81 protein-coding genes, 17 tRNA genes, 1 other RNA gene, 1 pseudogene and 1 riboswitch (2 of these 101 cut by a window edge) are annotated in these 115,343 nt (G+C 30.0%); of the genes and pseudogenes, 5 read left to right on the top strand and 95 right to left on the bottom strand.

The features are described 5' to 3' along the window. Positions 1-898, top strand: partial view of a mannitol dehydrogenase family protein gene (locus AAHM92_RS00785; protein WP_500222586.1) — the 3' portion only. Its footprint begins 227 nt before the window's first position; only the last 898 of its 1,125 coding nucleotides appear in the window; its start codon lies off the left edge, out of view; it ends in the stop codon at positions 896-898. 55 nt (positions 899-953) lie between these two features. Here the strand turns inward: AAHM92_RS00785 and AAHM92_RS00780 are convergent, their stop codons facing one another. From AAHM92_RS00780 to AAHM92_RS00770, 3 genes are read right to left on the bottom strand one after another with little or no spacing between them, the layout of a single operon-like run. Further along, positions 954-2,519 carry a formate--tetrahydrofolate ligase gene (locus AAHM92_RS00780; protein WP_500222584.1) on the bottom strand — a complete coding sequence of 522 codons (1,566 nt, stop codon included), beginning with the start codon at positions 2,517-2,519 and terminating at the stop codon, positions 954-956. Next, on the bottom strand, positions 2,512-2,862 hold the full coding sequence (locus tag AAHM92_RS00775; protein ID WP_500222582.1) for a hypothetical protein: 351 nt from the start codon (positions 2,860-2,862) through the stop codon (positions 2,512-2,514). Before AAHM92_RS00775 ends, AAHM92_RS00780 begins: the two co-directional genes overlap by 8 nt. Next, a complete protein-coding gene (locus AAHM92_RS00770; protein WP_500222581.1) occupies positions 2,856-3,602 on the bottom strand; it encodes a polysaccharide deacetylase family protein in 747 nt (248 codons plus the stop codon). Before AAHM92_RS00770 ends, AAHM92_RS00775 begins: the two co-directional genes overlap by 7 nt. Before the next feature lie 112 nt (positions 3,603-3,714). Here AAHM92_RS00770 and AAHM92_RS00765 point away from each other — a divergent pair, with 112 nt between their 5' ends. Beyond that, positions 3,715-4,560, top strand: coding sequence for a bifunctional 5,10-methylenetetrahydrofolate dehydrogenase/5,10-methenyltetrahydrofolate cyclohydrolase (locus tag AAHM92_RS00765; protein WP_500222579.1), 846 nt, complete (start codon positions 3,715-3,717; stop codon positions 4,558-4,560). Between the two features lie 62 nt (positions 4,561-4,622). Here AAHM92_RS00765 and AAHM92_RS00760 read toward each other — a convergent pair whose 3' ends face one another. From AAHM92_RS00760 to AAHM92_RS00580, 37 genes are all read right to left on the bottom strand, one after another. Beyond that, positions 4,623-6,494, bottom strand: coding sequence for a hypothetical protein (locus tag AAHM92_RS00760; RefSeq protein WP_500222578.1), 1,872 nt, complete (start codon positions 6,492-6,494; stop codon positions 4,623-4,625). Positions 6,495-6,666: 172 nt separating this feature from the next. Beyond that, positions 6,667-7,314 carry a nitroreductase family protein gene (locus AAHM92_RS00755; protein ID WP_500222576.1) on the bottom strand — a complete coding sequence of 216 codons (648 nt, stop codon included), beginning with the start codon at positions 7,312-7,314 and terminating at the stop codon, positions 6,667-6,669. Positions 7,315-7,402: 88 nt separating this feature from the next. Then, positions 7,403-7,999 (bottom strand): 4Fe-4S single cluster domain-containing protein, encoded by a 597-nt coding sequence (locus AAHM92_RS00750; RefSeq protein WP_023788912.1) that lies wholly within the window; start codon positions 7,997-7,999, stop codon positions 7,403-7,405. After that, positions 7,986-9,797, bottom strand: coding sequence for an AAA family ATPase (locus AAHM92_RS00745; RefSeq protein WP_500222575.1), 1,812 nt, complete (start codon positions 9,795-9,797; stop codon positions 7,986-7,988). The genes AAHM92_RS00750 and AAHM92_RS00745 overlap by 14 nt, the downstream gene beginning before the upstream one ends. An 8-nt stretch (positions 9,798-9,805) precedes the next feature. After that, on the bottom strand, positions 9,806-10,894 hold the full coding sequence (locus tag AAHM92_RS00740) for a hypothetical protein (RefSeq protein WP_500222573.1): 1,089 nt from the start codon (positions 10,892-10,894) through the stop codon (positions 9,806-9,808). A gap of 1 nt (position 10,895) precedes the next feature. Further along, positions 10,896-13,163 carry a hypothetical protein gene (locus AAHM92_RS00735; RefSeq protein ID WP_500222572.1) on the bottom strand — a complete coding sequence of 756 codons (2,268 nt, stop codon included), beginning with the start codon at positions 13,161-13,163 and terminating at the stop codon, positions 10,896-10,898. Between the two features lies 1 nt (position 13,164). Continuing rightward, positions 13,165-17,016: an AAA domain-containing protein gene (locus tag AAHM92_RS00730; RefSeq protein WP_500222570.1), complete on the bottom strand. Its 3,852-nt coding sequence runs from the start codon at positions 17,014-17,016 to the stop codon at positions 13,165-13,167. Between the two features lie 276 nt (positions 17,017-17,292). Beyond that, positions 17,293-19,713, bottom strand: coding sequence for a leucine--tRNA ligase (gene leuS, locus AAHM92_RS00725; RefSeq protein WP_500222569.1), 2,421 nt, complete (start codon positions 19,711-19,713; stop codon positions 17,293-17,295). 72 nt (positions 19,714-19,785) lie between these two features. Continuing rightward, positions 19,786-22,491 (bottom strand): magnesium-translocating P-type ATPase, encoded by a 2,706-nt coding sequence (gene mgtA / locus AAHM92_RS00720; protein ID WP_500222568.1) that lies wholly within the window; start codon positions 22,489-22,491, stop codon positions 19,786-19,788. A 179-nt stretch (positions 22,492-22,670) separates the two neighbouring features. Further along, positions 22,671-24,458, bottom strand: coding sequence for an MATE family efflux transporter (locus tag AAHM92_RS00715; RefSeq protein WP_023788905.1), 1,788 nt, complete (start codon positions 24,456-24,458; stop codon positions 22,671-22,673). Positions 24,459-24,537: 79 nt separating this feature from the next. After that, a tRNA-Ile gene (locus tag AAHM92_RS00710) sits at positions 24,538-24,614 on the bottom strand. Positions 24,615-24,745: 131 nt separating this feature from the next. Continuing rightward, a tRNA-Phe gene (locus AAHM92_RS00705) sits at positions 24,746-24,821 on the bottom strand. An 8-nt stretch (positions 24,822-24,829) separates the two neighbouring features. Then, positions 24,830-24,906 (bottom strand) — tRNA-Asp (locus AAHM92_RS00700). Positions 24,907-24,910: 4 nt separating this feature from the next. Beyond that, positions 24,911-24,986 (bottom strand) — tRNA-Met (locus tag AAHM92_RS00695). Positions 24,987-24,994: 8 nt separating this feature from the next. Continuing rightward, positions 24,995-25,087: transfer RNA gene (locus AAHM92_RS00690), tRNA-Ser, on the bottom strand. 49 nt (positions 25,088-25,136) lie between these two features. Next, positions 25,137-25,213 (bottom strand) — tRNA-Ile (locus AAHM92_RS00685). A 23-nt stretch (positions 25,214-25,236) separates the two neighbouring features. Next, positions 25,237-25,313, bottom strand: a tRNA-Met gene (locus tag AAHM92_RS00680). A gap of 7 nt (positions 25,314-25,320) precedes the next feature. Further along, positions 25,321-25,396: transfer RNA gene (locus tag AAHM92_RS00675), tRNA-Ala, on the bottom strand. Positions 25,397-25,421: 25 nt separating this feature from the next. Beyond that, positions 25,422-25,498: transfer RNA gene (locus AAHM92_RS00670), tRNA-Pro, on the bottom strand. A gap of 45 nt (positions 25,499-25,543) precedes the next feature. Then, a tRNA-Arg gene (locus tag AAHM92_RS00665) sits at positions 25,544-25,620 on the bottom strand. A 202-nt stretch (positions 25,621-25,822) separates the two neighbouring features. Next, a tRNA-Cys gene (locus AAHM92_RS00660) sits at positions 25,823-25,897 on the bottom strand. A gap of 62 nt (positions 25,898-25,959) precedes the next feature. Next, positions 25,960-29,097 (bottom strand): spermidine/putrescine ABC transporter permease/substrate-binding protein, encoded by a 3,138-nt coding sequence (gene potCD / locus AAHM92_RS00655; protein ID WP_500222566.1) that lies wholly within the window; start codon positions 29,095-29,097, stop codon positions 25,960-25,962. Beyond that, positions 29,061-30,074 (bottom strand): spermidine/putrescine ABC transporter permease, encoded by a 1,014-nt coding sequence (gene potB, locus AAHM92_RS00650; protein WP_500222565.1) that lies wholly within the window; start codon positions 30,072-30,074, stop codon positions 29,061-29,063. The genes potCD and potB overlap by 37 nt, the downstream gene beginning before the upstream one ends. Next, a complete protein-coding gene (gene potA / locus AAHM92_RS00645; RefSeq protein WP_500222563.1) occupies positions 30,074-31,132 on the bottom strand; it encodes a spermidine/putrescine ABC transporter ATP-binding protein in 1,059 nt (352 codons plus the stop codon). Before potA ends, potB begins: the two co-directional genes overlap by 1 nt. A gap of 54 nt (positions 31,133-31,186) precedes the next feature. After that, positions 31,187-31,312 (bottom strand): hypothetical protein, encoded by a 126-nt coding sequence (locus AAHM92_RS00640; RefSeq protein WP_023788901.1) that lies wholly within the window; start codon positions 31,310-31,312, stop codon positions 31,187-31,189. Between the two features lie 101 nt (positions 31,313-31,413). Then, positions 31,414-34,281: a glycoside hydrolase family 18 protein gene (locus AAHM92_RS00635; protein ID WP_500222562.1), complete on the bottom strand. Its 2,868-nt coding sequence runs from the start codon at positions 34,279-34,281 to the stop codon at positions 31,414-31,416. A 59-nt stretch (positions 34,282-34,340) separates the two neighbouring features. Beyond that, on the bottom strand, positions 34,341-35,150 hold the full coding sequence (locus AAHM92_RS00630; RefSeq protein WP_500222561.1) for a Cof-type HAD-IIB family hydrolase: 810 nt from the start codon (positions 35,148-35,150) through the stop codon (positions 34,341-34,343). 19 nt (positions 35,151-35,169) lie between these two features. Then, the gene (gene trxA, locus AAHM92_RS00625; RefSeq protein WP_500222559.1) at positions 35,170-35,472 is read right to left on the bottom strand and encodes a thioredoxin; all 303 of its coding nucleotides are present in this window, start codon (positions 35,470-35,472) and stop codon (positions 35,170-35,172) included. 13 nt (positions 35,473-35,485) lie between these two features. Continuing rightward, positions 35,486-36,325, bottom strand: coding sequence for an HAD-IIB family hydrolase (locus tag AAHM92_RS00620; protein WP_500222557.1), 840 nt, complete (start codon positions 36,323-36,325; stop codon positions 35,486-35,488). Between the two features lie 86 nt (positions 36,326-36,411). Beyond that, a tRNA-Leu gene (locus AAHM92_RS00615) sits at positions 36,412-36,496 on the bottom strand. A gap of 5 nt (positions 36,497-36,501) precedes the next feature. Continuing rightward, positions 36,502-36,577 (bottom strand) — tRNA-Lys (locus AAHM92_RS00610). A 162-nt stretch (positions 36,578-36,739) separates the two neighbouring features. Next, on the bottom strand, positions 36,740-37,114 hold the full coding sequence (locus tag AAHM92_RS00605; RefSeq protein ID WP_041612566.1) for a hypothetical protein: 375 nt from the start codon (positions 37,112-37,114) through the stop codon (positions 36,740-36,742). 85 nt (positions 37,115-37,199) lie between these two features. Next, positions 37,200-37,275, bottom strand: a tRNA-Thr gene (locus AAHM92_RS00600). 9 nt (positions 37,276-37,284) lie between these two features. Then, positions 37,285-37,360 (bottom strand) — tRNA-Val (locus AAHM92_RS00595). A gap of 13 nt (positions 37,361-37,373) precedes the next feature. Next, positions 37,374-37,449, bottom strand: a tRNA-Glu gene (locus AAHM92_RS00590). Positions 37,450-37,457: 8 nt separating this feature from the next. Continuing rightward, positions 37,458-37,533, bottom strand: a tRNA-Asn gene (locus tag AAHM92_RS00585). Positions 37,534-38,048: 515 nt separating this feature from the next. Continuing rightward, positions 38,049-39,674 carry a TrkH family potassium uptake protein gene (locus tag AAHM92_RS00580; RefSeq protein ID WP_500222556.1) on the bottom strand — a complete coding sequence of 542 codons (1,626 nt, stop codon included), beginning with the start codon at positions 39,672-39,674 and terminating at the stop codon, positions 38,049-38,051. A 95-nt stretch (positions 39,675-39,769) separates the two neighbouring features. On the opposite strand from AAHM92_RS00580, the gene AAHM92_RS00575 reads away from it, so the two are divergent. Further along, on the top strand, positions 39,770-40,462 hold the full coding sequence (locus AAHM92_RS00575; RefSeq protein ID WP_500222554.1) for a potassium channel family protein: 693 nt from the start codon (positions 39,770-39,772) through the stop codon (positions 40,460-40,462). 53 nt (positions 40,463-40,515) lie between these two features. Here the strand turns inward: AAHM92_RS00575 and gatB are convergent, their stop codons facing one another. The 30 genes and pseudogenes from gatB to AAHM92_RS00425 form a co-directional block, all read right to left on the bottom strand. Next, the gene (gatB, locus tag AAHM92_RS00570; RefSeq protein WP_500222553.1) at positions 40,516-41,964 is read right to left on the bottom strand and encodes an Asp-tRNA(Asn)/Glu-tRNA(Gln) amidotransferase subunit GatB; all 1,449 of its coding nucleotides are present in this window, start codon (positions 41,962-41,964) and stop codon (positions 40,516-40,518) included. Continuing rightward, a complete protein-coding gene (locus AAHM92_RS00565) occupies positions 41,957-43,423 on the bottom strand; it encodes an amidase family protein (protein ID WP_500222551.1) in 1,467 nt (488 codons plus the stop codon). Before AAHM92_RS00565 ends, gatB begins: the two co-directional genes overlap by 8 nt. Beyond that, on the bottom strand, positions 43,423-43,713 hold the full coding sequence (gatC, locus tag AAHM92_RS00560) for an Asp-tRNA(Asn)/Glu-tRNA(Gln) amidotransferase subunit GatC (RefSeq protein WP_023788891.1): 291 nt from the start codon (positions 43,711-43,713) through the stop codon (positions 43,423-43,425). The genes AAHM92_RS00565 and gatC overlap by 1 nt, the downstream gene beginning before the upstream one ends. Beyond that, positions 43,713-45,713 (bottom strand): NAD-dependent DNA ligase LigA, encoded by a 2,001-nt coding sequence (gene ligA, locus AAHM92_RS00555; RefSeq protein ID WP_500222550.1) that lies wholly within the window; start codon positions 45,711-45,713, stop codon positions 43,713-43,715. The genes gatC and ligA overlap by 1 nt, the downstream gene beginning before the upstream one ends. Before the next feature lie 11 nt (positions 45,714-45,724). Beyond that, positions 45,725-47,344, bottom strand: coding sequence for a hypothetical protein (locus AAHM92_RS00550; protein ID WP_500222548.1), 1,620 nt, complete (start codon positions 47,342-47,344; stop codon positions 45,725-45,727). A gap of 74 nt (positions 47,345-47,418) precedes the next feature. Beyond that, positions 47,419-49,326 carry a hypothetical protein gene (locus tag AAHM92_RS00545; RefSeq protein WP_500222547.1) on the bottom strand — a complete coding sequence of 636 codons (1,908 nt, stop codon included), beginning with the start codon at positions 49,324-49,326 and terminating at the stop codon, positions 47,419-47,421. Between the two features lie 36 nt (positions 49,327-49,362). Next, entirely contained in the window at positions 49,363-50,256 is an 894-nt protein-coding gene (locus AAHM92_RS00540; RefSeq protein ID WP_500222545.1) for a pseudouridine synthase, read from the bottom strand. Positions 50,257-50,264: 8 nt separating this feature from the next. Then, positions 50,265-51,269 (bottom strand): CPBP family intramembrane glutamic endopeptidase, encoded by a 1,005-nt coding sequence (locus tag AAHM92_RS00535; protein WP_500222544.1) that lies wholly within the window; start codon positions 51,267-51,269, stop codon positions 50,265-50,267. 126 nt (positions 51,270-51,395) lie between these two features. Next, positions 51,396-51,872: a PTS sugar transporter subunit IIA gene (locus tag AAHM92_RS00530; protein WP_023788885.1), complete on the bottom strand. Its 477-nt coding sequence runs from the start codon at positions 51,870-51,872 to the stop codon at positions 51,396-51,398. Between the two features lie 61 nt (positions 51,873-51,933). Further along, a complete protein-coding gene (gene ptsP, locus AAHM92_RS00525) occupies positions 51,934-53,652 on the bottom strand; it encodes a phosphoenolpyruvate--protein phosphotransferase (protein ID WP_500222542.1) in 1,719 nt (572 codons plus the stop codon). Between the two features lie 109 nt (positions 53,653-53,761). Continuing rightward, the gene (locus tag AAHM92_RS00520; RefSeq protein WP_500222541.1) at positions 53,762-55,582 is read right to left on the bottom strand and encodes a hypothetical protein; all 1,821 of its coding nucleotides are present in this window, start codon (positions 55,580-55,582) and stop codon (positions 53,762-53,764) included. Continuing rightward, on the bottom strand, positions 55,566-56,324 hold the full coding sequence (locus tag AAHM92_RS00515) for an ABC transporter ATP-binding protein (protein ID WP_500222540.1): 759 nt from the start codon (positions 56,322-56,324) through the stop codon (positions 55,566-55,568). Before AAHM92_RS00515 ends, AAHM92_RS00520 begins: the two co-directional genes overlap by 17 nt. 118 nt (positions 56,325-56,442) lie before the next feature. Next, positions 56,443-56,706, bottom strand: coding sequence for an HPr family phosphocarrier protein (locus AAHM92_RS00510; protein ID WP_023788881.1), 264 nt, complete (start codon positions 56,704-56,706; stop codon positions 56,443-56,445). 61 nt (positions 56,707-56,767) lie between these two features. Continuing rightward, a complete protein-coding gene (locus tag AAHM92_RS00505) occupies positions 56,768-58,933 on the bottom strand; it encodes an ATP-dependent helicase (protein WP_500222539.1) in 2,166 nt (721 codons plus the stop codon). A gap of 81 nt (positions 58,934-59,014) precedes the next feature. After that, positions 59,015-59,764 carry a pyruvate formate-lyase-activating protein gene (gene pflA / locus AAHM92_RS00500; protein ID WP_500222537.1) on the bottom strand — a complete coding sequence of 250 codons (750 nt, stop codon included), beginning with the start codon at positions 59,762-59,764 and terminating at the stop codon, positions 59,015-59,017. Between the two features lie 54 nt (positions 59,765-59,818). Continuing rightward, a pseudogene (gene pflB, locus AAHM92_RS00495) lies at positions 59,819-62,158 on the bottom strand (formate C-acetyltransferase). Between the two features lie 80 nt (positions 62,159-62,238). Next, the gene (locus AAHM92_RS00490; protein WP_500222536.1) at positions 62,239-64,095 is read right to left on the bottom strand and encodes a serine hydrolase; all 1,857 of its coding nucleotides are present in this window, start codon (positions 64,093-64,095) and stop codon (positions 62,239-62,241) included. A gap of 16 nt (positions 64,096-64,111) precedes the next feature. Then, complete coding sequence (locus AAHM92_RS00485) at positions 64,112-65,077, bottom strand: glycosyltransferase (protein ID WP_023788875.1); 966 nt, start codon at positions 65,075-65,077, stop codon at positions 64,112-64,114. Between the two features lie 410 nt (positions 65,078-65,487). Next, positions 65,488-66,852, bottom strand: coding sequence for an asparagine--tRNA ligase (gene asnS, locus AAHM92_RS00480; RefSeq protein ID WP_500222535.1), 1,365 nt, complete (start codon positions 66,850-66,852; stop codon positions 65,488-65,490). A 50-nt stretch (positions 66,853-66,902) separates the two neighbouring features. Further along, positions 66,903-67,838 carry an alpha/beta fold hydrolase gene (locus AAHM92_RS00475; RefSeq protein ID WP_500222533.1) on the bottom strand — a complete coding sequence of 312 codons (936 nt, stop codon included), beginning with the start codon at positions 67,836-67,838 and terminating at the stop codon, positions 66,903-66,905. Positions 67,839-67,916: 78 nt separating this feature from the next. Continuing rightward, the gene (locus AAHM92_RS00470) at positions 67,917-70,373 is read right to left on the bottom strand and encodes a PTS fructose transporter subunit IIABC (RefSeq protein ID WP_500222532.1); all 2,457 of its coding nucleotides are present in this window, start codon (positions 70,371-70,373) and stop codon (positions 67,917-67,919) included. 81 nt (positions 70,374-70,454) lie between these two features. Beyond that, positions 70,455-71,531, bottom strand: coding sequence for an alpha/beta hydrolase (locus AAHM92_RS00465; protein WP_500222530.1), 1,077 nt, complete (start codon positions 71,529-71,531; stop codon positions 70,455-70,457). Positions 71,532-71,535: 4 nt separating this feature from the next. Next, complete coding sequence (locus AAHM92_RS00460; RefSeq protein ID WP_500222529.1) at positions 71,536-72,450, bottom strand: type I phosphomannose isomerase catalytic subunit; 915 nt, start codon at positions 72,448-72,450, stop codon at positions 71,536-71,538. 12 nt (positions 72,451-72,462) lie between these two features. Beyond that, entirely contained in the window at positions 72,463-73,248 is a 786-nt protein-coding gene (locus tag AAHM92_RS00455; protein WP_023788869.1) for a MurR/RpiR family transcriptional regulator, read from the bottom strand. Positions 73,249-73,250: 2 nt separating this feature from the next. Next, positions 73,251-74,219, bottom strand: coding sequence for a tRNA (adenosine(37)-N6)-threonylcarbamoyltransferase complex transferase subunit TsaD (tsaD, locus tag AAHM92_RS00450; protein ID WP_500222527.1), 969 nt, complete (start codon positions 74,217-74,219; stop codon positions 73,251-73,253). A 13-nt stretch (positions 74,220-74,232) separates the two neighbouring features. Next, positions 74,233-74,943, bottom strand: a complete 711-nt coding sequence (gene deoD / locus AAHM92_RS00445) for a purine-nucleoside phosphorylase (protein ID WP_500223099.1) — start codon at positions 74,941-74,943, stop codon at positions 74,233-74,235. 110 nt (positions 74,944-75,053) lie between these two features. Continuing rightward, the gene (locus AAHM92_RS00440) at positions 75,054-75,950 is read right to left on the bottom strand and encodes an ABC transporter permease (protein WP_500222526.1); all 897 of its coding nucleotides are present in this window, start codon (positions 75,948-75,950) and stop codon (positions 75,054-75,056) included. After that, a complete protein-coding gene (locus AAHM92_RS00435) occupies positions 75,940-78,072 on the bottom strand; it encodes an ABC transporter permease (protein WP_500222525.1) in 2,133 nt (710 codons plus the stop codon). The genes AAHM92_RS00440 and AAHM92_RS00435 overlap by 11 nt, the downstream gene beginning before the upstream one ends. 1 nt (position 78,073) lies before the next feature. Continuing rightward, the gene (locus AAHM92_RS00430) at positions 78,074-79,567 is read right to left on the bottom strand and encodes an ABC transporter ATP-binding protein (RefSeq protein WP_500223097.1); all 1,494 of its coding nucleotides are present in this window, start codon (positions 79,565-79,567) and stop codon (positions 78,074-78,076) included. A gap of 96 nt (positions 79,568-79,663) precedes the next feature. After that, positions 79,664-81,046 carry a BMP family ABC transporter substrate-binding protein gene (locus AAHM92_RS00425; RefSeq protein WP_500222524.1) on the bottom strand — a complete coding sequence of 461 codons (1,383 nt, stop codon included), beginning with the start codon at positions 81,044-81,046 and terminating at the stop codon, positions 79,664-79,666. 106 nt (positions 81,047-81,152) lie between these two features. Continuing rightward, positions 81,153-81,216: riboswitch (nucleoside riboswitch) on the bottom strand. 190 nt (positions 81,217-81,406) lie between these two features. Between AAHM92_RS00425 and AAHM92_RS00420 the strand changes: the two genes are divergently transcribed. Beyond that, positions 81,407-81,937, top strand: coding sequence for a hypothetical protein (locus AAHM92_RS00420; protein WP_500222522.1), 531 nt, complete (start codon positions 81,407-81,409; stop codon positions 81,935-81,937). Between the two features lie 18 nt (positions 81,938-81,955). Here AAHM92_RS00420 and trmB read toward each other — a convergent pair whose 3' ends face one another. The 14 genes from trmB to secG form a co-directional block, all read right to left on the bottom strand. Then, a complete protein-coding gene (gene trmB / locus AAHM92_RS00415) occupies positions 81,956-82,606 on the bottom strand; it encodes a tRNA (guanosine(46)-N7)-methyltransferase TrmB (protein ID WP_500222521.1) in 651 nt (216 codons plus the stop codon). Between the two features lie 8 nt (positions 82,607-82,614). Then, positions 82,615-84,066 (bottom strand): magnesium transporter, encoded by a 1,452-nt coding sequence (gene mgtE, locus AAHM92_RS00410; RefSeq protein WP_500222519.1) that lies wholly within the window; start codon positions 84,064-84,066, stop codon positions 82,615-82,617. A gap of 19 nt (positions 84,067-84,085) precedes the next feature. Next, positions 84,086-86,032 (bottom strand): EAL domain-containing protein, encoded by a 1,947-nt coding sequence (locus AAHM92_RS00405; protein ID WP_500222518.1) that lies wholly within the window; start codon positions 86,030-86,032, stop codon positions 84,086-84,088. A 43-nt stretch (positions 86,033-86,075) separates the two neighbouring features. Further along, positions 86,076-86,484: a transfer-messenger RNA gene (gene ssrA / locus AAHM92_RS00400) on the bottom strand. A 311-nt stretch (positions 86,485-86,795) separates the two neighbouring features. After that, positions 86,796-88,667 carry an ABC transporter ATP-binding protein gene (locus AAHM92_RS00395; RefSeq protein ID WP_023788858.1) on the bottom strand — a complete coding sequence of 624 codons (1,872 nt, stop codon included), beginning with the start codon at positions 88,665-88,667 and terminating at the stop codon, positions 86,796-86,798. A gap of 12 nt (positions 88,668-88,679) precedes the next feature. Beyond that, positions 88,680-90,485 carry an ABC transporter ATP-binding protein gene (locus tag AAHM92_RS00390; RefSeq protein ID WP_500222516.1) on the bottom strand — a complete coding sequence of 602 codons (1,806 nt, stop codon included), beginning with the start codon at positions 90,483-90,485 and terminating at the stop codon, positions 88,680-88,682. A 527-nt stretch (positions 90,486-91,012) separates the two neighbouring features. Further along, positions 91,013-91,969, bottom strand: a complete 957-nt coding sequence (locus AAHM92_RS00385; RefSeq protein WP_407636227.1) for an L-lactate dehydrogenase — start codon at positions 91,967-91,969, stop codon at positions 91,013-91,015. 87 nt (positions 91,970-92,056) lie between these two features. Further along, a complete protein-coding gene (locus AAHM92_RS00380) occupies positions 92,057-94,255 on the bottom strand; it encodes a glycosyl hydrolase 53 family protein (protein WP_500222515.1) in 2,199 nt (732 codons plus the stop codon). After that, positions 94,239-94,628: a hypothetical protein gene (locus AAHM92_RS00375; protein ID WP_500222513.1), complete on the bottom strand. Its 390-nt coding sequence runs from the start codon at positions 94,626-94,628 to the stop codon at positions 94,239-94,241. The genes AAHM92_RS00380 and AAHM92_RS00375 overlap by 17 nt, the downstream gene beginning before the upstream one ends. 424 nt (positions 94,629-95,052) lie before the next feature. Further along, a complete protein-coding gene (locus AAHM92_RS00370; RefSeq protein ID WP_500222512.1) occupies positions 95,053-96,855 on the bottom strand; it encodes a PTS transporter subunit EIIC in 1,803 nt (600 codons plus the stop codon). 443 nt (positions 96,856-97,298) lie between these two features. Continuing rightward, positions 97,299-97,547 carry a hypothetical protein gene (locus tag AAHM92_RS00365; RefSeq protein WP_023788854.1) on the bottom strand — a complete coding sequence of 83 codons (249 nt, stop codon included), beginning with the start codon at positions 97,545-97,547 and terminating at the stop codon, positions 97,299-97,301. A gap of 13 nt (positions 97,548-97,560) precedes the next feature. After that, positions 97,561-98,007 carry an SsrA-binding protein SmpB gene (smpB, locus tag AAHM92_RS00360; RefSeq protein ID WP_023788853.1) on the bottom strand — a complete coding sequence of 149 codons (447 nt, stop codon included), beginning with the start codon at positions 98,005-98,007 and terminating at the stop codon, positions 97,561-97,563. A gap of 11 nt (positions 98,008-98,018) precedes the next feature. Next, the gene (gene rnr, locus AAHM92_RS00355; RefSeq protein WP_500222510.1) at positions 98,019-100,115 is read right to left on the bottom strand and encodes a ribonuclease R; all 2,097 of its coding nucleotides are present in this window, start codon (positions 100,113-100,115) and stop codon (positions 98,019-98,021) included. 33 nt (positions 100,116-100,148) lie between these two features. Beyond that, complete coding sequence (gene secG / locus AAHM92_RS00350) at positions 100,149-100,442, bottom strand: preprotein translocase subunit SecG (protein ID WP_023788851.1); 294 nt, start codon at positions 100,440-100,442, stop codon at positions 100,149-100,151. Between the two features lie 211 nt (positions 100,443-100,653). Here secG and AAHM92_RS00345 point away from each other — a divergent pair, with 211 nt between their 5' ends. Then, a complete protein-coding gene (locus tag AAHM92_RS00345; RefSeq protein WP_023788850.1) occupies positions 100,654-101,049 on the top strand; it encodes a rhodanese-like domain-containing protein in 396 nt (131 codons plus the stop codon). 83 nt (positions 101,050-101,132) lie between these two features. Here AAHM92_RS00345 and AAHM92_RS00340 read toward each other — a convergent pair whose 3' ends face one another. The 11 genes from AAHM92_RS00340 to secA form a co-directional block, all read right to left on the bottom strand. Next, positions 101,133-101,351 (bottom strand): helix-turn-helix domain-containing protein, encoded by a 219-nt coding sequence (locus AAHM92_RS00340; protein ID WP_023788849.1) that lies wholly within the window; start codon positions 101,349-101,351, stop codon positions 101,133-101,135. Between the two features lie 2 nt (positions 101,352-101,353). Further along, the gene (gene whiA, locus AAHM92_RS00335; RefSeq protein ID WP_500222508.1) at positions 101,354-102,289 is read right to left on the bottom strand and encodes a DNA-binding protein WhiA; all 936 of its coding nucleotides are present in this window, start codon (positions 102,287-102,289) and stop codon (positions 101,354-101,356) included. 22 nt (positions 102,290-102,311) lie between these two features. After that, the gene (locus AAHM92_RS00330) at positions 102,312-103,634 is read right to left on the bottom strand and encodes a prolipoprotein diacylglyceryl transferase (RefSeq protein ID WP_500222506.1); all 1,323 of its coding nucleotides are present in this window, start codon (positions 103,632-103,634) and stop codon (positions 102,312-102,314) included. A 136-nt stretch (positions 103,635-103,770) separates the two neighbouring features. Further along, positions 103,771-104,703, bottom strand: coding sequence for a thioredoxin-disulfide reductase (gene trxB, locus AAHM92_RS00325; protein ID WP_500222505.1), 933 nt, complete (start codon positions 104,701-104,703; stop codon positions 103,771-103,773). Continuing rightward, a complete protein-coding gene (locus AAHM92_RS00320; RefSeq protein WP_500222503.1) occupies positions 104,687-106,057 on the bottom strand; it encodes a prolipoprotein diacylglyceryl transferase family protein in 1,371 nt (456 codons plus the stop codon). The genes trxB and AAHM92_RS00320 overlap by 17 nt, the downstream gene beginning before the upstream one ends. After that, the gene (hprK, locus tag AAHM92_RS00315; protein WP_500222502.1) at positions 106,050-106,979 is read right to left on the bottom strand and encodes an HPr(Ser) kinase/phosphatase; all 930 of its coding nucleotides are present in this window, start codon (positions 106,977-106,979) and stop codon (positions 106,050-106,052) included. Before hprK ends, AAHM92_RS00320 begins: the two co-directional genes overlap by 8 nt. A 64-nt stretch (positions 106,980-107,043) precedes the next feature. After that, the gene (locus tag AAHM92_RS00310) at positions 107,044-107,721 is read right to left on the bottom strand and encodes a folate family ECF transporter S component (RefSeq protein ID WP_500222500.1); all 678 of its coding nucleotides are present in this window, start codon (positions 107,719-107,721) and stop codon (positions 107,044-107,046) included. Beyond that, positions 107,721-108,815 carry a Mur ligase family protein gene (locus AAHM92_RS00305; RefSeq protein WP_500222499.1) on the bottom strand — a complete coding sequence of 365 codons (1,095 nt, stop codon included), beginning with the start codon at positions 108,813-108,815 and terminating at the stop codon, positions 107,721-107,723. The genes AAHM92_RS00310 and AAHM92_RS00305 overlap by 1 nt, the downstream gene beginning before the upstream one ends. Next, positions 108,808-111,651, bottom strand: coding sequence for an excinuclease ABC subunit UvrA (gene uvrA / locus AAHM92_RS00300; protein WP_500222498.1), 2,844 nt, complete (start codon positions 111,649-111,651; stop codon positions 108,808-108,810). The genes AAHM92_RS00305 and uvrA overlap by 8 nt, the downstream gene beginning before the upstream one ends. Before the next feature lie 10 nt (positions 111,652-111,661). Beyond that, positions 111,662-113,638, bottom strand: coding sequence for an excinuclease ABC subunit UvrB (gene uvrB, locus AAHM92_RS00295; protein ID WP_500222496.1), 1,977 nt, complete (start codon positions 113,636-113,638; stop codon positions 111,662-111,664). Positions 113,639-113,723: 85 nt separating this feature from the next. Next, on the bottom strand, positions 113,724-115,343 hold the 3' portion of the coding sequence (gene secA, locus AAHM92_RS00290) for a preprotein translocase subunit SecA (protein ID WP_500222494.1). The gene runs 1,302 nt beyond the window's last position; only the last 1,620 of its 2,922 coding nucleotides appear in the window; its start codon lies beyond the right edge, outside the window — the gene reads right to left on this strand; its stop codon occupies positions 113,724-113,726.

The raw sequence follows: 115,343 nt of genomic DNA, 5'->3' as shown, positions 1-115,343 counted from the left end.
TTTGAGCTTAGAAACCATTGATGTGATAACAACCTCAATTGGCTCAGGAAATTTAAAGCATATCATAAGTCAAGTTATAAGTATAATAGAGGCTAAACAAAAATCAAACACACCATTAATTATAATGTGTTGTGAGAATGGTGAAAAAGTATCTTCATTCTTCAAAAATCAAATCGAGGAGCATCACGTTATAAATAATGATTTAATAAAATTTGTAGATGTTATGGTGGACAGGATCGTTCCAAATGAAGTATCTGATGACTTGAGTATCAAAGTTGAACCTTATTATTCTTGAGTAGCGAATGAAGATGCTTGACCAGAACAAACTAATAAATTTGAAACAATAACATATACAAATAACATTGATGCAGAGATTTGTAAAAAAGTATGAATGCTAAATGGAGCTCATGCAGCTTTAGCTTGAAAGGAATGAACACTTACAAAGTTCGAGAAGAAATACATAAACATAACATTAAACCACGGTAAGGACCACACTCTTCTTTCTTTTTTACAAGATTATTTAAAGGAAATATCTGAAATAGTTTCAGTTGAATTTAATTATGACAAAGAAAAACTAGAGGATTTTAGAGAAACCATTATCAAGAGATTCACCAATAATTATATTAAAGATGATTTTGAGAGAGTTGCTAGAAACACTATTAAAAAGTTGCAATTAGATGAAAGAATAATGAAACCTTTTTTAATAGCTAAAAAAAATGATATAAGCTTTGTGAAGTTGAAAGAAACAATTAAGAATGCTTTTTCATATAACAATACTAATGATGAGGATGGAACTATTATTCAAAGTTTGTTACAAGAGAACAAATCTTTAGATTACATAATAAAAAAATTAGTAGAAAATATAGATGACTCAATAATCCAATTGATAACAAACTAATTATGTTTCGCCTAATCTGAAATAAAAAAATGTAGAGTAATCTACATTTTTTTAATTATTTTAAACCAGTTATACGATCGTTTTCAACATCAATACTTTTTGAATTTGGTTCTTTATTTAAACCAGGCATGCTCATTATTGCATTTGTAAAAACTAAAATAAATTTGGCTCCACTATTTATTCTAACGTTTTTGATTTTCAATAAATAATTTTTGTCTTTGGTTTCATTACCGTCAATTGCACTGTGAGACTTAACCATACAAAGCGGCAAGTTTCTATATTTTGAGTTCTCTATTTTTTCAATTTCTTTTTTTGCCTCATCTGTAAATGAAAAATCTTTCAAGAAATAAAAGTTTTCAGTTATTTTACTAATTTTGTTTTCTATTTTATCCATTGGGTTTATTAACTTTCTAAAAGTAAAGTTTGTGTTGGAAATCTCTACAACTTTTTTAGCAAGTTTTTCGGCACCTTTGGGACCCTTAACATATGCTTCATTTATTTCTCAAGCATAATTTTTCTCATCCAACCATTTTTTTAAATATGTTAATTGATTTTCATCATCGCCCTCTATAAAGTTTATAGCCACTAAAAAATTTAAATCATAGTTCTTTATGTGTGAGATGTGTTTTTCTAAATGATCAAAATTGTTTTCAAAATCATTATGCAAATTCAATGCTCTTAAAGTAACTACCATAACTACACAATCAGGAATAAAACTATTTTGTTCGTTTACAACATTCATAAACTTTTCAAAACCTAAGTCGCTCCCAAATCCTGATTCCACTATAGCAAACTCCCCTAACTTTAAGGCAAGATCTGTTGAAATAACTGAGTTTGTCCCAGTGGCGATATTTGCAAAAGGTCCACAGTGTACAAAAGTTGGTGAGTTATGTTTTGTTAAAACAAAGTTTGGTTTTATCGCATCCTTCAAAAGAGCCATCAATGAACCTGTAATTCCCAATCTTTCTAATAAAACTTCTTCTCCGTTTAAATCATAGGCCACTATACTTTCGTTAAGTCTGCATCTCAAATCTTCCTCGTTTTTAGATAAAGACAAAATAGTCATCATATTACTTGCTGCAGTAATCGTAAACTCTTCTTTTCTTGATAAGGTTTTTGATATTTGTAAGTCAACTTTTCTCAAAGCTCTATCATTTAAGTCTAAACATCTTTTTCAAATTATATTTTCTGGGTCGATATTCAATTTATTTCCTCAATATAATTCGGAATCAATAGAAGCAGATATTAAATTATTTGCAGCTGTTATTGCATGAATATCTCCTGTAAAATGAATATTAATTTTATCCATGGGTATAACTTCACTTTCACCGCCTCCAGTTGCAGTACCTTTTCTACCAAAGACAGGACCTAAGCTTGGTTCTCTTAAAGCTAAAATTGCTTTCTTTCCGATGTAGTTAAGTCCATCAGTTAAACCAATTGCAGTTGTTGTTTTACCTTCTCCCGCTGGGGTTGGATTTATCGAAGTCATTAATACTAATTTTGCTTTTCTTTCCAAGGAAATAAAATTTTTAAAATTAACTTTTGCAATTTCATTTCCGTAGAGTTCGTACTCGTCTTCTTTCAAGTTAAGTGTTTTTAAAACTTCAGTTATTTTATTCATTTAAACCTCTTTTTATTTTTTTTAAAAAATAAATTTCTACTATTAAAAAATATCCAAATATCAATGTAAGGGTAACCAAACACATAATTCTATTAATTATTATATACTTGTAACTGTTTGTAAGAAAATAAAAATTCATAATACTCAAAACAAAAAAATACCCACAAATAAATAATGCTAAACAATCAAACGTCACAAGTAACTTAAACGCTTTTTTGTTTTTCTTCACTTCAAATCTTTTAATTATAAAGTATACTGTTGCAACTATAAAAACGGCTGAGACCAATGTTGTAGCTATTCCTGTCACATCTATGAAATCTGATAACATACTTAAATTTACCATACTAGTTCTCCAAACTTTTTGTAATACCTTTTACTGCTAGGATTAAAATTCGCAAACTCGTATCCTCTGTTTTTGATTTCCTTTATCAAATCGTTCAAAAATAGTTTTGCATAATGTGTTGAATGCATAATAAATATTTCACCAGGTTTTAGGTTGTCTAGATATCTTTTAATAATTTTATCATGACCGTGCTTTTCATAATCTCAGTCTCCACTTAGGTAGCCACCTGTAAAATAAGTTCTCTTTGTTGTTTCTAAAACTTTTTTCAAACCATTATAAAATTGAAGATAAGGCATTCTCATTGGAATTTCATAGTTTTGGTCTAACTCAAAGTTTTCTCAAATTAAATTGTCAGTTTCTAATATTTCATCTATTAGTTTTTGTTTATTGTTTTGATATTTAGAATGCGAATATGAATGATTACCTACGGACATATCTGACTCTTTTATTTTCTTAAATAATTCTTTTTCACTATTTTCATCAGCATATTTTTTTATATTACTTCCGGTAAAAAAGAAAGTACCTGTTGCGCCATTAGATTCCAATATATCAATGATCTCTTTATCATTAACTTTGTTTGGTCCGTCATCGAAAGTTAACATAACCACTTTCTCTTTAGTTGCTATCCTATTTATTACGTATGAGTTTTTGTCATTAATCGAATTGTAAACTAATGTTCCAAATAAGAATAAAAGCGTTAATATCATAAAACTATAAACGAAATATTTCAAAATTTTCATTTTATTCTCCTTAATTACTTCTTAATTAAAACATAGATAAGAAACTATTAAAACATTATTGTATTTTTTTTATTATAATATGTATTGGAAAGCAAAGAGTCAGGAATTAAATATGGATAACAAAATAATTGATGGTAAACAACTATCATTGGAACTTTTAAGTAATTTGAAGAGAAAAATTAAAAAATGTTGTTTACAAAGACCCCCAGTTTTAGTGATTGTTCAAGTCGGAAATAATTTAGCAAGTAACAAATACATAAAAAATAAATTAAAGGCTTGCGAAACTGTGGGAATTATAGGGCGACACCTTAGATTAGAAGAAAATATAAACCAAGAATATTTGAGTAAAAAAATAAGCATTTTGAACGATGATGATGAAGTTGATGGGATTATTGTGCAACTACCACTACCCAATCATATTGATGGAAGCAAAATAAACAATTTAATTTTACCAACTAAGGATGCTGATGGTTTTACTCCAAATAGCATGGGAAGTCTAATTTTAAATAATACCAATATATTTCCTGCAACACCATCAGGAATATTGAAGTTACTAAAATGGAAAAAAGTTAACTTGGTAGGTTCTAATGTTGTAATAATTGGAAGAAGCAACATTGTGGGTAAACCTTTAGCAAATATACTTATAAACGAATCTGCAACTGTAACGATTTGTAATACAAAGACTAAAAATCTTAGCGAAATATGCTCAAAAGCAGATATATTAGTAAGTGCCGCAGGTTCCCCTGGTTTGGTAACAAAAGATTTTGTAAAAAAAGATAGCATTGTTATAGATGTAGGTGCAAATTTTGTTCAAGGTAAATATTGTGGAGATGTAAATTTCGATGATGTTATAAGCAAGGTTGGTTTAATCACACCTGTTCCTGGTGGAGTTGGTCCGATGACAATAGTTTGTTTACTTGAAAATGTAGTGAACTTATACTTGAATAAACTAAAATAATTAATATATATAACAAAACCCCTTATAAAGCAATAAGGGGTTTTGTTTTTGTGTTATTTTTTTTAGATTTTATTTATAATTTTGTGTTCCTCATTCATAACTTTTGTTTTGTTTTTGTGCCTGATGGCAACATTAACAATCATAGAAATCAATGTCATTGAGAATACAACTCCTAATATTAAGATAAACTTAAATATTGTTGGACTCAAGAATACCATTGTTATTAAAAATAAAATATTTACTAACAGGGAAAAAAACGCATTACCAAGAACATGATCTATAATCATAGCCATTTTAAATTCATCTTTACTCACTAATGTTTTATAATAACTTGCTTTTGTTCTTTCTATAAGAATATAACCTGCACCAAAAAGAAACTGTACAGCAATTAAAAGAGAATAATAAAGAGTATTTGGATTATTAAAACCTAGAAACTTATAGGCTAATATATAAGCAAAAAGAGACATAAACCCAAAAACTATTAATAACATTCCAATCATGTTGAGTTGACTCTGATGTTTTTCTTTTAAGCTGACTTGTCGAAGTATTGCTTGAGCAATAAACTTAGAAAGAAAACCTAATACAAGATAGATATATATATCACTCTCATTGAAAGAGTAATATAATTCTTTGTTTTCTAATCGTACAAAAAAGAATAAACATAATGCAATTTCAAGAAACTTAATAATACCTACAAATAAGTTTTGAGAGAATATAGATATAAAGAATATCTTATTAGATTTTAAAGATTTAAATTGGCTTTTATCTACATCCAGAACATTACCTTTATCCATTATGTTTTTATTTGTAAATAATAAAATTATTATAATTACTGCCAACATACCTAGAAACATAACATTAAAAGTATTTTTCGCATATTCGTTTATTATGAATGGTATAGGAATAGTCCAAAAAATTGTAAGGCTTGTAATTTTATTTGTAATATGGACGTTACCGTTTCTTAAATCATGGCTTTTAATCATTTCTATATTAATTGGCACAAATCCTGCGATGAATATTCCAAAAAGAATTAATCCTAAAAAAAGCAAAATATGGGCCACGATATTATTGCTAAAAGAGAAAGCTAGAGTAGTAACAACTGTTGCAATTAATAATCCAAAACTATTAAATTGTAACAAATTCTTGTTACCGACTTTTTTCTTAAGTTTCATTCAATTCGGTGTGATTATTAACATCAACACCGGCACAATTAAGATCGCTGCTAAATAATGTATATTAAATGAAACTACAATTTTATAAGGTATGAACGCTAAAAAGTTCACCATTAACATTAATGAAACTATTAAAGATAGCATTTGAATTATATAGTATTTTTTATCATCATAATATTTCATGTTTATTATATTCCCCTTATCTTCTGTGTACTGCTTAAAATTCTTATTAAATAAGAAATCATTTTTACCAAGTAATTTGTTGAATAGCTTTTCTACTTTCTTGAGAAAAATAATCGGTAAAAAACAATAAAGTGCAAACATTACATGTATGTGAACAACACGTGCCAAGTAAATTGCCATACCAATTTTTCAATCTGTTATTGCCGCCCAAAAAAACAAAATATAGAAATCATTAAATGTTGAAAAAACCAAAAAAGCAATATAAATTATTATCCTATATTTAAAACTTTGTTTTCTTATTACTAACATTACAAGTCAAACGGTAATATTAGTTGCTAAATATGCTAGACCTTCAATGATGGTTGGTTTTATAAAAAACATCAAAAAGCTTATTGCCAAACTTATTGTTAGAGATGATTCTCAAGTAAAAACCAAACAACAAAGTACAACTACAAATAAACCGAAATCTAAGCCAGGAACTCAAACAAAAAAAATATTTAAACAAACACTTAAGGCACTAATTAGTGAAATTACACAAATTTTAATAATAGCTTGTGTTTTTTTAGTTTGTGAATTCATAAGTTCTCCTTTCTTTAATAAATTAAAAAAAGGCTCTTGGAGTTAAAATCATTCATACTTTTGTAAATAAAATGCATAATCATTATCCCCTAACTCTAATTAATTATATAGATATATAGCGCATTTAGGTACTCCAATTAAAAAACAAGAGCTATTACCCTTGTGAATCTTATTATTTAATTATTTTAGACATTTCATTCAAGGGTCTTCTTATCTTTTCAAACGCGTGATGGTTTTCTTTTGATTTATCAACTTTACCAAGAAACGCACCCAAGACCAATCTTTCTTTAGAGAGATCAATTAAACCATTTTTTTCCAGTACAGCCTCAGCTTTTTTTGGATCAAACCCTTCTGAAGGACAAATGTCAAGATTTAGTTCTTGCACTGTATTTAATAATACACCAAGACTTAAATACACTTGTCTTGCCGCTCACTCACCAACATCTAAACTGTGTGTTTTTAAAACTAAATCCAAACCACTTTTACGATAGGTTTTTATGTGTTCAAAACCATCTGGTATATTTCTGTTGTTTTGTTCATCAATTCATTTATTGATTATAACTTCGTTAGTAGGAATGTATCATAACAACAGAGCTGAAGATTTATTTACTCCTATTTGATTTCATCATGTCTCAAATAATTCATCTCTAATCTCTTTATTTTCTAGGTAAATTACCCTAAAAGGTTCCATTCCAAAAGAAGTTGGGGCCATTCTAATTGATTCTAATATTTCATTAATTTCTGTGTCTGATAAATTATAATTTTCTATGAACTTTTTAGCTGATCTTCTTTTTGATACAAATTCTAAACTTTTTGTCATAACAATCTCCTATAATTTAAACTTAAATAATATTAATAAATTTATACCTGGTTAGGTACTTATAAAGTATAACTTTTTTAGTTATGTATTACTCGATTTTAAAATTAAACTTGCCATTTTCATCATCAAATACAACTCCATCGCCATTTATAGCTAACCTGTTATTATAAAGTTGAATTTCAACCTCAGAATGTGGTTGCTCAAAATAATCACAATTTTTGTATTTCTCCGATAATTTATGAACTCTTTGATTTTTACTTCCTATAAGTCTTCTTTTTCTATCTAAAAGTTTCATAATGAATGGCCCATCAATCAAAATATCTATTTTCGAGAGAATATCTTGGTGTTCCTCTAAAAGTTTCTCGTATATATAACCAGTGAAACATATTACAGTTAAATCTTTGTTGTAACAAAAGTCTACTATTTCTTTTAGACCGTCGGGTTGTAAGAAGGGTTCACCTCCGATTAAGGTTACTCCTTCTATATTAAATTTTTCTTTGGCTTCAACAATTTTTTCAAAAATATAACTTGTAGGCATGAAAAACTTTGGTTCTAATGGTAAAAGTTCTTGATTGGAACAACCATTACACCCAATGTTACATCCTTGAAATCATAATACAAATCTTGTTCCTGGTCCCTCAATATCACTGTTCATTAAAAATTTGCCTACATTAATATTCGCCATAAAATTGGAAACCTAATTTATTGGTAGTATCAATTGTTCTTATTTTACTTCCCGGTTTCATTGAAGGTAAATTCTCAAAAATAAACTCTGAGAGAGGGTCGACAAGGTTTGATTCTAAAGAGTTAACCACATCACGCCCACCTCTTCTTTCATCTGCATCTTTTAACAAAATTGATAATATTGTTGGATTTGAAAGATCTATGTGAAGCTCCACTTTGTATTTTTCATATATAGCCATCTGAAGTGGTCTAATTTTTTGTTTTATAATTGTCGCTTTCATTGAAACATCTTTAATAAAGTTGAATGGAACGATGTTATTTCCAAATCTCCCTAATAACTCGGGTCTATTTAATTCGTTTGTGAAATGATTGTGTACTTTTTTGATGAAGTCTTTAAATATTTCCTCTTTGTTTTGATTCGGTGATACGTCTGCTGCACCTATATTTGATGTAAATATTATAAAAGTTTCACTAAAACTTATAGTTTGTCCAGTGTTATCTGTAAGTCTACCATCCTCAAGGATTTGTAAAAACTTATCAAAAATTTTAGGACTAGCTTTTTCAATCTCATCAAATAAAACTACACTAAAAGGTTTTTCTTTAACAGCATTTGTTAGCTGTCCACCACCTTCAAACCCAACATATCCAGGGGGCGCTCCTATCAACTTTTGATCAGCGTTATCTTGTCCATACTCAGACATATCAAATCTAATTAAGTTAGCTTCATCATTAAATAAAAACTTTGTTATTGCTTTCGCTAACTCAGTCTTACCCGTACCTGTTGGACCCACAAAAAATAGTGTCCCTTTAGGTTTTGAACGACTAGCAGAGTAAGTTATTCCAGTTAAACCCGTGAAAGCTTTGTAAATAACTCTGGTAACTTTTTCAATTGCGTCATCTTGTCCTATAACTCGTTTGCTCAACTCACTTTTGATAGATAACATTTTCTCATAATTCAATTCTTCCCAAGGAGATACCTTGTCACCATATTTATATATGTTCATCATATTAGCAAATGTTAGAGTTTTTCTGAAATTGCAAGTAAACTTTACAAAGTGAGACAACTCTTTGATTGTTCATCCTTCTGTAGCATCTACTATATTTTCAAACTCTTCATTGACATCAATTAATGATATTCTAACTTTTACAGTACTTAAAAACTGTTTGCGTTCTTCTCTACTAGGCTTTGGTAAAGTACTTATTAAAATTTCTGGATTGTCTAAATAAAAACTTGGCGGAAGTTGATTAATTTTTTTTGTGATAAATATAACACAACTTGTTAACTCATCTATTCTTGATATAACAAACTTAAACTCTTTTAAAGTTTTAGAGAACTCCGTTAGGACAAATCGGTCTTCGATATCCATTGATTGTTCATTAAAAACAAAGTTAGTGTAGTCGGCAATGAAACCGATTGTTTTATCATCTTCCCTATTTAAGTTTTTATTCAACACTTTAAAAAAATCGATTGGCTTTCTCACTTCTGAAGAACTATTATCTGTTTGTTTATTGTTTTCAAAAAGTTCTTCAAACTCATTATAACTTGTATTGGAAGCCGCTTTCTTATCTTCATTTGTCAATATCAATGAGCTCATTTTGCTTCCTCTTAGACCAGAGTTTGTGTCATAAATGAATATGTCAGAGAAATTTTTCTCATTGAATACTGTTTTTAAGTACTCATGAACATTTACATATCTACCTTCCAACTCATAAATATCGTCAACATTTCCCTCTAATATGATGACTTTTTTTATCCCTATAATATTTTTTAATTGTTCCAACTGTTTTTTAACACTCATATTTACACCTACTTACTTGAATTGTACTTCTTTTTATGAAGTTTTTTTACATCTGCCACATATTTTGGCTCTCTGTATACTTTTTTATAAGCCTCACTTGAGGACAAACCAAACTCTTTCAACTTTTTCATAAAGTCATTTGCGTCTTCATCATGATCGTGATTTTCAAAGCCTTCATAGTTATATATGAAGCTTCCATCCAATCTTACTGCAAAGTCAGCAGTTTCACCAGATGGTTTTTCCCCATGAATGAAGATAACATTTTTTTCTTTTTTATTAATGATATTCTCGGGATTGACTACGTATCCTATGCTTCTTATTGCATTAACTATTTTTATTACGTTGTCTCTTCTTACTAACTCACTCTCTGTACTCTTGGATGCGCTCATAAAATAACTTTTAACGTTTTTGAATAAGTTTTGTTCATTCGTAACTTCTTTAAAATTTGAAACTTCATCTTTAAGATAATCTTCCATACCTTCTTCATCTTTAATATATTTAATAGAACTTTTCACGACATCATTAATAATGTACTCTAGTTTTTGTTTTTGATTAAAAATATAGTTTTTAGCTTCCTCTATAACATCGTTTTTAGGTAAATTTATCAATCTAACTTCGTTATCTATTAGAAACTTTTTTACAAGTATCTTATCATCTGTCGATACTTGGCTTTGAATAATTCCTTGTACAAGTTCTTGAAAACTCGCATAACTCTTATTTATAAGGGCATTGGAAATAAACTTTTGTTCTGTATTGACAATATCTTTTTTATAAATGAAAATTTTAGTTTTTAAATCTGCAATAGTTTCTCTTTTTCTTTCTAAATAATTATTAATTTTATTATATTGTTCTATTGCTATGTGTTCGTCTTTTTGAACTTCCTTAGCCATTTCATCTGCAATGCTCATATCTAAAAGTTCTTTTTCTACTTCCTTATATAGTTTATTAATCTCTTCTTGATGAAAATTTGAGGCGTCAATCATTTTGCACTTCTCTATTTCTTCTTTTATGTAACTTAGTAAAAGTTTTAAATCTTTTTTAATTAACTCAAAATGTTTTTTACAATTAAGTAATACTTGTTGTGCTGACATACTCATATTAATTTCCTCCAAAGACTTGTTGATAATGGTCCAGATCTTTCTTATTAAAGTTTTTTTGTTTACCAAATATAATACATAATGCTTTAAATATATTTGTTTCGTTTTTATTAATTCATTTTTCTTTTTTTGTATCTGTATTTTCGACATACTTGTTTCATGCTAGTTTCAACTCTATTGGAAAGCTAGATATGTTTTCTTTAATATTTGAATCTAAAACTTTTTCGCATTTGCTTAAATAATTTCCTGCTAATAGCTGAACTTTATAGTTTATTGTATCATGGTCCTCTACACTCAATGCTTTTCTTTTTACATCATAATAATAAGGGTATAATTCGTTCAATAAAAGTGCCAAGGCCTGTAAATATGAACTGTAGTTTTTTATACTTAAGTTTTCTTTTGTTACAACCCTAATCATTTTAAGAATGCTTTCGTAGTTAACTTCAACTTCTTCAAGGTTATTGTTATACAAATCTTTTAGTAACTCACCTACTTTGTTTATCAACAATGAATGCTGTTGCCATGTTTTAGAGTCAAACATATTTTCATCGACCAAGTCTTTTTTTAGATTATCTTTTGCATACAATAACAAATTTACTAGCGAATCATTATGATTTTCCAACCAGCCATCGAAGTTATTTTTTTCTAAAATAGAGTTAATCAAAAATATATTTTCTATTGAAGTATTTTTATAGAATGATTGCAATACTCTAAATAGGTTTTTAGACTTTTTGAAACTGTAGTTTTCAATTCACTCCAATGTATTAAAACTTGTGTCGTCATTAGTAAGCTCTATGATACATTTACACAAGCACTTTTCAAAAAAGTTTATTCCTTCTGAGTCATTTTCAAAAACATAACTTGTTTTGATCTCATTTATATCATTATTACTTTTTAAACATTCCTTTAAAAAAGCGATGAGAACTTTTTGAAGTTCTAACTCCAAACCAAGTTTTTTTGACACTGTGTAAATCAGCTCAGAATTGGTAAAAACTTTTTGTGTTAGTTCTCAACGATAGTTTTCTAGTGTTTTTACAAAAGAGTCTTTGAAAGTAGTATCTAAATTTAAAACTTTAAGTTTTTTACTTTCAACTAAAACCGGTGTCTTGAAATCTAAGTAATTCAAATATTTATCTAACAAAGTATATGCTTTAACTTTGTTTTCAGAGTCAACATAAATCAATGAGCTCTCATTTAAAAACTCATTATTCATGTTTTCGAAATAAACAATATTTTTGTTGTTTGAAACTTCTAGCAATTTATTGTTAATTTTAGAATTGTAAATAATTATAGTGTCTGAACATGATGTTACCTCTTTAGTTTTAAGAAGTTTGTCAACTGAGTAAATATCTTCACCATTAATTAGTAGAAGCGACCAATTATAGTGATTAGAAATATCATTTAAAGAAAAGAAATTGTCATAATGTGTGCCTTCTATACCAACATTTGTTTTGGGAATAAAAATCTCTTTCGATTTATTTGTATACTTTTTCAAAACTCCCTTAGCTATTTCTACCTGAGCAACATCATTATTTTTAAGATAGTTATCTATAACTTTTTCTTTTGTCTCAATTTTGAATCAATTATTTTCTATTATAAGTTTTCCTTCTACTGCTTTTTGCACATTATCAATATTTTGTTCTACAAATGTAGGATCTAATGTATCATTTTTACCTTTAAGTTCAACCTGAATGAATTTAGAGTTTTCACCAAATAATTCTTTGTTCTTTTCCATAAACTCAATAGCTTCATCTTCTAAGAAATTATTGTTATAAAAAAAGTTAGGTTTTTCTGTTACTTCGATTAAGCTACTATACTTAACACCTGAAACTCTTTTATCTCAATTGACTTCCCTAATTCTTTCATAAGTTTTTTTAATAGGATCAAAACTAAGTTTAAAATCTTGGTATTTATTATATTGTGAAATACTATATATTTTTTTTAAAAAGTTTTCTTTTATTTTTTCGTTTACCCACATATCTTTGGTTTTTAAATCCATATCTAAGATACTTCAAATGTCATTTGACTTATTTGTTTCAACAATACCAAAGTCAATTAAATCTTTAAGCGCTCGTTCAAAAATATATGCGTTTGTTATCTTTAGGTCTCTTTCAAGAATTTCTCTTATGGAGAGATTCTTATTCGGATGAGTAATCAAAGTTGCTAAAATCACAAATTCAGGAAAAGTTGGTTTTCTTATTTCTGAGTACTTGATTTTTAGTTGTAAGACTTTCTTGTTATATAAAATTTCGATTTTTTCAAAAACCATCTTATCCTCCTTCTAAAATATCTTTTAAAGTTAAAAAACTTCCATCATATTCAATTTTATCTATTATTGATGAGTATATTTCGTGTGTGTTTATGATATTAGGGTCTGAAGTTTTCGGTATTTTAACTGTGATATCATTAACCGCTCTTTTTGAACCAACTATAATTAAAAGCTCTCGCGCTCTACTAAAGGCAACATTTATACGCTCATATTTTTTTAAAAACTCTCTACCACTCTTTGATGATAACTTGACAGGATTACGAACAATATTAACTATTACGTAGTCTGCCTCTTTCCCTTGAAAATCATCAACTGTATTTACAACGATTTCTATATTTTTAAACTTGTGATTTCGTAATTTGTTTTTTATTTTTTTAACATGCAAACCATAAAAACTAATTATTGCTAGTGTTGGTTTTTTATCTAAAGATAAATTTTTAACAGACTCGTTTAGTTTAGATACCATGTTCATGGTTATTTCAACTTCTAAGTCATTATAAATACTTGTTGAATTATCTTCTCTCTGTTCAAAGAATATTTCATCATTTTCATCATATGTTGAGTCTATTCAATACACAGAGCTATTTTGATTAATTATCTCTTTGTTTTTATTACCCAGTACTATAAGATTGTGTTCTTTTTGGTCACTAACATTTTGTTCTACTTTAAGAAAGCCGTCATAAAATTTATTAACAATATCCATAATTTTACGATGACTTCTATATTGTGTTCTTAATAGAGTGGTAATTTCTTTTTTATTAACACCAACTAAGTTTTTAAATGCGGATTGATCTAGTAATTCCATCAACTCATAATAATCGTAATCTTTTCCCAGTTGCTCATTAACTGTTTTAACATCACTTGGTTGAAGTTTAAAAATTGGAGGTAACTGTTTATAATCACCTACAAGTATTAATGTTTTCCCATAAATTAATGGCATAAGTATTTCTAATAAAGTTGCTTTTGAAGCTTCATCAATAATAACAACATCCACATCTATTGACTTTAAACTAATTTCTTCTAATCCTAACTTATTTGCCTGCTCGTTTTTATTAAACTTGAAAAGGTTTGATGAGGTAAGAGTCATTGCATAAACATTTATAATATTTTTAATAAGCGTAGGCATATATTTTTTTGATTCTTGTATCATTTGTACTGTAAAGTTATTTGTTGCCACTTCACTGTCAAAATCATCTTCTATCTTGTAATTATCTTTAAGATAACTTGTTATCAAGGAATAAAACTCATTCAGTTCTTCTCTTTTACTTTGTTTTGCTTCCAACTCACTAGAAAAACTATTCAACTCTTCTCTAAGAATTTCTTCTAAATCGATATTTTTTAAATCTAGGTTCAAGTTAAACTTGTTATTTATTTTTTTCAATAAACTTGTGAGTTCTTTATTATTCTCAGTTCGTGACTTATATAGTTTTTGAAGTTTTACTTCTAAATTGTTTATTTCAACTTCTTGATTGTTTATAATACTATCATCAGCCAAAGAATATTCAACTTCATACAGTTCATGTTCTAGATCTGTTTTTAAGAAATCTAAATCTTTACTCAAGGAGAAAAGAAAGTTATTAAATTCTTTTATTAACGATACTTCATCCAAAGTTTTCTCAAGTATGGATATCTGACTTTCTAATTTCAAAACATTCTCCAAATTCCCCATTTTTTTATTTTGGTATATGTCTCTTTTTAATGCTGCAATCTCTTTATAGATGTCATTACTAAATAAAACTTCTTCACAAATGTTTTCTAAAGTTCTAACAAAATTCTCGCTAATTATAAAGCTTAAATTATTATTTCACTTAAAGTCATCGAATAAGTTTTGATACTTCATTTCATATAAACTTTTTAATTTATCACTTATTACAATTGCCATACTAAAATCTTTTGTGCTCAGCAATTCTATAAAATTTTTTAAATTTAATAATTCATCTTTTAGTTTATCTTTTTTTCTAAACAAGTCATTACGTTTAGACTTAAATGTTTGCACATTAGATTTCATTGTAGTAATTTCTATATCTAAGGCTCTTATACTATTATTTAATTGGTGAAAACCTTTACTATTATTTATAAGTTTTTCCAACTCCATAATAGTATTATTAAATTCTTCGATCGAGAAACTTTCTGTTCTCAAGTATTCAAAAACTGAGTTTGCTATAGATTTATAATAGTTGTACACAACTCTCTCTGGGGAGAAATTATTCTGCGCCTTAGATGAAGTATTTAATCTATTAGTAAGTCTTAATCTATTCACATTTGGTTCATATGGCAGGCGATCAACTACATTCTTGATAGCTTCATGATTTTGACTTGAAATCAAAACTTTTCTATTTTTTTGGGATAATTGATAAATTATTTCACATATAACTTGGGTTTTACCAGTACCTGGCGGACCTTGTAAAATGAAAACATCTTTAGAGTTTAAGGCTTTGTTAACAGCTTCTTTTTGTTCTTGGTTAAGCTCATATTTGTAATTTTCTAATTCTTGTAAATTAGTACTCTCTGTTAGCTCTAATAATTTTGTGTTAAACAAGTAATTTATCAAGTAAGGGTTCTTGGTGTTTCCCTCTGCTATTCTTTTTAATACTTGTTTACTTCTCTCAATTAAAACCTCTTCTCCTACACCAGAGTAAGCTAAATAACCTGTTTTGTATGTATCAATAATGTTTTTCTCATTGATGTTTGTAGTCTCTATAAAATAATCAGTTTCAAAAGTTACTTTTAAAACAAATCACTCAGATAATTTATTTGCATGCTTAGTTAGAATACTTTTCAAATCTTTTCTTGTGCCTAAAAAAATATTTTGCTTTTCTTCTCAATAGGAAACAAAATTTATTTGTTTTTCATCTATTGCAACCAACTCTGAGAGCGAGAGAAGTTCGTTACTATCCTTATTTTTATCTAACTCGAAATCAAACAAAACTTCTGGATCTCTTTGAAACTCTGACAAAGAAGGAAGAACTCTATTATTAACCAATGGTATAAGAGCTAAACTTTCCATAACTTTAAAATTATTCACTTTATCTAAATTATTTGTTAATAAATCTATTGTAATAAGATCAACCACATCAAAATAAATATTTTTATTCTCAAGTAACGTCATAGAATCTAAACTTAAATAAAAATAATTTTTGTTTTTCGTTTTAGATAATATGAAAGAATTTAGGTCCTCAGTAAATTCTTTTTTCTCAACTTTAACAACTCTACTTCAACTTAAATTTAAAAATGGAAGTGCCACTTTTCTTTGAACGCTTAATAAATCAGTCAAGAAATTTAAATAATTTGATCATTTATTTTTAGTTTCAATAAACTTGGAAACAAGTACACCTATATTTTCTATAGTGCTAGAGTTTAACAAATTCCTTCTTAGTAGTTCATCTGTTTGAAACTGGTTTTTATATTTTATGAGTTCTATCGATGCTTCGTCGATTGTAGTTTCAAAGTCTTGGGCTTTATTTGAAAGTCTAGTTTGAAATATAGAAGTTATAGTTAATACAGGTGCCTTTGGATTAATATTTACAAAAAAACCTAGGTATGTTTCCTTAGGTAACTTTTCTTGACTAGTTGTATTTAGTTCCATTCTGATTATCGCATCATAAACATAATCTTCATTTGATTTTGAGTTTACTTTTCTTGTAGTATCATTTACTAAACAAATAAAACCTTGTTTCATTATTGAATTACGCAAGAAAGATAAAAACTCTTGATATGTTTTTACATTTTGTATTTCAAGCTTTTCAATAATCTCATCCAAGGAGCTGTGATTTTCTTTAAAGCGTACATTTTGCATAAAAGAAAAGTCTAAAAATATCTCTTTATTTTCATTATTCTTTATCATATTTTGCATAATCTAACCTCGAATTAAATATATAAATAAATTATAACACCTTGAGTTTAATTATCTTTATGCCAAAAAAAATAACAAATTTCACCGGTTTTAGTGCGGGAGAGTATTTTCTAGTTTATATAAAAAAACTAAATGAACGCAAAGTATTTTATTATAAAAGCAGTTATACAACAAAGTATTTATCCTGTTATTTCGTTAATTATAAAACTCAGAAAAGAAAAAACACCACAAAGGTGTTTTTCTAAATGTGTTTGTTTTAACTTTTATTACTCTTTTTTATTTAATTACGAAGTTAACTATTTTATCTAAAACTACTATTTCTTTTAAAATAGTTTTCCCGTTTAGGTTTTTAGCAACTTGTTCTAATTCTTTTGCTCTTTTTAGAACTTCATCTTTTGCAGTTCCTTTAGAAACCTCCATTGTAGTTTTAAGTTTACCATTGATTTGTATTGCAATCACAACTGTTGATGATACAAGTTTGGTCTCATCATATGTTGGTCATTTTTGCAAACACACAGATGGTGAATTCCCGATTTTTTCCCATAACTCTTCAGCTAAATGAGGAGCAAATAGAGATAACATAATCAAGAACCCTTCTACATACTTCTTATAGACGGGTTTTTCTTCTTTATAAACCGCATTAACAAACACCATCAGTTGCGAGATAGCAGTGTTGAATTTGCATTCTTCAACCATTTGTGTGACCTTTTTAACAACATCATTATATACGAAATCTAAATTCTGATTTTCGTGGTTATCTACTAAAACCACTTTTTCTATCATACGATAAACTCTATCTAATCACTTTCTAGAACCATCTAAGCCTTTGAAACTTCAAGGTAAGGAAGCTTCAAGTGGCCCCATAAATAATTCATAAAGTCTTAATGTATCTGCACCATGAGATTCAATAATATCGTCTGGATTGATGACATTTCCTTTCGATTTACTCATCTTTTCGCCATTATCGGCCAAGATCATACCTTGATTAATAAGTTTATGAAAAGGTTCTTTAGTTGGTACTATATTTAGGTCGAATAATACTTGATGTCAAAATCTAGCGTAAAGTAAATGAAGTACTGCATGTTCTTGTCCACCAATGTAAAGATCTACAGGTAATCATTTTTTAAATAAATTCATAGCTTCTTCACTAGTAATATCCACTAGGTTATTTGGACTAGAAGTTAAAATGTATGCCAAATAGTATCAACAAGAACCAGCTCATTGAGGCATTGTATTTGTCTCTCGTTTAGCTTTCATTCCATTGTATTCTATATTAACTCATTCACTCAGATTTGCCAATGGTGACTCACCCGTTTTAGAAGGTTTAATATAATCTGTCTTCGGAAGTGTTAAAGGTAAATCTTTTTCGTCAATCAATGCAACATCACCATTTTCCAAAAATACTAAAGGAAAAGGTTCTCCATAAAATCTTTGTCTAGAAAATAATCAATCTCGCAATTTATAGTTGGTTGTTAGAGTTCCCATGTTTTGATTTGTTATTTTTTCATTTATGCATTCAAGTGCCTTGATTCTGTTCATTCCATTTAAAAATTCCGAGTTAATATGAATAGACTCACCAACAAAAGGTTTAGACATATCCTTAGTCTCTAAAACAAATTTAATAGGTAAATCATATTTTGTTGCGAATTTTCAGTCTCTCTCATCATGGGCAGGAACTGCCATTACTGAACCCGTTGCATAATCGTTCAACACATAATCAGCTATTCAGATTGGAACATTCTCTTTTGTAATAGGGTTTATTGCGTAACTTCCTGTAAAGACACCATTTTTTTCTTTTGAATCATCTTGTCTTTCCACATCAGTTTTCATTTGAGTGCTTTTGATGTAATCTTGAACTATTTCTAAGTTATCATCTGTTGTTACATCTAAAACTATTTTATTTTCAGGAGCTAAAACAATATACGAAACACCAAAAATAGTGTCTGCTCTTGTTGTAAATACAGATATTGTTTTGTTCAAACCAACCACAGGGAAATTTATTATTGTTCCATTAGATTTTCCTATTCAATTTTTTTGTAATTCTTTTACTGAATTCGGTCAATCCAATTCATCTAGGCCTTCAAGTAGCCTATCAGCATACTTGGTTATTTTTAGAACTCATTGCTTCATAGGTCTTTTGACTACTTCAAATCCGCCAACTTCAGATATCATCTTACCGTTCTCTAATAATACTTCTTCATTAGCAAGAACAGTTCCAAGACCTTCACATCAGTTTACATTTGCATCTTTAATCTCTGCTAGGCCCTTTTTATATAATTGTTGGAAGATTCATTGGGTAACCTTATAATAGTTGGGATGACTAGTATTAACTTCTTTATTATAATCGTAACTAAAACCTAATTTTTTCAATTGATTTCTAAATATTATAATATTTTTTTCTGTAAACTCTCTTGGATCATTTCCTGTCTTCAATGCATATTGTTCTGCAGGTAAACCAAAAGCGTCTCAACCGATTGGATGTAATACATCATAACCTTGTAGTCTTCTTAAGCGAGCAAATGCATCAGTAGCTGTATAACCTTTGGGATGTCCAACATGTAATCCTGAACCACTAGGATAAGGAAACATGTCTAAAATGTAAGCTTTTTTATCATTATGATTTGTTGTTACATATGTTTGATTATCTTCTCAGAACTTTTGTCATTTTTTTTCTATTTTTTTATGTGAGTATTCCATTTTTTACCTCTATATCTATAAATTAAATCTAATTGTATTTTACAATAGAAAAAACACCAATAGGTGCTTTTGTTATAATCATTCTTTAAATCTTTTTATATAAAGTGTTTTTACCAATTGTGCTAGCATTATGTAACATAAGACAAATGACAAAGCAACCGGTAAAAATACCAATGGTGGTTGTTCCATTTTAACAAGTCTATTTATTGGTGAGTATGGGACTAATATAGCCATACCACAAACAAATATTGTAGATGCATTCACTTGTCATGATGCATTCGATTGAATAAATGGTAATTTCTCTGTTCGATACATTTGCATAACTGCAGTTTGCGTCATTAAACCGACTACGAATCAAGATGCATTAAAGCGACTAGTAGCGTTGGCATCAAAACTATCTGGGTCAACATTTATTCCTGGTTTTATTCCAATATAACTTTGGAATCCGTAAAGTAAAACAATGAACGTTAGTATATCAAATATAGAACTTACCGGACCGTTTATTAAAGTAAACCATATGATATTTTTTGTTCTAAGTGGTCGTGGATTATCAGTAAACTTTTTGTCTACTTTATCAAAAATAAATGCAAACATAACTATATCATATAAAAGATTTTGAAGAAGTAAGTGAATTGGTTGCATTGGTGAAACAACAGTTATGAATAATGCCACCAATACACTTAGAACATTTCCAAAATTTGAAGCAATTGTAACTTTTATGTATTTTAGAATGTTGGCTAGCGAAACTCTTCCTTCATGAACTGCTATTTCTATTGGTAATAAAGAATCATCCATCAATATGATGTCTGCTGCATCTTGAGCAATGTTTGAAGCATTTGCAAATGATATTGCAACATCAGACTCTCTAAGAACAGGTGCATCATTTATCCCATCACCCATGAAACCAACTACGTGACCTTGATCTTTTAATGCTTTGATTATCATAGACTTGTGTAAAGGACTCAATTTGACGAAAACGTTTCCTTCTCGTGCTGCCTTAGCAAGTTGAGATTCATTCATTTCTTCAATTTCTTTTCCAGAGAAAAGTTTTGTTATTTTAAAGTCTACCTTTTTACAAATTGCTCTTGTGATAACTTCACTATCACCAGTAAGAACTTTTGCATCGATTCCTTTATTTTTTAAGTTTTTTATAATTTTTTTTGAAGTGGTTTTTGGTTCATCGAAGAAAGTAGCGAAACCATAAAATATCAAATCTTCTTCTATGTCTTCGTCCTCTAACTCATTGTGAGCTACACCTATAACTCTAAATCCATCTTCATTTAAAGCCTTTGCTTTACTTACTATTTTTTCTCTGTAATCATCTGTTAATGGTTCAATTACACCATTCACAGCTATTCTGTCACAAATTTTTAAAACTTCTTCAATTGCGCCCTTAGTGAATATTTCTTTTTGTTCTTTTTTAGAAAGAATTACAGATAACATTTTTCTTTTAAAGTCAAATGGAACTTCTCATTCTTTAACATACTCTTCAACATTGGGTTTATCGATTAAGTTTGATAATAATACAGCATTATCTGTTGGATTTTGAAATCCAGATTGGAAGTAACTATTTAAATACAAAATTCTATTTAATTTTTCATTACGTTGATTTGTAACATCCAATACTTTTTCCAATATGATTTCACCATTTGTTATAGTACCTGTTTTATCGGTACAAAGTATATCAATGGCACCCATGTTTTGTACAGCATTTAAGTTTTTAACTAAAACATTGTGTTTTTTAATTTTAGAGTAACCTCTAGTAAGATTTGAGGTAACAATAATGGGTAACATTTCTGGAGTAAGTCCAACTGCTATCGATAAAGAGAATAATGCTGCATTTAATCATTTGCCATCTCCAATAGGTCTTAGACCAAAAACTAATAAAACAATTGGAGTAACTGCAAGCATAAAAGCAATCAATAAAAATGTTATTTTACGAATACCTTTATCAAATGAACTCTTTGGTCTTTTTTCTGTTAATTTGTCATTTATTGTAGAAAAGTATGTGTTTTTTGCTGTCGCCACAACGATCGCTAATGCTGAACCAGAAACTACATCTGTTCCTGTATAACAAATATTTTCATACTCCAAATAATTTGTGTTGATATTTGTATCTTTTTTTTGCACAGGAAATGATTCTCCTGTTAATGCAGCTTGATTAAGATATAAGTTATTAGATCAAACAATTCTTACATCTGCTGGTATTAAGTCACCGTTTGATAAATAAATCAAATCACCAGGGACAAGTTCTTCTGTAATGATATTATGTGCTTCTTTGATCAATTTGATAGAGTTGGCATTATCAATTGTTTGCACATTAAACTCTGTATTTCTTATTACTTTACATGTTTGCTTACTATCGTATTTCATTTTTTTAATGACAAGAAATGATCTAACTTCTTGAAAAAACGTAATTGTTCCACTTAGAACAATCATAAATAGTACCAATAAAGCTCCGAAAAGATCGAATATTTCTGACCCACTATCTGAAAAATATTGATAAAAGCTAAATGAGTCAATAACTATTAAAATTAAGTTAAAAGGACTTAAAAAAGATTTAACAAATGCGTTGAAAACATTAAAACGTTTAGCATCAAGCTTGTTTTCCCCATATTTAGTTGCAAGTTCTTCAACTTCGTCGTCATTTAAACCAAATCTTGAAATGTTAAACTTTTTTAAAACCTCTTTAGAAGATACATTTGAGAAAACAGCTAGTTCATTGCTCATATTTTTAGCTGTATTTTTTTTATTATTATTTTTAATTTCGTTTTTCATAACCTCTCTCCTTTAAAGAGAGTGCTCGTTTTATACTACTGAAAAATTGGTGCATAATATGGCACTCCCTTTATTTCTATTTTTATTGATAAGTTCCATTTTGGCGGAAGGAATGCTCATATTACCACCTCTTTCTAATGCTTATTAATTATAACTTATCTTAATATAAAAAATCAACTTTAATTAGTTGATTTTACTTCTTTGAGATCGTCAATTTTTGATTTTCCGTCTGCTGTTAAAATATATGTTGGATCTTCTTCTTTAGGTTCAATTAAACTTCTAACCCATGTTTTCTTGAAGTATAAAATTAATGCAGGTATCAACTTAAATGTTTCGCATAGACATGTAATTAAATGAACTCATACGATGTCTAAGGTGAATAGCCCTGACTCTGGGAAAATGTGTTTGTTAGCTAATATAAGAAATGCTAGAGTTGGAATTTGAATAGTTCAATTAAATCCAGAATCCATCAAGAATGAACTTATAACACTACCACCCGCTCTTAGAACGGAGTAACAACAATTATTAATCATAATAACTGGATAAGTCATAGTATATATAAAAATCATTCATATACCAATCCTGTTTGCTTCAGGAAGAGCATTAGGGAATATCAAGTTTGGAATTACAAATGAAAGACCAGATAATAATGCTGTAAAACATATACCTATAACAAAACTTAGTCTCATTAAATGAGTAGCGTTGTATTTAGCTTTATCAAACCTTTGTGCTCCTAGCTCATTTCCAACCAGGGTTGATATACCGGCATTTAAACCATGATACATTGGCGAGAAGAAGGCCATTAACATGGTTTCATACATTGCATTAGCCGTTAGTGACTCTACGGAGTATAAAGCTCTTAATTTAACTTGTAATACTTGTGCAAATGCATAAAGTGTTTCATTAAATAAAATCGGAATAGACTTCAACAGAACAAGCTTTACAATGATTCTATTTATCAAGAAATGTTTGATTCTAGGAATGAATTCAAATCTTTTAATTGATAATAAGCAAAAAATGAATATAGTTTGCATTATTCTAGAAGCAACTGTTCCATATGCAGAACCTTCAACTCCAAACCCTATAAATCCTGGGATAAATGTTGGAGATGTTAAGAATATATTACAAGTTGAATTAGCTACAAGTGATATTGACGCCATAAATAAAGAATAAAATGGTCTTCTTGTTTCTCTTAAAACAGTTACAGTCACTTGATTAATTGTTAATAAGATGTAACTCATTGAAACTATTCTATAATATCTGACACCTTCTTGCGTTGCTAGCTTTGCTGCCTCGTTTTGAAAGTAACTAAAATAAGACATAATTGAGTCTTTTTCAGCTACAAGTTGGTCAGTTGGTTTAGATACATTTAAAGGATGAGTGGTGAATCCTATCATCTTCTCAGTAATTCCTGGTATAGCAAACAGCATAAATAATACTGTTATTGATAATGTCAAATACATTTTCAAGGCTGTTACTTGTTTTAGTTTTTGATACTCACCCGCACCGAAATATTGTGCTGAAAATATTCCAGCACCATAACAGAAACCAGAAACCATACAAAACATAATTATATATAGCTGATTACTTGCTGAAACCGCATTAACACCTATTTGACCCGCTTCATAAAACATACCATCACCAGCGTAACCTAATAATCCGTTTTGTTCAAGTAGCTTCAAAAAATCAGGGTTTGTTGATAATTCCTTTCAACCAGAGTCTTTAATGTAGTTTAACAATTCTTGAAACCCATTTATATGTTCTGGCCTAAGATGGTTAACAAAAATATTGTCGACCAAATCTGTAGAAGCCATAATAACTTCTTGGAGTACTGATCATAAAATTATTGTCAACGTCAGTTTATATCATTGTTTTTCTGCAAAAAATCTTTTTTTAACTTTATTCTTTTTATGAATAGTTGTAGTATCAAGACTTTTTTCCTTCAAGATGTAGTTGTCTTCTTTCATGATTACCCCTTCTATTTTCAATGTTTAATAAGAAAAGACACTTCCCTAAAATACATGAAGTGCCTTATTTAATTCTAAATGGTCGGAACAAGTGGACTTGAACCACCGACCTCACCCTTATCAGGGGTGCGCTCTAACCAGCTGAGCTATGCTCCGTAAAACAATATTAATTATAAGATAATCATTCATAATTTGCAAACTTTTTTTATAAAAATAAATTATTAATTATGATTTTTTATCAATCAATAAAAAAAACATCTTTATTTAAGATGTCGCAGTTTCAATAATGGTGGTTTTGGACGGAATTGAACCGCCGACACGTTGAGCTTCAGTCAACTGCTCTACCAACTGAGCTACAAAACCATTAATAATGGCGACCCCAACGGGACTCGAACCCGTGATCTCCTCCGTGACAGGGAGGCGCGATAACCAACTTCGCTATGGGGCCAAAATGGTTGCGGGGGCAGGACTTGAACCTACGACCTTCGGGTTATGAGCCCGACGAGCTACCAACTGCTCCACCCCGCGATATAAAATGGCGGAAGATGAGGGATTCGAACCCCCGCTCGGGTTTCCCCGACTCTCGGTTTTCAAGACCGACCCCTTCAGCCAGACTTGGGTAATCTTCCGTATTTATTTCGTTCCACATAATTCGCGAATTTATCTAGAGTCAAATTATGGTGGACCTTATTGGACTCGAACCAATGACCATCCGGTTATGAGCCGGATGCTCTAACCAACTGAGCTAAAGGTCCATAATATAAAATTGATAAATATATGGTAGCGGGGAAGAGACTTGAACTCTTGACCTCCCGGGTATGAGCCGAGCGCTCTAACCAGCTGAGCTACCCCGCCATATATATGGTGGACCCGAACGGGATCGAACCGTCGACCCCCTGCGTGCAAGGCAGGTGCTCTCCCAGCTGAGCTACGGGCCCATATATAAAATAAATATTAAATTAATGGTCGGGAAGACAGGATTCGAACCTGCGACCCTTCGGTCCCAAACCGAATGCTCTACCAAGCTGAGCCACTTCCCGAAGTAATGAATATTAATTTTGAATATTCATTAGTTGTTCCTAAAATGGCGCGCCCTAAGGGACTCGAACCCCTAACCTTTTGATCCGTAGTCAAACGATCTATCCAATTGATCTAAGGGCGCAAATAATAATAAAAACAACCAAAAATATTATAATACAATTTTTAATAATTATTGCGATTTGTTATAAAATCGACAATATTTATTATAACAAATATATTTTTAATGTATATATTTTTTTCAATTTTTGTTAAATAGTTGCAACTTTTACATTTACAAGTATTTTAAAACCCACCGAGGTGGGTTTTGATTATTTATTTCATTTTGGAGGTACCAGTCGGAGTCGAACCGACGATCAGGGAGTTGCAGTCCCATGCCTTAGCCTCTTGGCTATGGTACCATTACAAAAAATATTATAACAAATTTGAACTCTAAATTAAAAAAAGTTAGAAAATTCTAACTTTAAATTTTTGTTGCTATTATGTTGTTGTATCTATCAACTAAATAATTATCTAACTCTTCATTGAATCCAAATGGTTCACCTTCTTTTGAAGGTAAAAATCATTTAGCATATAATGAGTCTTTTCCATAGCCTTCTTGTATTTTATCAATAACACTTTGCAAAGGAGAAGTTTGGCTTGTTTCTTCTACGATAGCCATTTGACTTTCGTGAGAATAGATAAAGTTGATAAATTTGTATGTTAAGTCAATATTACGGTTACTTTTACTGATAACTAAGTCGTCACTAAAAATATTTGTTTTTTGTTTTTTGTCCTTATTAAGTTCTGATTTTGCACCAGGTACACCAGTAATAACTTTTGGAGTTTCAGCATTTTCTTCTTCATCACCTTCTGCACTAGCTTCTTGTTTTGAAAGACTGTCTTCTTCTCCGCCTTCTGATTCATAATCAGGTGATAGTGATCATAAAACATCACCATTATACATAACAGCAATATCATAATCACCATCATGAACTTTATCCATTAATTGATCTCCGTATACCCCAACATTTCTAGGTTTTAATAGTTCTATTACAGCTTCGGCTGCTTTGTCAATTTGTTCCATTCTTGAAGGTAAATTCTTGTTATCCTCTTTATTCGGTACAGATTCGACATTTCCATATAATTTTTCAAACGCATACATAAATACGTTTTTTGGGTCTTCATTAAGTGCAACATTAAGATTTTCTTGAGCTGCTTCTCATAAAATATTTCAACTTAAATTATCTTCATTTAGTATTCAACCATCAGCTTCTGATTGAGCATCCGTATCTTGATAAATCAAGTTATTTACTTTAGATTTAATATCTTCTCCCTTATTATGACTTTTCAAAAACTCTAAGACATTTTCATTTTCTAAGTTGAAAACTATGCGAACATCTCCTCAAACATAAGGCACTGAGTATGAAAGTATATTTAAATCTTCATTTTTTCCAACTGTTGTTAATTTCATAGTTTCTTGCAGGGCATCATTTATAGCCTCAGTTGCATTTTCATCTTTTTTATCAGAGCATTCTTTTTTATTTAATAACTCTTTAGGAGTTTTGATATTTTCTATTTTACATCAATCAATTTCTTGTAACATATTTTCTTCGGCCATTTTTTTAACCATATAGTCACTTGGAACCATGATGTCATAATTGAAAGTGTAGTTTTTGTTATATAAACTTTCGTTAGAGTCATACTGTTGATAGTTTATTTTAACATTATTTTCAGATTCAAATTGCGCTAGTAATTTTGGATCAATATAACTTCCTCAGTTACCAATAACCAAATCATAGATATTGTTCATAATGTATGCTGTTGTAACTAATGAGAATGAACCCAAAAGAATAGTTCCCATTGAAAGTTGTTTTCAATTTCTTTTGAATCATCTGTTTCTTGTTGAAACGTAATCTGCAGACAATACATCAGGAAAGTATTTTGCTTTTTTCTTTTCTGTATCAATCTTAATATTTTCTAGTTTTTCATTGTTCTTTTTGATATTTGAGAATATTTTTGCTAACTTTGAATCAACTACTTTTGATTTTCTTTCTTCATATGATACTAATTTCTCTTGATAATTAGAAAGCTTGTTTTTTGATGCTTCTAACTTGATAATCGCTTTATCTAATGCATTTGAAAACGAAACTTTTTTGAATACTTTTCATTTAGCTTCTTCTAGCATTTGATATTTTTTAGCTATTTTCTCATCAGTTTTTAATTTAACTGCTTGTATTTTTTCGATTGTCGAGCGAAGCTTAAAGTTATTTCTTCCTTCAATCAATTGATCTTTTTTTATAGTTAGTTTTGCAATTTTTCTATCATATCATGTAATAAGACTTTGACTTGGGTTTTGCAAACCATTTTTTTCTTCTTTTAAATTGTTAATTTGTTTAATTAAATCATTAGTTAACTCTTTATCGTAAGAGTCTCTTTCTTTGATTCAATCAAGTTCTTTTTCATAATAACTAATTTTTTTATCTAGCTTAGACAACAATGAAGATAGTTTTTTATTTCTCTTTTCATTTTTTAATAACGCTAGTTTAGAATTCAATTGACTTTTCTTAAGAGTTAATTTTGCATGAATTGTTTGCAATCTACTCTCTTCTTTTATTTCATTTGAGATTCTATCAAGTTTTCACTCAAGTTTACTAATTTTTGCATTGTGGTTAATTGCATTTAACCTTTTTACTTCTAATGAAATAATTCCATAATTAATTCATTTGAATATATTCATACTTCTTCTAAGAACTGTATTTGTTTCAACACATTTATTGTAATAAGCAATTTTCTTTTTTAACTGACTTATTTTTTTTATTTTATATTCACCTTTTTTAATTTGATTCTTTGTTTCATTTGCTTTTTGAAATGAAAGATGAACTGCATTTCAGATGATGATTACAAATAATATAACTGCTACAAGCACTGTACCAAAAGCGTTTATATATGGTTGCATTTTTTTAGCAGTATAAATAAATGTTGATACGTTAGTTTGTCCACCACCTGTAAAATATGAAATTATAAAGTCGTCAAAACTCATAGCAAAACAAATTGCTGATGCAGTTATTATACAAGGTGTAAGAATTGGTAATACAACTTTAAAAAATGTTTTTGTAGGTGTTCCACCAAGATCTTTAGATGCTTCCAAAATATTTTTATCTAATCTTAGCATAAATGGAAGAACAGTAATTATTACATAAGGCACGTTAAATGAAACGTGTGCTGCAATTAGAGTAAAAGCTCCAAACTTTAAACCTGCTATAACAAATAATAGCATCAGACCAACAGCTGTAATAACATCTGCATTTACTAGTGGTATATTTGCTACACGCACTCAGTTGTTAGATTGTCTTCTTTTGATTCTCGCTAAACCAACACAAGCCATAACACCAATTACAACAGATATAATTGTCGATACCATTGCAACAAATAGTGATACGATAATTGATTTAACGAATGGTGAGTAACTTAGAAAGTAACTATATCATTCAGTGCTATAACCTTCAAATGAGCTAAGAGTTTTTCCAGAGTTAAATGAAAAAAACATCATAACTGCAATTGGTACATAAATAAATAATAGTATTATTGCGAAGTAACTTGATTTAATGAACTTTTTCATTTTTTAGACCCCCTTACCTCAAATTTATTTGAAATTAATTTCATTAACCCCATTATTATAAATAGTAGGGCAGCAAGGACAACAGCTACTGTAGCTCCAAATCCAAAGTCTGATCCTTTGAAAAAGTAGTTTTCAATAATTGTGGTAATTAAATTAATTTTACCGTCACCCATATATCTCACAATAAGTAGTGAAGTTGCTGCTTGAACAATCACTAATGTAAATGCTGTGAAAATACCAGGTAAAGATTGCCTAAAAGTTATATGTCAAAAGGCTTTTGCTTTACTAGCTTTTAAATCAAGCGCTGCTTGATAATAATTTGGGTCTTGGTTTTCTAGAGCATTATATATTGGAGAAATTGAGAATGGTATAAACATATAAACCATTCCAATTATAACTGCAAACGGAGTTCCTATTGTTGTTGAACCCATTAAGTAAAATAAACTTCTCAAACCAAGTATTTTTAGTAGCATACTAATTCATATTGGTAAAGTTAATAATATTCATACGTTTTTAGCTACTCATTTACTTTTTAATTGAGATAGAATCAGCGCTATTGGGTAGGCCATTATAACGCAAATAATACTTGCTATAAAAGCATATAAAAGTGATAATCCCATAACAGACATTATTCCTGATGAGCTAAACAATTTTCAAAAATTATCTAAGTTTACAGAAAACTTAAGACTATTTCCAGTTGGCTTAACTATTGCAAATATTATGATTCCTAATAATGGTAATATTACTAAAATTACCATTGTAAGTATGAAGGGTAATAAGACTGGTCATATTTTCCCCTTCATTGCTTTGACAACTTTGAAGTTGCCGATTCTTTCCTTAAGACTTTTTTTAGGATAGACGAATTCTTGATTTTCACCTTCCGATTCGATTATTTCAATATCTTCTAATTCATGTTCAACTTCTTGATCTAAGTCAAGATTGTCATTTAAAACATTTGTAGTATCTTGATTAATCATTAATCGTCAATTTCTTTTCACATTACATGAAGATCATTGTCAAATCATTTTATAGAAACTTTCTTGTCAAAATCGTGGAACTCGGTTGTATGTGCAACAAATGTTCTATACTCAGTTTTGATAGTTATCTCATAATGAACACCTTTGAAAATAACATTTTCAACGATACCATCAAAGTAACCTTTTCCGGGTTCTGAAATCTTGATATCCTCAGGTCTGATAACTATGTCAATATTAGTTTCGTTTTCACCAAAACCTTTGTCTATACAATCAAACTCTTTTCCATCAAATTTAAGTCTTAAGTCTTTTATCATAACACCATTGTCAATGACATTTGAAACTCCGATGAAGTTTGCAACTCATCTATTTTCTGGTTCGTTGTAAATTTCTTCTGGTGTTCCTATTTGTTGTATGTTACCTTCATTCATAACGACAACTCTATCACTTAGTGTTAGTGCTTCTTCTTGGTCATGTGTTACTAAGATAAATGTTATTCCAATTTCTTCTTGCAAATCTTTTAACTCGTTTTGCATTCTTTTTCTTAATTGTACGTCAAGAGCCGACATTGGTTCATCAAGTAACAATATTCTAGGTTTTAAAACTAAGGCTCTGGCGATTGCCACCCTTTGTTTTTGACCACCACTAAGTTCATGAACTCTTTTATTTTCATGACCATCTAAAGAGAACTTTTTGATATATTTCATTACTTCTTGTTCTATAAGGTCTTCTTTCATTTTTTTGATTCTTAGACCATAAGCTATGTTGTCGTAAACATCATAGTGAGGAAACAAGGCATAATTTTGAAAAATTGTGTTAATCTGGCGCTTATTGCTGGGTATTGGAGTTAAGTTTTTTGATTCAAAAAGCAAATCCCCAAAGTCTTGTTTTTCACGTCCACCGATTATGTTTAGGGTTGTGGTTTTACCACAACCAGAAGGACCTAAAAGAGTTATGAACTCTCCTTCGTGGACATTAAAACTAACACCTCTTAAAACAACTTTTCCATCGTAACTTTTAGTCAAGTTACGAATTTCCAAAATGTTTTTATTATTTTTCATTGTGTTTTCTCCCTTTAAGTAAAGTATTTAATTGTGATCGCGTAATCTAAGTTATTACGCATTCAGGGAGAGTCATTCAGTTTCTAATATCTTTTCGAATCATTCTGTTCTTGTAATAACAACATCTAATCATTCAGATATAATATATTGAGAAATATTTATTGTATCTATTAGTTTCATTGCTTTACCTCCTATAAAATAATTCGTTCAAAATTTATTATAACACTTAAAACTTTTTTAAAAATAAAAAAGAGTTTAAACACTCTTTAATTTATATATATTTATGCTTTATCGCTAGGATTTTTAACACCATCATCCCATGAACCATTAAATGCTTTTGAGAAATCATATTCTCTTAAATAACTAAGTCCATGATTAACTAATGATTTTGCTACCCCAACGCCATTTGCATTTTTTCCACGGTCGTCGTTAACAGATCACATTGAAAGATAAGCCAATCCGACATTTTGTGCTCAATTATAAAGTTCTTTTGCATCTTCTAAAGTGAACACTCCAGAAACAGTGTCATTAACTCCAATCATAGGAGTCGCACCAATAAGTTTATAGATGTCCTTTTTCAATAAATCAGATACTTTGTAATTGTTCATAATTGATTTTGCTATATTGTCTCTTGTGTTATCAACAGCTTCCTTAGCTAAGTCAAAGTTTGTTTTACCTTGGCGTATTGCCTCTTCGTATATTGGATTACCATAATCCATCAACATTAAGTTTGTTACAGGTAAATCCTTGTATGATATTCCAGCATTTTTATATACCTTAGTAAACTTGTCCATAACATTGTATCCAACGCTTGTTAAACCTGTTGGAAGTACTGGTAGTGTTATAGAAAAATTTCATGAGTTGTCTTTTTTCTTCATATTTGCTAATGTTTTAGCCAAAACAGCATTACCTGTTTCATCATTTTGAGCTTGACCTTCAATATCAAAATCTATGTTTTTTGGCATTTCAACATTGTGGTTTTTTCTTTTTGCTAAATCTACAAGACCTTGATTGAACTTGACTAAAGCTTCTTCCAGTAGTTCTGCAGCTTTATTAATATCCCCATTTGCTTGTTTATAAGCAACATTTCAAGGATTTTTTTCAATATTACCCCCTGTTGTTGCTCCACCATATGCTACTTTAATATTTTTAAAATTATTTGATTTAATTAATGGTTTAAGATCTTTTTCATATAGCTGACTATTTTCTCACCAATCAAAATCTATACCTTTATTTTCACTTCCTGCTATTGATAAATCAAGATAATTACTATGACTATTTACTTGTTGAACAAACGCTAGTGTTAAGTGATCTAATCCAGAAACCTCTTTTATTTTTGATATATCATTTCCGTCATAAAGACCAGCATCTAGATATGGGGAAAAATAAGTATTACCATTTGGGTTTGTTTTTTGGTTTATTTTAGAGCTACGGTTAGGATTAGCGTCTTTTCAAGATATGTAATTAGATTTAGATGAAGTACTTGGTGTAGATGGTGCTACAACGTTACCATCACCTGCCGTGCTTCCTGATACACCCTCTCATTGGCTAGACTCATTATGATATTGGTCTAGTTCTTTATTACCTTCAATATTCTTTTTGTAGTCGATATATCCATCTAACTTTTCTAAATCATCTTTTGTTACTTCGTCTTTGACTTCATTTAAATGACCTGATAATATTTTTGCAAATGCAAGTTTTTCAAATCCTGCACCAGATCTTATGTTTTGGTCTAGTGGATTTTTATCAGCTAAAGCTTCATTACTTTCATTATTACTTTCAAACTTAGACGGGTAGTCTCTTGTTAAGTAGAACATTGAAATTTGTCCTAACCCTTTTTCCATTGCAAATTTTCTCAATCCTAATGCATCCTTAGCAGTAAAATTATAAATCGCTTTTTCTGCACGTCTACCAATTCAAGGAGTAACCCCCATATGTTTAAAATAAAAATTCTCATCTTTTGTCTGATCATTTCCATTAACATTTTGATTCATAGTCATTCAAGTATTTTTTGTATTTTCAGTTGCTTTCTTCATGATTGGTAATTCTCAATCTTCATTTGAAGAGTAATTCTCATTATATGTTAAATATGGGAATACTAGATTTAATCTAAAGTTCATACCCAAGTACTTGGTGAACATGAATAAAGGAAACTCTTCATCTGATAATAATGAAATATCTCCGTTTCAATTTTTTTGTCCAGCAACACTCGAAATTCCATCTTCTGTTGAGACAACAAGGGACAATCTTATATCAAAATCGTTATGTTTTTCTAGAAGTATTTTTAAAGCTCCCGCTAAAAGTCTTTGAGAATCTGCATAGCTACCTTTATTTGACAAATAAGGTGCTGCAAAGTAAAAGTCAAATTTCTTTGTTTTGTATTTCTCTGAAATTTGATTTAACTTATCTGCTAATTCTTCCTCTGTTAAATTATTTTTATATGCTTCATGTCAAAGGGAATTTGCAAATGGTCCAAATGATATAGTTAATTTATTAGAATCTAGACCATCTTCTTTTCATTTATCGAGCCTATTTTTAAATCATTCAGCTGAATTATTTGCACTCCTATTTGGTGCAGCGTCTCACATAGGTACTAATTTATCTTCATCGCTAGCATTTTGCATAAAACCTAATGTTATGCCGTCATTATCACTAAAAATTTCTTTGTTCTTAATTAATTTACCTAGGTTATTGTACTCGTTATTCTTGCTGTTTAAACTATTTTTAGCAACTTCGTAACGAGATGAGCTAATTCCTTTCTCTTTTAAAAGATATTCAGCAGTATCTTCAACTATACCGATATCTGTATAAGGTGTAAATGATAAATCATTAGTTATATTAAGAATCTGTTTATTTGCTAATGTTGACTTTGTAATAGAGTTAGATAAATTTGCAGATCTAGCTTGTGGACCTTTTATACTTGATGAACTATAATCTGTTTTTAAAACTTCTCCTCACTTCATTGATTTTGATTTGTTATAAGTTTTAAGCAATTGTTCTCCTTGTTTTGTTCCCCCATCGGCATTTGGGTTTTCTATCTTTAAAACTTCATTTAACTCTTTTTTTGTAAAGTTTGCACATGCCACTGCATTTGAAGCAACAGCAGTTGACATGGAAAATGTTAGTAATCCGATTAGTAGTTTTTTCATTTTTTTGCTCCTTTTATTAATATTTTTTATTTTAAACAACTTATTGTAGGAAATCAAGTTTAATTAAAAAATTGTTGCATTTTATAAGAAACACCATTTTTTTTATGATGAGGCGCTATTTCGTTTGCAAAACTCTTGATAGAATGTGAAGCATTTTCCATTGCAACACCCACACCAGCCCATTCTATTGAGCGTCTATCATTTTCACCATCACCAAAATAAATGACTTCTTCTTTAAGAATATTATAAATATTGGAAACAATTTTTAAGGCATTTACCTTATCGACATCTGGTGGACTAATTTCTATGTTCATAGTTTTTTTTGAAACATAACTTCAAGCATAACTTTCGTAGTTTTTATTTTCAATAAACTTTTTAAGATCTTGTATGTTTTTCTTTTTTCCACAAGCAATTATTTTACATGCTCTATGTTTTATGTTTTTATTGTTAAAAATGATAAGTTTCCTATTTGTTATTTTCTTCATGAACCAAATAAAAAATCCGCCCTTTTTTATCACATAAGATATCTTAGGGTCTTCTATATAAGAAAAACAATTTATTTTTAGTTCCTTAGATTTTTCATAGATAGAATTTACATCTTCAATCTCGAAAAATACTTCTCTAATTATTTCGTAAGAAAAATCTTTTTTTAATTTATATATTCCTCCGCCGTTTAAACAAATTACAAATTCTTCAAACTCGAAACTTCCGATTTCTTTTGCAATGCTTAATACTCTACTTATGCTTCTCCCGGTGGCTATACAAATTTTCATTCCGGCTTCTCTAGCCATGTTGATAGCTTTTATATTTTCTTTTGAAACCTTTCTCCCCTTACCAATCAGAGTACCGTCAAGGTCCAATGCTATCATTTTATATTTTTGGTTGTGCCTACTTTGCAAAGTGAATTAATTGGTCTTTTCCTATAAAGCCTGAATGTCTTTGTTTTTCTTCACCATTTTCAAATTTAATTAAAGTTGGAATTGACATTATTCCATATTCGTTTGCTATTTCTTTCAAGTCATCTGTATTAACTTTTATGAAGTTTATTTCAGTTTGTTCCTTTGCTACCTCATCAAATATGGGTGCAAGCATTTTGCAAGGTCCACATCAGTCTGCATAGAAATCAACTACAGTGTTTGATTTTGATATTTCGTTTTTAAATTCTTCTTTACTAGTAATAATTTTTGCCATTTTCTTTTTCTCCTTAAAGTATTTCTTTTTCTATAAAGTGCGCTACACCATCTTCGTTATTAGAAAGAGTTTTGTGTGTAGCTATTTTTTTTAAAGTATCAATTGCATTATCCATAGCAACTGAATAATCGGTTTTTTCAAATAAAGGAATATCATTGAAATTATCCCCGAAACATATTGATTGGAAAGATTTATTCTTTTTAGCAAAATGTTTTGAAATAAATTGTGCAGCTTCTCCTTTATTAATATTTTTGGGTATTATCTCATAAACTCTGTTTGTATATTTGATTATGTCTAAACCTCTTTTGGCAAAGTTGAAGTCTTTATGAAGTTCTTTTTCCTCAACTTCACCAGCATTATCGGGTAAGATTATTGTTAAATGTGATATTGGTTTTGTTATCTCTTCAAGTGACTCAATTACCTTATAATCAACCTTCATTATATCGCTTCAATATCTTGAATTTTCCCCTGGACCATATACATAAGTTATGTCGTTTGCAAAATAGTGAACTTTATATTTGCCAACCTTGCCAAATGTTTTGTTAAATATTTTTTTTATTAATTTGTGACTTACATATATCTCACGTAACCAAGTTCCTGATTCAAAATCGTAAATATGAGTACCATTATTTGATACGGCTATTCCACCCAACTTATCAATTCCGATATTTAAAGCTTGTGTGAAAATTCCATCTTTAGTACTTCTTGCGGTTATTGGAATAAAATAATGACCGTTTTCATAAGCTTTTCTTACTGTATTCTTCGTTCGTTCGCTAAACTCATGATTAGAATTTAGTGCAGTCCCATCCAAGTCAGAGAATATTAATAATTTTTCTTTAAATTCATTTCTCACGTTATCACCTTTTTTAATTATATTATAGTTTTTCTACCAATTTTTAATAAAAAAAATCATTCTTAAGAATGATTTAAAATCTTTTATGGTCCGGAATAAGGGACTTGAACCCCCACGTTTTACAACGCCAGATCCTAAGTCTGGTGCGTCTGCCAATTCCGCCAATTCCGGAAAAATGGTGTCCCGTATAAGACTTGAACTTATGACCCACTGGTTAAAAGCCAGTTGCTCTACCGACTGAGCTAACGAGACGAAAATTGAACAAAATTATAATAACATATTTTTAAGTAAGGTGTAACTAAAACTCTAAAAATTATTATTTTTATCGTAATCCTATATTAATTACAATTATATAACTACAGAAATTCTTATTTAAATCTAACTAGGATTTTTTACAAGATATAAAATATATTATTATAAATTTTCTCTATTATCTTTAATGATAACTGACATTGCTATTGTAATTAATATAGAAAATATAAGATTCAATGCCCAAAAAATTCAAGTTACAAAAAGTCAAGATAACAAAATTGTAGTCACAGAGAAAACTAGACCTAGTATTGCTCCTGTGTAGTTTTTTGTTAATTTCCCTTTTAGTAAAGTTAATATTGTGTAGGTGCTTATCCATATAATGTTAACCACTAAATAACCAATTACCATGCCATAACCAAGTAAATTGAAAGAACCAAGGGCTGTTGAAACAGTCTTATAAAATATAAGTGTCAAAAGTTGATTTAAGAGCAAAAATGTTGACCCTATAATAATTAAAATAAAAACTCATTTCTTCATTATGTACCCCATATTTCTTTAATGATACAATATTTCACTTAATAAAAAAACAATCTTCTTGTAAGATTGTTTTAAATTCTTTTGATGGTGCTGATGATAGGACTTGAACCTACAACCTACTGATTACAAGTCAGTTGCTCTGCCAATTGAGCCACATCAGCATAAAAAAATGGTGGAGTGCGACGGGCTCGAACCGCCGACCGCCTGCTTGTAAGGCAGGAGCTCTCCCAACTGAGCTAGCACTCCAACAATAAAATAATGGTAGCCTGTACGGGGATCGAACCCGTGTATGCACGGATGAAAACCGTGTGTGTTCACCGCTTCACCAACAGGCCATAAAAAATGGCGGCTTTTGCAGGACTCGAACCTGCGACCAACCGGTTAACAGCCGGTTGCTCTACCAACTGAGCTAAAAAGCCATAGAGCAAAATCTACTTATTCATAATAGCATATAAATATAAATAAAAGCAACAAAATTTTGAATTTTTTTTCTTTTTTTATTTTTGATAGAACTCTATCTATGAACTTGTTAATGATATCACTCTTTGGATAAAAATCTACAACTTAGTGTTCAATGACAAACTTTTTGTTGTTTACCCAAGATAAGATTAGTGTTTCAATAAACTACCTCTGATTTTCTTTCATAAAAAAGCTTTCAAGCACAAGCTTTTGATTATACTTGCCCACAATTGCACCCTATAATGTTGCAAAGTTTTCACATTGTTTTAAAGTCTTAATACACTAACTAAAGACGCTATTAGATTAAAAGAACGAGTTTTTTTATTATTAATCTAAGCTATATGAGTGATTTATGCCATCTTATACCACTTACATTGCTCATAATTGATACTGAAATCAATTGTAAGTGACTTAATCATGTTAAAAAATCTACACTTTTGAAGGTGTAGATTTTATTTAATATGTATACTAATTTTTATCCGATTGTTACATCTTCTTCTAAATATCCGTAATTCTGTTTGTTTTTAGGTTTAACGAAAGCCAACAAAGTATTAGATATACCTAATTGACCTATAAACATTGTTATTACTAGCATAATTTTACTTATGACACCCATTTGAATAATCTGACCATTAGTAAATGGTTGAAAACCAACGGTTCCAAAAGCACTACAAACATAAACAATTAGTTTGATAATTGTGGACTCTGTATTTTTTGAGTCATCAGTGTTAAACAACATCTCGTTAGAGTCTAAATAAACAACATATATGCTGACCAGCACAATCATGAAGGAAAGTAATACAACAGCAAAACTTCTTTTAACAGTTTCGTCTGGGATACGTTTCTTAAACGCTTCTGTAGAAGATTTATTTCTCATTATTGAGAAAATTGCTATAAAACAAATTGCTAGAGTCGTTGTTCTAATACCACCAGCCGTTGAAGAAGGCGCTGCACCAATAAACATTCAAATTGATAAAATGAACTTTGATCCAGCAGTAAAATTATTAATATCCACACTTGCAAAACCAGCATTTCTACAAGAAGAAACATTGAATAATATATCAATTATTCAAACATAGGCTGGTTTTCATATTTTTTCTGAGTGCTCCCCGTTACTATCTTTATTAAGTAAGATAGCACTATTCTCGATCGTTAAATATTCAGAAAGGAACACTAAAACTGGACCTAATATAAATAAAGTTACATACACTATAAAGTTAAGTTTTGTGAATAAAGAAAACTTAACTGTTTTACCCAATTTTCTAGCACGAAATTTTCTTTTAATATCATGGTATGTTGGATAACCAAGACCACCAATAATTCATTGAGCTAAAAATGTAAATTGTAGAATGTAACCTCTTGAGTCATCTTGATTATAAGGCTGCAATGAGTTTCCACTCAAGATATCAAATCCCGCATTATTAACAGCACTCACTGAATGAAAAATAGACGCTCACAATGATGTTCCAAAATTATGATATGGATTTGTAGTAGTGTTTGGATTCTCTTGCAAATAACTCTTTGACATTGGAGTGAAATAAAATCCAAAAAACAGAATAAATGCTCCGATAATTTCTACAGAAAGGAGAAAGAAGAACGCATCTTTAATCATTTCAACAGTGTTTGCAAGAGAGTTACTTCCTCTTTCGGTGTTTGCGACACTTTGGTCATCTAATGAAATTTTTTTATTTAAAAATACTAAAAATACAATTTTAACAGTTAGAATACCGATCCCACCCATTTGTATAAGAAGCAATATTAAAAACTGGCCAAAAAAGCTATATCCAGTGTTAGTTTGTATCATTGTAATACCTGTGTCAGAAAATGCACTTGAGGCGGTAAACATACCAGTTATAAAGTTTCAAAAATTAGACTCCTCTTTTACAACACCAGGAATGCTCAATAAAAAACCACCAATTACAATAGTAAGCAGGTAAACGGATATAATCCTACCGCTAACCCTAGAAAACGGCCATCAATTTTTTAGTTTTGCAAAAAAAGTTTTCTCAGATTTTTCAGTTGAGTATTTTCTTTTTGACCTTTTCTTTTTTCCAGACATAGGTTCACCAGTTGTAAGTGAGTTATTATTAGAATTATCCACAAAATCATCTCCTAATTAATAAAACTACCTTAAATTATACAACAAACTTTAAAAGAGTTATATAATAAAATGAGTGAAGAAATGAGGGGCAAAATATGGCTAGAAAGAAAAGTTTCGCTATTATGGGAGCGAATTATTTTGGATTATCTGTAGCCCAGACTTTAGAAGAAAAAAAACAACATATAAAAATATTCGATCTAAATGTTGAAAAATTAAATTTATACATGTCTGAGTTTGACTCTATTGAAGCTGTTGTATTAGATACTACCAACAAAGCAGCACTAGAGAAAAATGGAATATCACAATTTGATGGAGTAATTGTTTGTTTTGGAACAAATATGGAAGCAAGTATACTTACTGTTCTAAATTTAATTGATCTAGGTGTTGAAAATATAATCGTTAAGGCAAGAGACAAACATCATAAACGAATTTTATTAGCACTTGGATTAGACGAGGACAAGGTAATTATACCTGATGTAATAACAGGAAAAATGGTTGCAACTAAGTCGCTTTTTGATATTGAAAGTGAGGTTCAATCAACCGATGGAGAATATGTCTTTACAAGCATTAAAGTAGCAGAAAAAAACGTAATTAATAAAACAATCGGAGACGCTGGATTGAGCTCAAATAAAGACTTCAACATTGTTCAAATTAAAAGAAATGGTAAAATTGTCATACCCGATGAATATACTACTCTCAAAGAAGACGATGTATTAGTCGTTTTCGCTAAGAATCATATGATAAATGACTTAGTTCTTAAAATACGGGGTGAAGATGAGTATGAATAAAAGCATTAACTAAAAAAAGAACCAAGGTTCTTTTTTTAGTTTATTTTGTACAATTATTGATTTTTAAAAGCTGCTTTTGCAAGTTCTTTGATTATATTGATTGCAATATCTGGATTAACATTTCCACCAGTACATTTCATCAACTCACCCATTATTGTCTTTTCTACCCTTTCAGGTCTATTTATAAATTGTTCTTTTATCAACGAAGTGCTTTTTTCAACAATAGGCATTACTAATCTTTTGATTTCGTCTGTGTCACTTATAAGTTTTCAATTATTTTTCTCTATAATTGAAAGCACGTTTTCACTACTTTTGATTTTTACTGGCATGATCATTTTTACATGTTTTGAAGAAATAACTCCTTTATCTGTGAGTGAGATGATTTCAAATAAGTCTTTTGGTTTTAAATTTGACCCCTTCAGAGTTATATTATCCTTATTTAATATTGCTTTTATTTCTGTTATTAAAAGGTTCGCCACTTTTTTAGGATCAGCACCATAACTTATTGTCTCTTCGAAAAATAATGTCAAGTTTAAGTCTGAAAGAATATAATTTATATCATCCATTGATAATTTATAATTATCAAAGTATCTTTTTCTTTTTACTGATGGTAACTCAGGTGCATTAATTATAGTTTCATTTATTCATTGTTCATTTAGTTTTATCGGAAAAATATTTGGCTCGCGTGTATATTTATAATCAACCGCATCGTTTTTAACTCTCATTAAGACAGTTTCTTGTTTGCTTTCATCAAAACGTCTAGTTTCTTGTTGAATTTTGTGCCCGTTAAGTAATAAGTCTGATTGTCTTTTGATTTCAAACTCAATAGCTTTTTTTACATTGTTTAGCGAGTTTAAATTTTTAACTTCAACTTTGGAACCATAGCCGTCATATCCAAATGGACGTAAAGAAATGTTTACATCACATCTTAATGACCCTTCGTTCATTTTAACATCACTTACACCTAGGAATAGCAAAATCTCTCTTAAACCATTTACATAAGCAACAGCCTCATCAGAAGATCTAATTACTGGTTTAGTAACGATTTCTATCAGCCCTATACCACTTCTGTTATAATCGATAAATGTCAAATTATCTTTGTGAATCTGTTTGGCTGTGTCTTCTTCAATATGAAGTCTTTCTATCTCTATTTTTTTAGAAGTATTATTATCTAGTTCTATTTCTAAAAAGCCATCTTTCCCTATTGGAAAGAATTGTTGAGTTATTTGAAACCCTTTGACTAAATCAGGGTAAAAATAGTTTTTGCGATCAAATCTTAGTAAGGGGTCTATTTTTAAATTTAATGCATTACACGCAAGTAACGCAAGACGAACACATTCTTTATTAACACTTGGTAATGCTCCAGGATAACCAAGATCAACCTCGGAAACCTGAGTATTATGTTCAAGGCCAAAATTAACTGGTGCGGGTGAAAATATCTTTGTATTTGATTTCAACTCTACGTGATTTTCAATACCAATTATTACTTCAAAATTAGTCATTTGTCTCACCCCCATTTTTTTGTTTTGCAACTACTTCTTCTATATACTTAGATACTTGTAATAATTCCAAGTCATTTTTTGGTCTGGCATTTAAATTTATACCTATTGGAAGACCGTTGGATTTAATAAAAGGCAAAGTTATTGAAGGCATACCGTTGAAGTTAGCTAAAATTAAAAGATCTTCAAGAAATACTTTTTCATCGTTATCTCTTTCTTCTACATCAGTACCTAGAACTTCAGAAACTTTAGGTGCCACATTCAAACTTGGTGGCAAAATTAAAATATCTATCTCTTCGTATACTCTTGATAACTCTTCATTAATTAATCGTCGTACCTTTTTAGATTTTGCAAGAAGTCTCTCTTGATTTTCTTTTTTTAACTGAAAACTTCCAATAACAAATCTTCTTTTCACTGTGGATCCAAAGTTTTTTGATCTTGAGTTTCGCATAATTTCAAGGTAATCTTGTCCTTTTTCCCTTTTACCAAAATTAATACCATCCAGGTTCGCGTGTGTGGTTGCACCTTCTGAGAAAGATATCATCATATATACGGCAGTTATAGCATCGAGTAGCTCTTTTTTGAAGTCTACAAAAATAACTTCATGGCCGTCTTTTTTAACCTTATCGAAAAGTTTTTCGTAGCTTCCAAGCAAACTTTTATCCATATATTTTTCTACAGACGTTAAAAAACCAAACTTAATTTTTTCTTTTTTTTCATTTAAGTTTGCAGAAAAACTTTGTTTGTTATCTATTGATGTAAAGTCATTGTGGTCTAAACCGAAAGAAACATCGCACAATATAGCCATATCTTCTACACTTCTAGTAAAAAACCCAACATGGTCTAAGCTTGGAGAATATGGTATCACACCATATCTAGAAATACTTCCGTAAGTTGGTTTAAAACCAACAATACCTGTATAGCTTGCTGGTTTACGAATTGAATCACCAGTGTCTGTCCCTGTTGAGTAAGGAACTAAACCAGTAGCCACTGCAAAAGCACTTCCGCTTGAACTTCCACCAATTATTCTTTCTTTATCTAAAGGGTTACGAACTTCTCCGTTGAACGCAAAAAGTCCAGTACCCCCCATACCTAGTTCATCCAAAGTGGCCTTACCACAAAGGATAGCACCAGACTTATCAAGGGTTTCTGTTATTGTTGCGTCAAAAGTAGGATAGTAATTTGATAAAATTCTTGAGCTACCAGTTGTTAGAATGTCTTTTGTCGAAATGTTGTCTTTTGTTACATAAGGAATTCCATAAAGTGGATTATCAAAGTTTTTTGTTTTTTCCAACTCCATTGCTCTTTCAAGGCAATGATCTTCGGTTAAAGTCACAAGAAAGTTTGAGCTCATTTCTTCTTTTAGGTTTTTGATAGTTAAATTTGTTAGTTGGGAGATAGTGATTTCTTGATTTTTTAATTTTTCGTTTAGTTCTTTAATACTTAAAAACTTTATTTCCATTAGTTCACTACCTTTTCAATTACCACATAACCTTCTGATGTTTGTGGTGCATTTCTTAAAACTTTTTCTTTTGGTGTTGTTTTTGAAACCTCATCTTCTCTTAAATAACTATTTGTTAAGTCAAAAGGGTAATGTGCTTCCTCAACACCCTCGGTATTTATTAAAAGAACTTTTTCAAACTTATTTAAAATATCATTTTCCAAGTTTGTAATTTCATTTACCTCATTTTCATCCAAGTCCAGCATAACATCGGCTGCTAGCTCTTTTATCAAATTCTTTGTGATTTTCATTAATTTATGTCTCCTATCATATTGTTGAACTCTTCTTCACTTAATATTTTTATGTTTAATTTTATTGCTTTCTCTAATTTACTTCCTGCATCTTTACCTGCTAAAAGATAATCTGTTTTTTTGCTAACACTATCTATAACTTTAGCACCGTAGCTTTCTAAAATATCTTTGAAATGATTTCTTGGTTTAGATAGCGTTCCAGTTATGACAAAGTTTTTGTTGGTAATGGTTTCGTTGAAAACGCTTCCAATATTTCCTAAGTAAATTAAATTAACACCGTTTGCTTTTAAGTCGTTTATTAAATCTATATTTTGAGCTACTTCTCTTCAATCTATTATTGATTTTGCAACAATTGGACCGATATCATATATTTTACTAAAATCTTCGAAACTAGCTTTTAGGATATTGTCAATATTTTGAAAATTAATAGCCAAAGTTTGGGCTGTTTTTTTACCAACATGTCTGATACCTAGTCCAAAGAATATTTTTTCCAAAGAGTTTTTTTTAGAACTTTCGATGGCTGTAAGTAAATTTGAGACAGACTTATCGCCCATTTTGTCGAGTCTTAAAATTTTCTCTTTGCTAGTTTTCAATGTATACAAATCAGAAACTTTTTTGATTAGACCGTTGTCATAAAGTTTTTCAATAATTTTTATACTTAGACCTTCGATATTCATTGCGTCACGAGAGACAAAATGCTCAATACTTCTGATTCTTTTTCTTGGACATAAATTGTTGATACAATATTGGTCTACTTCATCTTCAAATCTTTCAAGTTTTGACTTACATTCTGGACACTCAAGAGTTTCTTTTCAATTTTCAAGGTTATTATAATTCTCATCTTTAACAACTTCTATAACCTCTGGTATTATGTCACCCGCTTTTTTTACCTTGACTTTTGATCCAACTTTTATTTTTCTATTGTGGATAAAGTCAGAATTATGTAAAGTGGCTGCTTGAACAGTAGTACCAGCAAGTTGAACAGGTTCTAGAACTGCATTATAAGTTATTTTCCCAGTTCTACCAACAGTGGCAAAAATGTCTTTCAATAAAGTTTCTTTTATTTCTGCAGGAAACTTATACGCTATTGCTCACTTTGGTGATTTAGATGTATAACCAACTTGATCATATAAATCAAAATTATCTAGTTTGATAACAACTCCATCAATTTCGTAATCAAGTTCGCTTCTTATATTGTTGATATAGTCAATATGTTCCAAGACATCATTAATATTTTCGCATAATTTACCTAACTTATTTACTTTAAAACCAACAGAGTTAATAAAACCTAATGACTCAGAGTGTTTGTGATATTTGATTCTATTCATATAATAATATAAAAAAGCATCTAGATTTCTGCTTGCTGCTATTGATGAGTCTAATTGTCTTAGTGTTCCAGCAGCGGCATTTCGGGGGTTGGCAAAAAGAGGTTCATCGTTTTCTTTTCTTTTTTCATTTATTTTATCAAACTCTTTTTTAGAAAGAAAAACTTCACCTCTAACTTCAAAATATTCATCTGAATTTTCTATTTTTAAGGGAATACTTTTTATTGTCTTAACATTATTAGTTACATCCTCCCCATAGTAACCATCTCCTCTTGTGACACCTTTTTGTAAAACCCCGGACTTATAAAGAAGAGATATAGATAACCCATCAATTTTTGGTTCAACAAAGTAATTATAATTTTTATTACCTATACTTTTAAATATTTGATCATCGAAATTAATCAAATCACGTTCGTTAAAAGCGTTGCTAAGACTTAGCATAGGCACCTGGTGTTTGTGTTTGGCAAACTTATCTAGTACGAGTCCCCCAACCTTTTGAGTTGGAGAATCTGATGTAACTAATTCTGGATTTAAACTTTCTAGTTCGATAAGTTCTTTCAAAAGTGAATCATATTCAGCATCTGAAACCAAAGGCGCATCTAAAACGTAGTATGCGTGATTTCACTCATTAAGCTTTTTTTTCAAGCTATCTAACTTTTCCTTTATATTGCTCATAATAATATCTCCTATAAACTTAATCAAGTATATTTTTTAATGATAACTGGTTCATTTGTGCTTACTTTTCGTCTTTTGATAAAGTCGAACAATCAATAAACAACAACATTTAATAATACTATACCCATTACTATCATAACAACACCATTTGTTTTTGTCATATCTGGGTATATGAAGTTTATAAACTTAACAACTATCGGATTGTAGAAAGTTAAATAACTAATCAATATCAAATCAATAATTCCTGTAAGCCCTGTAGTTCTAATTTTTTTCCTAATGAATATTCAAAAAAATGATAAGGCTAAAATAACCATTGCGAGAATAAAAGTTGTTCAAAAGTTAACATTTTTATTTTTAAATATTGAAGTTCAAACGTAAAGAAAGTTAAGGTAGTTATCATTTGTAGATACAAACGGCTGCTCCATACCTAGTGTGATAGCGATGGAAATCAACATAAAACTTATAGGAAGTAGCAATATTGTGAAATTTGTCTTTTGGTCAATAAATATTTCAAACTTTGATACAACCGAATAATTACGAGACATTCAAAAAGCAGTCAATATTAAGAAGACAGTAAGTATTCCGAAAAGAAGACTTTGTATATAATAACCCAAGACAATGTTAAAGAAAAATATATCAATCAATGAGAATATAGAAAGTTTTAGTAAATCTTTAGTGAAGTTTCTAGAGTACGTTTTTTGAATTACAAATATAAATCCATAAAGAAGAAATAATACTTGGTAAGAACTATCTCAAGAAAAACAAATATAACCACCTAAAACCATTCCATTAAAAAATGTGTTATTTCTTTCTCTATACTCAGAAGTGGTGTACTTCAATAATAACATTATTGAATAAAATACTAAGTAAATGAATATTGACTCTCCTCCCCAGAACGATGCGTCAAAGTAGGCTATCAATAATTTACTTATTGAGAATATAATTAGAGATATGGCGAACAAAGCACAAGTATTTATGCTTTTAGTTTTTTTCTTTAAAGCCTCAAACATAGTTATGAATATCGAAGAGAAAAGAAATGCATCAATAATAAAACAAAAAGGTTTTATGAAATCTTGATACTGGTAGGTTTCAATATTACCCAATATTATCAAAGATAGCTGAAAAGTATATCACCCTTGAAATGGTTTGAAACCTAAAAAATTGAATAATGTTGCGTTATTGAAAAATGAAACAGGATTATCTTTTAATCAGTTCAATATTGATAATGTGTTTTTGTGTCGTGCAAAACTAACGTTATTTACGAATTGGATACTTAAAAAATTAATACCTACAATCAAAGCAACTATTCCAATGTAGATGATTGTGTTCAATGAGAAAACGTTTGTTGATAGTCAGTACTTTGAGAAAACAAAACAAAAAGCGATAAACAAAATTGTCAATGCTCATATGAAATATATAAAGAAAATATAAGGTAGTACAGAAATAAGTTGTAATGGAAATGTTAGTACTGATATAAATGTGAAATAAGTAAAAAAACCAGCTGCAATTGCTGAAAAACTATTCTTTATTTTAAACTTTAAAAGTTCTAATATAATAGTCCCTGATGTGTAAAACATAAAGATAATAGGTATTGTTAACACGATAGGGAATCAAATTGATAAACTCGTCATTTCTTTTCACCAAATTTATTATACCATTCCCAACATACCAACAATAAGCCTAGAAAAAAATAAAAAAGGGAGTGTTATTTCCCTTTTATAATATAAATTTTTTCATTATTTGAGTTGACATTTATATCTAATGTTTCTAAAGAAATATGGGCAGCTGCACTGTCATCTTTAATTCCATAAAGAGCTTGTGATAGTTGTTCTGTATTGTCGACAATATCGTTTACATCTATACCATTCTCTTCAAATCGCTTTTGACGTTCCTCAGCGAGTTTTTTTGTTACTATTTTGTTAATCAATGGCATATTAATCATGATCCCGTTCATCATTTTTGGAGAAAATAAATAAGCGAACAATACTAGCACAACACCAGAAACAAAAATAACTCCAAAAAATAATCCGATTAAAGGTTGAATAGGTGCATTACCTCTTGCTGATGATTCTACATCAAACTTATTTTTTATCACGAATCAATTTATCAAACTCATAGTTATAGCCGGTACTATAAGTATTAAAAAATTATTCAAAACGTGTTTTTTAGTTGAATTGTAAGTTGCGTATTTTCAAACATAAAACCATAAATAAGCATATCTAGCTACTAAAAAGATCATTTTAATTGTGTAAAGAGCAATGATACCTGACACCAATGCGAAGTTTTCCCCACCTGCATTGGTTATCTTACATATATAGCTTATTGCAAAACTTAAAACTATATAAATAGAACCTACATAGTTTTGGAACTTCGATACTTCCCCATACCTACCCTTTGCATGAATAAGGGTTATTTGTGCTTCGCACAAAATTATTAAAGCTGTTGAACTAGCGTATAGTATAGAAAAGTACGGATTATAAAACATGAATCTCAATGCTTCATCTTCACCGCTCAATGTTTCCAGAGACTTTTGAGCAATATCACCATACAATGCACTGGCAAAATAAGGTGATAATATTGACATATTTATAAAAGTAAACCCAGCCACTAAATAAATATAAAGTTCATATTTTGCGTAGCTTTCTCACTGAATTCTACCCCGTTTGGCAACTAGAACTACAAAGAACTCTCTAAATGATGTAATAAAATTTGTCATAATTAGACGCGTGTTAACCGCAATTACAAGATATAGCGAAAGAGTAGAAGATACTCCAAGACCAAGAACAAGTGATGCTATTATAACGTCAGTATTTAATAATAATGATGTACCAATTGAAGAAACTACAATTTTTCGCTTGGTAGTATTTAGTTTGAAACTATTAAAATCCTTGTAATATTTCAATCAAAGGTATTTCTTTTTTGCATATAAATAAATCATTGCACCTTTAATTGGCGAATAAAGTAATATGGATATAAATGGAATTATTGCATTCACATTTTTTAAACTAAGCAAATAGAATAGTATCCAATATACTGCAATATCTGTGAATAATATTACTAAGCGTCTAATTGAATTTTTGTTATCTGCTGCGATTAAGTTTTCGTAGACATTAAATCAATAAGAACCTACAAAGTTTTTGAAACCAAATATAAGGGTAATAATCAGTAGCGCTCAATAACCTAAAAGTGTAGTCTCGCCGTTTTGAGTGATATTCAACCCAATTTGCTTTCAACTAGAAGTATCAAATATGCTACCATTTGCAGAAACACCAACATATAGAGGATAAATAAATGCTAGTAACAAGACAAGAATTATACTAGTTAAAGCAGATTTTTTATAAGCTTTTTTTGAGGTAGAATAAATTTCGTTAGCGGTTATTCAATCATTTTGAACAATGGGTTTAACTAATAAAATTGTTGTTGCTAAACCAAGAGAACCTTCGGCAGTTGCAATCAATGCCGAAAAGGAACTAACCAACCTGATAAACCCGTTAAATTGTGATCCAAACTTTTCCAAAACCCAATAAATAGTTAAAAATTGAATTATGGCATTAAAAAGCGATATAGTAGTACCAATAATAATACTGAAAATGCCCTGTTTTGTAGATACCATTTAGTCCTCCTCCTTATATAAATAATATTTTATCATTTAAACTCTTTTTTTAGATAGGAATTCCTTTCCGTTTAAGTACGCTAAATCATTTTCAAAGTTCTCGAAACGTAACTTGCTTGCAACTAAGCCAATTGCTTTAACACCCGTTCTTTCAGCACCATATCTAAAGTCACCAACTATTGGTGCTTTAAAAAAGCTACATATTGCTCTTATCTGATGTTTTCTGCCTGATAAGAGTTGAATCTCATAAGTATACTTAAGTTTATCAACTAATTTATTAATTTGTTGGCAATTCTTATAACCGTGTTTTTCTATTTCGGAATAAACAGATTTTTGCTTTTCACTATCATATAATATAAATCCCTCAACAAGGCCCTCGGGAAGACTATCATTTTCCAAAGTTGCTTGGTAGTATTTTTGTATTTGCCTTTTATTTTGTATTGCGAGAAGCATAACATCTAAAGTCTTTTTATTTTTTGCATAAATTACTAGTCCTGCTGTCAGCTTATCTAACCTATGAACATGACTAACAACAAAACTATTTTCTTCTTCTGGACTATATTGTTTTGTTCTTATTAAGTATGTCTTAACCATGTTATCTAGACAAGGATTTATTTGCGAGTGCATTTCTACATTATGGTTTTTATCAATAATAAGAATGTTTTCATCTTCAAAAATAATATCTAAACTAGAGAAATCACACATTACGAATTCATCTCTTAAAACACTTTGTGATGAGTCGTATACCTTAATCTCATCTCCAACTTTTAATTTAAGTTTTTGATCTTTTACTTTCTTATTGTTTAATTTGATTTTGTTAGTTCTAAATCATTTATAAATTATAGATAGTTTAGTTGTTTTAAAATTCTTTTTAATGAAGTTAAAAATTGTTTGATTCTCATCATTTTGATTTACGTTTAAAATTGTCATTATTTCTCCTATATGAATATTGATACTAATATTAGTATGAACGATATTAAATTGTTAGTTAGGTGTAACATTCATGAGTAAGTTACATTCCCTTTGGTTAAAATAAAAGCACCACCCAAAATAAAGCCACTTGATATGTAGCTCAGTGAATGAATATAATCACCTGTAAAACCAAAGTGTAGAAAACCAAAGTAAATTGAGCTTGTAATGTATGCGAACCACTTATTAGAAACATTCAAGAATCAGCAATTACGAGTTACTATTTCTTCACAAATAGGTGCTAATAAAACAACATATATAAATAAAATAGACAAGTAAATAACTTTTGTTATGGTAGGTGTGTTTTTATTTTTTAGCGGTCCTATTAAACTTTCTTGATTATTAGATTCGCCTTTTATATTAAATATTCAGTTATACAAATATACAAATATACCTTGACATATAGCCAAAATAAGCACTATACCAACAAATGTAACAAGTAATAACTTTACTTTTTGAGTATTTAAAGTTTCTTTAATTCTTTTAAATATAGTACGGTCCTTAGTCATGACCAAGATAACAAGGATGGTGGTTGACACAATATATAATCCTATGGTTAAAAAACTTTTGATATCATCTGAGTTCGGTATACTCAATAAAAAGATACTTAATAGAAGAGCTAATACAGGTTGTAAGAATGTATAAATGTAAAATCATCCATAACCATTTTTTCAAAAGCCCGAACCGTTTCGCATATAATTGAATATAAAACCAACACCAACAGATATAAGAGTTAATATTTGGAGTGTCGCTTGTACATTTACCGAACTTTGTAAATTGAAAAAAATTGTGAAAATTATCGATAACAATAAAGGTACAAATAATGCAGAACTTGCAAAAATCATACCGTCAGTTTTTCAGTTTAATATATCAAACTTAAAATTATGGTTAGTAGAAAAATGTTTATCTTGTCAACTTTTAAAATCAAGTTGTTTGTTTTTTTTATTTTTTGGATGAATTTTCACATTACTCACAATAAGCCACCTTTTTGTCACTATCTAAATTATAACGAGAACTCTGCAAGAAATAAAAAAATAAAAAAAATCTCTTTTTATAATTGTGGTTAAACTTCACCAAAACTATTTTGAGATTTTATTAATTTATTTTACGATTGCAACCAAGTCGCCTTTTGCTACTTTTCCTTTTTTTACTATTTCTAACTTTTTGCCTTCCATAGAGTCAATAGTAAATATTAAAGGTGATTGTATAGAAGGAACTTTTTTAGCCACTTCCTCTAAGTCAACAACAACTAACTGGTCACCTGCAGATACTGTTTGACCTTGTTTAACTTTTACATCAAAACCTTCACCTTCTAGAGTAACTGTATCTAAACCTATATGTAAAAGAATTTCAACTCCATTTTTACTTTCTATTCCATAAGCATGTCCGGTTGGGAAAACAGTTACTAACTTTCCAGCCATTGGTGCAACAAAATCACCATTAGATGGTACGAAGGCTAAACCATCACCCATCATTCCTTCTGCAAAGACCTCGTCTTCTACTTTTGCTAAGTCTATTATTTCACCATCAACTGGTGAAAAAATTTCAATACTTTTATTTTTTGTGAATAAACCCATATTTAAGCACTCTCCTCTTTCATTAATATGATATCGTAATACATTGCATTAGTTTAATAGTTTATTTATTTTTCATCAAATTTTTCACTAGTTCTAATACTTGTTCCGAAGTATCACACTCTAATGCTTTTGAAGCCAAATCTTTTGTTTCTTGAGTAGTTAGTTTTGACATTATGCTTCTTGCTTTCAAAATACTAGTTGCAGACATAGAATAAGCATCGAGCCCAAGACCCATCAATAGTGGTATAGCGTCTGGTTCTCCGGCCATTTCTCCACACATTCCAGCTCATTTCCCGTGTTTATGTGCTCCGTCTATTGTAAGTTTCAACAACTTTAAAATAGAAGGGTTAAAAGGTTGATATAAGTAGGTTACATGCTCACTCATTCTATCTGCAGCCATAGAATATTGAATAAGGTCATTTGTTCCAACACTGAAAAAGTCAGAGTATTTAGCAAATTGTTCAGCGTGAATTGCTGCTGCTGGTATTTCAACCATCATACCAATTTGTAGGTCTTTTCCGACACTTACACCGTCACTCTCAAGTTGTTTTTTACATTCTAAAGTAAAGTTTTTAGCCGCTAAGAACTCATCAACTGTTGCTATCATAGGGAACATAATTCCAACAGGACCGAAAGCACTTGCTCTAAGTAATGCTCTAATTTGGTCTCTGAAAATATCTTTTCTATCAAGTGTAAATCTTATTGCTCTGTATCCTAAAAATGGGTTCATTTCATGAGGGAATTCGAAGTAAGATAATTTTTTATCGCCACCAATATCTAGTGTACGTATAATAGTTATTTTACCATTCATATCTGAGACAACTTTTTTGTATGCCTCAAATTGTTCTTCTTCTGTAGGGAAGTGATCGTTATCCATATACAAAAATTCAGATCTAAATAAACCTATTCCTTCTCCACCATTTTCTAGGACAGCACTAACATCTTTGGGACTACCAATGTTACCTTCTAAAACAAATTTATCATAACCGTCTTTTGTTAATGTTTTTTTTGTTTTAAATTGTTCTAGCTCAGCTTTTTCCTTCAAGAAGTTTTCAGCTTTCTTGATTCATTCTTCTTTACTTACTGGGTTTATTTCTACTTCTCCTGAGTTACCGTCAATCGCAAGGATATCACCGTTTTTAGCTTCTTCCAATATTGTTTTCAGACCAAGAACCGCTGGTATTTCCAAACTTCTTGCCATTATTGCTGCGTGACTTGTTCTACCACCAATATTACATGCAAATCCTTTTACGTATTTTGGATTTAATTGTGCTGTTTGGCTAGGTGTTAAATCTTCTGCTACAATTACAACTTCTTCTGAAATGGTAGCAAGATCAACTACAGGTAATTTTAGAACGTATCTAATCAATCTATCTGTAACATCCTTAATGTCTGCTGCTCTTTCTTTGAAATATTCATCTTCCATTGCATTAAACATCTCAATAAACTTGTTTGCCACTTCACTGATTGCTTTTGCTCCGTTATAATTTTTAGATTTTATTAATTCTGTGAACTCTTCAGCCATAGCAGGGTCTTCTAAAATTGACGCATGTGCTTCGAATATAGCAGCCTTTTCTTCACCTAACTTCTCTTTTGCGATAACTTGAAGATTTTCTAAATCTTTTTTTGCATTTATGATTGCTAGATTGACATTATTTAATTCTTCTTCTGTGTTAGTAATATTATTTTGAGGTATTATGATTGGTTGTTCATCCAATAAATAAACCTTAGCTAAAGCTATACCGTTGCTGGCACCAATACCATTTAATTTTGTTGACATTATTACGTATTCCTCCTAATTTATTAAACATACTTATTATACAAAATTATTACCCCTATATTTTTAGTTTTTTTTATTAAAAAAATAACCCAAGTTAGGGTTATTTGTTTTAGATTTTAGATTTTCTTTTAAATATTAAAGCAGAGAATAATATGAATATTCCTGTCGCTACGATTCAACATAAAACAGATAATCAATAATTTATTCCACCTTTTGCTTTTAATTTTGAGTCAAATATAGGCTCGAAATTTTTTAAAAGCTGGTTGCTTGCTGATTTTTCTTTAGCATATTGAATATCAGCTGGTGTTATATATTTGATCCCTTCATAAGGAGTGATAAATGTTGTGCTAAGATCTGAATAAAAATAATCCATATAAAAGGGGTCGTTAGAATATCCTCTATATATTCAAGAGAAGTTGCCTAAAAAGTTGATGTTATTGAATTGGTTAGCCTTATTATAAACACTATTATATTTTTCTAAGGCATTTTCGAAAGTTAAGTCCTCTTGATAAGTTTTGAATACATCTACGAAATTAAAGTTATCAAAATTAGTTGCAACATTATATAATTGTGTAACTAAAAAGTTCATAACCATTAATTCTGGGTGTTCATTATAAAAGTTGAATAAACCTTTGTTATATTCTAAATCATGTTTATCTTCTTCTGAAGGTCTTGAAGAATTCCCTGTTTCACCCAATATCAAGTTGGTTGTTCCAACGACTCTTGGTAATAAAGAATTGCCTTTAAAACTTATTGAGTAATTTGAAATGTATGATTCATTTGCTAATCCATATCAATATTTATCGTAAACAGATGTTGCATAATCAAATAATTCAGATAAATTTTTTGTTTTTTCATTTCCTTTTAGGAAATTTGAATAAACTTTCAAGTTAAGTGGTGATCTACTTGTTTGATTTGTAAATGAACCAAATAAATAATTACTGTCTAAGTTTTTAATTGTAGTGTCTGATTTATAATCTTTTGTAACTTCATAAATTGGTTTTAAAACGTCATCATAAATTTTTCAATTTTTAAGTACATTATCTTTAGTTGTATAAGATTCTAAACTTGATTGTCCCATAAATAGGGCTCTTGCTAATAAATTATTAGAAATCTTTCCGTCATCCTTAGAAAACTGATTAAATAAGTTACCTAATTCACCGTAAGGTTTTGAATCAGTAAACACATCTTTCATGATAGAATGATTTTTAAATTTTTGATAAAAGTCGCTTCCTAGCTCATATCTTTTATTAATTAAAGAAAGTTTTTTAGTTTTCTCATATTTTTCAAAACTACCTGTATTACTTAGTTTTGTTGAAAGTCCAATTGCCATCGGTGTGAAACAAATTGCAAGAACAACAACAATATTCAATAGAGTACCTATAGCTGAAGTAAATAAAGAAGTGATTATAGTTATAAATGGGTATACAACTATCGCAAAGAAGTAAAGAAATAATATTTGTGGTACTTGAATTTTAGATACTAAGTCGCTATCTAATTTTCCAGTATAAATAATTGGTAACGAGATTAACACATATATAGTTACATACATTAATATAACTATCATTGATAATACATATCTTAGAAAAAAAGAATTTCAAATATTAATACCTGCCCTTAATTCAATGTTCAATATTCCTTCATTTATATGTTTTTTATAAAAAAACAAAGAGACTAATGACATAAAAAGACCAAAAGTGAATAATACGATAATGTAATAAATTGACTTGGTTACTAATGAATTTGTTAAAACAGACTCGAAAGTTTTTCCTGTGTGAGCTCCAATTAATAATAGTAATATATTCAAGACTAATACAATTGAACCAATAATAATTGTTGGTTTATATCTTAATATTTGTTTTAAGTTAATCCCTAGGAGGATCTTTGTTGTTTTAAATTTGTTACCAAATTTGTTAGATTGCTTTTCCATTTTGTCCTCCTTTATAAACATTATTTAGATTACTTAGATCTATTTTTTTGGGATCTACAAATTTTTTATAAATGTCTATAATTCTTTCTTTTTGATTATCAATAATTTTATCGAAAACAATTTCGCCATTTTTGATTAGAACTAAGTGATTTGCAATTTCTTGTAATTCCTCTATTATGTGACTAGTTATCATTATTGTTACACCATAGGTGTTTAATTCTTTCAATATAGATATAAACTCAAGTTTTGATTCAACATCTAAATTTGCTGTTGGCTCATCAAGAATTATATATTTCGGACCTCTAATAAGAACGCTTGCCATTATAGCTTTTTTCTTTCAACCTGCCGAAAGCTCTTTTAGTTTTTTACCCTTGTGCTTATCTAAACCCAACATATTGTAAATTGGCTCAATGTTAGGCATAAAGTCTTTTTTTTCCATACCATTTGCGGCACACAAATAGTGAATATACTCGTTAAGTTTCATATCTAAAGGTATATTGTTTGTGTCAGGGAAAAAAGCCACATTTTTTAAGTTGTTATTCTCGTGAAGATTTTCCCCATTAAGCAAAACATTCCCTTCTTTAAGTCTTACCTCTCCAAAAAGTGCTTTAATTGTTGTGGTTTTACCTGCTCCGTTATCGCCAATAAATGCAACAATATCACCTTTATTTATATTAAAAGAAACATTTTTTATACCTGTTCCATTTTTAAAAGTTCTAGTAAGGTTTTTAATTTCAATCATATTTTTACTCCAATCTTGAAAGAATTATATCATTATTGGTCTAGTAAAAAAGTTTTAAAAATTAAAATATTTATATATACCTAAGAATAAAAAAAATGAGTTACTACTCATTTTAATTTTAGATAATTGAATTATCTTTCATAGCTTGTTCAATAGCTGCAATTGCTTCTTTTTCGTCATCACCAGTTGCTTCGATTGTAACATCTGCACCAGATTTAACAGCAAGCGCCATAACGTTCATAATAGATTTAAGGTTTCCCTCTTTGTCTCCTGATTTTATTTTAATTTCAGAAGCAAATTTAGAAGCTTCCTTAGTTAAAACAGAAGCTGGTCTTGCATGTAATCCTACTGGATCAATAACTTTAGCTGTAAATGAAGTCATTTTTTATATCCTCCTAACAAATATATTATATAGAAAAGTAAATACTTGTGATAAGAAAGTGTTACTTTTTGCTTCAAGATTTAGATACTATCGGAATAGATTTGGTTCCATATGATGGATTCGAAAATGCAATTACAAGATATTTATCTGTAATAGAAGTAACAATTCCTTCACCAAACATTATGTGATCGATTTTATCACCTTTAAATACACCGGACTCTATTTTGGTTGGTTCTTTATGAACCAAACCAGTAGAATACATTTGGCTTGTCATCTCAGTTGGAGAATGAAAGTAAATATTTTTTTCAAAGTCGTATAAACTTGGATCCAATTCTCTAATAAACCTAGATTCTCCAAGTTCACCACCCACTAAATATGAAAACCCACCTGATACATAGCTAATAAAGAGCATTTCTTGTGCTCTTGTTATTGCCACATAAAAGGCTCGCCTCTCTTCTTCAAGATTCTCCATACTTGTAAATGCTCGTTTTGAAGGGAAAATATCTTTATTTAATCCGACAATGAAAACAACCTTATTTTCCAATCCTTTAGCTGCATGTATAGTTAGAAGAGTAACTTTATTTGGAACTTCAGGCGTCTCAGATGAGCTAGATAACGACTCTTCTTGTAAGAATTTAATTAATCTATTAATTTCTGGTTTTTCTAAATCATACTCTTCATCAAACTTTTGAAACTGATCATAATAGGCTCTTAAGTTTTGAAGGCTTTCTAAATCTTCTTTTGATTGAGAATTTATTTTGTCTTCATAGCCGCTCAATTTTATCATTGACTTCGCAAGAGTGGCTAGTTTAGTGTTCTCCATAAACATCTCATTTCCTGTTTTTAGAGTTATTATCAGAGAGTCTAAGTTCTTTGTTATTTCTTTTACTTTTTTCTCGTGTTGAGTTAAAAAGTCGAACATGTTCAAATTCATTTCCTTGGCCGCAGCAAAAAGTTTTCCAGATGTAACCGAACCCACTTTTGGAGTGAAATCAAATATTCTTTCAAATGATAAATCATCTTTGATTGAGATCGCTTTTAATAACGATGTTGCATCTTTTATAACTTTACGTTCCCTAAATTGATAACCACCAACTAAACTGAAAGGTATTTTAGCATTGGCAAATTCTTTTTCAATTTCTTGTGACCAAGCATTTATTCTGAAAATCACATAAATATCTTTATATTCGTATTGCTTGCTTTTAACAAGTTCTTGAATTTTCTTAGCAACAAACTTAGCTTCAAAATTTGTGGAAGACGCTTCTTTGATGGATACTCTACTACCCTCGGTTTTTAATGTATAGATTTCTTTGTCTTCACGATTTTTGTTTTTTATAATAAAATTGTTTGCTAAATCGACAATGGGTTTTGTTGATCTATAATTTTGCGTCAATAAAATTGTTCGTGCTTTTGGGTAAACTTGTTCAAAGTTCATGATAATCCTTAACTTAGCACCCCTTCAAGAATAAATTGTTTGATCAGGGTCACCAACAACTGTTAAACAGTTTCTATCACCAAGTAGTCATTGAATTAAGTTAAATTGTATGTCATTGGTGTCTTGAAACTCATCGACAAGTATATAATCAAAGCGGTTTTTTCATTTTGTACGAACTTCAGTATTTGTTCTAAAAAGAGTGTGAACTTTCAAAATAAGATCATCAAAATCAAGTAAGTTTTTATTTTCAAGGTACTTTAAGTACTCTCGGTAAATAGTAGCAAAATGTTTTTCTTGATGAGTATATAAAGATTCTCTTGCCTCTTCTCAATCTATAAAATGGTTTTTTCAACCGCTAATTTTTGATGCACACTTTCTTGTAAAACTTTTATCATCGATATCAATATTTAGTTCTTTGATAATGTTTCTAAATATTTTTGCTTGGTCAGAAGTGTCTATAATCACGAAATCTTTTCTTAAGTTACAGTGTTCAAAATCTTCTCTAAGGACTCTTACACAAAATGAGTGAAACGTACTTATGAAAGGCTTGTCTGAGCATGGACCTATCATTTTTTCTACTCTTTCTTTCATCTCGTTTGCCGCTTTGTTAGTAAAAGTCACTGCCAAAATCTTGTAAGGGGCTATATTCTCTTGTTTAACTAGATATGCAATTTTAGTTGTTACTACTCTCGTTTTACCACTACCTGGACCCGCGATAATTCTTACAGGTACGTCTGTTGTAATAACACTATCTAACTGTTGATCATTTAATATATTTAATAAATTTTTCATATACTCACTCCTTGTAACTTTTTTATAATAACAATTATTTATAGAAAAAATCAAAAAATCAAAAAAAGACCGAAGCCTTTCTTAACTATTGCTTTTCTTTATGTCCAACATTCCTAATTTTATTATGTCACGACATTCTTTTACATATTCTTTGCTTGGTGGAATGACATCTTTTAAATGAAACTTCATTTTAAGGTTTTCATATTTTGGAATCATCAGGTTATGATAAGGTAGCATCTCAAGTCTTTCCATATTTTTTAATCTGCCAACAAATTGTCCTAACTTAAATAAATCGTCTTTGTCATCTGTCCACCCAGGAACAAGTACGTGTCTGACTCACGTTTTTGCCCCGTTTTTGTCCAAAAAAATGATAGCTTCCAGAATATTAATGTTTGGTCTTGAAGTCAAATTTATGTGTTTATCATTGTCTATGTGCTTTAAGTCCGCTAAAGTTAAATCCGTATACTTCAAAAGCTCCAATCATTGCGCCTCAACTTTCGGTATGCTTTGAAAAGTACCAAAACAAGTATCTAAGCAAGTGTGTATATTTCTAGACTTAGCCTGTTTGAAAAGTTCAATACAAAATTGCATCTGAGTTGTTGCTTCACCACCAGACAAAGTTATTCCTCCTTTTTCATAAAATGATCTATTTTTTTCAAAAATTTCTAGGATTTCATCAACGGTAATAGTTTTTTCTTTGCTAAACTCAAGAGTCTCAGGGTTGTGACAATATTTACAACGAAGTAAACAGCCTTGCAGGAATATAACAAGTCTTATACAAGGACCATCAACAGCACCAAAAGTCTCTATACTATTATAATAACCAACCATATTACACCTTCCATTTAAAAAGGACTAATCTTAGTCCTTTTTTATAGATTTATATTACATTGACTGGTGAAAAGTTCTTGATATAACTTCATCTTGTTGCTGTTTGGTTAGTTTGACAAAGTTAACTGCATAACCAGATACCCTAATAGTTAATTGTGGATACTTGTCTGGATTCATTTGAGCATCCTTTAGGATATGACGATCTAAAACGTTTACATTTAGATGGAATCCTCCGTTTTTCATATAACTGTCAAGCATGTTGACTAAGTTTTCTTGTTGTTGTTTTGACATATATTTATCTCCTTTACGTCTTAATACGATTTATTTTATTTTTGCTTCTTCTGGTATTTCTCCAGATACTTTGAAATCTCCTGCTATAACTAAATCTTCGTCTTTACCTAAGGCGTTAGGTATTACAGAAAATGTATTAGAAATTCCATCTGATGCATGTTTGAATGGAATTTTAGACACTGATTTTAATGAAGCTACTGCACCAGTGCAGTCTCTTCCGTGCATAGGGTTAGCTCCTGGGGCGAAAGCTTCTGGGAACTTTCTTCCACAAGGAGTATCACCTGTTGATTTTCCATAAACAACATTTGATGTAATTGTTAGCACTGACATTGTAGGTTCAGAACCTTTATATGTTTGATGACTTCTTACTTTATTCATAAATATTTTTACAATATCTTTGGCAATTGTATCTACTCTATCGTCATCATTTCCATATTTGGGGAAATCACCTTCTGTTTTATAGGATACAACAATACCGTCTTTATCTCTAACTGGATAAACTTTTGCATACTTAATTGCAGAAAGTGAGTCTGCTACTACACTCAGACCTGCAATCCCTGTAGCGAAGAATTTGTGCATTTTAGTGTCGTAAAAACACATTTCGGCACTTTCATAATAATATTTATCATGCATATAATGTATTACGTTTAAAGTATTTACATATTTATCAGCAACTCAAGACATCATATTATCAAACTTGTTTCAAACTTCATCAAAGTTTAAACTTTTATCTCCTGTAGTTACTGGTTCGAATCTTGGTGAAATTTGTTCCTTAGATATTTCATCAACTCCACCGTTAATTGCGTATAATAGTGTTTTCGCTAAATTAGTTCTGGCACCAAAGAATTGCAACTGTTTACCAACCTGCATCGGACTAACACAACAAGCTATTGCATAATCATCTCCGTGAGTGGTTCTCATAATGTCATCATTCTCATATTGCATTGAAGAATACAAGATTGAATATTTAGCACAAAACTGCTTGAAATTATTTGGTAAGTTTTGAGCCCATAATATAGTTAAATTAGGCTCTGGTGAAGGCCCCATATTAGATAAGGTATGAATAAACCTATAACAATTTTTGGTTACTAGTGTTCTACCATCTAACCCCATTCCACCAATTGATTCTGTAGCTCAAACAGGGTCTCCTGAGAAAACTTCATTATAGGCGGGTGTTCTTGTAAATTTTACAATTCTTAGTTTCATTACTAAATGATCTACTAGCTCTTGAGCTTCGGTTTCGGTAAGTTTTTTGTTTTTTAAATCTCTTTCCAGATAAATATCTAAGAAAGTAGCTACTCTACCAAAAGATTCGGCTGCCCCGTTGTTTTGTTTAATCGCCGCTAAATAAGCTAAATATGTGAACTGAAAAGCTTCTTTTGCATTTTTGGCAGGTTTAGTTACATCAAAACCGTAAGACTTCGACATAGTTACAATGTCATTTAATGCCTTAATTTGTTCAGCAATTTCTTCTCTTAATCTAATTTTATCTTCTGTCATCTCTCCATCAATTAAAGCTGCATCACTTATTTTTTCTTGTATCAGAAAATCAGTTCCGTAAAGAGCCAATCTTCTATAGTCACCAATAACTCTACCTCTTCCGTAAGTATCAGGTAGACCTGTTACAATATGACTTCTCCTAATTTTACGCATATCTGGAGTATATGCATCAAATACTCCCTGATTATGTGTTTTTCTATATTTGGTAAAAATTTCTTTAACTCGTTCAGTTACTTCAAAACCGTAAGATTCGTTGGCTTGGACTGCCATGCTAATCCCACCCCATGGCATTAGAGCTCTTTTGAAAGGCTTATCAGTTTGAAGACCCACAATTTTTTCTAGACTTTTATCGACATAACCAGGACCGTGAGAAGTTACAGTGGATGGAACGTCAGTATCAACATTCAAAACCCCACCAGCTTCTTTTTCTTTCTTAGTTAATTCCATGATTTTATCTCAAAGTATTTTGGTACCTTCTGTTGGACCCATTAAAAAGGTGTCATCCCCAATGTACGGTTCATAGTTAGCTTGAATAAATCCTCTAACATCAACCTCTTCCGTTCATTGACCTTTTTTAAAGCCCTCTCATTCTTTGTATCTCATATTTATCCTCCTCGTATCTATTATCACATATTTTGGAAAAAATACCATTTATTTAAAAATAAATGGAAATAAAAAAAGTTTTACTTAACATCTTTGTAAAATGCTTCGAAAAACTCTGTTGATATTTTTTTATTATGCCCTGGAAACGAGCTTAACATTATATTCATTGTTATATTATTTTTCTTATCTACTAATGATGCGGACCCTAAAAGACCATCTCAACCAAACTCGCCGATCTCTGTTAAAGGCGACTCGTTGTTTTCTATTCTAACCCTAACTCCGTAACCATAAGAATAATCCGCATTTAGAGTTCAAATAAAATTTTTTTTAAGTGCCCCAAGTTGGTCTTTACACATTTCATTTAATAAGTTTTCTGAGATTAATTGCTGACCTTCAGAGTTTTTACCATCTAGTAAAAAATTTAAAAACTTATTGTAATCGGTCGCAGTTGTGAATAAACCAGCTCCGCCCATAGGGGCATTAGGAACTTTGTCTATTTCTTGTGAAAGATATTTGAAGTTATTTCTTTTTCTTAAAGTGTTTCCATCTTCTCCGGTATTTCATACATTAACAAATGCTTCTCGACTCTTATCAAATAAATAGAAATCACTATCTCACATTCCTAAGTCTTTGAATAATGTAACTTTCAAATGATCTCTAAACGATTGATTAGTTATTTTTTCAATTGCAGCTGCCAATACGTCAATTTCTAAACCGTAATTTCAGTCAGTTCCTGGTTGAAATAAAAGAGGTATTTTACTTAAATTAGTGCAGAAATCATCGTAATTCCAATACTTGCCGTTTTCACCAACAACATAGTTTTTTAGGAACTCAGAAGTCAATATTTGTGTTTTATTTTTATTACCATGATATGTAAAACCGGCCGTCATTGTAAGTAAATGTTTAAAAGTTATTGGATTAGATAGAGGAACTACATTATCACTTGTTTTAGTTTGGAGTACATTAACACTTTTGAATACCGGTAAAAAATTTGAAATTTCATCGTCGATACTAACTATACCTGCATCGACTAATCTTAGAAACGCGATAACAGTAACTGGTTTAGTCATTGAATAAGCTCTAAAAATTAAATTTTCGTTCATTGGTGTGTTTTCTTTGACATCATTTATTCCAAATGACTTTAAAAAAACCTGCTCTTTGTTTTTTGACACACAAAAAACAGCACCACTAAAGTATTTCTCTTCTATCAATGTTTCTATTGCATTACAACTATTTTTAAACATATATGCCCCTTGTATAACATTCAACTCTTCTAGGTTAATAATTCCTGGTTTTTTATTCTCCAAATGAATATGTTTCTCTTTTTTTATGTTAGGTTCATTGTACACCTTTATTGTGTGCAAAACTCTTATTTTTAATTTTAAATCTATTGCAGCTATATGATCAACTTGTAAATATATGGTGATGAGTAAATACAAAAATCAGCCTACATAGAACGCATAACCAATCCTTTGCAAAATAAAGCTTGTTGTGGAGGCCATTAGGTTAGCATTTTCTTCACCATCACTTGTGAATAGTAAAAAAATAGATACGGCTGCAATTTGACATAATAACTGAAAAAGCAACGGGATATATAAAAAATAAATCTCTCTAATAAATAATATTTTAAATGTTATTTTTTTGTTTTCTAAATGTATAACTTTTAATCCAAACATCAACTTTGCTAAAGTTTTTCCTTTAAAAAATAAGGGTAATATGTTGAAGTAAAGAAAAATAGTTAACAAACCTGAACTCACAGCAATTAAGGCTGTTTTACTATCCACCACTCTATAAAAAATAAAAACTATTAACATCGGAACTGAACTAATCACGATATCGAAAAACCGTGCAAAAAAGACTCTTCCTAGATGAGCAGGCACTCAATTTTGTGAAGAGTCTGAATTAAAATTATCGATAGTTTTAGGTAATTTACCCATAATTTGCACCCCTGAGTTATTTAACGACTTTGTAAATCTCTTTTATATAATCATCAAAATTAACACAAATTTCAGTAAATCTTTCGTCTCTTTTTTCTAAAAAAACGGTGTTATCAGTAGTGAACTCTACTCGTTTATCTTTAAATTTTCTTATAGCAAAATTTGTTGCTTTCTTTATCAATAACTTATTATCGTATTTTTTAATTTCTCATAGTCAAATATAAACTAAAGTTTTGTAATAGCTGTAATTCAAATAATCCTTAAGATGTTTATATTTTCCGATTCTTCTATAATAGTTTAAAATGTGTGTTCACTGATTTACTTGATCAAAAACAGAGTAAGGTATTGGTTGGATGTTAGATTTTTCAATTGATTCAGAGTCAATGAATAAATAATATTCAGTTTGTCCCAAAACCTTGTAAACGAACAGCATATCGTATCTCACAAAATTCCTGAATTTGAACCCAAAGTCCTTTATTAACTTTGTTCTAAAAATTTTGTTAAAAAGTAATGGATTAGTGTACGCATAGGGATCAAAATCTTTACTTATTTCGTATACTTTTCCTTTGTCCAAATATGTTAAAATTTCACTTTCCACATTACCTGTGAATTGAATTTTATATTCAATAATATCTAACTCTTTATCTTTATTTTTTTCTAAGTTTTCGCTTATAACTTCTACAAAGTTTGGTGCTATAAAATCACCTTCTTTAAAGAACTTTATATACTTTCCTTCGGCTAAATCCAAAGCTAAATTTCAAGAAAGTGATGAACCTTGAATAGAACTATTGAAAACTACTTTGACATTGTCTTTTTCTGTGAAAAGTTTTTTTACTAATGAATCATTATTATCGTCATGAGATGGTCTATCCATCACTATTATTATTTCATAATCTTGTAAGCTTTGATTATTGATACTATTTATTGTTTTTTCGAAGTCTTGTAACCCTTCCTGAGTAACAACCACAAATGAAAGAAGCATATTATTCCCCCTGAATCACTATATAATAATTTTACACTAAAAATCTTGACTTGATATCATAGTTTCGCAATGGTTAAAAAACGTAATGCCCCCTTTAAATCTACCACACAATCATTTTTTAAAGTAAACAGGATAAAAATCTATATTAAGTTTCAATTAACTAGAGCTTAGTTTTATATATAAAACAAACCTTTCTCATTTGAGAAATATACCATCTTTATCGCAACTAAAATACATTTTTTCAGATTTATATATTTGATAATTTCTATATTATAAATACTTGACTAAAAAGATGTTGAAGTCTAAGAATAAAATTGTCTCGAGTGGTTAATCGAGACAATTTTATTTATAATTCCATACTTACATTTTTACTTATAAAAGTTCAAATGATATGGTATCGAGTAATTTGATTAAAACAATAAGTTTCTTGGAGTTCTAGGAAACGGAAGAACATCTCTGATATTAGTTGCACCAGTTACATACATTATAAGTCTTTCAAACCCTAATCCAAATCCTGCTGATTTATAATAACCAAACTTTCTTAGGTCATTGTATCACCATAAATCTTCTTGTTTAATTCCCATTTCAAGGCATCTAGAGATTAGCTTATCATAATCATCTTCCCTCTGACTTCCACCAACTAATTCACCAATTCCTGGAACCAACAAGTCTACTGCAGCTACAGTTTTTTGATCATCGTTTTGTTTCATGTAAAAAGCCTTGATTTCTTTTGGGTAGTTTTTTACGAAAGTAGGACAGTTATTTACAACTTCACAAATGTATCTTTCGTGTTCTGTACCCAAGTCCATTCCGAAATCTATTCTTGAGTCTTCAAATACATGTCCGTTTTTAACGGCTTCTTTAAGTATCTCAATGACTTCCCTGTAATCAGTGATTACAAAGTTAGAATCTTTTACATTCTGCAGTTTATCAATTAAACCTTTTTCAAGGTTTTGCTCACAAAATAATAATTCTTCTTTATTTTGCTCAAACAAATAATTGATTACATATTTAACCATTGATTCTATTAACTCTATATTATCATTTAAGTCAGCAAAAGCTACTTCAGGCTCAATCATTCAAAATTCAGCGGCATGTCTTGAAGTATTAGAGTTTTCTGCTCTAAATGTTGGACCAAAAGTATAAACTTTTTTAAATGCCTGTGCATATGCTTCTGCATTCAATTGCCCAGAGACAGTCAATGTTGCTTTTTTAGTAAAAAAGTCTTCTTCATATTTATCATCTGCTCTGTTTGTCACTATAAATGATTCTCCAGCACCTTCTGCATCATTCTCAGTGATTATTGGAGTATGCACGTAAATAAAATCGTTTTCATTAAAGAACTTATGTATTGCAAATGCGGCAGCTGACCTTATTCTAAAAATCGATTGAAAAGTTTTTGTTCTTGCTCTTAGATGCGCAATTTCCCTTAAAAATTCTGGTGAGTGTTCTTTTTTTTGTAAAGGATAGTTTTCAACTGCTTGATCTAATAATTCTATATTTGTTGCCTTAATTTCAAACTCCTGTTGTTTCCCGGGGGTTAAAGCGATTATCCCTTTTACTTCGAGAATTGCACTAACTCTTGCTTCAGAGATACTATTAATGTTTTTTAAATCGCTAGTGTAGACTACTTGAATGTCATTAATAGTAGTTCCATCATTCATCACAAGAAAATTTATATTTTTACCCTGTCTGTGACTTCTAATACGAGCTATGAAAGACACTTCCTTACCTTCATATTCCTTGTGGTTTTTATAAATAAATTTTAGATCCATGTTTTTTCCCTCTTAGACTATCTATTATTTTTTTTGTATAATTCTATTTTTTATTTTAAACTAGTATTTTTGATTTTACTTAAAAAATTATTTATATCTTCATACACTTGTTCTTTGTTCACTTCGTTTAATATTTCATGTCTCATTTTGTCGTACAATTTCATTTCAACTTTTAAAGAGTTGTTAATGAACACTTTATATGTTTTATTGACAGATTTAGTGTAGTTTCCTACTGGGTCATCCTTACCAGACAACAACAAAATAGGTAAATTCTTAGATACTTTAGAGATGTTTGTTGTATTTTGTATGAACTTTATTCCTTCAAACATATCTTTAAAAGCACTTGATGTAAATATTTGACCACATAGTGGATCATTTAAAAAGTTTGATTGTACATCTTCAACCGAGCTTAACCATTCTACACCGTTGCTGTTTGATTTACTGTAACGCTTATTTAATTTTTTATAACTTAGGTTTCAAATTTTTTTATCAATATTTTTAGAACCATACTTTTTTTGGTTACGTTTAGCCAACCTGATTGCAATATTCAAAAGAAAAATATTTTGTCAACCGGTTCCTGATAAAATTACTCCCTCCAACAGAGTGGGATATTTTATAATAAATGTTCTACTCATAAAGCTTCCCATAGAATGTCCAAACATTACGATATCTAAATTTGCATAATTACTCTTTATATAGTTATTAACATACTTTAAATCTTCTATGATTATGTTTCAACCTTCATCATCTGAGAAATAACCCAACTCATTATCTTCTACATTTGCTGTTTTGCCATGACCCCTATGATCGTTAGCTATTACAATTCATCCAATACTATTTAAATACTTTGCAAAATCATTGTAGCGAAGAGAATGTTCACAACTTCCGTGTACCAATTGTAAAACACCCTTCGGGGAAGAAACATCTTTTCAAATATATAACTGTAGATCTTTATTTTTGTAACCTTTTAAAATACAAGTTTCCATATTAACTCACCATTATTATTATAATTGAACTCCTAATTAAACGTACAATTAAAAAAAGTATTTGCATACTTTTTTAAATTAGCAATTTTTTACAAACTTTGAAACAAAAGGTTTGCGCACATTAATCAAGTTATCTAAAAGCTCTTGGCTAGCCGTATTTTTAACTTCTTCAATATTTTTAAAATAGTTTTTGTTGAAGTCTCTTTTAGCGAACTTATCCAGTGTTTTAAAACTTTCGGCTTTTGCTTTATGTAGTTTTTCAAGTTCTTCTTTTTTATTTTTAATAATCTTATTTTTAGCATCTTTAATATTTTTTCTATTAGATGCTACAAATGATTTTTCTGAGTTTTTTACCTCTGGATAGGATTTATTAGTTTTTTCTTTTCTTTCTATAAACTCTGTTTTTATTGGTAGATATTGTGATCGTAAGTCCTCTATTTTAATTTTTAAAGCAGAGACTTCGTCTTCGTTATTTGCATTTTTTATAAGTTTTTTTAGGTTTTTAATTTTTCTAGTTACTTCGTACTCTTTTTGTTTTCTTTCCTCTAATAAAACTTCTATTCTTTTAACTTTTGCTTCCTTTACAGATCCTACTTTACCAAGAGAAGAAACTAATCATAATCCATATAAAGAGCTTGTTACAAAAACACCGGCGGCTACTGCTACGAAGTAAATTAAAGTTTGTTCTCCATAAGGTATAGCACCGAGGAAGGCGACAATTGGTCCACCATGTCCAGCACTATCTTCTATTTTAAATGCTCCTGCTATTCCACCTGCAACCATTCCACCTAAAATATTGCAAGGAATAGCTCTTTTGGGGTCTCTTATAGCAAAGGGTATAGCTCCTTCGGAAATACCTATTGTACCCATAATTATGGCACTAGCACCCATCGCTTGTTCATCTTTAGAGAAAAATCTTTTGAATATAACTGAGGTTAAACCCATTCCTAGAGGGGCTATTGGTATTGCAGTGGCCATAGCACCCATTGGATAGTATACTTGTTGATCAATTAACGCAACACATGTAACAAAGGCAACTTTATTAATTGGTCCACCCATATCAAATGAAGCCATTGCTCCTAATAATATACCTAATGCCATTCCTAAACCAACACCAAATGATTCTGATTTATATCCTTTTTTAATAGCTTCTCCAAATTCTCCTACAACATATCCAATTGGTCCACCAATTATATATATAAATAGTATTGAAATCCCAACACCACCAATGATCGGTATAAAGAAAATTGGCATCGCTGCTCGTAAAGCCTTTGGAACATTTCAAGTATTAACTCATCTCACAAAATACCCAACTAGTAGTCCTGCAATAATTGCTCCAATGAAACCCATTGGTGCGGAAGCTTCAGGCATTCCTGGTAAAGGCATAAAGTTTTTTGCATCATTTCCAATAAAACCACCAACTAGTGCAGGGGCAATGGCTGCCCTTCCTGCAATTGAATTAGCTATAAAAGCAGCTAGTATTGGAATCATCAACGTAAAGGCTGCACCCCCAATTTTTTCCATTATAACCAATGGATTTCAAGGATGCTCGTTATTGAGACCAGTTGTAGATGCAGTTGGTCCTCATATTGCTTTCGCTATCCCTAGTGAGGCCGCTAGACAAATACCACCCATAATTATAATTGGTATCATATAACTTATACCAGCAAGAATATGTTTTAAAACACCTTGTTTCTCGTTGTATTGAGAACTAGCATCACCAAAACTTACTGAATCTTGTAATATCTTTCCTTTATCAAGAGCATCATTTAGAACTTTTAGCGGTTCTTTAATAGCTCTTGAAACGTGTGTTTCATAAACTTTTTTACCATTGAATCTTGATTTTTCAACATTTGTATCGGCTGCAAGAATTACTATATCTGCTTTTTCTATTTCAGAGCTTGTCAAAGGAGTTCCTACCCCTTTGCTACCTTGGGTTTCCACTCTTATGTTATGTCCAGCCTTAGTAAGTGAATCTAATAACCTTTCTTCAGCCATATAAGTATGAGCAACACCTATAATACATGCCGTTACAGCTACAATATTAAGTCCCTTAGGGTCTAATTTTTGTACTCTTTCTTTGGGTTTATCTTTCTCTTTACAAAGAATACTAATAAATTTCGCGTTGGTAGTCGCTTTTTTTAAAGACTCTCTGGTGTTTTTGTTCATAAGCTTAATTGCAATACTGCTCAAAAGATTTATGTGGTCTTCATTAGCTTTATCGGGAATGATCAACGCAATTGCGATATTTGTTGGTTTTTTATCTAGTGATTCCCAGTCAACACCATTTTTTAATCTTACACAAATTATACTTGGTTCTTGAATTCCTTTGACTTTTGAATGCGGTATAGCAAAACCATCCTCAAAGCCCGTGGATGCTTCTTTTTCTCTGCTTAGGAAGCCTAACAAAAGATCATCTTTTTTACTATAAATATTTAGTTCTACAGCTTTACTTGATATGTACTCTAAAACGTCGTTTCTTGTACTAAGTTCAACGTTCAAAAAAACATTAATATTTTTGTAAACTTTTTCCATTTTTTTAATCTCCTCACAAAAAGATTGTAAACGAAAAAAATGGTACTTTTTTCAAATATTACAAAAAAAATGGAATTTTTATTAAAAAAGCAAGACTGACTTTTTGTCTTTTTCCTCTTCTTCAAGTAATCTCCACTTGTCTATAAGGGATGAGTAATCTTCATTCAAGTTTTCTACTTTAGATATAAATTCAATTATTTTGTAGTTAAATTTTTTAAAATGATTTCTAAGACTTTGGGTATGCATAGCATAATTAAATACTAAATGTTCATCTTGGTTACATATTTTACTTCTTTTTAACAACAACTCATATGTATCAGCAGGCGGTGTAACTTTATCATCTTTACTATGTATAAATAATGTTGGCACTAAATCATTATCTGACTCATCCATTAATTTAAAAATATCTGCCTTTGTTAAATTGATATCCTCATTTAACCGTTCATATTTAGTTAGGTTTTTCTGTATTAGTTTTTTAATTTTGCGTTTCGGAATTATTTTTAGATAAACATTTCTTACATGTAAAAATAAATTATAAACACTTCCATATGTGCAATCTGATATCACTGCAATTAAATTATGCATAATTAACTCGTGATAATATTTAATTGCACAAAAATTGGACACATAAGCGCCCATGCTTGTTCCGTGAAGTATGAGTTTATCAATTTTTTTATTAGATTTTAACCAATCAAACGCTCCCATCAAATCATTAAATTCTATAGCGCCCATATAAGTTTCTGCTTTTTCTGAGTCTGCGTGACCTCTAAAATCATATGCTAAAATATTGTATCCCATTTCACTTAAAACTTTAGAGTGGTGTAAACTTCATAGTTTATGGCCTGCAAATCAATGCGATGCAATCACCCACTTATTTGAAGTCTTATTCGGCTCATAAACAACACCTTTAAGAGAAATACCATCTCGAGAATTGAAGTCTATAAAGCTTAAATTATCAAGATCTAGTATTTTTAATTCTTCTCTCTTATAATATTTTTCACATACTTTATTAGTTGTTAACAACCATGCAAACTTTTTCTCCACTTGTTTCTTTTCTTTTTTAGATGCTCTAAATGCTTTTTCGGCGCTTAAATAAAGTGCATAAAATACTCTACGAATTTTTGTTATGAAGTTTGATTTAAACTTTTTCGCTCTCATTTCTTTAACTCTCTACTCATGAAATAAGCATTTTAAATTCTCCCTCTAAAAAATATTCGCCTCCATTTTCTAGTACTAATGCAGACTCACCTTTTTTAAAGAATACGTCATTAAATAGACCTTGTCCTTCAATGACGGTTATTTGAAATCATTTTATGCTTTCCTTAATTTTAAACTTGTTTTCGACAGAAGTATCTAATAAATACAAAGAAAAAAATGAAGATTCAAATATTAATTCAGTTTTATTTTTGATGATGACTGGTTTCGAATCAGGAATCAAAACAGTTTCAAATGATTCTATTAAATGAAGATCCCTTTTTTTACCATTGTTATCAATTCTATCATAGTCATACAGTCTGTAAGTTATATCACTTGATCTTTGTAATTCAAATACTGTTAACCCCGGTGATATTGCATGAACCTTACCTGGTTCTACATATAGAAAATCTCCTTTGTTGATAGGTACATTTACAAGTAAACTATCTCACTGATTATTCATAACCTTATTTTTAAAATCTTCCAAGGTTTTTGCTGTATGTCCATATATTAGACTACTGTTTGGTGGGCAATCGAGTACATACCAAGCCTCAGGTTTCCCTAAGGAGTTGTGTTTTTTTAAAGCATATTCATCATTAGGGTGAACTTGTACAGACAAAAAATCATTTGAAGTAATAATTTTGGTAAGTAAAGGAAACTCTCTTTCAGACAAATTAAAAAGACTTTTATATTTATCATAAAAGTCTTTTAAACTGATGCGTGTGCCATTACTTTCTAAAAAAGACATACCATTTTTATGTGCTGAAATTAATCATGCTTCTCCAATAGAATCATTTGGCAGTTCGAAACCAAACTTTTCTAATTTATTTCCTCCTCAAATTTTTTTTGAGAAGTATGGTTTTATTTTAAAAATCTTACTCATTTATTTACCTCTTTATTCATTAGAATTCAAATAGTGATAAATTAATAAATCGTTGAAATAATTAAATGGTACTGAATTTGATATGTGTCCTTTATAAATCGTTTGATCTGGATTATCTACAATTAATGTATGGATTGAAGATAGATGCTGGGTTATGTCGCTTGATGCAATTTTACCCGATATATATATTATCTTTCGATTAGCTTCTCCAAGGTTTTCAATAAAACTATTTAGCCTTGATGAATTTCCGTATCTAGTGAAGAAAATAAATAAGTCTTGACTATTAGAAGAATTGATTCTATCTTTTAGTATTTCTTGATCACTATCTAATAATATTGCATTATATCCTTCTTTATAAAAAAAGTTGGCTAATTCTTGTACAGGACCTGACAATAAGTTTTCTCAATAACAGAAAAATATCCTAGCTCCTGTTGTGCCTTTTATTAAATTTAGTGTTTCAAATATAGACCTTTTCTCAATTAGTGCATAGTTCTGCTTAATTATATTTATATATCCAGCAACTACATTCTCATCGTTCTTGGCGATATTGATCTCTTGATTTTCCGCGTCATTAGCTAATGAAATTGCAAAGTCTCGGAAACCTTTGATATTAAGTTTTTTCAATAATCCATAGATGGCACTATAACCAGTTCCAGCCTCTTGTGCCATTCTTTCAATTTTCATATTAGTTTCAACAATTTCTTTCAAGTGAGACTTGATATATTCTACTATTTTTTTTTCTTTACTAGTTAGGTCTTTATCGTCAATAGTAGTTAGTTTACTTAGAAATGATCTCATAATTAACCCTCCGTTTTTCTACTTTTATTTGCTAGATATTCTTTACAGAGTTCTGCTATCATTGCTGCATTATCGGTACAATATTCAAGTTTCGGTAATATCAATCTATGTATATTATACAATGAACCAATGGAAATTATTCTCTTTCTTAACATTTTATTAGCAGAGACTCCCCCCGCAACAGTTAAAGTGGTTGGTTTATATGCTTTGATTGCCGATTCTAACTTGATAATTAATGCATCAATAGCCGCTTTCTGAAAGCTAGCACAAAAATTTTCCAAATTGAGAGGTTCATTCTTTTGTTTTAATTTATTTAATAAATTTAAAGAGGCTGTTTTTAGTCCTGAATAGGAGAAATCAAGCGTCTTGTCATTTTTAATTAAAGGAAGTTTATAAAAATCAGGATCTCCATTAGCCGCTATTTGATCAATGATAGGTCCTCCAGGATATCCCAAACCTAAGGCTCTAGCTACTTTATCATAACATTCACCTATAGCATCATCCTGAGTTGTACCAATGATTTCAAAATTTAGTGGACTTTTTAAGTATTGTATTTGTGTATGACCACCACTAACAACTAAGGCCAAAACAGGAAAAGTGAACTTTTCCTCTATATTAGCTCCATAAATGTGTCCCTGAATATGATCTAAACCTAAGATAGGTTTATTCAAATAAAGGGCGATAGTTTTCGCTACAAGTTTACCAATTATCAAGCTTCCAATAAGACCTGGTTTTGCTGTATATGCAATATAGTTTATATCATCAATCTTAATTTTTGCTTCCTTGATTGCTTCCTTGACTACTCACGAAAAATTTTTAACATGAAGTCTAGAGGCTAACTCTGGAACAACGCCGCCATAAACTGAGTGGTCTTTTATTTGGGATGATATTATATTTGATTTAATTGTTCCATCAACCATTATTGAGACTGAAAATTCATCACAACTTGACTCAACTGCCAATATTATCATAAATAAGTCTGCACTAAACTGTTAGTCTTTTAGCTGTTTCTAAAGCTAACTCAATCATATTCATAAAGTTATTTTGACGTTCCTCAGGTGTTGTTGCTTTTTTAGTGATGAAACTATCAGAAATTGTTAATAGACAAGCCGCTTGTTTGTTTGTTACTAAAGCGTTAGCAAATAATGCAAAAGATTCCATTTCAACAACATCTAAATTATTTTTAGCTGCGAACTCTAAAGAGTCATCATATCTATAAAATACGTCAGATGAGTGAGCTCTCCCACTATGTAAACTAATTTTTCTTTCTTCTGCAACAACATTTATTAAATCATACACTTCTTTAGTAGAAGGTACTATATTATTGTCAATATTTGCTGCTATTTTAGCATAATTACTTTCTCCTAATGCTTCTTTAACATTATATATATCATAAACATTGATATCTGCGTTATAACTTCCAGCAGAACCAACTCTTATAATACAATCTACATCATAGAACTTAAACAATTCGTAAGAATATATACCTATACTTGGACATCCCATACCACTTCCAGCAATGGTTACTTTAATCCCGTTATAAAAACCTGTATACATGAACATATTTCTTACTTCGTTTACAAGTTTATAATCTTTTAAGTAAGTTTTAGCTATTTTTTCAGCTCTTAATGGGTCTCCTGGCATAAGAACTATTTTTGCTATATCTTCTTTTTTTGCATTTATATGTGGTGTCATTTTATAATCTCCTTTAATGTACTTAAATATTTTAACATTCCAAGTACATTCTATTGTTAATAAATAAATCATATTTAAACTAAAAACAAGACTTTGTCTTGTTTTTATGATTATCTTTTAGACTTCTCAAAAGGCTTACCAATTGCTTTTGGCACTTTTGACCATTTTGAAAGTACTATCATAGTTAAAAGTGAAAGTACAAATGGTAATACTAAAAATAAATCACGATAGGTGTCTTTAATTCCACCATATAGAGGAATTAATTTTGATATTGTAAAAAATAAAGAGAACAGAGACGCTCCTAAGGCTATATACTTAACTCTTCATTGTCCAACTATCATAATTGCTAAAGCTAAAAATCCATATCCATCAGCTGTTCCATAGAAAAAGGACCCTTTTACAGTTATTGTAAAAATTCCTCCTGCAACTGAAGCGATTGCTCCCGAAACAATAACTGCTACATATCTATACTTTATGACATTAACACCTGCTGCATCTAATGCATTTGGGTTTTCACCAGCAGAAATGTGTCTCATACCTGTTTTAGTGAAAGTAAAGTACAAACCAGTAATAGAAGTAATTAAAATTGCAATTAGAAAGTAAAATGTTAAAAAATTCTTACTCTCGAAAGAGATCGGGGTGTATTCAGCATAAATATATGTTTTCCCTGTGGTTGCAACATATAATCCGATACCTTGTGCCAATAAATTTATAGCAGTACCAGATATGATTTGGTCGGCCTTTAATTTAATAGAAGCAAATGCGTGTAACAATGAAATAGTTGCACCTGCGCAGGCTGCTCCAAGCAATGCTAATATTTGAGAAATATTACCCATACTTGAATAACAATCAGCACCAACTAACGCCGTTACTAAGCCACCGATTATCATAAATCCTTCTATTCCGACATTAACAACTCCGGCTCTTTCTGAAATCATTCCCGCAATCGATGCCAAGGTGAATATTACTAAAAACATAGAGAAGTTTTCCAATAAACTAGAAATCATGAGTTTTATTAACCTCCCTTTCTTTATCAAAAGCGATTGCTTTAATTTCTTCTAAACTTTTTTTGTAGGTGTTGTTATATTTAACCATTAGAAGGTTTTTTTCTGGTTCTATCAGAACATTGTTTTTGTTAGAAGCCAAAATTTTTGATTCCTTTTCGGATATAACTTTACTGTCTTCTAAAATGTTAATACCATCTTTTATACTTTTTATAGCTGATCTTCTGTCATTCTTGAGCATTTTGATTTGATTATTTCTTTCATATCAAAGTTCTTTTAAAAAGACTTTTGCTCTTATTTGTTTTTCAAGACATTCACTTTTCATCTCTTTTACTTGTTGTTTAAAAGTTAAAATTTTATTTTGACTTTTTAAGTTAAGTTCTTCTTGAATATCGTTTTTTAATCTCAAGAAATCATTAGGACTATTAGTAGCTTTAAGGTTTTTAATAACTTCAATAGAATTATTTTTTTCAATTATCAATTCGTCCATTAAAAGATATCAATTAAGATTACGCATCTTTTTAAAGTCCATTGCTATACTCTTATATGAATCTTTTAAAAATTCTTGATAGCGTTCATGTCTAACCGCTTTTATTTCGTCTTGTACTCTTTTGATTTGTGCATTAGCAAAATCAATATAATTTTCTTCGATTTTTTTCAAAGCGTTTAAAGTTGTGTGATCTTGATCTAAAGGTTTCTCTCCATCAATATCTTTATAAGATTTAATTTTTTTGATGGATTCTTTAATAGAATTATACTTATTTCTAATTAAAAATGATTGATCTTCTTTCTTGAGATTATAACTAGTAAATAAGTCTACCGCTTCTTGTAGGTTTCTTATCAAGTCACTTTCTTTTGTTTTGCTTGAGTGTAATTTTAAAATAGATAAATTGCACAACAATTTAACAGTTTTTTTGCTAACTTTTAATTCTGCAATTTTACTTCGATAACTTGTAACTATTTGTTTGAGAGTAATATCTTTGAGTTGGTATATGAACTCCTTGAGTAACTCGATAGGTTTCATCTTCAAAAAGAGTATATAAATTGCCGAAACATATATTATGATTCCAAATATTAATTGTGGAACTTGTTCAGATAGACCCATAAATTCAATACCGATAGCTTGTTCACTACCCGTTTGAAGAGAAGCTCAAATCAATGCCACTGGAATTATCCCAATTAGATTATTAAAAGCTACGAGAGTAATTGGAATTGCATCAAAACCAATTGAAGGAAGTAACTCGTTTACGATATTTTCATTTCTTTTAATATTCATTCAATAAAACATTGCCCCAAGACCTATAAATAGTCCTTGTAAAGCTGTTGTTAGAATAATATATTGTTTATTTTTTATACCAGCATAATGGGCTGCTTCTGGTTGTTTACCAACAACTCTGAATTTGAAACCAAAAGTTGTAAATGTAATTAATAAATACATTACTAATATAGATAAAAATGCTAATATCACACCAAGTGCTCAATTATTATCACCAATATTTAACCAACTTGAATTTAAAGACGGTGTTGTGCCAATAATATCTTGAGGAACTATTGACTTTGTAAAATCCGCAGACAATATTCATTTTGAGAAGTATCATACTACTCAATTTAACATAACTGTTGTTACGACTTCATGAATATTAAATAAAACTTTTAATAAACCTGCGGTTAATGATACGATTACACCTGAAAAAATAAATAAAAGGAACGCAGTAAACATAAATGAAGAATTTACTTCTGAAAAAGAAATGTTATCATGTTTCGCTTTTAAACCGATTGCTAGACTTGCTAATGTTAATCCAAGAATAGCTTGACCAGAACCCCCCATATTAAAGATTCCAACTTTAAATCCAAGCGCAAGACCAAGACCCATAAACATATAAACAGCAAAATAATTCATTGTCTTGTTTATAGTTGATTCACTTATTGCATAATCAAAGCAACTAACTAAAAAACCCAATCCATCATATCCATTAATATAAACAACTATTGCACCGATAATTAAACCAATACTTATTGCGATTATTGAAGATTTTAGATAGTTTGCTTTTTCCTTAACTTTATCACCAGCTAAAAGGGCTTTGAACTTTTGATTTCGTATTCATCTATTCAATTTAAAGTCCATATTATTCACCCTTTCCTAACATCATTTTACCTATATCTTCTTTTCTCACACCGTTACCATTAAGTGTTCCTACTAATGACCCAGAATTTATTACCATTATTTTATCAGCCAATGCCATAACTTCTGACAATTCATATGATATTAATAAAATGGCCTTACCTTTTTCTTTTGCCTTTAATATTTGTTTATGTATATATTCTATAGAACCTACATCCAAACCTCTCGTAGGTTGAAAAATCACTATTAGATCACTTTCTCTTGATAGCTCCCTACCTACTATGGCTTTCTGTTGATTACCCCCAGAAAGTTGTCTTGCAATTGCAAAACCAGATTGAGCATTTCTAACATCATACATTGATAAAATTTTTTGGCCATTGGATTGAATTGAAGAGAAGTTCAAAATTCCGAACTTGCTAAATTTTTTATTTGAGATATCTTGCAAAACTAGGTTGTCTAAAAGATTAAAATCAAGAACCAAACCATGTTTATGTCTGTCCTCGGGAATGTGTCTAATTTTATAAGTTTCATATCGTTTTTTGATTGAGGAGTTTGTAATATTTACACCGTTTATAAGAATTTTCCCTTTTGTTATTTTTGTCATACCAGTTATTGCGTTCACAATTTCGTGTTGCCCGTTTCCTTCAACACCCGCAATCGCCACTATTTCTCCTGCGTGTACTTTTAGATTGAAGTTTTTTAGACCAAGTACTTTGTGATTGGTGTGTTTTTTCACACTTATATCTTGCATTTCCAAAACTACTTCAGGTGATGGTTTTGTGTAATTATTTTTAACCTCAACTAATTTACGACCAACCATGGCTGTGGCAAGATCTTCTATACGAGTATCCTTGATATTAAATGTGTCTACAACCTCACCTTTTCTAATTACAGTTGCTCTGTTTGCGACTTCTCATATTTCGGCCATTTTGTGAGTAATGAATATTATGGTCTTTCCAGCCTGTTGTAATTCCTTCATAACTTTCATAAGTTCTTCAATCTCTTGAGGTGTTAGCACAGCTGTTGGTTCATCAAAAACCAAAATATCTGCTTCTCTATAAAGAATTTTCAATATTTCTGTTCTTTGTTGCATCCCAACACTAACACTACCAGCAGGTTTATTCAAATCGATATGAAAATTATATTTTTCCATAATATTTTTGATATCTTTTTTTATTTTATTTTGTCATACGAACATATTAAAAAAAGTTTCTTCATTACCTAAAGCAATATTTCTTCATAAAGGGAAAATATCAACTAGCTTAAAGTGTTGGTGAACCATACCTATTCCTAACTTAGACGCTTTCACAGGATTGGAAATAGTTTCAACTTTACCATTAATTTTAATAAGTCCAGAAGTGGGTTCGTAAATACCGAATAAGATTGACATAAGAGTTGATTTACCGGCACCATTTTCTCCGACTAATGCATGTATTTCACCTTTTTTGACTTTAAAATTAACATTTTTATTGGCAACAATATTGCCATTAAAAACCATCGATATATTTTCCATTTCAACGGCATAATTATGTTCCATCTTTAACTCCTTTTTTCGTAATAAAATGACCGGTTATAAGACGGTCATTATTAAATTTTATTTTGTACTTTGTTTTGCTTCTAATACTTTTTTTGAAAATTCTTGTATTGCATCTTTTGAAAGCAATTCTTTTGCACCTTTATTAGCGTATTCTTTGAAATAATTTTTAGAAGCTTCTAATAGGTTGTCTTCATCAAAAAGTTTTTTTATAGCGTCGTGTAAATCTGAAGATAAGAGATTGCTATTTCCTGAAGAGAATTTCCCACCAAATCATTTAGTGGTTCCAGCTCATGATTTCTTTTCAATTATATTTACTTTTTCATACCCTTTATCAGCGTCCTCAGTTACACTGATATCTTTATATTTTTCATTTGCTGCATTGAAAAGATTATCATTACTAATATAACTGTCTTGATGAGACATAGCTAATACTGTTGATGAGACAATATCTTTTTCTGCAGATGTTATAAATAAACCTTTGTGGGTATCGTATACTTCTGCTTGATCTATATCTACCCCAACAACTTTAACTTTTGTAGAGTCACCTTTGTTTTTGATAACACTTAGCAAGTCATTTACCTGTGCACCAGCAACTGGCATAATAACATCCGAACCTTCATTAATTAATCTGTTTGATATATCTCTTCCGCCACCGGGATTGAAACTATTTGAAAATCAACTAGAGTCTTTGTCTCCTTCTGGGTCTTTAGATTGAATAGATACTCTTTCTACATTAACTTCTAATATATTTTTAATTTGGTCTTCGGTTTTTTTATTATCTTTGAATAATTGCTCTATAACCTCTTTTTTAGATTCTTTCATTGTATTATAAGTATCTATAGCTGCTAAATAACCATGCATAAAGCTATCAACTGCTGTTCCATTATGTTCACCACCAAATGTAGACAAGCGTAATTTTTTGTCTTTATAATTATCATTCAAGAGTGAATAAATTATTGCTGCGAAGCCTGAATAGAATCCAGATATATCTGCTCTATAAAGTAATCCAGTTACATTTGGCAACGCTTTTTCTTGTTTCTTGTCTTTATTAGGTACATCGATTACAACAACATTTTCAACAATGCTAGCTGCTTTTTCTAAATTTTCCCCACCATGCTTATAACCTGGAAGAATTATTGTTTTTGCTCCACCTTTTTTAGCTGTTTGATAATTATTTTGAATATCACTTTCACTTTTTGACTCTATATATGAAATACCATCATAGTTACTTCCACTAGAAGTTTTAACATCTAACATTTTCATAACTTCATTACCGGCATTGTAACCACTTTCATTGAAGGCTTTGTCCATAACTTTACCTGAATCAGTAATTACATAAACTTCTGATCATCTAGTATATTTTTTTCCGCAAGACACTGCTGTCGATGCGCTTGAAGTGGCAATTGTAGCCACCATTAAACTTGTTAACAATTTTCTCATATGAGTTTCTCCTTATTTGTGTAAAAGACAAATCAAGCTCATTTTAATTAATAAAAAGGTAAAGAACAATTAATAAAATCTATTATCAATTCTCTTTACCTCCATAACTTATAGTAGTCAAATTGGTTTGACTGTAGAAACTTCAACCCTTTATGTTGAAATATATAAGCTCTAAATCATTTACAATTTAATTATAGTATTAAATATTACATTTTTTAAATATAAATTAACTTTTATACTCCCCCTAATAAAGGCTTATATTGAAAGTATTTCTGAAAAAAGTTTAGAATTCGTAGGTAGGAGTTTGAAATCTTTTTTGCTTCTACAATAATCAAAGTTATAATAAATACGGTGAAAAAAGTGGAATTTAAAAAAATAAAGAAAGTATTAAAAAAACCGGTCTTATGGATGGCAAGCATCGTATTTACCATTTTATTGATAACAATTATAATAATTAGCTCACTTTCAATTGCGACTAGAGAAAAAATATCTTGATCGTTACAAATCAGTTTAAATTTTGTCATAATTTTATTCATAAGTAAAATCATGAATATGAGTAAGTCAACAATTTCGTTATTCTACAATGTTCAAGTCACATTTGTAGAGGAGATCAAGGCCATAGAAATTAAAAAAAGTAGGTATGTCCACTTATTTATTCATATATTTACCATAGGGTGTTTTTTTATAGAGGTTGCAAGTGGTTCAATGATTAATAAACAAAGTTGATTAACCCAAATAGAAAACTTTTGGTGGATATATTTGTTGGTATACTTCTTGAATATAGTTTATTTCTATTTGTTTTTTGGAATGACATTGTTTGTGTTTAAGACGAATGAAGATTTTAAAAACGACTATTTAACATATTATGAAAATGTTAAGAAAAAAGAGTAAACAAAAATGTCCTTTTAATTAAGGACATTTTTTTAATATTAATTTATTTATGTTTTTGCCCATTTTATGGAACTTATTTTCGTATTCGGTCGGTATATTATTTGCGAGTTGTTCAAAATCATTATATAAGTCAGTAGTGTTGTAAATTACTTCGAGTTTTGAGTTTTTTGCTTGTTCGATACTAAAATTGAATAAATCATCATTGTCTGTTTTAATCTCAATAATAGCATTTTCTTTAAGTATCTTAAAATAAACTTCTAGAAAACTTTGATAAGTCAATCTTTTTTTATAGTGTCTTGACTTTGGTCAAGGGTCCGAAAAATTTAAATATATTCCCCCTAATGAGTTTTTTTCAAAGATATTTTCTAGGTTTTCGGCGTAGCTATTTAAAAAGTATAGATTATTTAACTCTTGACCATTGATTTCTAATGCTTTTTTTAAAGCCACGCCGATGACAGTTTTTTCTTTTTCCATTGCAATAAAGTTTCTATTCGGATATTTTATTGCGCTTTCAATACTAAATTGTCCTTTACCACAGCCTATTTCTAAATAAACTTCATTCTCATTATCAAAAAGCTTTTTTAAATCTGCTTTGTGTGTAGTATCTAACATTTTGTGTTTATTCTTTTCAATATACTCATCTGTTCATCTTTTATTTCTTAATCTCATGAAAACTCCTAAACGCTAATTTGGGGCATAAAGAATATTAGACCAACTGAGAAGAATATTGCGGTAGCAAGAGCATCCACCAATGTAGTGAGTAAGGGTGCCGCCATTATTGCAGGATCCAACTTTATTTTTTTGGCAAATATCGGTAACAAAACACCAAGAGTTTTTGAAACCATCAAAGTTAAAAACATAGCAATAGTTATTGTTGCGATAGTCTGTCATAATTCTTGTCTATTAATATTCCCTTTGTATTCGACACTATAAATAACTATCATTCTTACAAAGTTCACAAGTATAAGTATTAATCCCACAAAAAATGCAACACGCAGTTCCTTTCATAAAATCTTAAAAAAGTCCTTAGCTTCAACTTCTTTTAAAGATAATGAACGAACGACCATCGTCGATGTTTGACTGGCGGCGTTTCCAGAAGTGCCAGATATAACGGTTATCAAAGGCATAAGGAGCATTGTGACTATATAAGTTATATTTCATGTTCCATTCGCACTTGAAACTTTAGTATCTATATTATACTTTTTCATGAAAAGTATAATAACTATTTGGGTTAAGGTTGCAGACAACATTAATATCAATAATCATAAGGTTCTAGATCTCACCATTTTTCAAACACTAGTTTTGAAGTACTCGTCTTCTGTTGGACTAATTCCAGCCATTTTTTGAATATCTTCAGTTGCTTCTTCTTCTATGACATCAATTATATCGTCGACAGTTATTATTCCTACAAGCTTGTTTTGACTATTTAAAATTGGTAAAGTTGTAATATCATATTTTTTAAACTTTTCTGTTACTTCTTCTTGGTCTGTTTTGGTATAAGAATAAATTATTCTATCATCCATAACATCTTTGACTAACTGTTCTGGTTTGGAGAAAAATAACTCTTTAAGTTCAACAAATCCTTTTAAATTATTAAGTTCGTCAACAACAAAAAAATCGTAGACTTCCTCAGTTTTATCTCTTTCGGCCTTGATTGTTTCAATCGCTTTTTCAACCGTCCAATTCATACGAAGTTTAGTATACTCGACATTCATGATGCTTCCTGCTGAGTATTCTTCATACTTTAAAATTTCATTAATCTGCATTCTAGATTCTCTAGAAGCAGAACGTAAAATTTTTTTAGCGATGTTAGAAGGCATTTCTTCGAGTATTTCTACAACATCATCTGTGTAGATTTCCTCAAAAAGTTCTTTTATTTGTTTTGAAGAGAATTGCTTTACAACTTCCTCTTGTATTTCAGTATCTAAGAAAGTAAATATCTCCCCACTTATTTCAGTAGAGAATAACCTTAAAGCTATCAAAATATACTTGTTTTCAAGTTCTTCCAATGCTTCGGCTATGTCCGCTGGGTAGTTGTCTTCACTTATTTCTCTTAATTTCTTTACATTATTCTCTTCTAAACAATGAAGGATATTTTTTGTTAACTCTTGTATTTTATTTTTTTCCACAATTTTTTTTACTCCTTTTTTATTTGTTTAATAAATATCTAAGTTCTGTACCAATTAATGGTGTAGGTTCACTTGAGCTTCCTATTAGGTCGCCACTGAAATATTTTACACCTTTTGATTTTAAAGTTTTATAAATCATATAAGTATCTACTCTTTGTGCAATTAATTTAGCCTTTAGTTTATTTGCAATAGCTATACAGTTTAACAATATAGCTTCATTCTCTTTTATTAAGTTAATTTTTTTTACAATGTCTCCTTCTAAAAAGATATAAGTAGGTTTATAAAATTCCAATAAACTAAAATCTGTTCCAAGTGCTCCGAAGTTAGTTACAGCTATCTTAAGTCCTTTTTCCATGCAAAGATTAATGTTTTTTTCTAGGTAATTTTTGTTAACCACTTCTTGTGTTATATCAAAACAAATTACCAAGTTCTTTTTATTTATTTTATATAAATTAATTTTAGTTATAAAATCTTGGAAGTCAAATTCTGGACTAGTAAAGTAACCAATGTCATAACTTAAAAATAGTTTTTTATCTTTAATTTTGTATTTAGCCAATGTTTTAATAGAATAGAGTGCAAGATATCTAGTAAATAAAGACTGAAGTCCATAATTTTCGATTATGTTTTTATTTTCTTCAAAAAGAGATGAATTTACTTCAGAACCTTCGATCATGTTATTCAAATTGTAACCAAAAAAGTCTTTTATCCCTGAGAAATAAATGGGTTCAAATAGCACAGAACAGTGATTCAATGCTACAATTTCATTTAAAGAAAGCATCTTTTTATTTCTATTTTTTTGTTTAGTTATTTGTTGTGGTTGAATCTCATTTAATACTTGCTCGTTAGCAAAGGTTATGTGACTCTGTGCTAAGTTATTATATTCAAGAAGTGTATCAAGATTGTTAGAATGTAGACCATAAAATGACATGACTGATTTAATTTTTACACTTACTCTATAATTCTCTATAAAGAAATCTGAGGTAATGCTTTTGATTATTAGCTCCACTTCCTTCGATAAGACTTTTTTTTTCTCTTTGTCAGCTAATTGGTCATGTTCCATTAAGGGAATGAAAACCCCAAAGTTTTTGTAATTCGGCTTGAAGAATATTGAACCCGAAAACTTATTGGAGAACAAGTTGTAAGCTTGTGAAGAGATTTCAGATACTATAGTTTCTTTAATGTTCGTATTTACTTTGGTTTCAAACTTCTCAAAGTTGGATATATAATAATTTAAATAAATACCGTACCTGATTTTATTTTTTCAAATATTATTCAAAATTTGTTCGTGTGCAGATGCAGAGTTAAGATAATACTGATCTTCATACCTTACAATGTTTTGCAATTTAATTGCATGAGTGTGAACTTGATTAACAACTGTTAAGTATGCATATGCTAGATAACTTACACCCAACCATAATAATAAGGTACCAAAATTATTTAAAGCTGTTTTATCTTTTATGATTGGCATGAATGATACAAAACCACTCAATAAAATAAAGAACGTTGTAACTGATCATATCAATCCTTTTGTTATTTTTTTATAAAACAAACTTATAAAAAATAATATAAAGGTTACTGAGTATGCTAAAACCACTATTGAGATCATTGCTGCTCCTTCGATTTGTCCGAAATATTCTGGGAATATTTTTGGAAATAACAAAAGAGCTATTAAATTACAACTAAGAACCCCAATAGAAGAATAAGGAGAAATGAATAATAAACAGGTTCAAAATAAAAATATAGGTAACAAAATTGATAACTGTAAATTTTTATCCTTAGACATTAGAAGAGAAATTATAATTACACCAAACAAAGATAAAACACCAAGTGCTACGCCAAGAACTAATTCGTAGTATATTTTTATTTTTTCAAAAAGATGTTTTGAGAGTCCTCACGTGATGGTAAATATTAAAATCGTAATTATAATGTAAGAAAGACATGCGATTAGCGATGATGTAAAATTCATAGATGTCACATTCCTTTCTTATACTATAATTAAACAAAAAAAATGGTGGAGATGGCGGGAATCGAACCCGCGTCCAAAATACTCCTAACCATAACGTCTACAGTTTAGTTAACTTTTATATACACTAGAAACTACAGAAGTTAACAAAAAATCGTTTTTAGTGTTGGTGTTTAATTTCGAGTGAGTTTATCACCAAATTAGTTCACTCTATTGTACTAGGTAAGGCACTACACAATGAAGTACAAGAACATCGAATAGTGTTGAATGCTATTAAGCTATTGTTTAATTAAGCTGCTAAAGCAACTCCAGCTGATGCATTATTGATCATGAATGCTGGCATTTCAAATTCATTTTTATTTTTGTTTGCATTTTATCAAACCTAGAAGTATTAAGGTCTACCAAACCACTGCAGTTATAGCAAGGATATATCCTGTCGAAACCAGGGCACCCCCATATGTTTATTATAAATCAATCATAAAAGAAAATTCTTTTATTTTATCAAAATCTTTTTTAACAAGTGAATGTTAATTTTGTAATTTTGATATATACAAATCCTTAAAAAGTTTTTTCCTAATAAATTCGAAGGTATTGAAAAGATAGTTAAATATTTTATAATGATTACATTTTATGTTATGTCAACCTTGGGAAACTGTACTTACTATATTACTCATCTTTTCATCATTATACATTGAACTACAAACAAAAAAGCTCTGCACTAGTTTATAGTGTAGAGCTTTTTATTTTAAGTTTCATTGTTTGCAAATTAAATCAAGTTCTTAACTTCCTCGGTTTTCATTAATCCTGCATCATATAGTTTTTTAAAATGTCCTTCAGTATTTTTTAATTCATCGAACGTACCAATTTGGACTACACCTTTCCCTGGTGCTAGAACTATAATATGATCACAATTTTTAATTGTTGAAAGTCTGTGAGCGATAGAAACACTAGTTCTACCAATCATAAGTTTTTCTAATTCTGCTTGAATTTCTTTTTCAACAATATTGTCTAAGGCACTGGTTGCCTCATCTAAAATTAGAATTTGTGGGTTTTTTAAAAACATTCTAGCTATTACTAGTCTTTGTTTTTGTCCTCCCGACAACATAAACCCTCTTTCACCAAGAATAGTTTCGTACTTGTTTGGTCAAGACATTATTAAATTATGAAGGTCTGCTTTTTTAGCCGCTTCGATAACTTCATCATCGGTGACATTTGGAGTTGTGTATTTTATATTTTCTTTAACAGTTCCAAACATTATTTGGGGTTCTTGTTCAACATAACCAACGAGGTCAAGATATGATTTTAAGTGTAACTCTTTTAAATCAACTTCTCCATTAATCAATATTCGTCCTTCTGTTGGGTCGTAAAATCTTAATAATAATTTGGATATTGTAGATTTACCACTACCAGTTTCCCCTACAAAAGCATAGCTTTTTCCTTTTTCAAAAACAAAGTTAAATTTTGGTAATACATTTTTTTCGGGTTTTTCTGGGTAGTTAAAAGAAACATTTTCAAATATTATGTCTTTGTCTATTTTATCTATTATTTTTCCTTGACCTGAATAAAAGTGTGGATCCATTATTGGCTTGGAATCAATAATTTGAAATACTCTTCGAGTACATTCGTTCGCCATCAAGAAACCGAATAAAGCTCTTAATAACTGAAAGATTGGAGATGTCATTGTACCTAATCCTGAGATAAACGAAGTTGTAATGATAAGTAATTTTTCAGTATCATTTTTATAAAACCCGTATGCAGTTGTAAGAATTAGTAATTGAATTGCCATAATAGAGACAAAAGCACTTGTAAGAACAAAACTTAGTCTTTTGAAGAAGGCTCTTACAGTTTCATAAAATTCGGTGTGAATTTCTCTGAATCTTTTTTTCTCGTAACTTTCTGTACCACTTGCTTTAATAAGACGAATTGTTCCAATTCTATCAGTGACATCTCCGTTAACGAATGTTATTGTTGTACGTAATTTTTTTATTCAACTTTTTACTTTTGAAAAGAATATCAGAATTGCAGACAAACCAAAAGCAACAAAAGACATTGATATTAATCCTAATCTTCAATCAACTGAGATAAGTACGACTGAAGAACCGATAAAGTTGAATATAGCGATAAGAATCATCATTGGAATATTTTGAGTTTGTTCACCAATTATTCAAGTGTCTGCACCCAACTTAGTAAGAATTTCTCCGATTTTCTTATCAGAATAGTATGAAATATCTTGTTGAATAAGTGCTCGTACAGTTTCATTTCTTAAATATATTTCGACAGCTTTACCTAACTTACCTACTGCAATATTTAATGAAAAAATACTTATTCCAAGACCACAATACATTGCTATTTGAAGTAAAACTCAATGCAATCAAGTGAAGTCTCAAATGATAAATTTTGTTGTTGGTTGAGATTGGCTCTCATCTGTCATATCAACAAGACACTTCATAATTTGTTTCATAACCAAAGGAGCAGATACTCCAATTGAGCTAGCCATTAGTGCTAGGATAAAAATTAAAAGAGCAAACAACTTATGTTTTCTTAGGTAAATAAAAATCATTTTTATATAACCTCTATGTTTGCGTTCTTTATCTATTTGTTTTAAGATACTTTCTTTTGCTTTTTCTTCAAATGCCATAAAAACCTCCTTCTATCCCATTAATCCTGCTTTATACAACTTATTAAATCTTCCTTCTTGTTCTTTTAACTCATCAAATGTTCCGATTTGTATTATTCCTTGAGCATTTTGTCCTAACACAACAATTTTGTCACAATTTTTAATTGTTGAAAGACGGTGAGCAATAACAATTGTAGTTCTTCCCACCACCAATTTATCTAATTGTGCTTGTACCTCTTTTTCGACAATATTATCTAATGCACTAGTTGCCTCATCAAGAATCAATAATTGAGGATTTTTCAGAAACATTCTAGCTATTACTAATCTTTGTTTTTGTCCTCCTGATAACATAAATCCTCTTTCCCCTAGAATAGTGTCATATTTATCAGAAAGAGTTAATATGAAGTCGTGAATCTGGGCCTTTTTAGCCGCTTCAATTACTTCTTCATCTGAAGCATCAAACTTAGCATATTTTATATTATCCATTACAGTACCATATAATATTTGCGGCTCTTGTTCAACATAACCAACTTTATCTAAATAACTAGGAAGATCTATTTCTTTTAAATTAACCCCATTGATAAGAACACTTCCTGCTTTAGGGTCATAAAATCTAAGTAACAGTTTTGCAATTGTAGACTTACCGCTACCTGTCTCCCCAACAAAAGCATAACTTTTTCCTTTTTCAAACACTAGGTTTGTGGTTGGGAGGATTGGTTTTGAAGGTGATTCAGGGTAAGAAAACTCTATATCTTTAAACTCAATAGAGTCAATGTTATTCACAACTGTTGGTTCCTCTATGTATTTTATTAATGATTCATGAGAATATATAAAGTTTAGTCTTGTATTACAGTTTACGGTTCTTGATAAAGCTCTTAAAATAATTGGCAATAAAAATACAGCCGAGGTTAAGATTGAAACAGATGACATAAATCCAATAGCCAACGAGACAACTCTTTTTAACTCTCAAATATCTTTGTACAATGCAATAACCAAAATAGTTGTAATTCCAGGAAGAATTCAACCAAAGAAGTTTGAAAATATAACAAGACAAGCGTTAATTTTAACAGTTTTGTTGATTTTTTTATCGTATACCTTATTAAATTCTTTGACACGTTCTAATTCATAAAGTTCTGTTCCAGAAGACTTTATTAATCGAATATTCATTAATCGATCGGTATTATCAGTATCAAGTTTTTGTTTATAATCGATTGATGTTATAAGTGCTTTTTGGTATGCGAAAAATATTATTCAAGATATTAAAAATAATATGAAAAATAGTCCTAAGCAAATGCTAGCAATTTTGACATCTAATGAGAACATAACTGTATTAACAGTGGTGAACATTACAAAACAATATATCAGGTTGACACCAAACTCATTCAAACCATCGGCTACCCCTTGTGAGTCACCAACTATTTTTGTCATTATATTTCCAATCTGATTTTTTGAATAAAAACTAAGGTCTACATTAGTTAAGTTATCTAAACATTTCACCCTTAGAAAAATTTCAGCTTTTCTTGTAAGCAATCCACTAAGATAATTTAGTGTAAATTCCGAAAAAGCAAAACATACTATCATGACAGCACCAATTATTGCTCAATTATATCAATACATTGGTAGACCAAAAAGAGAATTACCACCCTCTTGATTTATAACTTTTATCAGGTTCGTAATAACAATAGACATAGCAGAGAACAAAAATGTATCTATAAAAGCTATTATTATATATGAAGAAAAAAGTGCAGGATATTCTTTTGCAACTTCTTTTAAAAGAATACCAAGCTTTTTGAATTTTGTTTTAGAGAAAAATTTAACTCTTTCGTCCAATGTTTGCATATTTTCACCTTTCTTTATATAAGTACTTAATAAAACATTAATATTTGATTTTCATTTTAATAAAATTAATCAACTTACACTCAATCACCAACTGTAATTGGGTATAAACAAAGACAAAAATCTAGTAAAATACAAAAGTATAAATCCGTTAAATTAATTCTTTAGTTAAGGAATCAATGAACTGTGGATATATTAATAATTTTTATATTGAAAAAGATTTATGTAAATATTGATAAATAAAAGAGTAATTTTATACGATAAACAATTTGAACACCCATTCATTATTAATCACATATCTAAATAAGTTATATGGATATAATTTTTAAATTTACCCTAACTAAATATTAAGATTTTTCAAAAGAACTAAACAATCTTTGAGTTATTTAATTGACTTTTGTAATTACGCAAAATTATTTTACCACTATAAATTTCTTAATACATATATTTTAAAAAAATTAAGTCTAGAAAGATTTTGGTTTTTTTAGTATAAAAAAATGACTATTAATTAAATAGTCACATAATGATTATTATTTAATAGCTTCTTCAGCTGTTTTGAACACTTCTTCAAGTTGATTACATGATGCACCAAAACCACTAAGTTCTTCTGAAGTAAGATCTCATTCTAAGATTTCTTCAATACCATTTCATCCAAGAATACAAGGAACACTTGTATAAACTCCGTTAATACCGTATTGTCCTGTTAACTGTGCACCAACCATTAGTTGCGCTTTTTCATCAGTCAAGATAGCTTTAGAGATTCTTGCCAAACAAGCTCCGATACCGTAGAATGTTGCTCTTTTTTTCTCAATTATTTTGTAAGCCATATGTACAGCATCGTTTTTTACTTCTTCTAAATCCTCTTTTGTGATTTTTCCATTATCTAGGTATGCTTGTAAAGATTTACCCATAACAGTTGCATTACTTCAAGCAGCTACTGATGAATCCCCGTGTTCTCCAAATAAATATGCTTTTACAGATCTAGGAATAACATTTAACTTATCTGCCAATAATCTTTTTAATCTTGAAGAATCAAGTGTGGTTCCTGAAGAAATAACTCTATTTGAGTCAAAACCTGTAACTTTTTGATAAACTCTTGTTAAAACATCAACTGGGTTAGAAGCAATAAGTGTTACTCCTTTAAATCCTGACTTTTTGATGCTTGTTGCGATTTCTTTCATAATTTTTGCGTTATCAGCAATCATTTCAAGTCTTGTTTCACCAGGTTTTTGAGGTCTACCTGCTGTAATTACTACTAGATCTGCATCTTTACAGTCTTGGTAATCTCCTGCTTTGATTGAGTCAAATGGACTTGATAAAACTGCGTGTGTGTCTAATAAATCTAATGCGTTTCCTTCAGCTGCATCTTTAAATACATCTATTAAAACATAATGTTGTGCCAATCCTTGATTAATAGCTGAGTACACAAAACTTGTTCCTACAGCCCCACAACCAACTAATACTATTTTTTGTTCTTTTTTCATTATGAATGTCTCCTTATCCTACATTGTCATAATAACACATTTCAATTTGTAGTAATAAATTTTTATTATCTTTGTTAATTCATTATTTTCTTACGAAACGTTTACGGTGACTTTGAATGCCACTGTTGATAATTCCTTTCAATTCTCATGACCGAAAAGCTCAAAATCTACACTTTTAGTTAAATAAATTAACAATTCTTGTTTACCTTTTTTGATGGTGTCTCTTCAACTTGTTTCCTTTTTAAGAGTTTCATAATCAACAATATTTCCTTCAGACATAATATTAGAACCATTAGAGCTTATTGAAATTCAGTCTTTAAGTCATCTGGTTACTTCATACTCATCATCTCAAAAAGCCAATGAATGGTTACTAAAATAGAAATTTTTTGAGTAACCGTATTTATCCAAGATTGTATTTTTTAGTTTATCTAAAATTTTTTGACTTAGAGACGATTCCTTTTCGATATACTTGTAAATTTCTTTCAATCATTCTTTATCATTCTCTCTAATATCAATTACACCCTGATTACTCGATGCACTATTCGCACTAAAATCTAGAACGTCTAAATATTTTTCTACTATTTTAAAATTTATTTTGATCGGTTTTGATAAGAAGTAGTAAAAATTATTTTCTGATAGAGTAACTTCAATGAAACCACTTTTCAGAAGTGAATCGTATTCTAGGTGGGTAAACTTTAATTGTGATTTCATCAAAGAGGGATTTTCAATCAGTATTTTTTTTATTAAGCTTTGTTCTAAATTCTCTTCGGTATTTAGAACAAACTCTTTGATTTTGAGTTCGTTTTCTAAGTTAGTTTTCTCTTTTCAATTTTCACTGATTAAAAGTGAGTTTTTAAATATTGGATCATTTGCAAATCATTTTAAATAATCACCCATAAACAATTTATTTGCATCAACTGCATATTCATTGATAGAAGGTATTCTTTTAAAATTTTTTATTGCATCTAATACAGGTAATACCCTTCGATTTTTATCAAAGAATCCTCTATTTCACCAACTATTTCCCGTATTGAAGCTTTTTTGTTTTTCCTCATCGTTAGGTTCCGAATAAATGACCCCTTGTCGTGTAGCTCATCCAGATTTCCCAACTAAAATTCATGCTGGTTCTCACCAATAAAATCCTGTTTTCGTTTCTGGCAATGCTTTACTAATAGTTTCCATAATAGAATTGATATGTTTAGTTTGACTTTCTGGCGAAGGATTTGCGTTGAGTTGTTCTTGATTACCAACTTGACTCGAAGCTATGTCGCCCACTAAATTTGTAGGCTCAAAAGTATGGGGTGCAGCTGTTTCGGAAATATACGAATCTAATCCGAACTTTTCCTTTATTAACCTCATAACCTTAAACAATTTTACATTGCTTCCATTTCAATCCGGATAGTAAGTTACCCCTATTTTATCAACTCAACTTTTTGCTCCCCCCTCATTTAAATACTTGTTCAAAATATTTTCTCAATAAACTATTGAAGGAGTTCCGTCTATGTGAATGGCCTTGTTTACTTTTTTTTCATAAAACTTTTCAAACCTTTCAACCCCGTTCGCAGCTGATCTTAGATATTCAGCAGTTTGAATCAAGTTATATTTACCTGACTTAGATTTTCCTTTTTGGTTTCAAAAACTACCCGTTGTTATTTCGTTTCCTAATTGTACAGTGCTTGGGATAATTTTAGTATTATCATAAAATTTGCTGAGTGAACTATATGTATAATCCTCAATAGTTTTTTTAAGTTCTTCTGTATTTAGTTCTTCTCATGCTTTAGGCAATCATTGTCTTGCTGGGTCTGCCCAAAAATCAGAGAAATGAAAATCAAGTAATACATCTTTTATTCCAAACTTTTTTGCTTGATTAGTTATTCAAATATTTGTATCGATATCATTGTGTCCACCACCATAAGATTTTTTGTCTTCAGTGTATGGATTATTTCACACCCTTAACCTTAATGAATTAATCCCATAATACTGTGAGAGTTCAAATAAATTTTTTTTATTTCCATTCTTATCTAGATAAATTTTTTGATCATCCTCATTTATTAAATTCAAGTCATTTTTTTTACTACTTTGTTCGATTATTTCTGCATAAGACGAGAAATCCGCTCCTTTTATAAAATAGCTTTCTTTAGGTTTGATATTTTTGAACTCATTTTCAAATCAGTAATTGATATTGTCTTCTTTTTTTAAGCCTCAAACACCTATAACAGCGGCGAGAGTTGCTACTACAGGAATAGTTATTATCAATCCAAGACTTAATTTTTTATTTAAATTTCTCATTTTCTTCTCCTTCATGATTTTTTATGTTTTTATAATGTAAAAAATATACTGATAAACAAAGACCACCCAAGATATTTAGGGTTGATGATAATACTTGTGATTTTCATTTTTTAAATACAACTTTTATAAAGGATAGGTTTATTAAACCGAATAAACTAGTTCAAAGTATATAAATATTAGCAATTGTGAATGAATATGACAAAATATACTGTCAATCATCTTTAGCAACCACAATCAAATTTAGATCACTTTTAAGGCCCCACCCATTATCTGTAAAATCATTAATTGTGAATGTTATGGAATAAAGAAACAACACTATGTATACTCCAAGTAAATAATTGTACGTAAATTCTTTAAAGTCATTGAGCAACATATCTCGTTTTTCTTTATTTTTTCAATATAAGTATTCCCAGTACAATGAGATAACAAAGAGAATGTTATGAAATCAAAAAAAGTACTTTAAAAATTTTGGCCCAAAAAGTCTCATTCATAAGCTTGTAAAAACAGCTAATCATATGATTACGTTGATTTTTAAATATAGTTGAGTTATAAATGAATTTGATCACTTATAAACAATATTTAAAAAAACATTATAAAATAAGGCTACAAATAACGAAATTAATAAAACTATTAATGTAGAAAATAAAAATATTATTGTAGCTAAAACTTCTTTGTTGTTTATTTTAAACTGGTTTATTTTTTGTTTCAAGTTAGTACCTCTTTTTAGTATTATATATTATTCAAGAAACGTATAAAAGAATAAAAAAAATCTATGAGAATACTCATAGATTTTTTTATTATTTAGAAGACCTTTGTTTAGCTAGGATCTCTCGCATATTTGGTTTAATTACTTCTTGTTCTCCACCATAAACTACGTGGACACTAGAACCTTTGATAATTATACCAGTTGATCCCCCGAGTGACATTATACCCTCTTTGTTAACCTTTGTGCCATCGACCACAGTTAATCTTAATCTTGAAGCACAAGAGTCTACAGCGGTAATGTTACTTTCTCCACCTAAATACTCAATTATTTTAGTAGCTTTTTCAATTTGAGCTTCGGCTTTAAGGTTTGAACCATTTCCGCTTTTAGCTTTGAAGTCAGCTTTTGTATATAATGTAGCATCACCTTCTCTACCGGGAACTTTTACGTTTGCATATTTCACTGCAAAGAAGAATGAGAAGAAATATGCCGGTGCCATTATTGCACCTATTCATAAAGCGTGATATCAATTAGTTCCTAGTTTTAAAGGTATCAGACCGAACACTATGTAATCGATGAATCCCCCAGAAACTGTCATTGATACGTGCACTTTCATCAAACCGGTTAGCATGAATGAAATTGCTGCTAATGGCATATGAACACCATAGAATAATCAAGGTGCTAAGAACAAGAATGTAAACTCAATTGGTTCAGTTATTCCTGTTAGGAAGCAAGTGAATGCTGCAGAGAAATAAATTCCCATTACTTGTTTTCTATTTTCTTTAGGAACATTCAATCACATGGCAAGAGCTGCACAAGGTAGACCGAACATCATAAATGCAAATTTACCTGATTGGAATCTTCCTAAGTTAAGTCCTAGATTTTGTAAATCAGTAAATGTTATTCCGAAATCATTACCTATAACTCTGTACATCATAGTTTGATCTCCAATTGCTTTTAGGAAATCATCACCACCAGGTTGTGAATTTATTCAATTGTAAACATCTTTAGTTGTTCAAGGTAAACCATTTGTATAGAATGTAGGGTTACTTCAATCAATTATTTTATCTGGATTTTCTAGTAATGCTCCACTAATTGATCCCCCTGCACTTGTTCATCACAAGGGAGCGTAGAATACGTGATGTAGTCCAAAAGGAACTAATGAACGCTCAATAATTTCATAAACTAGGGAATCTACTCCAACTGGTAGTTTACCTGAATTTGTACCAAATCATTGTAGTCCTAGACCTATTGGAGGTCATATGAATAGGAAGAAGAATGATAATGGGATAACAGCAAAGAAAGTGATTATAGGTACTAACTTACTTCCAGAAAAAAAACTTATAAATTGTGGTAGCTGTGTCTTATGAAATCTATTGTACATAAAGGCAGCGATTGCACCAACAAATATAGCTGCGAATACCCCTGTATTTAAAGAAGTTATTCCAACATTTTGTGTAACCAAGCCTGTTGGAACTTCTTTATACCATAACATTTTATAACTTGTTATAGTATCAACACCATTTGTTGTTATAAGTGCTGCTTGTATACCATTAAGAACCAAGAAACCAACAACACTTGTAATTGCGGCAACACCTGAATCTTCAGTATAAGCAATGGCAACACTTATACAAAATAGAATAGGAAGGTTACCAAATGCAACATCTCCCATTTTATTCATTGTAGTACCTAAATATCATAGGAACGAATCTTTCGCCGCTTCGTTAGCTATAGTTGCACCAACACCAAGAAAAACTCCAGCAATTGGTAGCAATGCTATAGGTAACAAAAAGGCTTTACTTAATTTTGAGAATGTTGCTGCTGTACTTGCTCTAAACCTAGACCAAGTAGTACCTGTTTTAGCATTAACATTCTCTTTTGTTATTTTTTTTGTCATATTTATATCCTTTCTAGAGGTTTAATAACCATAAATTTATTTTATTCTTTTTTTTAAGAAAAAGGAATTTTTTTTGCATATTTTCATAAATTGGGAAATTTTTTGATATGTTTAAAAAACCCCTTTATTTACAAGGTGTTTTTTAAAACCAACCACAATAAAGTTATCTTTGACTAAAGGTTTAATCTTCTAACTTTGAGAAATGTTTAATTTGGCAAACTTATCGCATATAAGTGAAGGATTCAACTAATGACAACATAAAAAAGTTTCTTTAATAAGGAAAAAGGACTTGTTAGTGTGCATATTGGTGTTTTGTGATGTGTATTGTTTCTAAATATTCGAAAAATATCACAATAAAAGCAGATTGTTTAAAAAATTGTATAAAAACTTTTGCTTATAATTTGTATTCAAACCATGTTTTCAAAAAAAAAAAAAAAACAGGTTTAGGCCTGAATCATTAAGAAGGTTGAGGCAATCGCCATTGTTAAACAAAATACGATTGAGTATGTTAATATATGTCTTTTTGTAAAGTCCAATAACCCCGCTAATCCTCCCTTTTGAGTGTTTTTGAGTGTAACTGAAACTTCTGATCTTTTTCTAATTTTTAATATTAATCATATTATGAATAAAATTAATGTGATTGCGTAAAAAGCACATGCTGCGCTTAAATATATTATTTTATAAGTAGACATTGAGTCACCTCGACTAAATTTTTTTTATTTTATTAAGTCTTCTTTCTATATCTCTTTTTTTGATTGTTTCACGTTTATCGTAGTTTTTTTTACCCTTTGCTAAACCAATTTCTAATTTGACATAGCTGTTTTTAAAATAAAGTTTTAATGGTACTAGTGTAAGATTCTCGAGCTTTATTTTTTTGAGTAATTTATTTATTTCTGATTTATTTAGCAGAAGAACTCTTGTTCTAGTTGGTTCCTGAACTACAAAATTTGCATATTCATATTTTTTTATATTCATATTCAATAATTCTACTTGACCTTTTCTAATCAAAATGAACGCTTCGTTTATCGACACTTCATTAGCTCTTATCGATTTAATTTCGGGGCCAGTAAGCACTATACCCGCTTCTAATTTTTCGATGATTTCATAATCAAAATAAGCTCTTTTATTTTTTAATATTACAAATTCACCCATAAAAATCCCCTTTAAGCAAGAACAAAATCGATTATTCTTTTTTTAATATCTGCGTTTTTAACTCTGATTTTTATTTTTTGACCTAACCTAAATATTTTATTCTGTTTATCAACAAGGATGTTGGCTTTTTCATCAAACTTGAAATCAGGTAGTTCAGATATGTGAATTAAACCCTCTACACAATTTTCAAGTTGAACAAATAAACCAAACTTAAGTACTGCTGCTATTATTCCTTCAAACTCTTGATTGATTTTTGATTTTAAAAACTCGGCCATACAAACTTTATTAACTTCTCTTTCAGCATTAACGGCGTTTTTCTCTGTATCATTTATTATATTACAAGCCTTTAAAATAAATTTTTCATTCTGTTCTTGTTTAAAGCTTCTAACATCTTTTTCTACTAAATATTGTTTTAAAAATCTATGTACCATAAGGTCACTATATCTTCTTATTGGACTTGTAAAGTGTGTATAACAATCGCTGGCTAAGCCAAAATGACCAATATTTTCTAGCTCGTATTGTGCTTTTTCCATAAATTTAAGTAAAGTAACGTTTATTACATCTCGTTCGGTTTGATCTGATATTTGTTTTTCAATTTCTTTAAGAGCCTTATTGATAGTTTTAGGATTTGCTTTATCAGACTCTGCTAACTTAACATTTATACCAAGAGCCTTTATTATGGAGTGTCATTCAATTAACTTTTCTTCTTTTGGAACACCATGATTTCTATAAATGAAAGGTAGTTCTTTTTTAAAGATGATAGTGGCCACACATTCATTTGCACTCACCATAAAATTCTCAATCAGCTTTTCACTAATTCCTCTATCTCTTGGCTTTATATCAATTACATTGCTATCTTTATCTAAGATTATTTTTGGTTCTGGTATATCGAACTCTATTACTCCTCGAACTGATCGTTCCATATCTAAGAGGTCATGTAATTCCTTCGCTACTTCTAACATTTTTGCTGTTTCTTTGCTATGATCTAATTTACCTGTGGCATAAAAATCATTTACTTCTTTATAAGTAAGGCGTGCTTTGGAGTTCATAATTGACTCATAGACATCTCTATTTAAAACTTTTCCATTTTTGTCAAAAGTCATTTCAGCTACTAAACAAAGTTTATCTTCATAAGGGTTTAAACTACAAACACCGTTAGATAATTTTTCAGGCAACATAGGTATTACTTTATTTGCTAAATATACCGAGTTACCTCTAAATAATGCTGTTGAGTCTAAAGGTGAAAACGGTGTAACATAATAACTCACATCAGCGATAGCTACTATTAATTTGAAGCCTTCTTTTACTTTCTCTACATAAATTGCATCATCTAAATCTTTTGAGTCTGCGCCATCGATTGTAACTAAATTTTTATCTACCAAGCTTTTTGGTAAACGCCTTTTTATCTGAGGGTCATCATAGTTTAAAGGTACCGCTACTTGATCTGCATTGCTAAGAGTTTGTTTATTAAAATCTGGATGAATATTATATTCATAGGCAATTGAAATTATTCTATCGACCGCCTTATTAGCATCACCAATAATTTTTTGTATACGAGTAAATAGTTTTTTTTCTCGTACATCTAGAATTTTTACTTTTACAATTATGTCTTTTTTGAGGTGAAAATCTTTTTGGTTGACCATAACAATCCGGTAGTTTTTAAAACCAGGTTCATTAGATATAAAGTCAAGAAACCTCCCGTCTTTGCTGGGTTGTATTTCACCAACTAAGGAGGTTTTTGTCCTACAACTTATGTCTTCAATATTGGCTCTAAATCTGTCATCATTTTCTTTTTCCAAAGTAAAAACTACTTCATCAGTGGAGATTGAACCATTCAAACTCATCGGAGGCACAAAATAATCATCACAAACTTCATTCATATCTTTGACAAATCCAAAACCTTTATCATTTATTTTTATCACACCAAGCTTATATTTAGCACCAATATAATAAATTACGTTTTCTTTTGTCCAACCTATTTTATAACCTTGTTGAAGCTCCTTTAAATTACTTGAAATTTCCTCGTAATCCTTGTTTAACTTTTGTAAAAGGTTATTGATGTGAGTTTTATTATCAACTCCAATAGCCTTCATAATTAGATCTTTCATATTAACTCTTTTCTTTCTAATAAAAAAACACCATTATTTAAGAACAGTGTTTGTAATTATACCTATAACTATTGTAATAACAAATAGTGAAGCTCCCAACCCAAACATTCAAAGGGACATTGTTTTATCTGTTCCTCTTTCCTTTGAGTTAGAAAATAATTCATCATTTCCACCATTCAGTGCACTTAAGCCTGTTTGAGATGTTTTATTTTGGATAAGTCCAACCATAATCATCAAGAACGAGACCACTAAGCCTAGTATTTCAAAAACAAATATCACTTGGTTACCAAGTTGTCTTTGTGATGTGCTTGCCAATATTTCTAACACACTTTCGCCTCCAATTCAATATAATATTACTATATTTTCTCATACTTTTTCTAAAAAAGAATGTGTAAAAGTACAAAGACACAATTTATTTGTTCTTAATGATTGGCATTCTTATACCAATCGCTTTAAAAGGTAGTTAAAAAAATAATTAAAAGTTTTTCTCAGACCTCAAAAATATAAGAATGAATAGTATAATCATAACGGTGAGATTATGCAGTGATTAGATTATGTTATAAAGTTTTTCTCTAGATTTTTAAAGACAAATCATTTCAAGAAAAAATTTAGAACGAAAAGTATAAAAAAATTGATAAACATAATTGATAACCCAAAATGACAAATTGTCGATATTAGAAATAGTCTATCTTTTTCGGAACATCATTTAAAAGGTTCCATTAACATCCCTGTCACAACTTTTAATTATAAATATTTTAAGAAAATAAACAAAGACTCGAAAATTTTAATATTAGACAATAATTATAGAAGTCATTTAACAATTTATAAAACATTAAAATCCAAAGGATTCAAATCTTATTTATTGTACGGTAATTATGATGACATTAGAAATAACCCTTTGTTTGAAAATTTTACAGAAGTTGTTATTTACTAATTCGCAAATTAATAAAAAATATAAATTAGGCAAAAAAAACATTTTTTGAGTTTTCAAAAAATGTTTTTTTGTTTTCTAAATATTTAGAAACCTTTAAATAATTCAATAGCATTAACACCTAATCCCTCAGCAATTTTTTCAATTGCTTTAAGAGATACATTTCTTTTACCTCTTTCGGTATCTGAAATGTAGTTTCTATGTAACTTAGATTTAAACCCTAATTCTTCTTGAGTCATGTTTGCTTTTACTCTTAGTTCTTTCATATTTTGACTAAATATAAAGATTATGTTGTTTTTTTCCATATCTATTCACCAATGCTTTCTGACAACCTTTCAATAATTTTAAAAAGATTACTAATTCCCGACTTGGTAATTTTTACATTCTTCTCTTCGTTCAGAATTTCACCGAGTTCAGAGAAGGTTGCTTCCGGATTTTCCAAACGCACTTGTGCTAACACTTGTGCCTTTTTAGATAATTCGTCAAACATGTTTTTTTCCATAATGTGTGATATCTGCCTTACTTGTTTGATTCCAGCGTTATAAGTTTTTTGTTGATTATAAATTTCAATATTTAACATTCTGTTAACATTGTTATTTACATCCCGACTTATTCTAGTATTTTCAAACATTAACACGGCCTTTGCGGCGTCTACAAACTTGAGAAAATCAGATACTACAAGTGACTTTTTTGCATAACATACAAATTTCTTTTTTCTTGTAGTAACTTTAAAACCAAAATCAAATTGGTTTAAAAGATCGCAAAGATATTTAGCTGATTCCGGTTCTTTTGTTTGTAGTTCAACATGATAATTTGTTGTTTGTGGAGAGTTAACACTTCCAACAGCAATAAACACACCCGAAATATAGGCTCTCGTAAGACCATAATTTTCGGTTTCATCCGAGTTTAAATATATTTCAATATGATTTTTAGATTTTTTTATATCATAGATGTTATACTTTGCTAAAAAATTGATAACGTTAGTTGTTAATAATAATTGATAAATTTTTTTTCTCTTTAATTTTTTCGAATCAATAATGGATACTTCTATGTTACCAACATATATTTCTTTAATTAAAGCATATATCTTTCGAATAACATTATTAGAATACGAAAAAAGTTTCAAGACTGTGTTTTCATTTAAAGAAATAAGTTCTCCATTATATTTTATGAAGCCCGAAAGTAGCATGATGGTTTGCTCTTTACTAAAAGTGTGTTCTAAGATTTCTTCTTTCACTTTCATTGCAAAAGACATTTAAATCACCCTACTTGCTTTTCTTTTTACTTATTACTTTTGTTAAAACTTTTTTTAATTTACTCTCTTGAGAGGTCATTTTATCAATAATCTCCTCAGTATAAAAATATTCCTTTTCATAAACATAACCAGGGGTCCTGATTAAGTTAGGAAAAATAAACTGTGACACTAACATAAAAAGTAATCCAAATAAGGAAGTCAAACCAACCGCTATATATGAAGCTGTCGGTAGATAAATTAAAAACAAGTGATCATTAGGTCTACCAAGTTCTAATACAAATCTAATTAAGTTTCACAAAAAGAAATATGCTCCAGCTTCAACACCTGCTTTAATTATTTTATAATTGTCTGGATTGTTAGCGTCAACTAACATTTTTCCTTTTTTTCATTTATTTGCAAGTGAATTAGTTCCTTGCAATTTAGTTATCTCTTCTTTATATTTTTTAATTGCTTGTTCGTTGTTATTTGAATAAAAGGCTTTTTTTCAAACTTCGAAGTATGTTTGTTTTTCAGCGTCTTTTTTTCAAGTAAAAGCGTGCTTAAACGAATATTTTAAATCGAGTTGGTAAGTTTCTGGATGTAAATTTCATGGTTTTTTACTTATTCATCTACCAATACCGGGAATGAACACCGTAATTACAATCCAAGCTAAAAATAAAGCTATAGATTCGTAAAAGAAAATTGGTTGCATTTGATAAGTATGACCATTAATCATTTCAATGCCATTAATAAATTCACCCCCACTACCTGTGTATTTAAATTGAGTATTTACTCTTAAAAACTCAGGTAGTCAGTTTAAGGGGTTTGGACTGTGACTAGATACATCTCAGACTGGTTTTCCAAAAATTTCGTGGTTGTAAAAGTTTCCCCATCTTCCAATAGCTTGTCCGATAAGTATATTTGGTAATATACAATCCATGTAAACTAAGACAGATACTCTTTGTTTACGACCTAAAATATAGAAGATTAATATACCAACAAAACCTCCTAAAAATAATGCGCCATGAATCGACATTCCTTCTTTTCAAAATGCAAATAGTTCAAAGAAACTAGCTCCATTTGCATTTTTACCATAACCGTCGGCATTTAGTTTACCAAAGAAACTAGCTCCAAACAAACCAGCAGGTACACTCAAACAAGCTCCTATCAACAGTTCACGTAAGCTAAGCCCTTTTCGCCAAAATTTAAAAGCGGATATGGCTATAGTGACAATAACACCCAAAGTCATAGTAAATGCATAAACATGTAAGAAACCGTAGTCACCTTGAATTGTTCATTGCGGATTTATGTTGGGGTTATTTGGAAATTTGTCACCCGTCGTTCATTGTTCCATTAAAAAACACTCCTTAACCTTTAAAATTTTAACATAAATTGTATACGTTGTTATCAAGAGTATGAAAATTAAAATATAAATTTTATAAATGAACTTTTTCGTGTAATTATTTTCAATTTTATGAAAAAAAACGACCTTAGTCGAGATTTTCAATATATGATACAGCATTTTGTCCTGCTAAAGCTCCATCAGCTACCGCGGTCGCAATTTGTCTGAAAGGTGTGTTTCTAACATCTCCTGCTACAAATAAACCTTCAATCAACGTTTTCATGTTTTCGTCACTTTTTATGTGTCTTTGATCATTTAAGATTTCTTCGTGTCTAATGAAACTTGTAACAGGATATTGACCGATAAATGGGAAAATACCTTTCACTTCAAAACTTTCGGTTTTTTGTGTTTTGAGATTTTTAACATCAACACTTTCCACTTTGTTATCACCATTTATTCTTTCAACAACACTATCTAGAATAAATTTGATTTTTTCATTTTTCTTAGCTTTTTCAAGTGATTTATTATCAACTCTAAAATTTTGACTTCTATGCACTATGTAAACTGTTGAAGCAAATCTAGTTAAAAATATAGCCTCTTCAATAGCAGAATATCCTCCGCCAACAACTAGAACAGGTACATCTTTATAGAAGCTACCGTCACACACAGCGCAATATGAAACTCCTTTACCATAAAGTTCTTTTTCTCCTGGTACACCTAATAAATTTTCTTTAGTTCCAGTTGCTATTATTAATGATTTGCAAGTGATTTCTTTTCCATTTTCTAATTCAACAGTAAAAATATCTTGTTTTTCGAAGTCTAACAATCCTGAAAACTCAAATTTTGCACCCATGGAAGTTGCTTGATCAAAAAATTTGAAAGCTAGGTCTGGTCCATTAATAGAGTTAAATCCAGGATAATTTTCAATTTCACCAGTTTTAACAACTTTTCCACCTGGTGCTTCCTTTTCTAAAACTAGCACATTCAAGCCAGCCCTACAAGCGTAAAGCGCAGCGGTTAATCCAGCTGGACCTGCACCCGCTATAATCAAATCGTAATCTGTTTTAATATGATTTTTCATATAACCAACCTTCTTCCCTTCATTTTTTTGGCGCTATAAACTGAGCGCAAATCACCATTATGAAGCCCAGAATCAATATTCCTGTTAAGGAAAGATAATTCATTACGGGATTTCATTTGAACGACAACTCATAGGTTGTTCTTGATGTGTCTAATATAAATCTAATTATAGAATAAAATATAACATATGTGGAGCATAATACACCAGAATGAATAACAAAATACTTATCCTTATTATTAATATTATATAGTTCTTGTGAGTTCAAGGTTAAGAAATTTAATACTCTACTTTTCTTTCATCTTAACTCTTTCAAAATTTTTCAATAATCTTTTTTCAAATTATTTTTACGAAATCTGAATTCTTTTTTAGATAATCGTTTTTTAAACATTTCTTTTTTAATTACGTTTATCTCATTATCTCTTTTAAGTTTAATTCCTTTATACTTATCTAAAGCTTGTAAATACGAACGCTTGTGATTGTCGATAATACTTTGAGCAGATTTAACTTCTTGACTATCTGCCTGATACACAAAATAAGCTTTTAACCATGCTTGTCTTTTTGATAACTTATATTCACCATTATCATTTACCTTGTAAATAATATTTTGATAAGTGTTGTCAAAGTCTTGAATCGAGTTTTTTGAAACTCATTTTTTACAAGGAAATGCTAAAGGATTAACATTCCAAGGTTTTTTACTAATAATTTTACCCAGATTAGCGATAAAAAATGTTATAAAAAATCAAGTCATCAATGTAGCAATCGATTCAAATAAAAATAGCGGTTCGTTATAGCTTAGGCTTGATAATTTTTGACCCGTTGAAGGGTCAACAAAGTAAAACAATCTCATTCAAATTCACTCAGGTAATCATTGAAACTTTGAAATATCAGTTTGCCTTCCTAAAATCTCATGATTGAATAAATTTCCTCATCGCCCTATTGCTTGTCCTAATAATATATTTGGAACAATACAATCAGCATAAACTCATATAGAGATTCTTGTGTGATGTCTTTGATATCAAAATCAAACAAACCCCGCTGCTCCACCAGCAAATAAAGCACCAAAAATACTTAGTCCCGGTTCTCAAATAAATATAAGTTTATATATCGGAGTATTTGTACCTAACTTACCAAATATAGACCCTCCAATTACACCAGCTGGAATAACTATATAAATAGAATTCATAAACTCTTTAAGTGGTATTTTTCTTATTTTAAGTTGGATTGCAGAGGCAATAATTGTTACAAGCACCCCGCATAGTACAAGTATAGGATACATAAAAGATAAGTAATCTGATCCGTTATTTCACAGTTCATTTGACGTGTTTCTTTGATCATCGGCTAAAAAATTAATCATCTGTAAAAGCCATCACTCTTTCCGTTAATAGAGAAGCATCATCATTATAAAGTCCGCTCTGTGTTATTTTTAATTTTGAAACTGCTGTTTCTATTATATTAGGAATATTTCTTCCAGAAGAAACTGGTATTTTTATGTAGGGAACATCAACTCCTAAAATATTATAACTTTGAAAATCTTTTCCTAACCTTTCAGAATCATCAACACCATCTTTTTTAAATGCTGATAATTCAATAACCAAATCAACTGTTGATTCCTCCATAATTACTTGATAACCATTTGTTTTTGAAATATCAATTATACCGATACCGCGAACTTCAACTAAATTTTTTAAGATTTCATGGCTTCTCCCAAATAGAGAGCCGGATTTTTTTGTCACCACAATCCTATCATCACCAACAAATAAATGATTACTTTTAACAAGGTCCATTGCGATCTCAGATTTACCGATTCCAGACTCGCCAATGAATATAACGCCTTTCCCAAATATATTCATAAAAGAAGCATGCATTTCTATTTTAGGTGCGAAAAAATAATCCATATAATCTAGAGAGTTGTGCATAAAGTCACTTGTAGACTCAATTGAAGTTCTTAAAACAGGAACATTCAATTCCTTTGCTACATTAAAAAATACTTCATCTGTGAACTTAGATGTAATGATAACTCCCGGAATATCCTTCATCAATAATTTTCGATAACGTCCTTCACGTTCTTTGACATCAAAATTCATGATATAGTTATACTCTTTTGTTGACATTAGAACAAGCCTGTGTGATTTAGCTCCTTCTTCAAAGTAACCAGTTAACTCCAAACCTGCTCGATTAAGACCATAAACTTTTACTTGACTGTCTATTTTTTCTAAACCAGCCAATACTTCTAAATCAAACTTTTCTATTAAGTTTTTAAGTGTTAGTTTTTTCATAAGTAACCTCGCTTTAATTATTATAACGAGATTTATGGATAAAAAAAAACTAGTTTTAAACTCATTAAAGTTTATCACTAGTTAAATATGAGCTATTAGGTGTGTTTTTGTTTCTAAAACACCAAACATTCTCCATAGTCCATTTATTAAGTAATGGTTTTATAATTCTGAAGCTTGAATATGTCACAGATATATAAATGGGTAAAGTTATTGGTAACTTTATCAATTTACCTATCAAATCTACTCAAGCTGCTTCTCCTTTTCAAGACATCATCCATATCTGGTTAAGTAAAAGACTTTGTAGTACGTATCCGATACTATAAAGTAAAATTACTTTTAAAAGTATATGTTTTTCTTTTTTAAAAATGAATACAAGTGCACCCAGTAATCCTAAAACAGATTTGTTAAACATGTAACCCGCGTGGTATCCAAAACTATTTGGTATAACTGACCCCACAACATCTATCGAGATTCCAGACATAACACCACAAATTGGTCCGAATAGCATTCCTAAAAAGAATATAATTCAATCACCAAAAGCTAATCTAATATTTCCTAATATCGGAATATTGTAACCAAGTATATTCGTTAATACAACAGAACAAGCGCCAAAAGTTGATATGACAGTTAAGTGCTTAACACTTATTTTTTTAAATGTAAACTTTTCCATTGCTAGTGCAATTATTAAGGTGGCACAAACACCAATAATACCTATAATATTCGTCAAAATGTAAAAATTCATTATTTTCTCCTTAAAAACCACTTATATATTAATGGAATGAAATATAAACTTCCACATATAAGGATACTTTTATCTTTATTTTTTCTTAAAAACTTTTTTCAGTTCTTGACCCTATTCGGATGATCAACTTTATTTATGTCCCAACTTTTGAAATGTTTGAATGTTGTAACAAAAAGTTTATCACAGCTTTTTTCTAAAACTTCTATCATTTCGTTTTGTTCTTTACCTTTTATCGCAGCGAACAAAATTGTTAGGTTTGGGATTTTTTTGCATTCTTTGGACAACTCTCTTGCCCCTGAGATATTATGACATCCATCGATTAATAGCAAGGGATTTTTATTTAAGATGGTCAATCTACCTAAAGGAGGTTCTAGATAACTTGTAAAAGAATAACCTAAGTACTCAACAAGTTCTTTTGCCAAACCTTTATTGTACTTTTGGTATGTTTGTTCTCCTTGAAAAATCTCGCAATAATTTATATTATTCTTACAATACATCGATATTATATCTTTGTATTTTAAGTTGTCGTGGCTAATAAAAACCTTTGCATTTGGTTTGACAATCCCTATTTTTTGTTCAATTATGTTTTCAACTTTTGACCCTAAAACTTCTGTGTGATCTAAATCAATAGTTGTAATGCAGACTGCTTTTTGGTTTTGAAATACATTAGTGGAATCCAAAATACCACCAATGCCAGCTTCTATTATGGCTAGTTCTACATTCATATGTGTAAAATAAATTATTGCAACGAAAGTTCAAATTTCAAAAAACGTTAACTTATAGTTCGCAAAAATTTTTTTATATTTTTTGATGATTGCTTTTAATTGTTTATCAGTAATGGGATTTTCATTTACCTTAATTCGCTCATTATGAAATAAAAATGCAGGTGATGTAAAAAGACCGATGTTAGCTATTTTACCGACTAAGTTATCATAAATAAACTTAGCTGTTGAACCCTTCCCATTGGTGCCTACAATATTTACAACCTCAAATTTATTTTGTGGATTACCAATATCATTCAAAAGTTTACTTAGGTTATATTGTCTTTGAAAATAAGTCTTGAATGGGATAAGTTTTTTATCTACACTAATCATTTAAGTATGCCTTAAGGTATTTGGCAGTATAACTTTCCGATGACAAACAAACTTGTTCAGGGGTTCCTGTTACTAAAATGTTCCCACCTTCTGAACCTCCATCCGGTCCCAAATCAATTATATGATCAGAAACCTTGATGAAGTCTAAATTATGTTCAATAGTTAAAACTGTATTTCCTTGGTCTACTAAAATATTTAAAATCTTTATTAATCGCTTTACATCATCTATATGAAGACCCGTTGTTGGTTCATCAAGTAAGAACATTGTTTTTCCAGTTGATTTTTTTAACAAGAAAGTAGATAACTTAACTCTCTGAGCCTCTCCCCCAGACAAAGTAGTTGCATTTTGTCCGAGTTTAATGTAACCCAAACCAACGTCAAGTATTGTTTTTAGTTTAAGATTAATTTTTGGAACGTTTTCAAAAAACTCATAAGCTTCTTCTACTGTCATATTTAATACATCGTGTACATTTTTCTTTTTGTATTTAACTTGTAAAGTTTCTTCATTATATCTACGGCCGTTACAAGTTTCACAAATAACTTCCACAAAACCAAGAAACTGCATATCCACTCTAACAACTCCATCACCTTGGCAAGTGTCACATCTTCCACCTGGTACATTAAAACTAAATCTTCCTTTTTTATATCCGCGAATTTTAGCTTCTGGGACTTCCGCAAAAAGGTCTCTAATATCATCAAAAACAGATGTATATGTTGCTGGATTTGATCTAGGAGTTTTACCAATTGGGTCTTGTGAGACATAAATTATTTTGTCGATATTCTCGTGACCCTTCATTTTTTTGTACTTACCAGGTCTAATTAATTCATTGTTTATTTCCTTGCGGAGACCTTTGTATATTACCTCTTCAACTAATGTTGATTTACCACTACCACTTACTCCAGTAATAGTTACAAACTTACCAAGTGGTATGGTCACATCAATTTTTTTTAAGTTGTTTTCTGTAACTTCGAGAATCTCTAACTTCTTCCCATTTCCACCTCTACGTTTTTTTGGTGTTGGTATAGATAATTTTTTAGATAAATATTGTCCAGTTATCGAGTTTTCATTTTTACAAATATCTTCGTATGTTCCCTGGGCCATTACTTCTCCACCGCGTGTCCCTGCTCCTGGGCCAATGTCAACAATTCAATCAGCTTCTTTCATAGTATCTTCATCATGTTCAACAACTATAAGGGTATTCCCTAAATCTCTTAGCTTTTTCAAAGTATTGATTAATTTGTCGTTATCTCTTTGGTGCAATCCTATAGAAGGTTCATCCAAAACATATAGGACCCCCGACAGCTTCGAACCAAGTTGTTTAGCTAAACGAATTCTTTGTGCCTCTCCACCAGATAAAGTGGTTGCACTTCTAGAAAGTGTTAAATAGTTTAGACCGACTTCGTTTAAAAAACTTATCCTAGATAAAAGTTGTTGAAGGACTAGGCTTGCTATTTTTTCTTGTTGTTCAGTAAGTTTTAAATTTAATAAAAAGTTAAGTTCTTCCTCGATGGTTAAATTCACAAACTCAGCAATGTTTAATCCATTTAATTTTACACTCAATGCAATTGGGTTTAAACGTTGTCCTTGACAAGCTTTACACTCTTTTGATACCATGTATTTTCCATAATATTTTCTGTTTTCTTCAGAACTAGTTTCAATAAATCTTCTTTCAATTAAGCTTCCAACTCCCTCAATATAATCGAAGGCATTATAGACATTACCGCTTGAAGTTGTTATTTTTGTTTCGATTGGTTCTTCACTACCCCATAATATGACTTTCATTTGTTTTGCAGATAAAGTGTTAATGGGTTGGTTCAAATCTATTAAGTAGTAATTACATAAAGATTTAAACTTTTGTCATTCTATGTTTTGACTGTCTACTAGATTTTTATAATAAAGAATACCTCCTGATCTGATAGATAAGTTGTCATCAGGAATAATCAGGCTCGGGTCAGCTTCTAAGTTAACTCCCAAACCAGAGCAGACTTCACAAGCTCCATTTTTTTTGTTAAAAGAAAATAGGTTTGCTTCAAGATTTGGTATTATAAATCCACACTCACTGCAAGAATACTTAGTTGAGAATAGACGGGTTTCATCATTTCTTTTAGGATATTGTATTTTTATTAAACCATTAGAATAAGAAAGACCGACCTCAATTGCAGCATATATTCTTGATTGCAAATCTTCATCATCTTCTTGATAAATTAATCTATCTACCACAATATCTATGTTATGTCTTTTATTTTGTTCTAGTTCTATGTCTTCGTCTAAGTTTCTGATTTTGCCATTAACTAGCGCTCTAATAAATCCTTCTTTATTTAGTTTCAAGAATAAGTCTTTGTGTGTTCCTTTTTTATCTCTAACTACGGGTGCCAAAATAAAGAATTGTTCATGATCACTTGTTTCTTTTTTTAAAGTATCGATTATTTCTTTGATTGAAGAAGTTTGAATTGGACCATGACCGTTAATACAATATGGAGTTCCAACATTTGCATAAAGTAGTCTTAAGTGATCGTGTATTTCAGTAGTTGTTCCAACTGTAGAACGCGGGTTATGACTAGTGGTTTTTTGATCAATTGAGATTGCTGGACTTAGTCCTTCTATATCATCAACATCTGGTTTTTCCACTGACTTCAAAAATTGTCTAGAGAATGAAGATAATGATTCTATATATCTTCTTTCTCCTTCTGCATAAATAGTATTAAAAGCAAGTGAAGACTTTCCACTTCCAGATAAACCGGTAAAAACTATTAATTTCTCTTTTGGTAATTCTATATCAATATTTTTAAGGTTGTGTTCCCTAGCACCTTTTATTATCAGTTTGTTATTTGCCATTTTATTTCTCCTATAAAGCTTGTAGTTCTAAGATTATATCTCTTAATTCTGCTGCTTTTTCATAATTTTGTTCTTTTGCTGCCAAAAGCATTTCTTTTCTAAGGTCAGCAATAATTTTTTCTTCGGCTTTTTCTTTACTATTTTTTCCTTTAAGCTCTTTAATTTTGTTTCTTATATTTACAGAAGAACCAATATCACTTATTTTTTTTACAATTGTTTGAGGCACAATATTATTGGCCTTGTTAAAAGCGATTTGTTTATCTCTTCTTCTTTTTGTCTCTTGCATAGCCTCTTCCATGGCTTGTGAGATTTTATCTGCAAAAAATATAACTCTACCTTCTGAGTTACGTGCAGCTCTACCAACTGTTTGTATCAAACTTCTTGTGTTTCTCAAAAATCCTTGTTTGTCTGCGTCTAAAATACACACAAGACTAACTTCAGGTATGTCTAATCCTTCTCTTAGTAAATTGACACCAACAATAACATCGTAAACTCCTTTTCGAAGATCTAAAAGCACTTGATTTCTTTCTAAAGTTTTAAGTTCAGAGTGAAGATATGCCACTTTAATATTTCTATCTTGTAAAAACGAGGTAATGTCTTCGGACTGTTTTATTGTAAGAGAAGTTATGAACACTTTTTGTTTCTTAGCAGATACTTTATGTATTTCTGTAATTATATTTTCCATTTGATTTGTGGTTGGTCAAACTTCGATGACAGGGTCTACTAGTCCCGTTGGTCTAATAATTTGTTCAGTAACTACCCCATTTGTTAATTCTAACTCATAATCACCAGGAGTAGCTGAAGTGTAAATTACGCTTTGGAGTTTTCCAGTGAACTCTTCAAAGTTCAAGGGCCTATTATCCAATGCACTTGGTAATCTAAAACCGTGATTTACTAATGTTTCTTTTCTACTTCTGTCTGTATTAAACATCCCTTTTATTTGAGGAATCATCATATGCGACTCATCTATAATGGTTAAGAAATCTTCTCCAAAATAATCTACCAAACTATACGGAGGTGTTCCTGGTGCTCTAAAGTCAATATGCGCAGAATAGTTTTCAATACCACTACACATTCCAAATTCACTAAGCAGTTCTAAATCGTATCTTGTTCTTTTATCTAGACGATCTGCTTCTAAAACTTTTCCTTGATCAAGTAACTCCTTTACACGACCTTCAAGTTCTTTTTCAATGTTTTTAATGACAAGTTTCATCTTATCAAAATCTGTTACATATGACGAAGCCGGAAATACTGTGAACATTCTCAAACTTTCTTTAACAGTATTGTTTAAAACATCAAGAATATCAATTGCTTCAATTTCATTTCCAAACATTGATATTCTAATATTATAATCATCTGTCCAACTTGGAGCAATTTTAATTACATCGCCTTTGGCGCTAAAACAACCCATATCTAAGTGGGTCTCATTTCTTACATAACCAGTCTGAACTAAAAATGTTAATAACTGTTTTTTAGAAATAGATTGACCAACTGCTAACTCAAAAAAAACCTCACCATACTCTTTTGGATCTTGTGTGGCATAAATTGCAGCGACAGATGCAACAACAATTGTGTCTGTTCTAAGCATTAAAGCATTCATAGTGCTTAATCGCATCATCTCTAAATCATTATTTCTTTTAGCATCCTTATCAATATATAAATCTCTTGAAGGTATGTAAGCCTCTGGTTGATAAAAGTCAAAGTTTGATACAAAATATTCTACTCTATTATTTGGAAATAACTCTTTGAACTCTATATATAACTGCATAGCTAATGTTTTATTGTGAGCTAATACTAATGTGGGTTTATTCATTTCTTTGATGATATTTGCCATTGTAAATGTTTTACCCGTTCCAGTTGCACCTAACAAAACTTGATGTTTTTTTCCTTCCTTCAAACCATTTATTAAAGCTTCTATTGCTTTTGGTTGGTCTCCACCCGGTTTGAAGTTTGTTACCAAGTCAAATTCTTTAAATGTTTTTGCCATAAATTAGACTCCTTTATAAACCTATTTTAGATTTATTTTAAAGATATTACCATTTTTAATAAAAAAAATAAAACCAATTTTGGATTTATCCAATTTTGGTTTTAGTTTGTACTTTTTCTGTATCTTCTATGTCGTCTTCTGAAATAGAACCATCCTTATTTGTTTTGAATACCTTTTTAACTTTTCCATCCTCGTCAGTAACAACAAACTCACCTGATTTTGATTGTTCTTTTAGAAGTTTTTCAAGCTGTAGTGATATAGCCATAACAATTTGTGATTCCATTAAAAGAGTAGTTCGTTCTTGCTCGTCTAAACCTTCAGATAACCTTTCAAAAGCTTCTTTAACATCGTTCGGAGTGAATTTTTTACCAGATAATCCAAATTTAGATACAATTTTGTCTAATTCTTGCTGCGACAATTCTTTAGTGATTTTTTGTTGATCTTCGAACATAGAATCCAATTTATCCATAAGACCTTTTAAAATTTCATACTGAATACTCAATTTGCGAAGTGTCTGTTCGTCATCTTTAAACTCGTTATTTAACTCAGTGAACCTTTTATTAACACTATCACGAGAGAAGTTTTCTTTTGTAATACCAATTTCAGCCAGAATATCATCAATATCTGTCTCGGTAATGTTGATAACTTTCTTTTCACCTTCGTTTGGATCGAATTCAACTGACACATCTTCTTTTTGTTTGAAGAAAGAAGTATTTAGGTTTATGATAGTTTCTTCTGCAATATCTATCTTCATCTTGTTAAATAACTTAGCAGATTCTTCAACATATTGGTGAAGTGGGTTGTTTTGAGCATATTGTTGCAAGTAAATACCACTTCTTAGTTTTTGAGCTAGGTTGATGTGTCTTGTTCAATATTTGTCAAAAGCTTGCAAAATAGTGCGACGTTCTAGTTCGGTAATTACATTCTCTGGTACATCTTTAATTTTGAATATGTAAAACTCCATCATTTTTTTCTGAACTAACTTCGCCATTTCGTTTTTTTCAAGTCCATCGAAATCAGATTCTATTAAACTATCTTCCATAACAAAGACATTATTTAATTGATTAATAAGAGTTTTGATTCTAACTGTTTTTTCTCCACGAACAAGTTCTGAACTGCGATCTACCAATTCATATGCAATTGTGTATTGAAACTTTTCAAGAACAACTTTCAGATCTGGTTGTAAAAGAATGTCATCTCTTTGAGCATAAATGGCTTCTCTTTGTTGACTCAAAATATTATCATAATCAAGAACATTTTTTCTTTGATCAAAGTTTAAACCCTCAAGTTTTTTTTGAGCGTTAGTGATTGCTCTTGTAAACATCTTAGATTCTATGTGATCATCACCTAGTTTTAAAAACATTTGTCTAACTTTTGGTGCTGTAAAACGAACCATAAGATCGTCTTCCATCGATATATAAAACTTTGAGTCCCCAGGGTCACCTTGACGACCTGCACGTCCTCTTAACTGATTATCAATACGGCGAGCTTCATTTCTTTCTATTCCAATAACATATAAACCACCCAATTGTCTGGTTTCCTCTGTTAATTTAATATCAGTACCACGACCCGCCATGTTAGTAGCTAAGGTTATTGCTTTAAACTGTCCAGCTTTTTCAACTATTTCTGCTTCACGATGGTGATTTTTGGCATTAATCATTTCAAACTTTAGTCCAGCTTTATCAAGATAATGGGCAACTTGTTC

This window comes from Spiroplasma endosymbiont of Melanargia galathea (assembly GCF_964031075.1).
In the GTDB taxonomy this organism is placed as follows: domain Bacteria; phylum Bacillota_I; class Bacilli_A; order Mycoplasmatales; family Mycoplasmataceae; genus Spiroplasma_A; species Spiroplasma_A apis.
The sequence above is the reverse complement of the archived record's forward strand: the minus strand, read 5'-3'. Positions and strand labels throughout refer to the sequence as shown.